The following is a 93,297-nucleotide window of genomic DNA, read 5'->3' on the forward strand; positions in this document are numbered from 1 at the left end:
GCCGCCCGGCGCATCCGGTGGCCGGTGAACGGCGACCGGTCGAGCCGGGCGGGCTCCGGACCGGGTGGTGTCAGGACTCGCCGCCGCCGGCCGGGTCATCCTCGGCACGGGACCGGCGGGCGTTGGCCACCGGGCCGTCGGTCACCGAGTATTCGCGAATCTCGGTGGTGTGCGCCGCGACCCAACCGGCATCGAGCCGGGTGCGTCGGGCGTTGGCCACCGCACCGGTGTACGTGTCGTTACCCGCCACTCGTTCTACCCCCTCGTGGAACCCGGGCCACTCTGCCCGCGCGCGATCACAAGTCTCCCCCGCGATCGCCCGCCACACTGTAACGTCGATCACCGGAAGTCGCGGGAGGCCGGGGCGACCGGCGGTTCGATCGGGTCGAGCCGGTCGGCGGTGAGACTGATCACCCCCTCGTGCCGCTGCAACCGGCCGCGCACCACCAGGGCGGCGCTGGTCCGCGCCACCCGCCGGTGGCGCTGCCACAGCCCCGGCGAGCAGGTGACGTTGAGCATGCCGGTCTCGTCCTCCAGGTTGAGGAAGGTGACCCCGCCGGCGGTGGCCGGCCGCTGCCGGTGGGTGACGATCCCGCCGACCCGGATCCGCCGACCCGGCTCCACCCGGCCGAGCCGGGCGATCGGCACCGCGCCGAGGGCGTCGAGGCGGTCCCGGATGAACCGGGCCGGGTGGCTCTCCGGCGACAGCCCGGTCGCCCAGACGTCGGCGACGAGGCGGTCCACCGCCTCCATCCCCGGCAGGGTCGGGGCGGTCGTGCCGGTCACCGTGCCCGGCAGCCGACCCGGCCGGTCCTGGGCCGCCGCCCCGGCGGCCCAGAGCGCCTGCCGCCGGGTCAGCCCGAAGCAGGCGAAGGCGTCCGCGGTGGCCAGCGCCTCCAACTGCGCGGCGGTGAGACCCACCCGCCGGGCCAGGTCCGGCATGTCCCGGTACGGCCCGTGCGCCGCCCGCTCGTCCTCGATCCGCTCGGCCATGCCGTCGCCGAGGGTACGCACGCCGCCCAGCCCGAGCCGGACGGCCGGCCCACCGAGGCCCCACTCGTGCGGGGGCTCCCCGGGGGCGCTGCCCCACCGGGTGACCGGGGTGGATTCGAGGACGGCCTTCGCGCCGCTGGCGTTGACGTCCGGCCGGCGAACCTCCACCCCGTGCCGGCGGGCGTCGTCGACCAGGGTCTGCGGCGAGTAGAAGCCCATCGGCTGGGCGTTGAGCAGGGCGGCCAGGAACGGGCCCGGGTGGTAGCGCTTGAGCCAGGAGCTGGCGTACACCAGGTAGGCGAAGCTCATCGCGTGGCTCTCCGGGAAGCCGTAGCTGGCGAACGCGGTGAGCTTGCGGTAGACGTCGTCGGCCAGCTCCCCGGCGATGCCCCGCTCGGCCATCCCGGCGTAGAGCCGGTCGGCGATCTGCGCCATCCGCTCCACCGAACGCTTGGCCCCCATCGCCCGGCGGAGCTGGTCGGCCCCGGCCGCGTCGAAGCCGGCCAGGTCGATGGCGAGCTGCATGAGCTGCTCCTGGAACAGCGGCACGCCGAGGGTCTTCTCCAGCGCGTTGCGCATCAGCGGATGCGCGAACGTCACCGGCTCCTGGCCGTTCTTGCGCCGGATGTACGGGTGCACCGAGCCGCCCTGGATCGGGCCGGGACGGATCAGCGCCACCTCCACCACCAGGTCGTAGAACTCGCGGGGCCTGAGCCGGGGCAGGGTGGCCATCTGGGCACGGCTCTCCACCTGGAACACCCCGACCGAGTCGGCCCGGCAGAGCATGTCGTACACCTCGGGGTCGTCCAGGGTCATGTCGCCCAGGTCGAGGGTCTCACCGATCATGTCGTAGCCGTAGTGCAGGGCGGAGAGCATGCCGAGGCCGAGCAGGTCGAACTTGACCAGGCCGACGGCGGCGCAGTCGTCCTTGTCCCACTGGAGCACGCTGCGCCCGGGCATCCGGCCCCACTCCACCGGGCAGACCTCGATCACCGGCCGGTCGCAGATGACCATCCCACCCGAGTGGATGCCCAGGTGCCGGGGGAACGTCTGCAACTCGTCGGCGTACGCGACGACCTGCTCGGGGATGCCCTCGACGTCGACGGAGGCGACGGAGCCCCAGCGGTCGATCTGCCTGCTCCAGGCGTCCTGCTGGCCGGGCGAGAAGCCGAACGCCTTCGCCACGTCCCGCACCGCCGACCGGGGCCGGTACGAGATGACGTTGGCGACCTGGGCGGTGTGCTCCCGGCCGTACCGGGCGTAGACGTGCTGGATCACCTCCTCCCGGCGGTCGGACTCGATGTCCACGTCGATGTCGGGCGGGCCGTCGCGCTCCGGGGCGAGGAAGCGCTCGAAGAGCAGCCGGTGCCGGACGGCGTCCACGTTGGTGATCCGCAGCGCGTAGCAGACCGCCGAGTTCGCCGCGGACCCCCGGCCCTGGCAGTAGATGTCCTGCTGGCGGCAGAACGCGACGATGTCGTACACCACCAGGAAGTAGCCGGGGAAGCCCAGCTCGTCGATCATCCGCAGCTCGTGGTCGAGCTGCCGGTACGCCGCCGGGTGCGCCCCGGGTGGCCCGTACCGCTCCCGGGCGCCGTCCATGGTGAGCCGGCGCAGCCAGGTCATCTCGGTGTGCCCCGGCGGCACCGGGTACGCCGGCAGCCGTGGCGCCACGAGCTGGAGGTCGAACGCCAGCTCCGCGCCGAACTCGGCGGCCCGGGCCACCGCACCCGGGTACGCGGCGAACCGGGCCGCCATCTCCTCCCCGCTGCGCAGGTGCGCGGTGGACGCGGCGGGCAGCCAGCCGTCGATCTCGTCCAGGCTGCGCCGGGCCCGCACCGCGGCCAGGGTGGTGGCCAGCCGGCGCCGGCCCGGCGTGGCGTAGTGCACGTTGTTCGTGGCCACCGTGGGCAGCCCCGCCGCGGCGGCCAGCTCGGCGAGGGCGTCGTTGCGGTCGGCGTCGACCGGATGGCCGTGGTCGGTCAGCTCCACCGCCACCGTGTCCGCGCCGAACAGCGCGGTCAGCCGGTCCAGCTCCCGGGCCGCCGCGTCGACGCCCTCGGTGAGCAGCGCCGCCGGCACGTGCCCCTTGCGGCAGCCGGTGAGCACCAGCACGTGGTCGCGCAGCTCGGCGGCGACCTCCTCCAACTCGCCGTAGTCCGGGCGGCCCTTCTCCCCGCCGCGTAGCTGGGCGCGGGCGATGGTACGGGCCAGCCGTGCGTACCCCTCGGGGCCATGGGCGAGGGCGAGCAGGTGGGTGCCGCGCGGGTCGGGCTCGCCGTTCTGCGGGCCGGGCAGGCCCAGCGACAGCTCCGCGCCGATCACCGTGGGCAGTCCCAGCACACGGGCCGACTCGGCGAAGCGGACCACACCGTAGAAGCCGTCGTGGTCGGTGACGGCGAGCGCGGTGAGCCCGAGCCGGGCCGCCTCCTCGGCCAGTTCCTCGGGGTGGCTGGCCCCGTCCAGGAAGCTGAAGTTGCTGTGCGCGTGCAATTCGGCGTAGGGCACCGCGCCGCCGGGGCGGAACGGCTCCGGCGGCCGGTACGACTCCGGCGGCCGGTACGACTCCCGCCGGCGGCTCCAGGCCGGCGCGTCGCCCCCGTCGGCGTCGACGGCGAGTGGATCCACCACGTGCAGGTGCCGCCCACCCGCCACCGCGCCGCCGGACCGACCGGAGAGCACCCGCTCCAACTCCGCCCACTGCATCCACGGATTGTGGAAACTCACCACGCCCCCGGTTCCGTGGAGATCTTGGAAGATTCCGGCCCCTGGAGGGGCCGGAATCTTCCAAGATCCGCGGGTGGGGCGGCCCATCGGTCAGTCATAGCTGGCCTCCACCAGCCACTGGCCGGCCTCGACCGCGAGGAGGAGGGCGGCCCCGTCGGCCAGGCAGACCTGGAACCGGGCCCGGCGGCGGGCCTCGGCCGGCGCCCACCAGCGCTCGTCCACCGGCCACGGGCCGGCCCAGCCGACGATGTCCACCGGACGGGCCGTGCCGACCACCAGTCGGGCGGGGGCGGCGCTCACCTGGAGCCGGGCGCTGACCCCGACCGGCTCGCCGACGGCGTCGTACACCGTCGCGGCCAGCGGCGCGGGGAGCACCACGGCCGGTGCCGGCGGCGGAAGGCGCCCCGGCCACGGGGGAACACCGGAACCGACGGCCCGGCCGGAGCTGACGGCCCCCCCGGACCCGATTGCCCCACCGGAGCCGACGGCCCCACCAGACCCGATTGCCCCACCGGAGCCGACGGCCCTGCCGGACCCCGCCGGTTCCACCGGCGCCAGCAGGGCATCCTGGCCCGGCCAGGTGGGCTCGCCCGGGCGGGCGGGCAGTCGCTCGTCGCCCCAGGGCACCAGCCGCACCTGGTCGGCCGGGGACCGCCCGCCGCCGAGCACCGCGGTGACCACCGCCTCGGGGCCGAGGATGCCCTGCACCCGGCTCAGCGCCCGGTGCGCCCGCTCCCGCTCCTCGCCCACCTCCCCCCACAGCCCGGGTTGCAGACCGGCCTGGGCGAGCACCCCGTCGGGCACCAGCCGCAACCGGATGATTCCGGCCGTCGGCCGGGCCGGGCGGGCGCCGGGCCGCCCGGTGCTGCCGGAGAGCCAACCGTCGAGCTGCCAGCGCACCCGGTCGGCGATGGCCGTGGCGGTGAGCAGGCCGTCGTGCCGCCAGACCCGGTGCAGCTCCTGACCGTGCGCGGTGACCGCCTCGATGCCGAGCCGGGTGCAGGCCAGGCCGTGCGCGGCCAGCCGGTCGTGCAACCGCTCGGCCAGCGCACGGGCGGCGAAGGCCGCCGCGTCCACCCGGTCGATCGGCTCGTCGTGGTCGGCGGTGACCGCCAGGTCGGCCGGGGGCTGACGGACGGCCAACGGCCGGTGGTCCCGGCCGGCGGCGAGCCGGTGGGCCAGCGCACCGTCGAACCCGAACCGGGCCAGCACGTCCCCCGCCGGCAGCGCGGCGAAGTCCCCGAGGGTACGGACACCGAGCCGACGCAGCAGGTCGGCCAGGGCCGGCCGGCCGAGTGCCTCCACCCGCAGGCCCGCCAGGAACCCGGGCGTGCCGCCGGCGGGCACCACCTGTCCGACGCGGGCGGCGAGGCCGGCGGCGAACACCCCGTCGGCGATCCCCACCTGGCTCTCCACCGCGCAGGTCTGCGCGACGTGCTCGACGAGCCGCTCGGCGGCTGGTTCCTCGCCGCCGAGATAGCGGCTCGGACCCCTCGCGGCCAGCGCGCAGGCGCCCGGACGGACCACCTCGACCCCGGCGGCGACCTCCTCCACCGCGGCGACCACCGGCTCAAACGCCCGGGCGTCCCGGCCCGGGTCGTGGTCGACGACGGTCAACTGCGGGCAACGCCCCTGTGCCTCCCGCTTACGCAGCCCCCGACGGACGCCCTCGGCGCGGGCCCGCTCGGAGCAGGCGACCACCCGATTGGCGTGCAGCACGGCGACCGGCCCGATGGCCGGCACCCCGTCGACGATCTCGGCGGCCAGCACCGGCCAGTCCGGGCACCAGAGCAGCAGCGTGCGCGTCGGCACCCCGGTCACGCGGGACCGACCACGGCAAGCCCGCCACGGTCGGGCGGGACGTCAGAGGCGGATGCGCCACGATGGTCCGCGACGCCACGATGGTCCGCGACGCCGCGACGGGGCGGGACATCGCGGACGAGCCCGCCACGGTCGGGCGGGACATCGAAGGCGGGCGGGACGTCGAAGGCGGGCGGGAACACCGGGGGCACCGGGCGGAGCCGGCCGGCGGCCGACCGGCCGGTGACGGAGGCGGCCGGGACGGCTGCCGGGCGGGGGATGACCCGGGTGAGCCCGTCGCCGGGGAGCCAGACCTTGATCTCCTTGGGCCGGGCGGCCGCGCCCCGCCCCCGGGCGGAGACGGTGACCTCGCGCCGACGCAGCCGGCCCCGGCCCTGTCCCAGCCCCTCCCAGACGCCCCGGACCACCTGCAACGTGATGTCCGCGCCGTCCCAGCGGCCGTACGGGACGAGCACGCTGCCCCGCTGCCGGGCCCGGGCGGCCAGCCGGTTGGCGACCGAGGCCGAGACGGTGGCCGGCACGGCGGCCACCACCACGTCGACCCCGTCGATCAGCGCGGCGACGACGGTGGGCCACTCCGGCCCCGGCTGCGGGACCAGGGCGAGCCGGTCCAGGGCGAGCCCGGCCTCGGCCGCCGCGCCCGCGCCGAAGGTCGGCACCCCCACCACGGCGCACCACGAGCCGGCTCGGGACGCCTCGGCGAGCAGCGCCAGCAGCAGCGACGTGCCGCCGCTGCGCCGGGGCTGGCCGGTGGCGACCGCGATCGTGCTGCCCCGGCGCAGCCCTCGGTTGGGCAGCAGGCCGGTCAGCTCGGGGGGCACCGGGAGCACCCGCTGCCCGCCGGTCGGGTCCGGCGCGCTCGCCGGGCGTACCAGGCCCGCGAGCGCGGCGGAACCGATCACCATTCGGCCCGCCATCGGACCTACCCCCCGTCGTGCTCGTCGTGCCGGAATCGGAGCCCTGCGCGGGCTGGGCGGAGGCCGCCCCTCCGGGGGCAGCGCCCGCCGGGCGGCTCGTTCAGGCGGCCAGGCCGTCGAGCGCCGGCTGATGGGCCAGCCCGAGGGTGGTCTCCACCACCGTCACGAACTGCTCGGCCGCCCGGAGCAGGTCGTCTGCCTGCCGGGCGGTGACCACCCGGGGGATGCCGGCCTCGGCCGCGGCGCGCTTGCTGGCACCGGCGGCGAAGAACGCCGCCCACTCGTCGAGCTCGGGGGCGACGGTGGAGAGCAGGACCCAGACGCTGGTGATCCGGTTGCGCCGGGCCGGGGCGGGACGGGCCCGGGCTGCGAGCAGGGCGGCGGCGGCGCGGAGCGCGGCCAGGTGGGCCGCCGCGTAGCGCAGCCCGTCGGGGCCGGTCCGGGCGGCTTCGGTCAGCCCGTGCCGGGCCACCGCGAGAAGCTGGGCCGGGGTGCGGTGCGGCAGCACGTGTGCCGGCACCGTCGGTGGCTGGGCCGGGTTGGTCGGCATGGGCTGTCTCCTCCACGTGGCCGGGGCGGGGCGCGGGCGACCGGGGCCGCCGACGCACGGGCCGTCGAGTGGTGCGGAGGAAGACGCACCGTTGCGGGGCCGGCCGGGTGTGGACGCTTCCCCACACCACACCCGGCCGGCGTACCGGCGGGTTCGTCGCCCGCCGCCCGGGGGTCGTGGGCGGCGGGCGACGCTCCTGCCTGACGGGCCCGGACTCGCGACTGCCCGGAACCCAGGTGCGGCCCGCGGAGCCGCACCGCCCGGGGCCGGCGCCGCGAAACACCGCCCGGGCTGTTGGAACGAATGTTCGAGACAATCGAACACTCGTTCTAACTGCTGCTGACAGTACACCCCGCGCCCGACGAAAAAGCAACGTGCGGCGGACGGCGCGGCGCAGCGACAACGGCCGGTCGGCCCCGCACGCCGGACCGGTTCCCCGCACCCGACGAGGCCCGACCGCCCGGTGCCCGCGCGGGCGCGGACGGGTGTAACGAGCGCCCACCCCTACGCCCCTGACGACTGCGACGCTAGCCTCTGCTCGTGACGACCCCCCGCCCCGCCCTCGGCGTCGCCATGGTGCTCGGCTCGGGGGCCCTGTTCGCCGTCAACGGCACGGTCTCCAAGCTGGTGCTCCGGGCCGGCCTGAACGCCCAGCAGCTCACCCTGCTGCGGGCGCTCGGCGCCGTCGCGGGCCTGCTCCTGCTGAGCCTGGTGCTGCGCCCGGGCGTGCGCCGGCTCCGCACCTCTCCCCGGCAGATCCCGCTGCTGGTCGCGTACGGCCTGACCGGCTTCTTCCTGGTGCCGATGCTCTACTTCGTCGCCATCTCCCGGCTGCCGGTCGGCCTCGGCCTGTTGTTCGAGTACTCCGCCCCGCTGCTGGTCGCCCTCTGGGCCCGGTTCGGCCAGCGGCACCGGGTCCGCCCCCGGCTCTGGGCCGGCCTGGCGCTGAGCCTCGCCGGGCTGGGCTGCGTGGCCGAGGTGTGGGGCGGGCTGAAGCTGGACGGGCTCGGCATCCTCGCCGGCCTCGGTGCGGCGGTCTTCCTGGCGGTCTACTACGTGCTCGGCGCGCGTGGCGTGCAGGGGCGGGACACCCTGTCGCTGTGCACCTGGGCGTTCGGCGCGTCCGCCGTGGCCGGGCTGCTCACCCGGGCGGTCACCGCCGGCACCGGCGGCTGGAAGCCGCTGACCGGCAGCGCGGCGGGCGTCCCGGTCGCCCTGCTCTGCGGGTACGTGGTGGTGCTCGGCTCGATCGTGCCGTACCTGCTGGTGGCGGGCGCGATGCGGCACCTGCCCGCGACCAGCGTCGGGATCGTCGGCATGGTGGAGCCGGTGCTCGCCGCGGCGGTCGCCTGGGTGGTCATCGGCGACGGCGAGACGCTCAACACCGCACAACTCGGCGGCGGGGCGCTGGTGCTGCTCGGGGTGGCGCTGGCCGAGACGGCCCGGGTGGCCACGCCCCGGGCGACCGCGCCGCCCGCGCCCGACACCGTCACGCTCGACGCGGTCCCGCCCACCCGGCCGCGCAGGGGGGTCGGGGTATGAGCGGGCCGGACGGGGCTCGGGCCGCCCCTGGGAGCCGGGCGGGAGCGGACCGGGAAGAATGGGCGTCATGCAGTCACACCCGAACGTACGGGCGGTGCAGGAGGCCCTCGACGCCGAGGGCGCGCTCGACGGCGCCGGCCGACCCAGCGCGGTTCGCCTGCTGCCCGAGGCGGTGCACACCGCCGCCGCGGCGGCCGAGGCGCTCGGCGTGGGCGTCGGCGCCATCGCCAACTCGCTGGTCTTCGCCGCCGACGACGCCCCGCTGCTGGTGCTCACCTCCGGCGCGCACCGGGTGGACACGGCCGGCCTGGCCGCGTCCCTCGGGGTCACCCACCTGCGCCGGGCCACCCCCGAGTTCGTCCGGCAGCACACCGGCCAGGTGATCGGCGGGGTCGCCCCGCTCGGCCACCCCGCGCCGCTGCGCACCCTGGTCGACACCGCCCTGGAGGGGTACGACGAGGTCTGGGCGGCCGGCGGGGTGCCCCGGGCGGTCTTCCCCACCACGTACGCGGAGCTGCTCCGGATCACCGCCGGCACCCCGGCCGAGGTGGCGTGAGCGGCGTACCCGAGCTGGTCACCCTGCACGTCTGGCGGATTCCCCGGGCGGCGCTGCCCGGGGCGCTGGCCCGGATGGCGACGCACCCGACGCGGCTGCGTCGCACCGGCGGGGTGCGGTTCGGCAAGTTGCTCGGCACCGGGACCGGCACCGGCTTCGGCCCCGGCGACGCCGACCTGACCCGCTGGGCGGCGCTGGCCGTCTGGGACTCCCCGGCGGCCGCGGCCGGCTTCGCCGACTCGCCCGTTGGCCGCTCCTGGGCCCGCGTCGCCCGCTCCTCGGCCCGGGTGGACCTGCGCCCGCTGACCAGCCGGGGTGAGTGGTCCGGCCGACGCCCGTTCGGCGAGCCGTCCGGCGGCCGGGTCGCCGGCCCGGTGCTGGCGCTGACCCGGGCCCGGCTGCGGGCCCGCCGGGCGGCCACCTTCTGGCGGGCGGTGCCGCCGGTGGCCGCCGCCCTGCACGCCGCGCCCGGCCTGCTGGCCCGGTTCGGCGTCGGCGAGGCCCCGCTGGGTTGGCAGGGCACGGTCAGCGTGTGGCGCGACACGGCGGACCTCGTCGCGTTCGCGTACCGTCACCCCGAGCACCGCGCCGCGATCACGCGCACCCCCACCGCGGGGTGGTACGCGGAGGAACTCTTCGCGCGGTTCGAGGTGCGCGACGTGGTCGGCGACCGGTCGGTGCTGGGTTGGGTCGCCGACGGCGATCCGGAGACGGCGAAGGATGGACGGGCATGAGGTTGGTGCGCTGGACGCCGGACGACCTGGTCCGGCGGCTGGACGACGTGGTGGCCGTCTACGGCGAGGCGATGAACTACCGGACGGACCTGCTGGCGGCCCGGCGCGGCTACATCGCCACCCACGTACGCCGCCCCGGCTTCCGCGCCGTCGCCAGCCTCACCTCCGAGGGCCACCTGGCCGGCTTCGGATACGGGTACCTCGGCGCGGCGGGCCAGTGGTGGCACGACCAGGTGCACCGGGCGCTCGACGGTGACGCCCGGCGGCGCTGGCTCGCCGACTGCTTCGAGGTGGTCGAGCTGCACGTCCGGCCGCCCGCGCAGGGGCACGGCCTGGGCGCCCGGCAGCTCACCGCCCTGCTCACCATGGCACCGGGCAGCACCACCCTGCTGTCCACCCCGGAGGCCGACGAGCAGCACTCCCGCGCCTGGCGGCTGTACCGCCGGTTCGGTTTCGTCGACGTGCTGCGCCACTTCAACTTCCCCGGCGACGAACGCCCGTTCGGCATCCTCGGCCGGGACCTCCCGCTCACCCCGCAGGCCCCCGCGGACCGGGCGGCCTCCGCCCCGGGCCCTGGCGTGCCGTGACCCGACCCCGGCCACCCCGGACCGGGCCGGCCGGCCGGCTGCCCCGACCCCGGTGGGACGGCCGGCTGTCCTGGGCCGGGCTGGACCGCCGGCTGCCCTGGGCCGGGCTGGACCGCCGGCTGCCCTGGGCCGGGCTGGACCGCCGGCTGCCCTGGGCCGGGCTGGGCGTGCTGGTCCTGGCCCAGATCTGCTACCCGCTCACCACCGGCGCCACCCGGGCCGGGCTGACCGTGGCCACCGTCGTGCTCGGGTGCCTACTCTCGGTCGGTCACGCGCTGCTGAGCCGGGGGCCCCGCGCGGCGGCGGCGCTGGTCGCCGTGGCCACCGGCGGCGGCTTCGCGATCGAGGCCCTGGGGGTGGCCACCGGCTTCCCGTTCGGTAGCTATGACTACTCCGGCGAGCTGGGCCCGAAACTGGCCGGGGTGCCGCTGATCATCCCGCTCGCCTGGACGTGGATGGCCTGGCCGGCCTGGCTGACCGCGGCCCGGCTCGCCCCGCCCGGGGTCGGCCGGGTGGCGCTGGCAGCCGTCGGGCTGGCCGCCTGGGACCTCTTCCTCGACCCGCAGATGGTCGCCGAGGGCTACTGGGTGTGGCGGGGCGCCACCCCGGCGCTGCCCGGCCTGCCCGGCGTGCCGGTCAGCAACTACCTGGGCTGGCTGCTGTTCGCGGTGCTGCTGATGGCGGCGCTGCGCCCGCTGGCCGGGCCGGTGATCGACCACGCGGACTCCCGGGACGCCCCGATGTTCGCGCTCTACCTGTGGACGTACCTGTCCAGCATCCTGGCCCACGCGGTCTTCCTCGGCCTGCCCGCCTCGGCGGCGTGGGGCGCTGCCGGGATGGCGGTGGCCGCCGTGCCGCTGGCCCTGACACTGCGCCGGGAACGCCGGGAACGCCGCCCGCGCCGGCCGGTCGACGCCACCGCATGACCGGGGTCCTGCTGCTGGTCGCGGGCGTCGCCGCGCTCACCGCGCACACCTGGGTCAACGCCACCCGGTGGCTGCGCCGCCCCGCCGACGGGCCGGTCGAGGTCGCCGAGGCCGTCGCGCTGCTGCTGCCGCTGCGCGACGAGGCTGCCCGGGTCACCCCGTGCCTGCGGGCGCTGCTCGCCCAGCGTGGCGTGCCCGGCCTGCGGATCGTGGTGCTCGACGACGGCTCGGCCGACGGCACCGCCGACGTGGTCCGCGCGGTGGCCGGCGCCGACCCCCGGGTCACCCTGCTCACCGGGGTCGCCCCGCCGCCGGGCTGGCTGGGCAAACCGCACGCCTGCCACCAGCTCGCCACCCGGGCCGATCCGGCCGCCACCGTGCTGGCGTTCGTCGACGCCGACGTGGTGCTCACCCCGTACGCGGTGGCGGCGGCGGTGGCCGAGCTGCGCGCCGCGCGGGTGACGCTGCTGTCGCCGTACCCCCGGATCGTGGTGGCGACGGCGGCCGACCGGCTGGTGCAGCCGCTGTTGCAGTGGCTGTGGCTGACCTTCCTGCCGCTGCGGGCGATGGAGCGCTCGCCACGGCCGGCGCTGGCCGCGGCCGGCGGGCAGTTCCTGGTGGCGGACCGGGCCGGGTACACCGCGGCCGGTGGGCACGCCGCCGTGCGCGCGAGGGTCCTGGAGGACATCGAGCTGGCCCGGGCGGTCAAGCGGTCCGGCGGCCGGATCGCCCTCGCCGACGGCTCCCGGCTGGCCGCCTGCCGGATGTACGACGACTGGCCGCAGCTGCGCGACGGCTACACCAAGTCGCTGTGGGCCACGTTCGGTCACCCGGGCGCGGCGGCGGCCGTGCTGGCCCTGCTGCTCCTGCTCTACACCGCTCCCCCGCTGCTGGCGCTGGGGGCCCTCGCGGCGGGCGCTCCGGCGGTCGCGGCGGCGGCGTTCCTCGGCTACCTGCTCGGGGCTGCCGGGCGGGCGGTCAGCGCCCGGGCGACCGGTGGCCGGTGGTGGCCCGACGCGCTCGGCCACCCCGTGTCGGTCGTGGTCCTCGGTTGGCTGACCCTGCGGTCGTACCATCTGCGGAAGCGGCGCCGCCTGTCCTGGCGAGGCCGCCCGGTCAGCTAGGAGGGCACGGCATGGCGCGGATCGTGGTCGTCGGCGCAGGGGTGGGCGGGCTGGCCACCGCCGCCCGGTTGGCCGCCACCGGGCACGAGGTGACCGTCTTCGAGCAGGCCGACACCGTCGGCGGCAAGCTCGGCCGGTACGTCCACGACACCCCCGGCGGGTCGTTCCACTTCGACACCGGGCCGAGTCTGCTCACCCTGCCGGAGGTCTTCCACGACCTGTTCGAGGCGACCGGGGCGAAGCTCGACGAGTACCTCGACCTGGTCCCGGTGGACCCGATCGTCCGGCACGTCTTCCCCGACGGGGCCACGCTCGACTCGTGCGCCGACCCGGCGGAGTTCGCCGCCCGCGTCGGGGCGGCGTTCGGCGACCGGGCCGCCGCCGAATGGCAGCGGCTGTGGCGACGCGCCGCCCGGGTCTGGAACGCCTCGCACTCCGACGTCCTGCGCCGGGCCGTCGACTCCCCGCTGGACCTCGCCGGGCTGGCCTGGCGGCTGGGCGACCTCGCCGCGATCGGGCCCGGCCGCACCCTGCGCGGGCTGGGCCGCCGGCACCTGTCCGACCCCCGGCTGCGGATGCTGCTGGACCGGTACGCCACCTACACCGGGGCCGACCCCCGCCGGGCCCCGGCCGCGCTGGTCGCCGTGCCGTACGCCGAGCTGACGTTCGGCGGCTGGTACCTGCGCGGCGGCCTGGGCACCCTCGCCGACGCGCTGCTGACCCGGTGCCTGGACCTGGGCGTGGTCGTGCGGACCGGCACCGCGGTCACCCGGATCGACGCCGCGGGCGGCCGGGTGCACGGGGTACGCCTGGCCGGCGTCGCCGCGCCCGTCCCCGCCGACGTGGTGGTGGCCAACGTGGACGCGCTGACCGTCTACCGGGACCTGCTGCCCAGCCCACGCCGACTGGCTGGGCTCACCGACCGCAGCCTCGCCGGCTTCGTGCTGCTGCTCGGGGTGACCGGTGACACCGGGCTGGCCCACCACAACGTGTTCTTCCCGCGCGACTACGACGCCGAGTTCGACGCGGTCTTCGGCCACCCGGGGCGCGGGATCCGGGCCCGTCCCGCGCCCGACCCGACGGTCTTCGTCACCGTCGCCGACGACCCGGCCGTCCGCCCCGAGGGGCAGGAGGCGTGGTTCGTGCTGGTCAACGCCGCCCGGCACGGCACCGCCACCGGGGCGGTGGACTGGCGCCGGCCGGGGCTCGCCGACGCGTACGCCGACCGGGTCCTCGACGTGCTCGCCGAGCGGGGCGTGGACGTGCGGGACCGGCTGGCGTTCCGGGAGGTCCGCACCCCGGCCGACCTGGACGCCACCACCGGCGCGCCCGGCGGGTCGATCTACGGCACGGCCGGTGGCCTGCTCCGCCCGGCCAACCGGGGCCCGGCGGCCGGCCTCTGGCTCGTCGGCGGCTCCACCCACCCGGGCGGCGGCCTCCCGATGGTCGCCCTCTCCGCGCAGATCGTCGCCGACGAGATCGGCCCCGCCTGGGCCTAGGAGAGGCCGACTCCCCCGCTACCGTCCCGCCCCCATCCCCAAGATCTCGCGGTTTCCCGGAAAGAGTGGCCTCCAGGCTCGTGGAGGCCACTCTTTCCGGGAAACCGCGAACCCGGGTGGGGTGGGTGTTGTCAGTCGGCGTCGAGGAGGGCGCGGCGGACGGTGGAGAGAAGCTGGCCCAGGCCGAAGCCGGCGAGCAGCACCCAGACGGCGGTGGCCATGGTGATGGTGCCGGCGGTCAGGTCCGGGTCGATCAGTCCGGCCAGCCCGGCCAGCAGCAGCCCGACCAGGGCCACGCAGACCCGGGTGGGACGCTCCCCCACGGTGACCACGCTGATCTCCCGCATCCCGGCCGAGACCGCCCGGGCCCGGACGTACTCGTGCAGCCAGGACAGCCCGCCCGCGGCCACGACCAGCGCACCCGGCGCGCCCAACAGCCAGAACGCGGCCAGCCAGGCGACCTCGCCGAGCCGGTCGGCCACGGAGTCGTAGACGTACCCGAGCCGGGTGGTGCGGTTGGTGGCGACCGCCACCGCGCCGTCGACGCTGTCGGCCACCGAGGCGGCCAGCACGAACAGCGCCCCGATGATCGGCCCGTTCACGGGCCGGACGGCGAACAGCGGTACGCAGAGGCAGAGCAGCACGCCCGCCACGGTGACCGCGGTCGGGGTGACCCGCAGCCGGCCCAGCACGTACCCGACGTGGTAGGCGGACCGCAGCCAGGCGCGGACCACCGGGGCCGCCACCCGGGGATCGAAGCCCCCGTGCAGCCGCGCCCACGCCGTCGCGTATTCGTCCCAGTTCAGCTGACTGCCCACCACGGAACAACCGTCGCATCGGCGCTCAGGTGTCGCGCCACGGGGGTCACACCCGGGTGTCGACCTGCAACTGCTGCCAGACCTCGCGGGTCGCGGTGGACCGGTTGAGGGTGATGAAGTGAATCCCGGGGATGCCCTCGTCCAGCAGCCGTCGGCACATCTCGGCCGCCTGCTCGATGCCGAGCCGGCGGACCGCCTCCGGGTCGTCGGCGACCTCGGCGAACCGCGCGGCCAGGGCCGGTGGGAACGGCGCCCCGGAAAGCTGCGTCGAACGCTCGATGGTGCTCAGCTGGGTGACCGGCATCACCCCGGCCAGAATGGGGGTGGCGCAGCCGGCCGCCGCCACCCGGTCGCGCAGCCGCAGGTAGTCGTCGGCGTCGAAGAACATCTGAGTGATCGCGAACTCCGCACCGGCCTGGCACTTGCGGACGAAGTTCGCGGTGTCGCCGGCCACGTCGGCCGAGCGCGGGTGCTTGTACGGAAAGGCGGCCACCCCGACGCTGAAGTCGCCGGCGTCGCGGACCAGCCGGACCAGGTCCTCGGCGTAGAGCACGCCCTCGGGGTGGCGGACCCACTCACCGCCCGGGTCGCCCGGCGGGTCGCCCCGCACCGCCAGAATGTTGCGCACCCCGACGCCGGCCAGCCGGCCGATGACGTTGCGCAGCTCGGCGACGGAGTGGTTGACCGCGGTCAGGTGCGCCATCGGCAGCAGGGTGGTCTCGGTGGCGATCCGCTCGGTCACCGCGACCGTGGTGTCCCGGGTCGACCCGCCGGCCCCGTAGGTGATCGAGACGAACGACGGGCGCAGCGACTCCAGCTCGCGGATCGCCTGCCAGAGCAGCCGCTCGCCCTGCGGGGTCTTGGGCGGGAAGAACTCGAACGAGAAGGTGGGCTGACGGTCACGGATCAGCTCCCCGATCGCCGGCTGCGGATTGGGGAGGACCGAGGGAAGACCGAGCGCCACGCCTGAACTCTAGCGGCCGGCACCTGCCGGGCCCAGATCTTTCCCACCTGGCGCGACCGCACCAGGATCCGCGAGACGGAACCGCTCCAGTTCCCGGTGCCCGGAGGGCGGGCCGTGCCCGTGCCGGCCCTGAGGTTCCTCCCGCACCGCGCCACGACGGCCACCGTCGTACCCCCGGAGTAGAAAGGTGGCAGCGCGGACGGGGCCGGCTCCCGGGGGCCCGCGCGGGGGTCAGCACCGACCGGCGGCACACCGGTCCCGCTCGTCCGGGCAGGTCGACGCCGCCACCGCGCCGACCCCTCCCGGAGGACCGATGACGCCGCCCACACCACCCGGCCCCGAGCCGCTCGGGCCGTTGCTCGCCCGGCTCCGGTTGGCCCGGGGCCACAGTCAGCAGCTCCTCGCCGCCGAGCTGTGCGCCGCCTCGGGCGTGCCCACGCTGAGTCGGCACGAGGTGTCGCGCTGGGAGCGGCAGCTCCGCGTGCCGGGGGACTTCTGGCTGGGATGGCTGGCCGTGACCCTCGCCGTGCCGGTCGAGCTACTGGCCGAGGCCGCCGAGCACAGCCGGCCAGCTCGCCGGGGCACGCCGCCGGCTGGCCCGGCGCGCCCGCGAGCCGGCGGTACGGCGACACGCCGCCCTCGCCTGCGCGGCGGCCCGTCACCTGCCCCGGCCGGCACCGCCACCCGGCCGGCACCGCCACCCGGCCGGCACCGCCACCCGGCCGGCCCGTCCACCGGGCGGGCCGGCGATCACCGCCCGCGACCAGGCGCTGACTCCGGCGCGACGGCGCTCGGCGGCCGGGGTGGCCCACGGCGCGCCACGGGCCACGGATGCGGCGCGGTCCCGGGCGACCCGCTAGCGTCGGGGGCGTGACCCACGCTGCTCCTGTGTCCCCCGTCGACCGCGCTGGCCTGCGTCAGCGGGTCGACAAGGCCCTGACCGAGTTCCTGGCCGGCCAGCACGCCTGGATGAAGGGCGTCGACGAAGACCTGGTGCCGGTGGCCGAGGCGATCGAGGCGTTCGTGCTGGGCGGCGGCAAGCGGCTGCGCCCGGCCTTCGCGTACTGGGGGTTCCGGGGCGCCGGCGGGGGCGACTCGGACCAGGTGGTGACCGCGCTGGCCGCACTGGAGTTCGTGCAGGCCAGCGCGCTGATCCACGACGACCTGATGGACCGCTCGGACACCCGGCGCGGCGAGCCGGCGGTGCACCGGCGGTTCGCCGCCCGGCATCGCAGCGCCGGCTGGGGCGGCAACGCCGACGGGTTCGGCGACGCTGCGGCGATCCTGCTCGGCGACCTGTGTCTGGTCTGGTCCGACGAGCTGCTGCACTCCGCCGGGCTGGACCCGCGGATCGTGGCCCGGGCCCGCCCGGTCTTCGACGAGATGCGTACCGAGGTCACCGTCGGGCAGTACCTCGACGTGCTCACCCAGGCCACCGGCGACACCTCGGTGGAGCGCGCGGGCAAGGTCGCCCGGTACAAGTCGGCGAAGTACACGGTCGAGCGTCCGCTGCTGCTGGGCGCCGCGCTGGCCGGCGCGACGGCGGATGTCCGGGCGGCCTACTCGGCGTACGGGCTGCCGCTGGGCGAGGCGTTCCAGTTGCGCGACGACGTGCTGGGGGTGTTCGGCGACCCGTCGCAGACCGGCAAGCCGGCCGGCGACGATCTGCGCGAAGGCAAGCGGACGTACCTGGTCGCGGTGGCCGTGGAGGCCACCGACGCGGCCGGCCGGGAGCTACTGCTCGGCCGGCTCGGCGACCCGGGCCTGGACGAGGACGGGGTGGCCCGGCTGCGCGAGCTGATCACTTCGACCGGAGCGCTGGCCCGCGCCGAGGAACGGATCGCCACGCTGACCGACACGGCGCTGACCGCGCTGGCCACCGTCGACCTGGAGACGGAGGCCCGCCAGGCCCTGGTCGACCTCGCCGTCGCCGCCACCCGCCGCGCCGACTGACCCCGCCCGGCCAAGCCCGCCCGGCACGGCGCAGCCGCCCGACCCGCCGGCACGGCGCAGCCGCCCGACCCGCCGGCACGGCGTAGCCCGCCCGACCCGCCCGGTGCGCCGGGAAACAGGGGTCGGGCGGGGTGGGTCAGGGGGTCAGAAGCCGAGGGCCTGGGCCCGGCGCTTGACCTCGCGGGCGTGGTCGCCGCCGAGCGTGGCGGCCGGGGTGCCGCCGGACAGGGTGTCGTCGGGCTCGTAGAGCCAACGCAGCGCGGCCTCGTCGTCGTAGCCGGCGTCGGTCATCAGGGTGAGCACCCCGGGCAGGTGCTTGAGCACGGTTTGGTTGGCCACCAGGTCGACGGGAATCCGGCGGATGCCGTCGCGGCGCACCGCGAGCAACTCCCGGTCCCGGATCATCTGGTGGATCTTGCTGATCGACAGGTCGAGGCGCTCGGCGACGTCCGGCAGGGTCAGCCAGCGGGCCGGATCGGTCGGGCCGGCGGGGCCGGCGCCGGAGGCAGCCTGGTCGGAGGGTACGGAGTCGGTCACCCGATCACCCTGCCACGTTGCCGGCAGCAGCGGCGAGGGCACCCCCTCGACCGGTCCGAAAGGACGCCGGGAGGCGACGTGAGCCCGGCGGGACGGACCCTCTCGCCGACCATCTGTAGCATCCTGTTCAACCTCTGCCCTCTGGACACATAGACTGCCTGCCGATGGACACACAGGTCGCCGACACGTTGCTGGGCTCGCTGATCGACGGGCGCTACCGCATTCGCGGTCGCGTGGCCCGTGGCGGCATGGCGACCGTGTACACCGCCACCGACGAGCGCCTGGAGCGCACCGTCGCGGTCAAGATCATTCACCCGACCCAGGCCGCCGAGACGCGGGCCCGGATGGCCGGGTTCCTGGAGCGGTTCACCGACGAGGCGAAGACCATCGCCCGGCTGACCCACCCGAACGTGGTGGCGGTCTACGACCAGGGCACCCACGCCGGCCTGCCCTACCTGGTGATGGAGTACGTGCGCGGCCGGACGCTGCGCGACGTGCTCGCCGAGCGGCGCCGGCTGCACCCGGACGAGGCGCTGGCGATCATGGAGCAGATGCTCGCCGCGATCGCCGCCGCGCACCGGGCCGGCCTGGTGCACCGCGACGTCAAGCCGGAGAACGTGCTGGTCGCCGAGGCGCCCACCGGCGGGGTCGCCAACCTGGTCGACAGCGTGGTCAAGGTCGCCGACTTCGGGCTGGCCCGGGCGGTGGAGGCCAGCGCCGAGGACGAGCCGGGCAACCAGCTCATGGCCACGGTGGCGTACGTCGCGCCGGAACTGGTCACCGACGGGCACTCCGACACCCGCACCGACGTCTACTCGGCCGGCATCGTGCTGTTCGAGATGCTCACCGGCCGGGTCCCGTACGACGGCGACCGGCCGGTGGACGTCGCCTGGCAACACGTCGACAACGACGTGCCGACCCCGTCGACGCTGGTGCCGGGGCTGCCGAAGGCGCTCGACGACCTCGTCGCCCGGGCCACCCGACGCGACCCGGAGGCGCGGCCGGCCGACGCCGGCGTCCTGCTGACCGAGGTCCAGGTCGCACGCGACGAGCTGGGCAACCCGAACGCGCACACCGCCGTGCTGCGCGCGGTGACCGACGGCGCGACCCCGCTGACTCAGCCCACCATGGTGGTAGCGGCGGTCCGGCCCGCCGAGCGCCCGGCCTGGGCCCGGCTGCCCGAGCACAAGGAGCAGCGCCCGCACCGGCGGCGGGCCGAGCCGGAGAGCTCCGGTCCGGGCGGCCGGATCGCCGCCCTGCGGGCCCGGGTGCTTGGCGACCGACGGGGGCGCATGGGCCTGCTGGCGGCGGCCGTGGTGCTCGTCCTGATCGCCGCGCTCACCGGCTGGTGGTTCGGGGTGGGTCGGTACACGGTGGCCCCGGAGCTGGTCAGCCTCAGCAAGGCCGAGGCGCAGGCGCAGGCGACCCGGGGCGGTTTCACCCTCGAGTACGCCAAGCCCCGCTACGACGAGAAGGTCCCGCGCGACGGCGTGGTGGCACAGAGCCCGGCCTCGGCCGCCCGGATCCTCAAGGGCGGTGCCATCACCCTCACCCTCTCGCTGGGGCCGGACCGGTTCCCCGTGCCGGACGTGGTCGGCAAGGAGTTCGAGCTGGCCCAGGCCGACCTGGTCAACGCCAAGCTGGTGGTCGCCAAGGGCACCCCCCGGTACGACGACAACCTGCCCGAGGGCGTGGTGGTGGACACCAACCCGAAGGTCGGTGCCGAGGTCAAGCCGGGCGCGAAGGTCACCGTCATCCTGAGCAAGGGCAAGGCCCCGATCTCGGTGCCGAACCTCGTCGGCAAGAACGTCAACGAGGCCCGCACCGCCCTGGCCCAGCTCGGCCTGGTGCCGGTCGAGACGTACAAGGACTCGGACAAGCCGAAGGACGAGATCCTCGGGCAGAGCCCGGCGGACGGCGCGGGCGTGGAGAAGGGTGCCCAGGTCAAGCTGGAGGTCAGCAAGGGCCCCGCCCCGGTGGTCGTGCCCCGGGTGCTCGACCTGCCCTGCCAGCAGGCCAAGCAGCAGTTGGAGAGCCAGGGCTTCCCGGTGAACGTGCAGTTCAACCCGAACGGCATCGTCCGGTTCCAGAACCCGGGCGAGAACACCCAGGTGGCGCCGGGCACCCAGATCACGATCGGGTGTCTGTAGAGATGTCGGCGTCCGCCCTCCGCCGGCCGGTCGGCTCACACACCCCCACGTCGGGTGGGCTGGCGAAGGCGGCCCTGCCGTACGTCGACGCGGCCGGCTCCGAGGCCGTCCAGGTCTACGTCTCCAACTCCCGGGGCTGGGCGCTCCCGGCGGGCGACCCGGCCCAGGATGTGCTGTTCCGGGACGGCTGCGCCGAGCGGGGCCTGCCGGTGTTCGTCCACGCGTCGCTGCTGGTGAACCTCGGCTCCCCCACCCCGGCCACGGTCGAGCGGTCGGCGCAGACCCTGGCCCACGCGTTGCGCCGGGGGCGGGCGATCGGCGCCCTCGGGGTGGTCTTCCACGCCGGCAGCGCGGTCGACGCGGGTCACGCCGACGCGGCCATGCGTCAGGTACGCGAGGCGCTGCTGCCCCTGCTCGACGAGACGCTGGCGACGGGTGGCCCGCTGCTGCTGGTCGAGCCGAGCGCGGGTGGCGGCCGGTCGCTGGCCTCCCGGGTGGAGCATCTCGGCCCGTACCTGGACTCGGTGGACCGGCACCCCGGCCTGGGCGTCTGCTTCGACACCTGCCACGCCTGGGCCGCCGGGCACGACCTGGCCGTCGAGGGCGGCATGACGGCCTGCCTGGACACGCTGGTCGCCACGGTCGGGCCGGACCGGCTGCGACTGGTGCACGCCAACGACTCGAAGGACCTGTGCGGCTCGACCCGGGACCGGCACGAGAACATCGGCAAGGGCGGCATCGGCGAGCCGGCGTTCGCCGAACTGATGGCCCACCCCGCCACGGCGGGCATCCCGGTGGTGGTGGAGACCCCCACGGAGAAACACGAGGGCCACGCCGCCGACATAGCCACCCTCACCCGCCTCCACCCCTGACCCGCCACCCACCGGCCGGACGGCCCGGGCGGGCCATGTTGATCAAGAGTTTTACGTCGTCCGAGCGCCGGATCCCGACGCGAACCTCTTGATCACCGGGACGACCGGGGGTGGGGTTAGCGGTGCAGGAGGGTTGTCAGGGTCTGGGTGGCGTGGGCGATGGCGGTGTCGTCGACGTCCAGGTGGGTGACCAGGCGGGCGGTGCGCGGGCCGAGGACCGAGATCAGCAGGCCCTCGGCGCGGGCGGAGGCGGCCAGGCCCCGCGCGTCCAGCGGAAACTTGGTCAGGTCCAGCGGGACGATGTTCGTCCGCACCGGCGAGGCGAGCACCCCGAACGGGGCGACCGCCTCGGCCAGCCGGGCGGCCTTCGCGTGGTCGTCGGCGAGCCGCTGGACGTGGTGCGCGAGGGCGTACCGGCCGGCGGCGGCGAGCACGCCGGCCTGGCGCATCCCGCCGCCCATCCGCTTGCGGACGAACCGGGCCCGCTCGATCTTCTCCGCGCTGCCGACGACGAGCGAGCCGACCGGCGCGCCGAGGCCCTTGGACAGGCAGACCGACATGGTGTCGAACAACGCTCCGTAGGTGGCCAGCGGCACGCCGTCCGCGACGTGGGCGTGCCAGATCCGGGCGCCGTCGCAGTGCAGGGCCAGCCCGTTGGCGTCGGCGACCCGGCGCAGCTCGCGCAGGGTGTCCAGCGGGATCACCCCGCCGCCGCCCCGGTTGTGGGTCTGCTCCACGGCGATGGCCCGGGTCGGCACCGCGAAGTAGCCGTCCGGCCGGACCATGCCGGCGACCAGCTCGGGGTTGATGTCCGCGCCGTCCGCCGGCCAGGTCCGAGACGAGATTCCGCCGTACGCCGCCGCCGCGCCGATCTCGTACGTGACGATGTGCGCGTCGGCGTCGCAGAGCAGTTCGTCGCCGGGCGGCACCACCAGTTGCAGGGCGATCTGGTTGGCCATCGACCCGGTCGGGGCGAACAGCGCCGCCTCGTGCCCGAACAGGGCGGCGACCTCGGTCTCCAGGGCGTTGACTGTCGGGTCCTCGCCGTAGACGTCGTCGCCGACTTCGGCGTTGGCCATCGCCTCCCGCATCCCGGCGGTGGGCCGGGTCACGGTGTCCGATCGCAGGTCGATGAGAAGATCAGCCACGGTCATTCCTTCGGCCGCCGACTGCGGGGCTCGCAAGCTCACTCCTCGCGTCAGCCACGGAGCATCTCCGCCACCAGGAAAGCCAGCTCCAGCGACTGCTGGGTGTTCAGCCGTGGGTCGCAGGCGGTCTCGTACCGGTCCGGCAGGTCGAGGTCCTCGATGCCCTGGGCACCGCCGAGGCACTCGGTGACGTTCTCACCGGTCAGCTCGACGTGCAGGCCGCCCGGGTGGGTCCCCAGGCCCCGGTGCACCTCGAAGTAGCCGAGCACCTCGTCGACGATCCGGTCGAAGTGCCGGGTCTTGTAGCCGTTGGAGGACTCGTGGGTGTTGCCGTGCATCGGGTCGCACTGCCAGACGACCTTCGCGCCGGCGGCGGTGACCTTCGCCACGATCGGCGGCAGGGCGTCGCGAACCTTGTGGTTGCCCATCCGGCTGATCAGGGTCAGCCGGCCGGGGATGTTGTCGGGGTTGAGCTTCTCGCAGAGCTCGATCGCCTCGTCCGGGGTGGTGGTCGGGCCGAGCTTCACGCCGATCGGGTTGGCGATGCGGGAGATGTAGTCGATGTGTGCGCCGTCGATCTGCCGGGTCCGCTCGCCGATCCAGAGGAAGTGCCCGGACAGGCCGTACCCCCGGTTGCCGGAGACCCGGGTGAGCGCCCGGTCGTACTCCAGCGCGAGGGCCTCGTGGGAGCAGTAGAGGGTGACGGTGCGCAGCGCGTCGTCCTCGGTCATCCCGCAGGCGTTGATGAAGGCCAGCGCCCGGTCGATCTCCCGGGCGATCGCCTCGTAGCGCTCGCCGGCCGGGGAGCTCTTGACGAAGCCCTTGTTCCAGTCGTGCACCGCGTGCAGGTCGGCCAGCCCCCCCGCCAGGTACGCCCGGAGCATGTTCATCGCGGCGGCCGAGTTCGCGTACGCCCGGATCATGCGCTGCGGGTCGGCGACGCGCGCCTCCGGCGTGGCCTCCAGCGAGTTGATCAGGTCGCCGCGGTAGGCGGGCAGCCCTCGGGCGTCGGTCGGCAGCGACCGGGGCTTGGTGTACTGCCCGGCGACCCGGGCGACCTTGATCACCGGCAGCGACGCGCCGTAGGTCAGCACGATCGCCATCTGGAGCAGGGTGCGGGCGTTGGCGAGCAGGTGATGCTCGGTGTTGTCGACGAAGGTCTCCGCGCAGTCACCGCCCTGGAGCAGGAACGCCTTGCCCTCGCAGACCAGCGCGAGGCGGTTGCGGAGTTGGTCCACCTCGTAGGGCGCGACGACCGACGGCACGGTGTCGAGCACCTTGCAGACCTCGGCGACCGCGGCCGGATCCGGCCACGGCGGGATCTGTGCCCGGGGCAGGTCCCGCCAGCGGTCCAGGCCGAGGGCTGCGTCCTCGGCGGAGTCGACGGTCGGACGGCTGGTCTGCAGGCCGGGGCTGCCCACCGCGGGATGGCTCAGCTGATGCCACTCATGGCGCATGGGGAAAGCGTACGGCGGTCCCCGGAGGGACCGGGCGTCGAGGGGGACGGTTCCGGAGGTTGGGAGCTCCGGGACGCCGCAGCCCGGCGTGGCGGGAGGATGTCAGGGGGTAACCGTCGGCGCCGGGGTGTGCCCGCCCGGCGCTTCCCCCGCGACGCACCAGTCGGCGCCGCTGCGGGTGACGGTGAACAGCAGCGGCCGGGCGGCCTCGCGGGCGCCGACGGTGACGGTGACCGACGTGCTGACCTCCTGCCCGGCCGCACCGGGGCGGACGTCGGTGATGGCCGCCTCCGTCACGGTGAAGTGGTCGGCGAAGTCGCCGTTCGGGCCGGTGGCGGCGGAGTCGAAGCCACCCTGGGCGGGGGCGCAGAGCTGGCTGCGCCCGGCTGCGGCGTCCTTGGCGATCATCGCGTCGAGGTACGCCTGCACCCGCTCGCGGGCCTTGGTGGCCGCCTCCTCGGCGGGTGCCCGCCCGGGCTGCTCCGCCGCCGGCTTCTCGTCGTCGCCGCCGAGCCCGCAGCCGAACAGGGCGAACGGCAGGAGCGCGAGTGCCGCGACGAGCGCCGACCTGGAGTGAGTCACAGCCATCCGTCCCTCCCCTGGACCCGGCACGGGCAGGTGCCGATGCGCGAGTCTGACACATCGCCCCGGCCCCGCCGAGCATCCGGTGCGCCACGCGGGCACCACCACGGGGCAGGCGGGGCGGGTGTGGCGAGGTGTCGACGGGACGGGCGTCGGCGGCACGCGCGGGCGGGGAGGGACCGATGCCGGTCCCTCCCCGCCGTGTGGGTGTTGCGTCGGCCCTCGGCTCAGCCGAGGCCGCCCTTGATGGCGCCGATCAGCTCACCGTTGCTCGTGTCGCCGGAGAGCTCCCAGAAGAACGCGCCACCGAGGCCCTGGTTCTTCGCGTACGTCATCTTGCCGCCGATGGTCGACGGGGTGTCGTAGCTCCACCAGTTGCTGCCGCACTTGGCGTACGCGGTGCCGGCGACGGTGCCGGTGGTCGGGCAGGTGTTCTTGAGGACCTTGTAGTCCTCGATGCCGGCCTCGTACGTGCCGGGGGCCGCGCCGGTGGCGGTGCCGCCCGGGGTGGCCTGGGTGACCCCGGTCCAGCCCCGGCCGTAGAAGCCGATGCCGAGCAGCAGCTTGTCGGACGGGATGCCCTTGCTCTTGAGCTTCTGGATCGCCGCGTCGCTCCAGAAGCCCTGCTGCGGGATGCCCTCGTACGAGGTGAGCGGCGAGTGCGGGGCCGTGGGGCCCTGCGCCGCCCAGGCGCCGAAGAAGTCGTACGTCATCGGCATGATCCAGTTGAGGTTCGCCGCCGCGCCGGCGTAGTCGGTGGCGTCGATCTTGCCGCCGGTGCTGGCGTCGGCGGTGATGGCGGCGGTGACCAGCGCCGAGGAGCCGAACTTGGTCCGCAACGCGCCGACCACGTTCTTGAAGGCGTTGGGGCCGCTGGTGTCACAGGTGAGGCCGCAGGCGTTCGGGTACTCCCAGTCGACGTCGATGCCGTCGAAGACGTCCGCCCAGCGCGGGTCCTCGACCATGTTGTAGCAGCTCTCGGCGAACGCGGCCGGGTTCTGCGCGGCCTGGGTGAAGCCGCCCGACCAGGTCCAGCCGCCGACGGAGTAGATGACCTTCAGGTGCGGATACATCTTCTTCAGCTTGCGGAGCTGGTTGAAGCTGCCACGCAGCGGCTGGTCCCAGGTGTCGGCCACGCCGTCGACGCTGTCCGCGGCGGTGTACGCCTTGTCGTAGTCGGCATAGCTGTCGCCGATGCTGCAGCGACCGCCGGCGGTGTTGCCGAAGGCGTACAGGATGTGGGTCAGCTTCGCGGCGGACCCGCTGGTGTGGATGTTCTTGACGTGGTAGTTGCGGCCGTAGACGCCCCACTCGGCGAAGTAACCGACGACCTTCTTGCCACCCGGCGGGGGCGTGGTCGGCGGCGGGGTGGTGGGGGGCGGGGTCGTGGGGGGCGGGGTGGTCGGCGGGGGCGTCGTCGGCGGCGGGGCGCTGGTGGTCGGGGTGACGCCGCCGGCGCACGGCGCGCCGTTGATGGTGCAGTTCAGCGGCGCCTTGTACGCCCCGACGCCGTTGTAGCCCCAGCTGAAGCTCGCCCCGGGGGCGATCGGGCCGCCCCAGCTCTTCTTCACCGCGACGTAGTGGTTGCCGCTGCTGGTGACGTCGGCGTCCCAGGAGCTGCTGATGGTGGTGCCGGCAGGCAGGTCGAACTCGATGCGCCAGGTACTGATGCTGGCGGCGGAGTCGTTGGCGACGGTCACCCGGGCTTCGTGACCGGTCCCCCAGTCCTGCGCCTTGACGAACGTGGCGGTCACACTTCCGGCACCGAACGCCGAGGTCATCGGGACCGCTGCGGCGGTCACCGCGACCAGGGCGCCGGCCCAGAGGGCCCGGCGGAACGATCTCTTCATGTGGCGTCTCCCCAAACAGTTAGGAAACTTTCCTAAAGGATGGTGAGACGCTACTCACGACGTCATCACTTCGTCAAGATGTACATGCGTCGATCTACAGGAAACCGGGGTCCGTCCGGCCGTCGCGGCCGGTCGGTAGCCTCGGCGGATGACCGTTTTCGACACTCAGATCGACGCGCTGACCGGTGGCCCGGCGGAACTCGACCGCCACCGGGGCCGGGCCCTGCTGGTGGTGAACGTGGCGTCCCGCTGCGGCCTCACCCCGCAGTACGCCGGGCTCCAGGCCCTGCACGAGACCTATGCCGACCGGGGACTGGTGGTGCTCGGCGTGCCGTGCAACCAGTTCGCCGGCCAGGAGCCGGGCACCGCCGCCGAGATCGGCGAGTTCTGCCAGGTCAACTACGGGGTGACCTTTCCGCTCACGGAGAAGGTGGACGTCAACGGCCCGGCCCGGCACCCGCTGTACGCGGAGCTGGTGACCACGCCGGACGCCGACGGGCACACCGGCGACGTGCGGTGGAACTTCGAGAAGTTCCTGGTGGCGCCGGACGGCACGGTGGCCGCCCGGTTCGCCCCGACCGTCGCGCCGGACTCCCCCGAGCTGCGCACGGCGATCGAGAAGGTCCTGCCGGCGTAGCCCGCCGGGCCCACCTCCCCGAATTGATCGAGGCCGCGGGGCCCCCCCCCCGGGGGGGGGGGGGGGCCCGGGCGCGCCCCCCCCCCGCGGGGGGGGGGGGCCCCCCGGCGGGCCGGGCGGCCCCCCCCCCCCCCCCCCCGCGGCCCCCCCCCCCCCCCCCCCCCCCCCGGGCCCGCGCCCCCCCCCCCCCCCGGGGGGGGGCCCCCCCCCGGCCTCGGAGGTCACCGGCCGGGGCCGGTCCGGTCAGCCCGCGGCGGAGCGGAAGACCGGGTAGTAGCCGCCGGACTGGCCGGCCGCCGTCGGGTGGTACGAGACGCCGATGTTGAGGAAGTTCAGCGCGTGCATCCACTTCTCGCCGTAGCTGCACAGCTGGTGGCCGACGAAGGCCGACCGCACGTCGGCGAACTTGAACCCGGCCGACGTGGCGGCGGTGCGGATGATGTCGTCCACCAGGTTGATGCCCGCGTTGAGCTTCGTCCGGGAGGTCACGGTGAGGCCGACGCAGGGCGTGCCGAGCTGGTAGAAGACCGGGTAGCCGACGACCACGACCCGGGCCGAGGGCGCCTTGGCCTTGATCCCGTTGTAGACGTTCGCCAGCTTGCCGGGCAGCTCGGTGCGAGCCTTGGTCTCGGCGGTGGTCACGGCGGCCACGCAGGCGCTCTCGCCCTGGAGCACGCAGGTCTGCATGATGGTGGAGAAGCCGACGTCGTTGCCGCCGATGGTGACGCTGACCAGCGTGGTGCTCGACGACAGGGCCGAGATCTGCTTGTTGATCACGTCCGTGGTGATCGCCCCGGAACAGGCCACCGACTTGTACGAGGCGGGCTTGATATTGGTGTTGTACAGCGCCGAGTACGCGTTTGTGCTGCGCTTGCAGGCGCCACTCTCGGCGGTGTAGGCGTCGGCGCCGACGCCGGAGGCGTACGAGTCGCCGAGGGCGACGTAGTGGTCGCTGGCGGACGCCTGGGCGGGAACGGCCAGCGTGAGCGTGGCGCCGAGGGACGCCGCAACACTCACGGCGAGGGTAATGAAGCGGGATCTCCGCACGTAGCACTCCTGGGGGTGGGAAGTCGTGGTAAGAGATAGGTATCACTGAATACAGGTTCGATGGAAGATCACCGATTGCCTACAGGGGTGGATAGGGGTGGTTCGGTCCGCAACCGTCCAGAGTGGCGGACCAACCGGATCGGTCGGGAATGCGCCCCCGCCGGGCCGGACGACGAGTCCACCACCACCAACGAGCTGCTCCAGCGGCATCTGCCGAAGTCAGGGGTGGTCAAGGGCTTCAACAACGTCTATTCCGAGCACCTGCTCGCCCTGACCCGCCCGAGCGGCGCCGCCGACCCGACCATCCGAACGGAGCGGCACTCGGGCCGATCGGCGGCGATCCGGGGCCCCCGCCCGCCCGGCACGTACTCGAAGATCATCTCCAGATTTCACAGGCAACCCCCACAGGAGATCTCCGAGATGATCAACAAGTACGCCGGACGCTGTGGCACGTGCGGCGCGCAGGTGGAGGCCGGCGTCGGTCAGGCCGTCAACGTCGACGGTCGTTGGAACTCGTACCACCACGCGTGCGTCCCGATCCGTGTCGCGCCGCCGGTCGGCCGGCACGCCGGGTGGCACGACCTGCCGGTGGTGGGCTTCGACCTCGAAGGCACGCTGCCCGAGCCGACGGAGACCCGGATCATCTCCGCTGCCCTGGTCCACTCGGACGGGACGACGCAGGAGTGGCTCACCGACCCGGGTGTGTCGATCCCCGCCGACGCGACGGCCCGGCACGGCATCACCGACGAAATGGTCCGCAGCGGCGGCCAGCCCGCCCGGGAGGCGCTGGCGGACCTGGGCACGGCGGTCGCCAAGCTGATCGCCGACGGAATCCCGCTGGTGGCCTTCTGCGCCCCGTACGACGTCACGGCCCTGCACACGGAACTGGCCCGGCACGGCCTGCCCGCCATCGACTGGGACCGCGCCGTCATCATCGACCCGTCGGTGCTGCACAAAGAGGTCGAGCCCCGCTGGTACGGCAGCAAGCAGTTGGGCGATCTGTGCCGGTACTACGAGGTCACGCTGGAGACCGCCCACGAGGCGGCCAGCGACGCGCGGGCGGCGGCCGACCTGGCCCGGTCGATCGCGGCCCGGCACGGGCGCATCGCCCGGATGCGGCCGGACCTGCTGCACCAGGCACAGATCGGCTGGTACGCCGAGCAGTCCCGAGACCTCCAGAGCTACTTCGACAGGCAGGGCCGGGACGAGACGGTCAGCACGCAGTGGCCCCTGGAGACGAAGCCGCGCGACTGACGGCGGACCGGCTGCGGGCAGCCGTCAACGGGTGAAGGTCTCGGGCAGGCGGCTGCGCTCGGCGGGAACCCCCGCCGCGCGCAGCCGGGTCGTCGCCACCGTCAACCAGCCGGGCGAGGCTCCCGAACAGCAGTGGCCCGTCCCGCCCCTGCGGGCCACCGCCCGTCGGTGGCGGGCCGCCACGTCGGCGTACCAGAATGGTCACCGCCCACGACGCGGCCTGGCCTGCGGCCGGGGGCACGGCCTCGTCGGCGAACGCCCGGCCCGCTGCCTCGACCACCGCCGCCGGCAGGTGACGCACCCGCCACATCGAGGCACCGGCTGCCGATCGCGGAGACGATCCGAGTTGCATGCCGATGTCCGTGGAGCTGGCCGGGGGCGCTGGATGCACTTGCCGCTGCCGAAGTTCTGGATCGTGTAGAAGGTGGCCGCGCTGGCCGGTTGGGGCCTGATGCGACGCTGGCACGGGCTACGGCGCGGTCAACGAACCGGCGTCCAGGTGGTTCGGCGAAGCCGGGCCGAGCGGTCGCGGAAACCGGCGGAGCTTCACGCGGACCCGGTCCGCGTCGGAGTGACCGAGCGCGTCGAGGATGTCCAGGGCACTTTGCCAGGACCGACGGGCGGCGTCCAGGTCGCCTTCCGCCTGGCGGCTGTCCCCGGCATGGCTGAGCGTGTCGGCCTCGTAGTAGCGGTCACCGACGTCGCGGAACAACTCGACCGCCCGCCGGTAACAGGCGGTGGCCTCCCGGTACTCGCCCAGGTGGTGGTGGGTGTAGCCGAGGCTGTCCCAGGTGTTGGCCTCGCCGAAGCGGTCGCCGACCTCGCGGAGCAGGCGCAACGCCCGCTGGCAGTAGCGCAGGGCCGGTCCGTGGTCGCGCAGTTGGGCGTACTGCCAGCCGACCGTGTTGAGGGCCCTGGCCTGCATCGGACGGTCGCCGACCGATTCGAACAGTTCAAGCGCGCGCAGCGCGTGGACGAGTCCCCTCCGGTGCTGTCCCTGCCGGGAGTACAACCAGGCGATGCTGCGGTCGGCGTGCGCCTGACCGGCCGGGTCGTCGAGCTGGCCCGACAGTCTGGCCGCCCACCGGAAGTGGGCATGGGCGTCGGCGAACCGGCCCAACTGGGCCCGGGCGCGGCCGAGGCCGCAGTGGACCCTCGCGGCGGCTCGGAGGTCCGCCAACCGTTGGGCGGCAGCCAGCGCGGTCTCGTGGGTCACCACCCAGTCGTGCCAGTGTCCCTTGCGGTCCAGGAAGTCGGACAGGGTCCAGGCCAGCCGCCAGGCGTGCCCGTGCATGTCGTCCTCGGCCGCCCGGGCCACGGCGTTGAGCAGCACCGGATGCTCGGCGTCGAACCAGGCCATCGCCTGCTCGGCGTCCGCCGGCGACACCGTCGTGACGCCGGGCAGGGCGGGTTCCAGGTCGATCAGCTCACGGAACGGCTGCAACAGCCGGGCACCGGCGTACGCGACGTGCAGGTAGTGGTCGAGCAGCCGGCGCACCGCCGCGCGCCGGTCGGCCTCGCTGTCGAGGTCGTGGGTCAGCTCGGTGGCATAGGTCCGCAACAGGTCGTGGAAGAGGTACCGCCCCGGCGCGTGCTCGATGAGCAGGTGGGTCCGGGCCAGCGCGGCCAGCAGGATCCGCGCCTGGCGCGGCGCGATGCCGGCGAGGCTGGCGGCGGCGGGCCCGGCGATGTCCGGGCCGGGATGCAGACCTAGCAGCCGGAACAACCGGCCGGCGTCCTGGCCCAGTGCGCGGTAGGACCAGGAGAAGACCACTCGTACGTTGGTGGTCGGGTCCCCGCCGTCGAAGGCGTCGAGGGCGTCCGCCGCGTCCCGCAGTTCCTCGGCGAGCACGGCCAGCGGAAAGCCGGGGCGCGTCGCGGCCCGGGAGGTGGTGATGGCCAGCGCGAGGGGCAGCCGGGCGCAACTCGTGATGATCCGGCGCACCGCGTCCGGTTCCTCGGCCACCCGGTCGGCGCCCAGCCGGCGGGCCAGCAGGTCCTGGGCCTCCTCGGTCGGCAACACGTCCAGAGCGATCGGGTGGGCGCCCTCGATGGCGACCAGCGGGGTGAGCTGGTTGCGGCTGGTCACCACGGCGAGACAGCCGGCCGAGCCGGGCAGCAGCGGGCGGACCTGCTCCGCGTCGCGGGCATTGTCCAGCAGCACGAGGACCCGCTTGCCGGTCAGCAGGCTGCGGTAGAGGGCAGCCTGCGCCGGCAGGTCCGCCGGGATGCGCTCCGCCGGAACTCCGAGCGCGGCCAGGAACCCCCGCGCCGCCTCGGTGGGGTCCAGCACCGAGCCGCCGGCGTCGAATCCGCGTAGGTTCGCGTACAGCTGACCGTCCGGGAAACGGTCCGCGACCTGGTGGGCCCAGTGCAGGGCCAGCGCCGTCTTGCCCACCCCCGCGGTTCCCGACACGGCCGAGATGACCACCGCCGTCGGACCGTTCTCGCCCGTCCCGGCGAGCAGTTCGTCGAGCCGGCGGAGTTCCGCGGTACGGCCGGCGAAGGCACGCACCGCGGGCGGTAGGTGTGCGGGGATCGACGGGCGCCTCACACCGGCGGCCACCTCGATCGGCTGCGGGGCCGGGTCGAGGGCGGGGTCCTGGCTCAGGATGGCGCCTTCCAACTCACGCAGGGCGGGGCTCGGCTCGATCCCCAGCTCCTCGTGGAGCGTGCGACGCAGCCGCCGGTACGTCGCCAGCGCGTCGGACTGCCGGCCGGTGCGGTAGAGCGCCAGCATGAGCTGTCGGTAGATGTGCTCGTCGAGCGGGTGTTCCTGGCTGAGCTGGTCCAGCTCCGGAACGAGCTGCGCGTGCTCGCCGAGGGCCAACCGGGCATCCGCGAGGGCCCGCACCGCCACCAGCCGGACGTGTTCCAGGCGCTCGGCCTGCTCGTCCAGCCAGGCGGGGCCGGCGACGTCCACCAGCGCCCGACCGCGCCACAGACCGAGCGCGGTCCGCAGGCACGAGCGGCCGTACGCCTGATCGGTGGTGCGCGTACCGTCGCGGATGAGGCGCTCGGCGGTCTCGACATCGGTGGCCTCACCCGGCACGTCCAGCTCGTAGCCGGGCGGTCTCGACACGATCACGTTCCGTACGCCGATCGTCCGGCGCAGGTAGGACACGTGGCTCTGCAAGGTGTTCTGCGCGGTCGTGGGCGCCTGGTCGCCCCAGATCACATCGACGAGACGGCCGGTGCTGACGATCTCGCCCGAGTGCAGGGCAAGCACGGCGAGCACGGCCTTACGCCGCAGGCCGGAAACCGTTCGCGGCGTGTCGTCCACCATCACGTCGACCGGTCCGAGAAGCCTGACCTGCATTGACCCGCCCCCGCTTCGAGCAAAGACCTGCCCAGGCTAACGGCGGGGCAGCCGGCTCCGGGCGGCTCAGTCGGACACCGGACCGTGGCGGGGCGGACGGTCGTCGCCGGCGCGGTGCCCTGCGCTCACACCGGGCGGCGGCCGGCGAAGCCGCACTCGACGCGGTGGTACCAGCGCACGTCGGAGTCGCCCTCCAGCCAGCACCACAGCACCGGGCGGCCGGCCCGCTCGCCGGGGAAGTCCAGCAGCACCGGGGCGATGCCCTTGACCTGGATGTCGTGCTCGTGCAGCTCGTCCACGATCCCGTGCAGCCGGGCCTCCAGGCCCTTGACCTCGGCCAGACCGCCGAGCGGGCTCAGCCCACCGCCGGCGAGGTCGGCCCGCAGCTCGGCCAGGTCGGCCCGGAGCCGGATCAGCTCGTCGACGCGTGGGTGCAGGGTGGCCGCCAGGTACCGCGCCTGGGCGAGTGTGAACACCGCGACAGTATGGGCCATTCCTGTGGACGACGTGTCCCGCCGGCCCGTCCGGGAGGCGGCGCCCGGCGCTGCGGCGGGACGGTGACCGGCGCCGGGCCGGGCCGCTACTCGGACTGGGCGGCCAGTTCCCGGGCGCGGTCCCGGGCGGCCTCCAGCGCGGCGAGCATCGCCGCGCGGACGCCGTGGTTCTCCAGCTCCCGGATGGCGGAGATCGTGGTGCCGGCGGGCGAGGTGACCGCCTCGCGCAGCTTCACCGGGTGCTCGCCGGAGTCGCGCAGCATCACCGCCGAGCCGATCGCGGTCTGCACGATCAGCTCGTGGGCGACCTGTCGGGGCAGGCCGAGCAGGATGCCGGCGTCGATCATCGCCTCGACCAGCAGGTAAAAGTACGCCGGCCCGGAACCGGACAGGGCGGTCACGGCGTCCTGCTGGGACTCGGGAACCCGGACGGTCGCGCCCAGCGGCTTGAACATCTCCTCGGCCAGGGCCAGGTGCTCGCCGGTGGCGTGCGCGCCGGCCGAGATCGCGCTCATCGCCTCGTCGACCAGGGCGGGAGTGTTGGTCATGACCCGGACGACCGGGGTGCCCTCGGGCAGCCGCCGGCTGAAGAAGGTGGTGGGCAGGCCGGCGCAGAGCGAGATGACCAGCTTGTCGGCCGGCACCTTCGGCCCGATCTCGTCGAGCAGGGCGGAGGCGTCCTGCGGCTTCACGGAGACGGCCAGCACCGCCGCCTCGTCCACCGCCGTCAGGTTGTCGACCACCCGGACGCCGTAGCGGGCGGCCAGCTCCTCGGCCCGGCTCGGCCGCCGGGCGGTGGCGAGCAGCCGTTCCACCGGCCACCCGGACCGCAGCAGACCGGAGAGCATCAGCTCGCCGATCTTGCCGGCCCCGATCACCGCCACGGTGTGTTTCCCCGCTGCCATGGCCGTACCCCCTCAGTCGCCCGCCTCGCGTCGCTCCAGGGTGTCGCCGCCCGACGCGGAGGCCGCGGCCCGCGCGTCGGCCGCCGCGGACGCCCTGGACCGGCCGCGGCGGAAGCCCGGCGGCGCGTGCGGCGATCCCGCCAGGGGATGCCGCACGCGCCGCGTGGGCGTCAGCTGCCGAAGAAGACCTCGGCCTCTTCGTACCGCTCCAGCGGCACGGTCTTCAGCTCGCGGGTGGCGTCGGCCAGCGGCACCCGGACGATGTCCGTGCTCTGCATCGCGACCATCTTGCCCCAGTCGCCCTCGTGCACCGCGTCGATGGCCTGGAGGCCGAGGCGGGTGGCGAGCACCCGGTCGAACGCGGTCGGGGTGCCACCGCGCTGGATGTGGCCCAGCACGACGGTCCGCGCCTCCTTGCCGGTCTTGGCCTCCAGCTGCTCGGCGAGCCACTGGCCGATGCCGCCGAGGCGGACGTGGCCGAACGAGTCCAGCTCCTGGTTGTGCAGCACCATCTGGCCGTCCAGCGGCTGGGCGCCCTCGGCGACCACGACGATCGGGGCGTACTGGTGCTGGAAGCGCTTCTCGACGTACCCGGCGACCTGCTCGACGTCGAACTGCCGCTCGGGCAGCAGGATGACGTTGGCGCCGCCGGCCAGGCCGGCGTGCAGGGCGATCCAGCCGGCGTGCCGGCCCATCACCTCGACGACCAGGGTGCGGTGGTGGCTCTCGGCCGTGGTGTGCAGCCGGTCGATCGCCTCCATGGCGATGTTGACGGCGGTGTCGAAGCCGAAGGTGTAGTCGGTGGCGCCGAGGTCGTTGTCGATCGTCTTCGGCACGCCGACCACGTTGACGCCCAGCTCGTACAGCTTGGTGGCGACACCGAGGGTGTCCTCGCCGCCGATCGCGATCAGCGCGTCCACGCCCTGCGCGGCAAGGTTGTCCTTGATCCGCTCGACCCCGTTCTCGATCTTGAACGGGTTGGTGCGGGACGAGCCGAGGATGGTGCCGCCGCGCGGCAGGATGCCCCGCACCTCGGCGATGCCCAGGGGCTTGGACAGGCCCTCAAGCGGACCCTTCCAGCCGTCCTGGAAGCCCACGAACTCGTGACCGTAGTTGGCGACGCCCTTGCGGACCACCGCCCGGATTACCGCGTTGAGACCCGGGCAGTCGCCGCCGCCAGTGAGCACGCCAATACGCATGATCTGCTCATCCTCCTGGATCATCAGGTAAAGCCCGATTTGCCCCAGGATATGTGTCAGATCAGACCATCGGCGCCATTGCCGGCCCGGGGCGGGCCGTCAGTGCGAACTGTAGCCGTCGTAGCTGCGCGTCGACCGCGCGCCCCGGGCAGGCCCGCCCACCGCTCAGAAGATCACCTGCCGGTTCTCCCCCGCCCTCGGCTGCTTCCCGGCGGCCGCCGACCTGGCGAAGCCGAGCAGGTTGACCATGGTGCCGCTCGGCGAGCCCCAGTACTCCGCGGAGCTGGCGTGCACCTTGATCAGCGTCAGCCCGGGGGTGTCCAGGCCGTCCGGGAACCAGGTCTCCAGCAACGGGTTCCACAACTGCTCGGCGCGGGCCCGGTCGTACCCCTCCTGCGCGGTGCCGGACAGCGACACCCAGGCGTTGTTCCGCTGGTCGGAGAAGCCCACGTTGACCTCCGGGTTCACCCGGAGCTGGCGGACCTTCGCCGAGTCGGCGTGGGCGAAGAACCACAGGTCGCCGTCGAACTTCGCCGCCTGGAGCCCCATCGGCCGGCTGACCAGCCGCCCGTCCAGGCCGATGGTGGTCAGCATGCAGATCCGCGCCTCGCGGACCAGCTCGGTGATCCGGTGCCGGGCGTCGGCGGTACTTGTCGGCTCACTGCTCATGGCGGTACCCCCTCGATCGACCGGATGTCGACGCGGTGCCCAGGACGGACCCGACCAAACCTGAAGGAGCCGACGAGGTCAGCGGGCGGTCATCGCGCGCCAGCGGGCCAGGTTGTGCCGGGCGTCGACCAGCGCGTCGTGCCGGGCGGCGTCGGCGTTCGGCAGCGGCGGGCGCCCCCGGTCGTCCCAGAGTTGCCGCAGGTCCTTGGTGAACCGGGGGATCTCCCGGGGCAGCGCCGGCATCGCACCCCAGAGCTGGGCCAGCACCACGTGGTCGTACGCGGCGTACCAGGCCCACAGCTCCAGTTGCTCGCCCGGCCGGTCCCGGACCGGCTCGACCAGGAACTCGTAGAGGTCGTCGCGGATCCGCTCCCGTGACCGCCAGGCCCGGTCGGCCGGCGAGGGGAGCTTGTCCAGCACGTTGCGGCGCACCCAGGGCACGGCCCGAGAGTCATCGAACTCGGTGGAGACGGCGTAGAACTCGCGCCCGTTCTCGTCGACGACGCCGATCGACACCAGGTCGACGGTGCGCCCGTCCTCGATGAACTCGCAGTCGTAGAAGTAGCGGTAGACCATCGTGCCCATCCTGGCCCACCCGCGTCACCCGCCGTCGGCCGGGGCCCGCCCCGCCGCCCTCCGTCGCAGCTCGGGAGTGTCACGGAAGTGTTTCCAGGGGTGTACAGCAAGCGACTGGACCGTCATGATCTGATGTGTACCGCTACCGGACGCCGAACCGGTTCAGAACCTCGTACCGGGGGCTGTCAGGTTCACCCGGCTGCGAGTTGTGGTCCTTGACCGGGGAGGGGTTGGGCCGTGGAGATGCGCCTGCCGGAGCCGGGTGACGCCCTCACCGGCGTCGACATGTTCGCCGGCCTCGAGCCGGAGGTGCGCCAGCGGGTGATCGCGGCGGCGGTGCCGCGGACGTATCGCAAGGGCCAACTGCTCTTCGTCGAGAACGACCCGGGCGAGTCGCTGATCGTGCTGCGCCGGGGCGCGGTGGCAGTGTTCCGCACCGCGCCGACCGGCGAACGGGCCGTGCTGTCGGTGATCCGGCCCCCGGACGTGCTCGGCGAGGTCTCCCTGCTCGACGCGTCCACCCGCTCGGCGTCGGCCGAGGCGATCGAGGACTCCTCGGCGCTCGCGCTGTCCCGCCCCGCCTTCATGGAGCTGGTGCACTCCAACCCGCGCATCCTCGACGTGGTGATGCGCTCGCTCGGCGGACTCATCCGTCGACTGACCGAGCAGAACGCCGACCACGTCTTCCTGGACCTGCCCGGTCGGGTCGCCAAGACGCTGGTCCGGCTGGCCGGCGAGAGCCAGGCCCCGATGATCACGATCGAGCTCAACCAGAGTCAGCTCGCGGAGATGGCCGGCGGCTCCCGGCAGAGCGTCAACCAGGCGATCGGCTCGTTCGCCAGCCGCGGCTGGCTGCGTACCGAGGGCCGGCGGATCGTGGTCACCGACGTGGGGGCGCTGCGCCGCCGGGCCGGCATGAACGACCGCTGAGCCACCCCGGCCCGGCGGTCCTCTGACAGCGAGAAGGGCCGGCGGGCCTAGGCCCGCCGGCCCTTTCACCGGTTATTCAGGTATCCCGCTATTCAGTTGCCCGGCTCGTCCTCAGGCGGTGCACCCGGGCCGGGACCGATCTTTGTCGGATCGGTCGGCTTGGGCGTCGGCGGGGGCGTCGACGTGGTGTTCGTGGTGTTCTCAGGACCAGTACCCTGGCCGTCCGGTGCTTCTACCATGCCTTGCTCCTCCAGTGACGCGAGAGTGACGGCGTCGACCTCGACCGTGTCGCCCGGGGCCCACACGGTCCCGCGCGAATCCATCCACGGGGCGGACAGTCGTACGTGCACGGCACTCTCCTGACGGGGTATCTCCTGAGTGGAAGGTTAGTCTGGCCCGATCAGCCGCACAGTCCGTCCACATATCGGGTAGCCGACTCAGTGGCGGGGGCGTGATACTGGGGTCACCTCGCGCTACGGAGCCCACCATCGACCTCAAGTGTGGACACTGCTCACGCGGAGCCGGTCCCGACGACCGCTTCTGCGGCGGGTGCGGGCAGGCATTGAGCCGGAGCTGCGCCCGCTGTGGGCACGCCAACAGCGCCGAGGCCAACTTCTGCACGAGCTGCGGCCAGCCGCTGCACGACCGGCCGGTGGCAGTGCAGGAGGACCGCCGCCAGGTCAGCGTCCTGTTCATCGACATCGTCGACTTCACGACGTACGCCGAGCGGGCCGACCCGGAACAGGCCCGCAGCCTCCAGCAGCGCTACTTCGCCACCGTGCGCCAGCTGGTGCACCAGTACGGCGGGGTGGTCGAGAAGTACATCGGCGACGCGGTGATGGCGCTGTTCGGGGCGCCGGTGGCCACCGACAACGACGCACTGCGCTGCGTACGCGCGGGGCTGGAGCTGCAACGGAACCTGGCCCGCCAGCCCGCCGGCCCGCACCCGCCGCTCGGGTTCCGGGTCGGCATCGCCACCGGCGAGGCGCTGGTCGACCTTTCCGCGGCCCGCGACGGCGGGCAGGGCTTCGTCACCGGGGACGTGGTGAACACGGCCTCCCGGTTGCAGTCCCTCGCCCCCTCCGGCGGAGTGGTGGTGGACGAGAGCACCTGGACGGCCACCCGGCACGACATGGAGTACGCCGTCCAGCCCTCGGTGACGCTGCGTGGCCGCTCGGCGATCAGCCGGATCTGGCTGGCCGTCCGCGCGCTGCCCCAGCGGGACCTGAGCACCGCCGAGCTGACCCCGATGGTCAACCGGGAACACGAGCGCGGCCTGCTGGTCAACGCCCTGCACCGGACGATCAACGAGCGCACCTCGCAGCTGGTCACCGTCTTCGGCCCGGCAGGGGTGGGCAAGAGCCGGCTGCTGCGCGAGCTGGCCCGGCACGCCGCCAGCCTGCCCGGGCCACCGGTCACCTGGCTGGTCGGGCAGTGCCCGCCGTTCGGCGAGAACGTCACGTACGCCGCCCTCGCCGACATCGTCAAGGGGTGGGTCGGCGTGTCGGACGTCGACGAACCGACGGCCCTCGACGACCTGCTGCGGCGCCGCCTGGGCGGGCTGGCCGACCGGCACGGCGTCCGGCTGGCCGGTCAGCTCGGCCCGCTGATCGGCCTGCCCGGCGAGCGGCTCACCCCGGGCGAGACCGAGGCGTCCTGGCGGCGGTTCCTGCTCACCCTGGCCGCCGCCGGCCCGACGGTGCTGGTCTTCGAGGACATGCACTGGGCCGACCAGGCCATGCTCGCCTTCGTCGAGCAGCTCGGCGCGGCGGCACGCGGCGTGCCGCTGCTGGTGTTGGCCACCGCCCGGCCGGAGCTGCGGGAGCGCCACCCGGCCTGGACCGGGACGATCAGCGGGGCGATGTCGATCTCGGTGCCGCCGATGCACGACGCGGACATCGACACCCTCTACTCGCTGCTGCTCGGGCAGGCCGCGCTGCCGCCCGAGTCCCGGGGGCCACTGATCGAGTTCGCCGACGGCAACCCGCTCTACGCCCAGGAGTACGCCCGGATGCTGCTCGACGGCGGGCTGCTCGACGCGACCCGGCCGGACGTCCGGCTCGACCCGGCCGGCTCCCCGGGGATGCCGCGCACCGTGCAGGCGGTCATCGCCAACCGGCTCGACCTGCTCGACCCGTCCGACCGGGCCGTGCTCCAGACCGCCGCGGTGGTCGGCGTGCAGTTCTGGCCGGGGCCGGTGGCCACCGCACTGAGCCGGCCGGTGGAGTGGGTCGAGCGGGCGCTGGACCGACTGCAACGCCGCGACCTGGTGTACGAACAGCCCACCTCGGCGATGCCCGGCCAACCCGAGTACCGCTTCCGGCACATCCTGGTCCGGGACGTCTGCTACCAGCGGCTTCCCCGCGCCGAGCGGGTGCTGCGCCACCAGCGCACCGCCGACTGGCTGGAGCAGGTCACCGACGGCCGGCAGCACGACCTCGTCGAGGTGCTGGCCAACCACCGCTGGACGGCGCACGAGATCGCCCGCACCGTCGGGCTGGACACCGCCCCGTACGCCCCGGCGGCGCGGGCCGCCCTGCACCGCGCGGCCCGGCGGGCGAACGAGCTGCACGCGCTGGACACCGCCGCGACCCTGGTGGGGCGGGCGCTGGCCCTGGCCGGCGAGCCCGACCCGACACTGGAGCTGTTCGACGCCGAGCTGGCGTTCTACCGCGACGGCGACGCGTTCCTGGTGGCCGGGGGGGCGGGCAAACTGACCGGGCTGGCCGACCGGCTGGCCGAGGCCGACGAGTGGACGGGGGCTGCCCGGGCCTGGACGCTGCTCGCCACGGCGGCGTGGAGCCGCGCCGACCGGTCGGAGACGCTGCGCTGCCTGGACCGGGCGCTGGGCATCTACGTCGACCTGCCGGACACCGAGGAGAAGGCGGGCGCCCTGCTGGAACTGGCCCGGGTGCACATGCTCAACGCGGAGACCGACCCGGCCTGCGCGGCGGCCCGGACCGCCGCCGGGCTCGCCGAGCGCCTGCAACTGCGGGAGGTGAGCGCGAACGCCCGGATCACCCTCGCCGTGGCCCGCTACCTGTCCGGCGTCGGCGAGGCGTACGCCGAGCTGGCCGAGATCACCGAACACTGCCGGGTGGAGCGGCTGACCAGCCGCCGCCGGGCGGTGCACAACCTGGCCTGGGTGTTGCAGGAGGAGGGCGACCTGGCCGGGTCGGCCCGGCTGGTGGACGAGCAACGCTCGCTGGACCTCGGCGGTGAGCACAGCCTGGCGACGAGCTTCGAGGACCAGTGGGCCCGGTCGTACTACGCCGGGGACTGGGGTTCGGCGGCGGCGCTGGTGGCCGAGTCGACCCGGCGGCCCACCGCCGAGTGGGACCTGCACATCGTCGCGGTCTCCGGCTGGCTCCGGGCGTTACGCGACCAACCGGAGCAGGCCGCCGCCGGGGCCGGCGGGGGCGAGGAGAGCGGCGAGGGTGGCGAGGGCGACCAGGTGGAGCGGGCGGTGCTGGCCGCCCGACGCTCGGGCTTCCACCGGGTGCTCCGCTCGACCCTGGCCCACGCCGCGCTCTGCCGGGCGGTGCAGGGACGCGACGCCGAGGCGCTGCGGCTGCTCACCGAGCTGGACGACGACTGGCGGCGGACCCGGATGATCCCGTTCGCCGAGTGGGTTCCCGCGATCGGGCACGTCGCGGTGGTGCTCGGCGGGGACGCCGCCCGACGGGTCCGGGAACTGCTGGCCCGCTCGCCGCGGACGACCCCGTGGGCCCGGGCCGCCGGCCAGGAGGCAGAGGCCGCGCTCGCCCGGGCGGCCGGGGACGCCCCCGCCGCCGCCGGGCTGTTCCGGTCGGCGGCCGAACAGTACCGCCGGATGGGCGACGTCACCGACCACGCGCTCGCCCTCGCGCTCGCGCTGCCCACCCTCGGCGAGGTGGACCCGGCGGGCGCGGCCGAGGTGCTGGCCCAGGTGCGGGAGTTCGCCGCCCGCAACCACGCGCCGGGCCTCCTCCGCCTCGCCGGTGCTGGTACTGGTGCGTCGTCAGCCGGCCCTTGAGCCCCTTACCGGTGAAGTACTCCGCTTTGGCGACGAATGTGACTTTTCACTAGACGACCAGCGGCCTGAAGATCGAATCAAGAAGGACAGGTGGTTGGCTCGCGAGGATGACCCGCCCGCCGTCGGGCACGTGGCGCAGGCCCTCGACCCGAGGACGGATGATCAGCCTCAGCACGGGGCCCTCGGGAAGGACACCGGTGCTGTACTGGCTGATGAAGTACCCCATCCTGAGTTGGCCGCGACGCCACCGCGGCCGGCGGGCCGGGCCCCGGGACGCGCCCGGGTGGGTCCACGGGGGTGCCCTCGGCGGGCGGGACTGTCGGCCCTGAGCCGACGAAGCAGGAGCGGCGCGCCACAACGCACTCCCGGAACGGGGCCCCGACGTGTCACGATTCAGGGCACGGCGTGCGGGGCGCCGGGGCGACCGCACCGCGAGGTGCGCCGAGGGAGGATGTCCGGTGTCAGCGGGTGGGGCCCGCCGAGGGCGGCGGGACAACGGGCTCGACGCGAGCGAGTACGCCGTCGCGGGCGACGTGGATCCGCGCGTCGGCGAGCACCTGCTCGACGTGCTGGCCGCCGGCGGCATCGCGGCGTACCTTCAGCCGTCGGCCGACCTGAATCCCGTCACCCGCACCACCACCGTTCCGTCCCGGCCGGTCGACCGGCTCTACGTCGACCGGTCGCACCTGACCACGGCGCGTGACTACCTCACCCAGCTCGCCGACGAGACCCCCGCCGAGCCGGCCCGGAACGAGCCGGACGTGGACGCCGAGTGGGCCCGCATCGTGGCCGGCTTCCACACCGCCCCGGCCGCCGGGGCGCACCCCTGGCCCGCGGCGGAGGACGTCGACGACGAGCCGGGTGAGCCGGCGGCGGGCGGAGCCGGCCGCGTCGGGGCGGACGAGGGCCGGGTCGGGGCGGACGAGGGCGGGACCGCCACCGACGTGCGCCGGCTGCCCTGGGCCGCCGACATCTCGGGCGTCTCCGTGGGCCAGGGCCGGCAGGACGAGCCGTCGCTGCTGGACGGGCTGGACACCTTCGGCGCCGACCTGCCCGACGGCGCGGAGGAGCGCTACACCCCGCCGCCGCCCCCACCCCTGCCCCGGATCTCCAAGTACGCGGTGGCCGGCGTGCTCGCCATCATCGTCGGCTTCGTGCTCTTCCTGGAGCCGTCGCTGCTGCCGGTGGATTCGTCGGTGGTCACCCTGTTCGGGTTCACCGGGATACTGGCCGGCTTCGTGACCCTGGTCTGGCGGCTGCGCCCCGGTGACTCCGACGACGACCCGGACAACGGCGCCCGGGTCTGACGCGGCAGGGGCACGCTCCATCGCGTACCGTTCCCGGACACGGACGCCAGGTGCCCGGATTGCGGGACGCCAGCCGCCCACCGCGAGAGACGTAACAGTGGTGTAACTTACTGTCAGTAGGAATACCGCTGAACGTCACTTCCCCCACTGACTGCCCGGTTGTTCCTCGCTCGCGGTGGTCGGTCTCTGCTGATCGGAATGCCCGAGATGCGACAGAGTTCACTCGTGGTGGTGGCAAACCGCCTCCCCATCGACGACAGTGTGGCGCCCGACGGCGCCTGCGAGTGGCGAAGCAGCCCCGGCGGGCTGGTGAGCGCCCTACATCCCCTCCTCCGGCACACCCCGGCCACCTGGGTCGGTTGGGCGGGCGGCACCGGGCCGGCGCCGGCCCTGCCCGACGTCGACCGCGTCCGGATGCACACCGTGCCGCTGAGCTCCGAGGATCTTCGCGACCACTACGAGGGCTTCGCCAACTCCACCCTGTGGCCGCTCTACCACGACGCGGTCGAGCAGCCCGAGTACCACCGCCGCTGGTGGGAGGCGTATCAGCGGGTCAACCAGCGGTTCGCCGAGGCGACGGCCGAGGTGGCCGAGCGGGGCGCGGTGGTCTGGGTGCAGGACTACCACCTGCAACTGGTCCCCGGCCTGCTCCGCGAGCTGCGCCCCGACTTGCGGATCGGCTTCTTCCTGCACGTGCCGTTCCCGCCGCCGGAGCTGTTCATGCAGCTCCCCCGCCGGGCCGAACTGCTGCGCGGCATGCTCGGCGCCGACCTGATCGGCTTCCAACGCGCCCAGGCCGCGCACAACTTCGCCCAACTGGTGGCCAAGGTGCTGGAACTGCCCGCCACCGACCGGCGGATCGGCCTCGGCGACCGGGTGGTCCGGATCGGGGCGTTCCCCGTCTCGATCGACACCGCCGAGATGGCCGCCCTGGCGGGCCGCCCGGACGTGGCCGCCCGGGCCCGGCGGCTGCGCCAGGACCTCGGCGACCCCGACCACGTCATCCTCAGCGTCGATCGGATGGACTACACCAAGGGCATCGAGCAGCGCCTCAAGGCGTACAGCGAGCTGCTGGCCAGCGGGCACGTCAAGGTGCGCGACACGGTGCTGGTGCAGGTGGCGGTGCCCAGCCGGGAGCGGGTGACGCAGTACCAGATCCTCCGCGACCGGGTCGAGCGCGAGGTGGGACGGATCAACGGCGAGTTCGGCCGGGTCGGCGAGCCCGCCATCCACTACCTCACCCAGCCGTTCGACCGGGCCGAGCTGGCCGCGCTCTACCGGATCGCCGACGTGATGGCGGTGACCCCGCTGCGGGACGGGATGAACCTCGTCGCGAAGGAGTACGTGGCGGCGCGGGTGGACGACACCGGTGCGCTGCTGCTCAGCGAGTTCGCCGGCGCGGCGGCCGAGCTGCCGCAGGCGTACCTGGTCAACCCGCACGACCTGGAGGGGCTCAAGCAGGAGCTGCTGACCGCGCTCCAGGCCGACCCGGCCGACGTGACCGCCCGGATGCGCGCGATGCGCGAGCACCTGCACCGCAACGACATCCACGCCTGGGCGCGCTCCTACCTCAGCGCCCTCGACGACGAGGGTTCGCTGCTGAACCACTTCAGCACGACCGGCTGACCGGCCGGCCGCGTCGGCGCAGTCCGCCACCCGGGCCGCGCCGGCGCGGGTCAGGCCGGGGCGTGCTCCTTCTCCAGCCAGTCCAGGATCGCGTCGATCGGCTCCCGCCAGCGGGCGTCCAGCATCACGTCGTGCCCCATCCCGGGGAAGAGCAGCGGCGCACCGCCGTGCCGCCGGGCGGCCCGGGTCAGCGCGGCCGGCGGGACCACCCGGTCGTCGGGGCTGCCCAGCACCAGCACCGGCGGGTGACCCACGGCCGGCTCCGGGTCGCGATGGGTCAGCAGCTGCCACTGCGCGCGCCGGCCGGCCCGACCGAGCCGGGAGACGTACCGGCGGGCCTCGGCGTCGGGCAACTCGCGGCTGAACAGCTGCCGACGGCTCAGCCGCAGCCCGCCGCCGACCAGGGCGGGCAGGGTGCCGCCGGGGTTGCGGCGCAGCGCGGCGCCCAGCGTCCCCCACTCGCCGAGCACCGGGGCGACGAGCACCGCCGCCCGGGCCGGGTAGCGGGCCAGGGCGTGCCGGACCACCAGTGCCCCAGCGCCGTGCCCCACCAGCACCGCCTGGCGCGGCAGGCCCGCCGCCACCTGCGTCACGTCGTGGGTGTACGCCCGCAGCGTCGCCTCCGGCGCCGGCTCGCTGCCGCCGTGCCCGCGCAGGCTCAGCGCGTACGCCGGGAAGCCGCGCCCGGCGGCGTGCTCCAGCCAGTGCTCGGCGAACGCCCACGCGCCGTGCCCGAAGCCGGGCACGAACAGCAGCGGAGGGCGGCCCTGCTCCAGCTCGGGAAGCGCGCTGAGCACCTCGCGGCGGGCCGGGCGGACCGGGCGGGCCCACTCCCGGCCGCGCATGATCCGCACCCGCTCCCCGCCGCCGCTCACTTCTCCTCCAGGTCGTACATCGCGCGCTGCACGGCGCGCAGGTAGTCGGCGTGGCCGACCTCGAACCAGTGCCGGCTACTGTCCTTGACCTTGCCGGAGTAGCGCTCGCCGACCCCGGCCGCAGCCCGCTTCGCGAACACGGCGGCCCGGTCGGGCCGGGTGAGGCGCAGCGTGAGCAGCCGGGCGAAGAGCACGGTCTGCCAGTGCGACAGGGTGAAGATCCCCGAGTCGGACTGGACCAGGCCGGCGACGGCGAGGGTCGGATGGCCGGGGGCGAAGGCGTTGAGCCACAGCCGGGGCCGGCCCGACCCGTCGGCGTCGCCGAGGATCCTCGGGTCGAGGAACTCGAAGCGGGGAAGATAGCCGGTGGCGAAGACGACCAGCTCCGGCTCGATCCGGCGGCCGTCGGTCAGCTCCACCGCCTTGGCGTGGAACCGGGCCACGTCCGGCACCGGGGCGATCTCGCCGTGCCCGACGTAGTAGACGAGCTGGCTGTTGGCGATCGGGTGGGTCTCGTAGACCCGGTGGTCGGGCTTCGGCAGGCCGAACCGGGTCAGGTCGCCGACGGTGAGCCGCAGCGTCCAGTGGTAGAGCCACTGCCGGATCCGCAGCGGCACCCGCAGCGCCAGCAGACGGTCGTTGACCTGGTCGGCGGGGCGACCGAGAACGTACTTCGGGGCGTACCAGTAGCCGCGGCGGGTGGAGTGCCAGCAGTGGGACGCCTGCTGGGCCGCCTCGACCGCGATGTCGCATCCGGTGTTGCCGGCCCCGACGACCAGCACCCGCTTGCCGCGCAACTGGGCCGGGTCCTTGTAGGACGAGGCGTGCATGATCTCGCCCCGGAACTCCTCCAGCCCCTCGTAGCGGGGCAGCTTCGGCGACCAGTTGTGGCCGTTGGCGACGACCACGGCGGCGTACCGGGAGGTGCGCTCCGGGCCGTACCCGCCGGTGCTGCGGGTGGTGACGTCCCATCGGTCGCCGTCGACGGGCTCGACCCGGACCACCTCGGTGCCGAACCAGACGTGCTGGCGCAGGTCGAAGTGGTCGGCGTAGCGCTCGAAGTAGGACAGCAACTGGCTGTGGTGCGGGTAGTCCGGCCAGTCGTCCGGCATCGGGAAGTCGGGGAACTGGGTGAACGGCGGCGACGAGATCAGGTGGGTGCTGGCGTACACGGGGCTGCGGTCGTGCCGCCAGTTCCACGCGCCGCCGACGCCGGTCTCCCGTTCGTAGCAGTCGACGCCGAAGCCGTGTTCGCGCAGGTTCTTCACCGCGGTCAGGCCGCTGGCCCCGGCCCCGATGACGCAGACCGTGTCGCCCCGGTCGGAAACCGGGCGGCCCTCCCGGCTCGGGGCGGGCGGCGCCGCTTCCGGCTCGGGACGGCCGGGGTCGGTGGAGGGGGACACCGGATTCTCCTTTGGTGCGGCACGAGTGCCGGTCGCTGCGAAATCCTTCCGGTAACCCAACCGGTTTGTCCAGCCCCTGTGGAGGGTCGGACGCCCCGGGACGGTCAGCCGGTGGCCGGCAGCAGCAAGTCGACCAGGACGGGGAAGTGGTCGCTGGCGCGGCGGGTCTGCGGGGTGTCCACCACGTCGTAGTCGACCACGGTGATCCGGGGGTCGACGAAGACCGCGTCGATCCGCCGGCGCGGGTCGGCGCACGAGTAGGTGTGCCGGTCGGCCCGGTCGGCCGCGACCGCCGCGTCGGTCAGCCCCTCCCCCACCGTCGCCCAGGCCGGGCCGTCGGGGCCCTCGTTGAGGTCGGCGCCGGCCACCACGGGCAGGTCGGCGGCTGCCAACTCCCGCTTGAACGCCGCCGCCTGGGCGGGCCGCTCGGCCGGGTCGGTGGACAGGTGCGAGCCGGCCAGCAGGAACCGCGCCCCGCCCACCCGGCACTCGGCGTACGCGGCGCCGCGCAGGTGCCGGCCCGGGGTCAACGGGTAGCGCTGGCAGCGGGTGTCGAGCACCCGCACCCGCAGGCTGGTCAACAGCAGGTTGCCCAGCGACGGCAGCCCGCCGGCGGCGACCACCAGCCCGAACGACCCGGCCAGCGTGGCCGACTTCTGCCGCCACCGGAACCGCCGGGGGGCCTCCTGCACGATCACCACGTCCGGCGCGGCCTCGCGGACCACCGCGGCCAGCGCGGCGGTGTCGTCGCGCTGGCTGTGGATGTTGTACGACACGACGCGCAGCGGCACGCCCGCGTTCTCGCTCATCCCGGCCCGCCTCAGACCCGACGGGCCAGGTCGGCGGCGCCGATCACGCCGGCGGTGTTGCCCAGCTCGGCGGGGCGCACCTCGGCGACCGGGAGCCGGCTGCGCTGGGCCAGCGCGTCGGTGAAGGACCGCCGGGTCGGGCCGAGCAACAGGTCGCCGGCCTCGACGACGCCACCGCCGACGACCAGCACCTGCGGGTCGAGGATCTGCGCCATGTCGGCGAGGCTGGTGCCGAGCCAGCGTCCGACCTGGGCGAACGCCTCGGCGGACACGGGGTCGCCGCCCTGGGCGGCGGCGGTCACCATCGGGCCGGTGACGGCCTCGGCCTCGCCGCCGGCCAGTTCCAGCAGTGCGGTGGCCCGGTGCGGCTCCTGGCGGGCGGCGGCGCGGGCGAACCGGACCAGGGCGCTGCCGCTGGCGTACTGCTCGATGCAGCCGAGCCGGCCGCAGCCGCACTGGTGGCCGTCGGGGACGGTGAGCATGTGGCCCAACTCGGCGGCGATGCCGTTGGCCCCGCGCACCAGTTCACCGCCGAGCACGATGCCGCCGCCGACGCCGGTGCCGATGGTGAACATGACCATCGAGTCGTCGGCGTGCCGGGCCGCGCCGTAGCGGAACTCGGCCCAGGCCGCGACGTTGCCGTCGTTCTCCACGATCACCGGCAGGCCGGTCGCGACGCTGACGTACTCACGCAGCGGCTCGTCGCGCCAGGCCAGGTTCGGGGCGAAGAGGACATTTGATCGGCTGACGTCGATCCACCCGGCCGCGCCGATGCCGACGGCGTAGATCTGCCGGCCGGCGGCGAGTTCGGTGACCACATCGATGATGACGTCGCGGGTCTTGGCCACGTTGTCGGCGGGGGTGTCCCGTCGGGCCTGCACGAGAACCTTGCCGGTGTCGTCCACGACACCGCCGGCCACCTTCGTGCCACCGACGTCGACTCCGATGGTCAGCGTCACCGCTGCCACTCCCCTCTGCTGTGCTGTCCGGCACCGTCACGGCGAACCGCCGTGGGGTGGGTCGGGATGTGCGGTGGTCAGGCCTCGTCGCCTGGTGCGTCCTCGCCCGCGCCGCCGGGCGTCCGCGAGACGGGCACCCCGGGTCGGCCGGCCATCGGCCGGGGGTCCCCCGGCTCGTCCGACCCGGCGTCGTCGGCGGGTGGCACGTCGGCAGCCGGAACGCCCCGACCCTCCCCCCGGGTCGCGGCGGACCACACGTCCTGCTCCGGCGCCGGCTGAGAATCATGCCCGGTACGGGTGGCCTCGCGCCACACATGATCGCCCGACTCCTGGCGCGCCCCGGCCCGGGGCGGGGGCGGCGCTGCGTCGCCCGGCTCCTGCGGGCCGGGCGCGGGGGCGTTGGCCGAGGCGAACGCGCGCAGCAGGCTGGCCACGCCGGCGGCCAGATCACCCGCTCCGGTGGCGAGCCGCTCGGCGAATTCCGGACTCGGGTCGCGTAACGCCGCGATACCGCGGCATACCGGGCAGATGCAGCACTCTGCCGCACCAGTGGCGAACCCGCCCGGGCCGGCCTCGGCAGGCCCGCCGGCCGGCCGGCCGCCGGCACTGTGACCGAGGACACTCGACAGGATCCCACCGACCGGACCCCACTGGCCCGCCCCGGAACCGGCGCCCGCGCGAGCCCCGGCCAGCCGGGCCGCCGCGAGCGCCGTGGCGATCAGTCGCTCCGCCTCTTCCCGGGCCGAACCCGGCTCGGTACCCCCCATGGTCGGCTCCTCTACCGTGCCGGGCGTGCCGCAGCAGGTCGCGTCACCGCACCGCACCGGATTCTTCTACCCGGAGCTTGAGCTGCTTCAACGCCGTATCCATGATCATTTTTTCGGCCTTGCGCCGAAACATGCCCAGCATGCCCACGGAGAGCTCCACCTCCAGGGTGTAGGTCACCGTGGTCGTCCCGTCCGGGTTGCCGACCAGGTCGTACGACCCGCGCTGGGAGCGCTGCATCTTCGAGGGCGCCACCAGGTGCCACTCGATGCGGGTCAGGTCCTCGGAGTACTCGTAGGCGAGCACGTACTCGTCGGCCATCACCCCGGCGTCGATGGTGAACCGGACCTGGCTGGCGTAGCCGTCCTCGTACTCCTCGACGACCTCGGCCCGGCGCATCGCCTCGGTCCACTCGGGGTAGCGCGTGAAGTCGCAGATCACCGCCGCGACCCGATCCGGTGACGCGCCGATGACGATCGACTGGGTGGAGGAGTCCGCCATGTGGGGGAGGCTACCCGGCGGCGGGCGGGAACGCCCCGGTCCACCCCCGCCACGCGGCGGTCCCCGCCGACGGACCCGGCCGGCGAGCGCCACGCTCGGGTGCCGATCTGCGGGCAACCTCCTACCCCGGTCACCTGGGCGGGCGGGTAGGTTTCGACAGAGCCGACCCGTCCGGGCCCCCGCCCGCCCGGCCAGTGCGAGCACGAGGGAGTGCAGGTGCGCGAGTTCTCCGTTCCGCCGATCGTCACCGTCGGCGACTCGGCCAACCTGACCCAGCCGGTCTGGGACAACGCCGAGGCGGCCCCGGAGGCGGTGCAGTTCGTCCGCCCCGCCCCGTCGGCCGGCGAGGCGGGAGCGGGCCGGGAGGACGTGACGTGCCGGCAGTTCCGCGACGAGGTGGTCGCGGTGGCCCGCGGGCTGGTCGCGGCCGGCGTGTCCCCCGGCGACCGGGTCGCCCTGATGAGCCGCACCCGGTACGAGTGGACCCTGTTCGACTACGCGATCTGGGCGACCGGCGCGGTCACCGTGCCGATCTACGAGACCTCCAGCGCCGAGCAGGCCGCCTGGATCCTGGAGGACTCCGGCGCGGTCGCGGTCGTGGTCGAGAGCACCGCGAACGCCACCCTGGTCGCCGGCGTCCGGGACCGGCTCCCCGAGCTGGCGCAGGTCTGGCAGATCGAGCTGGGCGCGGTCGGCGAACTGGTCGCCGCCGGCGCCCCGGTCGACCCGTCGGAGATCGACCGGCGGCGCACGGCGGTCCGGGCCGACGACGTGGCGACCATCATCTACACCAGCGGCACCACCGGCCGCCCCAAGGGCTGCGTGCTGACCCACCGCAACATGTACGCCGACATCGCCAACGCGGTGCCCGTACTGCCGAACCTGTTCCTGCGGCCGGGCGCGTCGACCCTGCTGTTCCTCCCGCTCGCGCACGCCTTCGCCCGGCTCATCCAGATCGGCATGGTGCAGGCGCGGGCCACCATGGCGCACTGCCCCGACACGACGGACCTCATCGGGGCGCTCCAGGAGTTCAAGCCGACCTTCGTGCTCTCTGTCCCCCGGGTCTTCGAGAAGGTCTACAACGGGGCCCGGCAGAAGGCCGAGGCCGACGGCAAGGGGAAGATCTTCGACCGGGCCGAGCAGGTCGCGGTCGCGTACAGCGAGGCCCTGGACAAGCCGGGCGGGCCGGGCCTGGCGCTGCGTGCGCAGCACGCGGTCTTCGACAAGCTGGTCTACCGCAAGTTGCGCGCCGCCCTGGGCGGCCGGTGCCGGGACGCGATCTCCGGCGGCGCACCGCTCGGCGCCCGGCTCGGTCACTTCTTCCGGGGCATCGGAGTGACCATCTGCGAGGGGTACGGGCTCACCGAGACCTCCCCGGCCGCCGCCGCGAACCTGCCCGACGCCACCCGGATCGGCACCGTCGGGCGCCCGCTGCCCGGCGTGACCGTCCGGATCGAGGACGACGGCGAGATCCTCATCTCCGGCGACCTGATCTTCCGGGGGTACTGGCGCAACGAGGCGGCCACCGCCGAGGCGCTCAGCGCGGACGGCTGGTTCCGCACCGGCGACCTGGGGGCGCTCGACGACGACGGCTTCCTCAGCATCACCGGCCGGAAAAAGGAGATCATCGTGACCGCCGGCGGCAAGAACGTCGCCCCGGCGGTGCTGGAGGACCAGGTCCGGGCGCACCCGCTGATCAGCCAGTGTGTCGTGGTCGGTGACCGCCAGCCGTTCATCTCCGCGCTGGTCACCATCGACGAGGAGGCGCTGCCGAAGTGGCTGGCCGCCCACGGCCGCCCGGAAACCACCCCGGTCGCCGACCTGCGCGAGGACGAGGCGCTGCGCGCCGAGGTCCAGGGCGCGGTCGACCAGACCAACCAGTCGGTCTCCAAGGCCGAGGCGATCAAGGTGTTCCGCATCCTGCCGCACGACTTCACCGAGGCCACCGGCGAACTCACCCCGTCGCTGAAGGTCAAACGGCAGACCGTGCACAAGACGTACGCGGCGGAAATCGCCGACATCTACCGGCGCTGACTACGATCCGTCACGTGCCAGCCTCCTCGACACCCGTCCGGCCGCCCACGCAGCCACTCGCCACCGCCGCGCGCCTGGTCATGCTCGCGCTGGTGGCCGTCCTCACCTTCTTCGCGACCCGCGACGTCGGGCAGCTCTGGTGGATCGCCCTGCTGGGCGCCGCCGGCCTGCCCGCCGTCCTGGCCACCCAGCACCGGCTGCTCGGCCCGCTCAGCCGCTTCGCCGAGGTCGTGGTGCTGGGGCTGGCCGCCAGCCAGGTCGCCGCCGTCACCACGCTCGACGGCGCCACCGGCGGGCTGGGCGCCTCGGCCGTGCTGGCGTACCTCGCCGTTCCGGTGACCGTGACCGCGCTGCGCCGCCGGTTCCGCGAGGGCGCGGCGCTGCTCGCCGTCTGCGCCGCCACCCTGCTGGTCAGCGCCGCGCTCACCGAGGTCGACGGCGGTCGCCAGCTCGGCCAGCCGGGATACCTCGCGGTCTGCGCCCAGTGGCTGATCCTGGCCGGGCTCGGGCTCTACACGGCCGGCACCCTGCACCGGGTGATGCGGGTCCGCAGCGAGGGCAAGCCCCAGCCGTACGCCGAGGCCACCCGGCTGCTGACCCAGCTCCGCACGGTCGCCCGGCAGCTTCCCGGTGCCACCCTCGACCCGGGCGGCATCTCCGAGCACCTGCTGGAGGAGTTGCGCACCGTGGCCCGGGCCGAACGGGCGGCGGTCCTCTCGGCCAGCGGCGGCGGGCGCCTGGTGGTGCTCGCCCAGGTGGGCGTGGACCGGGTCGACTGGGAGACCACGCTCGACGCGGACTCGGCGATCGCCGACGCCTGGGCCAGCCAGCAGCCGCAGACCGCGAGCCGCTCGCAGGCCCGCTCGCACGCCGGCGGCGACGTGTCGGCGCTGATCGTGCCCCTGGTCGCCGGCGTCCGCACGATCGGCATGCTGGTGATGGAGGCGGACGCCGCGCAGGCGTACCCGCCGCCGGTGGTGTCCCGGGTGACGGCGCTGACCCGCCCGGCCGCGCTGCGGCTGGAGGCCGCCCTGCTCTTCGACGAGGTGCGCTCGCTGGCCACCAACGAGGAGCGGCAGCGGCTGGCGCGGGAGATCCACGACGGGGTGGCCCAGGAACTGGTCATGGTCGGGTACGGCATCGACAACGCCCTGGCCACCGTCTTCGAGGACGCCGACGAGACCGCCGAGTCGCTGCGCCAGCTGCGCCATGAGGTGACCCGGGTGATCACCGAGCTGCGGCTGAGCCTGTTCGAGCTGCGCAGCGAGGTGGACCGGCAGGGTGGCCTGGCCGCCGCGATCGCCGAGTACGCTCGCACCGTCGGCGCGTCCGGTGGGCTGCGGGTACACCTGTCGCTGGACGAGTCGACCGCCCGGCTGCCCGCCGCGACCGAGGCGGAGCTCCTGCGCATCGCCCAGGAGGCGGTCACCAACGCCCGCAAGCACGCCGGGGCGTCGAACCTGTGGGTCACCTGCGAGGTGGACCCGCCGTACGCGCAGATCGAAGTGTCGGATGACGGTCACGGCATCGGTGAACAACGCCCGGACGGGCACTACGGCCTTGCGATCATGGCCGAGAGGGCGGAACGTATCCGGGGCCGGTTGGAGATCAGGCCGCGGCAACCCAGCGGCACGACGGTGGCGGTGGTTCTCGGCTCCTCGCCCCGGCGCGATAGGGTGCGCGGCAACGCCGCAGCAGCAGAAGGGGAGTAACCCGAGGATGACCACAAGCCCGACACCGGCGACCCGCACCAAGGTCCTCCTTGTCGACGATCACGACCTGATCCGCAAGGGACTGCGGCACGCCTTCGAGCGGGACCGGCAGTTCGAGGTCGTCGGCGAGGCCGCCACGGCGGCGGAGGGGGTCCGGCAGGCCGGTGCCCTCCAGCCCGATGTGGTGATCATGGACCTGCGACTGCCTGACGGCAGTGGCCTGGAGGCCACCCGCGCGCTGCGCAAGTCCAGCGCTTCGATGGGCATCGTCGTGCTCACCATGTACGCCGGCGACGACCAGCTCTTCGGCGCCCTGGAGGCCGGGGCGAGCGCGTTCGTGCCCAAGACGGCCCCGGCGGACGAGGTGGTGGCCGCCGCCCGGCATGCCGCCTCCTCGCCGAGCGCGTTCACCGCGGCCGACCTGGCCGAGGCGATGAAGCGGCGGCTCGCGCCGTCCGGTCCGCAGCTCTCCCCCCGGGAGGGCCAGGTGCTGCGGTTGCTCGCCGACGGCATGAGCGTGGCGGGCATCGCCAAGCAGCTCTTCGTCAGCGAGTCGACGGCCAAGACCCACATCTCGAAGCTCTACGAGAAGCTGGGCGCGGCCAACCGGGCGCAGGCGCTGATGACGGCGCTGCGGCTCGGCCTGCTCGAGGCGCCGGACGCCCCGAAGTTCTGACCGCTTCCCCGTCCGACCGGCAGTCGCCGGTCGGTGGTTTCCGCGACGGCCGGTGGGTCCGGTCAACGGGACCGCCCGACCGGCCGGTCGGGCGGGGAGCGGCCCTCTCTGGTCACCCGAGTGGCGGGCGGGGCAGAATACCCGGATGACCTGCGCGGGACGACGTGTTCCGCGTCGTTGACAAAGGGGTAGGGCATGCAGCGGCCGGACTGGGCACCCGACACCATCGACATCGAGCGTCCCAGCGTGGCCCGCATGTACGACTACTACCTCGGCGGCTCGCACAACTTCGCCGCCGACCGCGCCGCCGCGCGGGCGATGGTGGACGCGGTGCCCGAGGCGCCGCTGATGGCCCAGGCGAACCGGGCGTTCCTGCGCCGGGCGGTGCACTTCCTCGCCGAGGCCGGGATCCGCCAGTTCCTCGACATCGGCTCCGGGATCCCGACGGTCGGCAACGTGCACGAGATCGCCCAGCGGATCGACCCCGCCTCCCGGGTGGTCTACGTCGACGTCGACCCGGTGGCGGTGGCGCACAGCCGGGAGATCCTCAGCGGCAACAACCGGGCCGCCGTGGTCCAGGAGGACCTGCGCCACCCCGAACGGATCCTGACCCACCCCGACGTCGCCGGGATGCTGGACCTGTCGCAGCCGGTAGCGGTGATGATCGTGGCGGTGCTGCACTTCGTCCCGGACTCCGACCGGCCGGCGGAGATCCTGCGAACGCTGCGCGAGGCGCTGGCGCCGGGCAGCTACCTGGTGCTCTCCCAGGCCAGCGACGAGGACCGGCACCACACCGGGGAGCGCGCGGAGGCCGAGGCGGTCTACCGCCGCACCGACAACCCGCTGTTCATCCGCAGCCGCGCGGAGCTGACCTCCCTTTTCGACGGCTTCGAGCTGGTCGACCCGGGAGTGGGCTGGGTGCCGCAGTGGCGCCCCGAGACACCGGTGAGCGTGGAGGACGCCAAGCAGGCGGTCTTCATGGGCGGCGTCGGGCGGCTCGGTGGGTAACCGGTCCGACGGCCCGGTGGGCCCGGCGGGCCCGAGGTCATTCGCCTCGTATCCGGGGCCGCTCGCTCCGCACCCGGGGCACCTCACCCCGCACCCCGGGGCCTTTGCCCGGGCCTGGGCGAAGGCGGTCTCCGGCACCAGCTACCTGCCGATGACCCAGGCCCAGTTGGAGGCGCTGCTGCAACGGTTCACCGATCGGCTGGCCGAGGCGCTGGTGGCCGAACCGTTCGACCTGCGGGTCGGCCACCAGGTCGGGGCGGAGCTGGTCGAGTCGCACATCGCCTCCGCTGAGGGGCTGGGCCGCACGGTCGAGGTCGTGCAGCTCCGGCTGCTGCGCGACCTGGGGCTGGTCGGCGCGGACGTCGAGGACCGGCTGGCCCGGCTGCTGGCCACCGTGGCCACCGGCTACGCCCGGGCGCTGCGGGGCCGCACGCTGGACGAGCAGGAGTCCATCCGCCGGGCCGCGATGGTGGCCCGGGCGCAGGCCGAGCGGGCGCTGCGCGACAGCGAGGCCCGGTTCCGGCACCAGGCCACCCACGACCCGCTGACCGACCTGCCCAACCGCACCCTGTTCACCGAGCGGCTTGCCGCCGCGATCGACGTCCCGGGCCGGGGCGCCGACCGGGTCGGGGTGTGTTTCCTCGACCTGGACCGCTTCAAGGTGGTCAACGACTCCCTCGGCCACCAGGTCGGGGACCGGCTGCTGGTCTCGGTCGCCGACCGGCTGCGCCGGGCGCTCGACGAGCATCTGGTCGCCCGCCTCGGCGGTGACGAGTTCGTCATCCTGGTCGAGCGGACCGCCGGCACCGACGACGTGGTGAAGGTGGCCGAGGCGGCGCTCGCCGCGGTCAGCGAGCCGGCCCTGGTCGACGGGCACGAGCTGACGGTGTCGGCGAGCATCGGCATCGTCGAACGCCCGGTGGCCGGGACCACCCCCGTCGACCTGATGCGCGCCGCCGACGCCACGCTGCACTGGGCCAAGGCCGCCGGGGGCGCCCGCTGGTCGCTGTACGACGCCGACCGCAACCGCCGGGAGCTGGCCCGGTACGCGCTCTCCGCGGCGATCCCTGCGGCGCTGGAGCGCGGTGAGTTCTACCTGGACTACCAGCCGCTGACCTCGCTGTGCGACGGCACCGTGCTCGGCGCCGAGGCCCTGGTCCGCTGGCGGCACCCCGCGCTCGGCGAGCTGCGCCCGGACAGCTTCATCGGGTTGGCCGAGGAGACCGGGCTGATCGTTCCGCTCGGCGGGTGGGTGCTCGCCGAGGCGTGCCGGGAGGCGGCGACCTGGTCCGGGCCGGGGGGTGCCGCGCCGTTCGTCAGCGTCAATCTGGCGGTACGCCAGGTGCACCGGCCCGACCTGGTGCACCTGGTACGCGCCGTGCTCGACCGCACCGGCCTGCCGCCCGAGCGGCTCCAGCTGGAGGTCACCGAGAGCACCATGATGAGCGCCGTCGAGGAGCCGGTGCGCGCCCTGCGGGTGCTGGCCGACCTCGGCGTGCGGATCGCCATCGACGACTTCGGCACCGGCTACTGCAACCTGGCGTACCTGCGGGACCTTCCGGTGACCGAGCTGAAGGTGGCCGGGGATTTCGTGGCCGGGCTGCGGGCCCCCGCGGACGACCCGACCAGCCGCACCGACGAGCGGATCCTCGCCTCGCTGGTCTCGCTGGCGCACGCGCTGGACCTGACCGTCACCGCCGAGGGGGTGGAGACCGCCGGGCAGGCCGACCGACTGCGTGCCATCGGCTGCGACGCCGCCCAGGGCTGGCACTTCGGCCGACCCGCACCGCCGCCGCCTTCCTGGAGCACCTGACCCCGACCGGACGCCGGCCCGACCGAGACGCCGACATGGTCGGAGACCGGCCTCGTTGGGGTGTCACCACATGGTCACGACCGTCGCTGGTCGCGGGCCGTCGCTGGTCACCGGCCTGACGCTGGTCGCGCTGAGCACCTCTATCGGGACGCGGCTCCCGCAGGGACACTCTCGGCACGCCCTTTGGAGCTGCCCGCGCAAACGGGGCACACGGGCCGATGACAGCCAGGGCAGGGACCGTCACAGCCCTGGGCGCAGGTAAGGACGGGAGACAGCCCGGGCGTAACTAAGGATGGGAGACAGCCCCGGCGGCCGACGCGGGCGTGGGCACCAGCACCAGCACCAGCAGAGAGCAGCCGATATGCCGGCGCGGCCTGGGCATGAGCCTCAGCCGGCACAGAGCAGCCGACATGACGGGGCCATGGGGCAGGCACCACGTGCGGCGGCCGACACGGCGCGGGTGCACAGACGGGGCAGCTCCACAGGGCCGCGACCGGCGTCCCCCTGCGGCGACTCACTCCCGATCTTGCGCCAACCTTGGGGACGACGACTGACCAAGAGCGACGACCAACCAAGAGCGACGACCAACCAGGAACGACGACCAACCAAGAACAGCAGCCGGCGGAGAGCGAGCAGCCAAGCGGCAGCCGGCCAGAGGCAGCCGGCCGACGGGCAGCGGTCAGCCGGCGAGGAGGGTGGCCATCCGGGCGGCCTGGGTCTCCCAGCGCCACTCCCGCTCCACCCAGGCCCGGCCGGCCGCGCCGAGCTGCCGGGCCAGGTCCCGGTCGGCGAGCAGGGTGGCCACCCGGTCGGCGAGCTGGGCGACGTCGTGGCCGGAGACGACGTACCCGGTCTCGCCCTCGCGGACGGCGTCGGGCGCACCCCCCGAGTCGCCCGCCACCACCGGCAGGCCGGTCGCGGACGCCTCCAGGTAAACGATGCCGAGCCCTTCGACGTCCAGGCCACGGTTGCGGGTGCGGCAGGGCATGGCGTAGACGTCACCGGCGGCGTAGTGGGCGGGCAGGTCCGCCGAGGGCACCGAGCCGGTGAAGACCACGTCGCGCTCGACGCCCGTCTGCCGGGCCAGCTTCTCCAGGGTGTCCCGGTACGGCCCTCCGCCGACGACCAGCAGCGCCGCGTCCGGCACCCGGCGGCGGATCGCCGGCAGGGCGCGGATCAGCATGTCCTGGCCCTTGCGCGGCACCAGCCGGGAGACGCAGACCACCACCGGCCGGTCGGCCAGCCCGAGCCGGGCCCGGACCGGCTCGCCGTCGACCGACGGGTGATACGTCTCGACGTCCACGCCGGGAGCCAGCCGGTGCAGCTCGGTCACCCCGTGCAGCGCCCGCTCCAGCCGGACCCGGGTGTACTCACCGAGGTACGTCACCACGTCCGCGCCCCGGCCGATCCGGCGCAGCGCGGCCCGGGCCACGGGCAGAGCCGCCCAGCCCACCTCGTGCCCGTGGGTCAGGGCCACCACGCGGCGGACGCCGGCGCGGCGGCGCAGCCCGGCGGCGAGCAGCCCGAGCGGGGCCGCCGCGCCGAACCAGACGGTGTCGCAGTCGTGCTCGCGGGCCAGCCGGGCGGCCCGGCGGGCGACCAGCGGGGTGGGTAGCAGCACCCGGGTGCGCTCCCGGACGACCTCGAACGGTTGGTCGGCGTCGAACTTCTCCGCCCCGCGCCAGCTCGACGCGTAGACCACCACGGATCCGGTGGGCTGGCGGACGGCGAGGTTGTGCACGAAGGACTGGATGCCACCCGCGCGGGGCGGAAAGTCGTTGGTGATCAGCAGCGTGCGGCTCATCGGCCGGTCTCCCTGGCGTAGGCGCGGGCGGCGGCCATCCGCTCGACCGTGGACGGGTGCGACGCCGAGTAGAGGTACTCCCAGCGGGGCGGATCGGGATCGGCCAGGTTCACCCCGGCCAGGCGGCGCTGCATCGCCTCGAAGGTCGCCGGGTCGCCGGTGAGGGCGAGGGCGTGCGCGTCGGCCCGGACCTCGACCCGGCGGGACACCAGCGCCTGGACCGGGGCGGTCACCAGCCCGGCCACCGTGACCAGCGCGATCAGCAGCGGGAACGCGCGCGGCTCGGCGATCGAGTCGACGCCGGCCAGGCGCAGCAGCGGGCCGGCCGAGCCGAGCAGGTAGAGCACGACCACGGCCAGCGCAGCGCCCAGCGCCCCGGTCAGCGTGCCCGTCCACACGTCCCGGTCCTTGGCGTGCCCCAGCTCGTGCGCGACGACGCTGGTCACCTCGGCCGGGGTGGCCTCGCGCAGCAGGGTGTCGTAGACGACGACCCGACGGGTCGGCCCGAGCCCGGAGACGTACGCGTTGACCGCGCGGGTACGCCGGGACGCGTCGGCGACCAGCACGTCGCGCACCGGCACCCCGTCGCGGGCCGCCATGCCCATCAGCTCGGTGCGCAGCGGGCCCTGCTCCATCGGGGTGAACCGGTTGAACACCGGCTCCACCAGCACCGGCAGCACGAACGACAGCAGCACCACCAGCCCGGCCGCGCCGGCCGCGCCGAACGCCCACCACCAGCGCGGGGCGAGCCGGGTCACGGTGTAGAAGCCGAGCAGCGCGAACGCGCCGATCACCGCGCTGACCGCGTACGACTTGAGCAGGTCGGTGGTCCAGCCGGCCCAGCCCTGGGTGCTCAGTCCGTACCGGGTGAGGATCGTCTGCCGCCAGGCGGCGAGGGGCAGGGTGAGCAGGTCGGCGACGAGTACCACGGCCAGCCCGCCGAGCACCGCCTGCGCGATCCAGTTCCCGCCGAACGGACGCCCTGCCAGCTCCACGAGGCGACTGCCCAGCGGAGTGAGCCCGAGCGCCACGGCCACCAGCAGCCCGAGGGCGAGACCGGCCCAGCCGGCGGGGCGCAGCGCGGCCCGGAACTCCCGGCTGTGGGCGACCTGGTCGGCGGACAGGTCCCGCAGCGCGGCGAGCTGGTCGGCGCGCGGGGCCGGCGGCCGATGCCACGGCACCAGCAGGGCACCGGCGACGAGCAGCGCCACCGCCAGCCCGGCGAGGGTGAGCACCGCCCAGCCGCGTGGCGTCATCCCGCCACCCCCGCCACCCCGGCCACCACCAAGCCCCGGGCCAGCGGAGCACGGGCCAGCGGGACGCGGGGCAGCGGAGCACGGGCCAGCGGGACGCGGGGCAGCGGAGCACGGGCCAGCGGGACGCGGGGCAGCGGAGCACGGGCCAGCGGAGCAGGGGCCAGCACGCGGCCGGCCGCGGCGGGCACCGCCGGTGGGCAGGTCGGCGGCGCGTCACGCGCACCGCCTTCGCGTCGTACCCCCGTCATGCCACTCCTCCCGCCGTGAGCGCCCATCCTATGGCCCGGCGGCGGCGGGGCCTCCCTGGGCAGCGGCCGGCGGCGGTCGCCCGAGCGGGCCGCGACAGCCCTCACCCAGACGGGCGGCGGGCGGGCGGTTACGCCACCCGGCGGCGGGCCGGGCGGGGGCGGGGCGCCCGGGTGGGCGTGGCGGGCGGGAGCACCTCGACGTCGAAGCCGGCCCGGGCGAACACCTCGATCGCCCGCTGCTCGGCGGCGCCGAGCTCGCCCCCGGGCCCGTCGGCGTCGAACAACGCGGTGACCAGGCAGCCGGAGCAGCCCGCGCCCCGGATCGCGCACCTGTCGCAGTCGATCAGCATCGTTCCTCCTGAAGCGATGCGTCGGCGGCGGGCGGGAACCGACCTGGCCGACCACGTCGTCGCCCAGGTCGCCGTCGTCGCCGCCGGCCACCGTCGGTTATCCCGACGCTACGGGAGGGGTACGACAGAATCGGACAACCAGCTCGCTACGCCCCAGACCCGAGCAAGCGCCCCGGATCAGGAACGGGCCAGCCGGCGCAGCAGCGAGTCGGCGCCCAGCGGGTACGCGCCGTGCCGGCGCACCCCGTCGGCGACCTCCCGGTCGGAGGAGACCACCACCACCGGCCGGCCGGCCGGCTCGGCCCGGACCAGCCGCCGGATCAGCTCATCGGCGGTCTCGCCCTTGCGGGAAAAGAGCACCCGCACGCCGCGCGGGGTGGGCGGCAGGCCGTGCATCCGCTCCGCGCCGTCGAAGACGACGGTGACCTCGTCACCGGTCTGGGCCGCGATCCCGCCCAGCCCGGTGATCAGCCGCTTGCGCTGCTGTTCCAGGGACATCTCGCCGAAGCCGCGTTTGGTCACGTTGTAGCCGTCGACCACCAGGTGCGCCTTGGGCAGCGCGAGGAGCTGGTCGAGGCGGGCCGGGTCGTCGGTGTCGCGGGCCCGGGTGGCGGCGCCGGCCGGGGTGGGCGCCGACCGGTCGGCGAAGGCCTCCGCGACGAAGTCGGCGGGGAGTTGGTCGACCGGGTCCAGCGCCAGCTCGCGGCGCAACCCGACGGCGGCCTGCCCGATCGTCTCCAGCAGCAACCACAGCCGCGCGTCATCGACCGAGCGGGCCTCCTTCGCGCTGACCCGGGCCACGCCGGCCGCCGCCTCGGCATCGGCCAGCCGGGCCCGGGCGCGGCGCAGCTCGGCGTCCGCGTCGGCCGCGGCCCGGGTGGCCCGCCCCCGCTCGGTGGCCAGCAACTCGCCGGCCTTGCGCTCTCGGGCCTGGGTCTCCCGCAGGGTACGGGCGAGCTGGCGGCTCTCCTCGCGGAGCTGGCCGAGCTCCTCGCGGACCCGGGCCAGCTCGTCGCGGAGCTTGTCGGCCTCCACCCGGGCCACCGCCCGGTCGTGCTCGGCCCGGCCGGCCCGCTGCTCGGCCTCGCGGATCAGCTCGTCGATGACGGCCTTGTCCGCCTCGGCCCGCACCGCCGCGCCGCTGGCCTCGATCAGATCGCGCCAGCCCCGGGGCCGGGCCAGGTACGCCAGGGCGGCCACCTCGACCGGGTCGGCGGCGGCCGGGGCGGTGCCCTCGACCACGGCGGCGCCGAGGTCGCCCGCGTCGGCGAGCACCCGGGTGGTGATCCGCTGCCGGAACAGCGGGTCGGCGGCGAGCTGGGCGGCGATCACCGACGCGCCGAGCCGGGCCCGGCGGTTGGGGGCGAACTTGGCCACCCGGCGCAGCGGCACCGGCACCTCGTCGCCGGGCAGGACCGGCAGCACGGCGGCGGTGAGCGCGACGATCCGCTGGCGTACCGGCTCCGGCAGTGTCGGCTCCGGCTCCCCGGCGGGCGGCTCCGTCAGGTCGGGACGCGACGGGTCGGGCTCGCGCCGCAGGTCCGGCTCGCGGGCGGTGTCCGGGGAGTCCTCACCGGGGTGGCGCATGGCACCGGCCGACACCTCCCCCGGGAGGTTGTCGTCGTAGGGCTCGGTGAGGGGCATGTGGCAAGTCTCCCACCGCGACCGGGCCCACCGCCCGGTGGTGAGCCGATCTCTCATCCTAAACCGGTGATGACGTCTGGGGCGGCTGATGCGGGAGTGTCGCACCCACGGACTAGCGTGCCGCGGGTGGCACCAGAGGAGTACGTCCAGCAGGCGCTGGCCGGTCTGGACCGGGCCGCCGGCGACGGGGTGGACCCGGCCCTGCCGCTGTACGCGACGACCTTCGTGGTGGTCGACCTGGAGACCACCGGCGGCGCGCCGGACGGCGGCGGGATCACCGAGATCGGCGCGGTCAAGGTGCGCGGCGGCGAGGAGCTGGGGGTGCTGGCCAGCCTGGTCGACCCGGGCGTGCCGATCCCGCCGTTCATCACCGTGCTGACCGGGATCACCCAGGCCATGTTGATTCCCGCCCCGCCGATCGAGCAGGTGCTGCCGAGCTTCCTGGAGTTCATCGCCGACGCGGTGCTGGTCGCCCACAACGCCCCCTACGACGTCGGCTTCCTCAAGGCGGCCTGCGCGCGGCACGGCTACCGCTGGCCCAACCCCCGGGTGCTGGACACCGCGGCGCTGGCCCGCCGGGTGCTCACCCGCGACGAGGTGCCCAACCGCAAGCTGGGCACCCTGGCGGCGTACTTCCGCACCGCCACCCAGCCCACCCACCGGGCCCTCGACGACGCCAAGGCCACCGTCGACGTGCTGCACGGGCTGATCGCCCGGCTGGGCGGGCACCGGGTCGACACGGTCGGCGAGGCGATCGAGTTCGCCCGGGCGGTCACCCCGACCCAGCGGCGCAAGCGGCATCTCGCCGACGGGCTGCCGAAGGTCCCCGGGGTCTACATCTTCCGGGCCGCCGACGACCGGCCGCTCTACATCGGCACCTCCGGCGACATCGCCACCCGGGTGCGCAGCTACTTCACCGCCGCCGAGAAGCGGGCCCGGATCTCCGAGATGCTCGCCGCCGCCGAGCGGGTGGAGGCCGTCGAGTGCGCCCACTCACTGGAGGCGGAGGTGCGCGAGCTGCGGCTGATCGGCGCGCACGCGCCGCCGTACAACCGGCGGTCGAAGTATCCCGAGCGGATGGTCTGGCTCAGGCTCACCGACGGGCCGTACCCCCGGTTGTCGGTGGTCCGGTCGCTGGCCCCCGGTGACGAGGCCTACCTGGGGCCGTTCAGCTCCCGACGGGCGGCCGACCTGGCCGCCGCCGGCTTCCACGACGCCGTGCCGCTGCGCCAGTGCACGCACCGGCTGTCGCTGCGCACGGTCACCCCGGCCTGCGCGCTGGCCGAGCTGGGTCGCTGTCCGGCGCCCTGCGAGCACCGGATCACCCCGCAGGAGTACGACGACCGCGCCGTCGCGCCGTTCCGCACCGCCACGGCCGGCGACCCCGGGTCCGTGGTGGACGCCCTGTTGGCCAGGGTAGAGGCGCTGGCGGCCGACCAGCGCTACGAGGAGGCGGCCGTGGTGCGCTCGCGGCTCGCCGCGGTGCTGCGCGCGACGGTACGGATGCAGCGGCTGGCCGCGCTGGCCGGCATCGCCGAGCTGGCCGCCGCCCGCCCGGCCGCCCGGGGCGGCTGGGAGCTGGCCCTGGTCCGGCACGGCCGGCTGGCCGGCGCCGGGGTCTCCCCGCCCGGCGTCCACCCGCGGCCGACGCTGAACGCGATCCGGGCGACGGCCGAGACGGTCCCGCCCGGGCACGGCCCGGTGCCCCGGGCCTCCGCCGAGGAGTCGGAGCGGATCCTGTCCTGGCTGGAGCGACCCGATACCCGGTTGGTGGAGATGTCCTCCGGCTGGTCGTCCCCGGCTGCCGGGGCGGGCCGCTTCCGTGACCTGCTCAGCAAGGCCGAGGCCGCCTCGTCCCACCAACTCTCGACCGAACGCCCATGACCAAGTGACCGATCGGACGACCCCGCCTCGCTTAGGCTGTTAAGGAAGTGCAGTACTGCCCGTTTCGTGGGCCTGCTCCCGGTTGCCGGTGCCCGGCTGTCGTGGGGCCGGGGTTAGGAGGTGTCCCTCGTGGACGTCGACGCCGGACACGGCGCCGCCCTGGGGGGCGCGCTCCCGACCCAGCCGGGTGAACTGCCCCTGGCTCGTCGGCTGCGGTCGTTGCTGAGCTGGCCGAGCGCCGAGACAGACCCGGTCACCCATCTCGTCCGCACCCACCGGGCGATCCACACCGGCACCGACCCGTCGGTGCTGCGCCGGGCGTACACGATCGCGGAGAACATGCACCGCGGCCAGTTCCGCAAGAGCGGCGAGCCGTACATCACCCACCCGCTGGCGGTCGCCCAGATCTGCGCGGAGCTGGGCATGGACCCCACCACCCTGGTCGCCGCGCTGCTGCACGACACGGTGGAGGACACCCGCTACACCCTCCAGGCCCTGGCCGAGGACTTCGGCGGCGAGGTGGCCCACCTGGTCGACGGGGTGACCAAGTTCGACAAGGCGTTCTACGGCAAGGCCGCCGAGGCGGAGACCACCCGGAAAATGATCATCGCGGCCGGCAAGGACGTCCGGGTGCTGATCATCAAGCTGGCCGACCGGCTGCACAACATGCGCACCCTCGGGGTCCGTTCGGCCGCATCGCGGGAGCGCATCGCCCGCAAGACGCTGGAGGTGCTGGTCCCGCTCTGCGACCGGCTCGGCATCCAGACCCTCAAACGCGAGCTGGACGACGTGGTGCTGCTGCACCTGGAGCCCGACGAGCACGCCCGGATCGCCCGGTTCGTGCACGACCGGCCCGGCTGGGACGCGTACCTCGGCGACGTGGTCGCCAAGGCGAAGGTGGCGCTGCGCCGCAGCCGGGTCGACGCTCAGGTGGCCCCCCGCCCCCGGCACCTCTACTCGATCTGGAAGGACACCGTCGCCGGCGGCCACGGCACCCCGTACGACCTGCCCCGGATCGTGATCGTGGTGGACGGCCCGGCGACCGACTGCTACGCGGCCCTCGGCGCGGTGCACGGCCTCTGGCGGCCCGCACCCGGCCGGTTCAAGGACTTCATCGCCTCCCCCAAGAACAACCTCTACCGCTCGCTGCACACCAGCGTGTGCGGCCCGAAGAACCGCACGGTCGAGGTGCTGATCCGCACCGAGGAGATGCACCGCGCCGCCGAGTACGGCATCGCCGCCGACTTCCGGTCCCCCCGCACCGCCGGGGCCGCCGCCCACGCCCAACAGCTCGACTGGCTGCGCCGGGTGCTCGACTGGGAGCAGGAGGCCGCGGACCCGGCGCAGTTCCTCCAGTCGCTGCGCTGCGACCTCGCCGAGGCGCAGGTCCAGGTGGTCACCGAGGGCCGGCAGGTGGTCCTCCCCGCCGGGGCGACCCCGGTGGACGTGGCGTACGAGCTGGGCTCCGACCGGGGCGACCGCTGTCTGGCGGCCCGGATCAACGGCCGGCTCGCCCCGCTCTCCTCCGAACTGGACGAGGGCGACGTGGTGGAGATCTTCACCGAGACCGACGCCGAGACCGGCTTCGAGGCGGACGTCGCCCCGCGCGGCCCCCGCAAGGAGTGGCTCGGCTTCGTGAAGTCCCCGCACGCCCAGATGCAGATCAACCGGTGGTTCGCCGAGCACACCGAGCCGGGCATCTCGATCGCCGACAAGGTCCGCCTCGGCCGGGCCACCATCGGGCTGGCGCTGCGCAAGCACAACCGGGGGCTGGCCAACGACTTGCCGCTGCTACGGCTGTCGGAGGAACTGGGCTACCCGGACCTGGAGACCATGCTGGTGGCGGTCTTCGACCGGGCCATCGAGCCCGACGCGGTGGTGCTCCAGCTCATCGACCTGGTCGACCATCGGCACTGACCGTTCTCCCCCCGGTGGCCGGCCCGGCACCCGCCGGCCACTAACCTGGACCCATGATCCCCCGCTCCCGCGCCACCGGACGGGCCTTCGCCTATCAGGTCTTCTACCGGCTGCCCGTGTCGGTGCGGCGTCGGCTCGTCCGGCTCGCCACGCCGAAGTACATCGTCGGGGCGGTCACCCTGGTCCGTGACGCCGAGGCCGCCGGCCCCGGCCGCCTGCTGCTGCTGCGCCAGCCGCCGGGACACAGTTGGACGCTCCCGGCCGGGCTGCTGCAGCGCGGCGAGGACCCGGTCGTCGGCGCGGCGCGCGAGCTGTTCGAGGAGTCCGGGGTCCGGCTCGCCCCGGACCGGCTCCGCCCGGCGGTGCCGAACGCGCTGGTGCACGCCAAGGGCTGGGTGGACGTGGTCTTCGAGACCGAGGTCCCGGCGTCGACCACGGAACTGAAGGTCGACGGCGCTGAGGTCTACGAGGCCGCCTGGCACCCGCTGGACGACCTGCCCCGGCTGAGCCGGGCGACGGCGAACCTACTCGGGTACTACGGCATCGGGCCGCGGGCCGGCGAGGTGTCGCCGCCCCGCCCGACGGCGTGACCGCCCCGGCGTCCGGCGGGGGCGGGCCGGAGATCTGCGCGGTGGTGCTCGCCGCGGGCGAGGGAACCCGGCTGCGCCCGCTGACCGAGCGGCTGCCCAAGGCGCTCTGCCCGGTCGGCAACACCCCGCTGCTGGACCGGGCGCTGGCCCGGCTGGCCGGGCTCGGCCTCAGCGGCCCGGCCCTGGTCGCCGTGAACGCCTGCTACCTCGGCGACCAGGTGGTCGCGCACGTCGGCGGCCGGGCCCACCTGTCGGTCGAGCCCGGCGACCCGCTCGGCACGGCCGGCGGCGTGGCGAACCTGCGGGACTGGATCGCCGGCCGGGGCGTGCTGGTCGGCAACGCCGACGCGTACCTGGCGGATCCGGCCGCCGCGCCGGGCCCGGACGTCGCCGCGCTGCTGGCCGGCTGGGACGGCGAGACCGTACGCCTGCTCGGCCGGCCCGCCGACGATCCGGCCGCCCCCGGCACCTTCGACGGCCACCGATTTGTCGGCTTCTCGCTGCTGCCCTGGCGGCTGGTGCGGGGCCTGCCCGTCGAGCCGGGCGACCTGGTCCGGGCGGTGTGGCGGCCGGCCGAGGCGGCCGGGGCGCTGACCGTGGTGCCGTACCGGGGCACCTTCTACGACACCGGCACCCCGGCGGACTACCTGGCGGCGAACCTGCACGCCGCGGGCGGCGGCAACCTGGTCGACCCGAGCGCCACGGTCACCGGTCGGTGCCGGGAGTCGGTGGTGGGCGCGGGGGCGACGGTGCGCGGCGAGGTGACCCGGTCGGTCCTCTGGCCGGGCGCCGAGGTGGCCGCCGGGGAGCGCCTGACCGGGGTGGTCCGCGCGCCGGGTGGCCTGACCGTCCCGGCCACGCGCCGCTGAGGGCGGCCCTCCGGCAGCGTCCCGTTGCGGCCCGCCGGTCCCGGTCCGGGCGGACCGGGCGGCCTCTAGCATGGTGATCGACGCCGACCGGCGGGAGTGGACGCACGACGAAGGAGCGGACCCGTGATCACCGCGATCGTACTGATCGACTGCGCCACCGACTCGATCCCCGAGGTGGCCGAGAACCTGGCCAACCTGCCCGGGGTCAGCGAGGTCTACTCCGTGGCCGGGCACGTCGACCTGATCGCCATCGTGCGGGTCCGGGAGTTCGACGAGATCGCCCAGGTGATCGCCGGCAGCATCTCCAAGGTTCCCGGCGTGTTGGACACGGAGTCGCACATCGCCTTCCGGGCGTACTCCCGGCACGACCTGGAGGAGGCGTTCGCCATCGGCCTGGCCAGCGCGGACTGACCCGCCCCCACGCACGCCGGTGGCCAGCCCACCGGTCGGTGGGCTGGCTACCGGCGGTGCTACGACGTCAGCTCACGCTCGGAACCGGCGTCTCGGTGTTCTCCGGGGCCGGCGACTCGGTGTTCTCCTGGGCCGGCGACTCGGTGGTGCCGCCCGGGGCCGGCGGCGTGGCGCTGCCACCCGGGCTGGGCGTGCCGCTGGCGCTGCCACCCGGGCTGGGCGTGCCGCTGGCGCTGGTCTGCGGGACCGGGACGCCCAGGGTCTGGGCCAGGGCCACCAGCGCGTCGTAGTGCGCCTGGAGCACCGGCAGGGCGTTCTGGGCCAGCTGGACCACCGACTGCTCGGAGCCCTGCGAGATCTCGGTCTGGGTGGCCTGGATGGCCTGGACGTGGCCGGCCAGCTCGGCGGTCACCCACGCCTTGTCGAACTCGGCGCCGCTGAGGTTCTTCAGCCTGTCGATGACCTCCTGCTGGTCGGCGGTCGGTGCGTCCGGCAACTGGACGTTGAGCTGCTGCGCGGTGCTCTGCACCGTCTGGTCCAGCTGGGTGTGGTCCGTGACGAACTGCGCCCCAAGGTCCTTGACCTGCTGGTTCTGGCCCTTATCCTGCGCCAGCTTCCCGGTTTCCATCTCCGCCAGGTTCACCTGGTGCAGCGCCTGCAGGTACTGGGTGTCCTGCGTCGACGGCTGCGCCGCGGCCTGTGCCGCCGCCGCGGGTACCAGCCCGGCCACCACCAGGGCGGCGAGCAGTCCGAGGCGTTTGAGACCCAACATGTTTCCCCCCCTTTTTCGTTGGACCGCACGGATACCCGGCTGACCCGGATTAACCCTGCCGGTTCCGCAGCCACCGCGCGTGCGGCACCCGGGGGCGCCTCCGCTGGCCGGCGGCCACCCGGAGGGCGGAAAACGGACGTGGCGCCCGCCGGAGGGATCCGGCGGGCGCCACGCTTGCGTTGTCTCGGGCGGGTCAGCGGCGGCTCTCGCCGCTGCCGATCTCCTCCCGCTCCGGCCGGGGCTCGACCGGCGGGTGCCCCGGCGAGACCGGCGCCTCGGCCAGCTTCTCGATCGGGTAGAAGAATCCCCGGATGGCCGGGCCGAGGGCACCGAGCCGGTTCATCTTCTTGGGCACCACCCAGCCGACGTAGTCCAGTTCGCCGTGGCCGTCGTGGCCCGCCGCGGTGAGCGGCTGGTGGACCTCCTCGAACCGGCCGTCCGGCAGCCGCCGGATGATGCCGGTCTCCACGCCGTGGGCCAGCACCTCCCGGTCGTGCTGCTGCAGGCCCAGGCAGATCCGGTACGCCACGTAGTACGCCAGCGGCGGGAGGACCAGCAGGCCGATCCGGCCCGCCCAGGTCATCGCGTTCAGGCTGATCTGGAACTTGTCCGCGATCACGTCGTTGGTGCCGGAGAGGGTGAGCACGACGAAGAACGCCACCGCCATCGCGCCGATCGCGGTCCGCTCCGGGACGTCCCGGGGGCGCTGGAGCAGGTTGTGGGTGCGGGTGTCCTTGAGCCGGCGGGCCTCCACGAACGGGTAGAGCGTGGAGAGGCCGACCAGGATGCCCGGCAGCACGACCGTGGGCCAGAACAGCGGCGGGATGACGTATCCGTCGCCGATCGGGATGTTGATCTCCCAGTTCGGCATGAGGCGGGTGGAACCGTCGAGGAACATGACGTACCAGTCGGGCTGGCTGGCGGCCGAGACCACCCACGCCTCGTACGGGCCGAAGTACCAGATCGGGTTGATCTGGAACAGACCACCCATCAGGGCGATCACGCCGAAGACGACCATGAAGAAGCCGCCCTGCTTCAGCGCGTACCGCGGGAACATCCGCTCGCCGACCACGTTGTCGTTGGTCCGACCGGGGCCGGGCCACTGGGTGTGCTTCTGCTTGAAGACCAGGCCGAGGTGGGCGCTGATCAGCGCCACCAGCAGGCCCGGGACGAGCAGCACGTGGGCGATGAAGAACCGGCTCATGATGATGTCGCCCGGGAACTCCCCGCCGAAGACCGACGAGGTGACCCAGGAGCCGATCACCGGGATCGACAGCATGATCGCGGAGGCGATCCGCAGGCCGGTGCCGGACAGGCCGTCGTCCGGCAGCGAGTAGCCGGTGAAGCCGGCCAGGAAGCCGACCCAGAACAGCAGCGAGCCGATGATCCAGTTGGTCTCCCGCGGCTTGCGGAACGCGCCGGTGAAGAAGACCCGCAGCATGTGCACGACGATCGCGGCCATGAACAGCAGCGCCGACCAGTGGTGCATCTGCCGCATGATCAGGCCACCGCGGACGTCGAACGAGATGTCCAGGCTGGAGGCGTACGCGGCCGACATCGGCGTGCCCCGCAGCGGGGCGTAGCTGCCGTTGTAGACCACCTCGGTCATCGCCGGCTCGTAGAAGAAGGTGAGGAAGACACCGGTCAGCAGCAGCACGACGAACGAGAACAACGCGATCTCGCCGAGCAGGAACGACCAGTGGTCCGGGAAGACCTTGTTCAGCAGCTTGCGCAGCGGAGTGGAGACCTGGAGCCGCTCGTCGGCCCCCACCGCGGCCTTGCCCGGCATGGACGCCATGTCCAACTTACGACGCTTCACGGCCGCTCCCAGAAGTCAGGCCCGACGGTCTCGGTGTAGTCCGACCGCGCCACGAAGAAGCCCTCTTCGTCGACCTCGATCGGCAGCTGCGGCAGCCGCCGGCTGGCCGGGCCGAAGACGGGCCGCGCGTTGTCGGTGATCAGGAACTGGGACTGGTGGCACGGGCAGAGCAGGCGGTTGGTCTGCTGCTCGTACAGGCTCGCCGGGCAGCCCGCGTGCGTGCAGATCTTGGAGAACGCCGCGAAGTTGCCCCACATGTAGTCGCCGTGGTCGACCGTCGGCCGCGCGTTGGCCGCCCGGGACTGCTGGGCGTCGTCCTCGCGCAGGTGGATCAGCAGCGTCGGCGAGTCGGCGTGCTTGTTGCTCACCCCGTGCTCGATGCCGGGGAAGACCGTGAGCTGGCCGCCGACGCTGACGTCGGCCGGGCGGATCGGCCGGCCGTCCTCGCGGACCAGCCGGATCTTCTTGCCCCCGGCCGGCGCGAAGCCGGTGGTGAACATCTGGTTGTTCTTGTGCGGGTTGGAGATCAGGCCACCGACCAGCGGCGCCGCGACGACCGCGCCGACCGGAGCCAGGCCGGCCAGCAGCGAGATGCCCAGCAGGGGACGGCGCTTCACGCCCATCTCGTCGGCGAGGAAGAGCATCGTCTCGCCGGTGATCTTCCGGCTCTCCGGCGCGTCGGGGTCTTCCACGTGCCGGTCCTGGATCGACACCTCCTTGGGCAGCAACTTCTTGCCCCAGGTCAGAATGCCGAAGCCGACGCTCAGCAGAGCCAGGCCGAGGGTGACGCCGAGCAGCGGGGTGTAGTACTTGTCCCCGCCCGAGCCCGGCTCGTACTTCCAGGGCCACCAGATGTAGATGATCAGGAAGGCGGTCGCGGCCAGGCCGGTCAGCAGGAACATCGAGGCGACCGTGCGGGTCAGCCGTCGCTCCGCCCGGCTGCCGGGGACGACCTGCTCCTCGTAGTGGACGATCTCGATGTCGTCCCGACGCGCGCCCTCCCGGACGATGTCGAACCGGCTCAGCCGCGGATCGTGGACGTCGAGCGGCTCCGGGCCCTGGTGGGCCTGGTGCTCGGTCTTGGTGCTCATGCCGTCACCTCGCTACGGGCGGTGCCGGGCTGCGGCACCACAGCGCTGAATCGAATGATCCGCTCGGTCACGACTTGCCCGCGATCCACAGGCTGGCGAAGACGAGCGCGACGATGCCGACCAGGAAGATCGCCAGGCCCTCGGTGGACGGCCCGTACCGACCGAGGTTGAAGCCACCCTGATCCTGGTCGGCCTTCAGGGTGCCCTGGATGTAGGCGATGATGTCCGCCTTCTGCTCCGGGGTGATCTGGTTGTCCCCGAAGACCGGCATGTTCTGCGGGCCGCTCAGCATTGCGGCGTAGATCTGCCGGTCGGTGGCCGGGCGCAGGCTCGGCGCGTACTTGCCGGAGGACAGCGCGCCACCGCCACCGCCGAAGGCGTGGCACTGCGAGCAGTTGATCCGGAACAACTCACCGCCGGTCGCCAGGTTGGCGCCCTCGCGCAGGTCGCCCTCGGGCACCTGCGGGCCGCCGCCGAGCTCCTGGACGTACTGGCCGAGCTGGCGGGCCTCCTCGTCGGTGAACACCGGCGGCTTGCGCATGGCCTGCGCCTCCTGGCGGACCATCGGCATGCGGCCGGAGCTGACCTGGAACTCGACCGAGGCCGCACCGACCCCGATCAGGCTCGGGCCGCGACCCTCGACGCCCTGCGCGTTGAGGCCGTGGCAGGACACACAGCTCACGTCGAACAGCGCCTTGCCCTCGGCGGCGGCGCCGGTGATCGGCGGGTTTTCCTGCGCCTGCACGCCGGGGGCGAAGACGGTGTAGGCGCCGCCGGCCAGCGTCAGCGCGGCGATCAGCCGGACCGCGGCGCCCAGCCGGCGGCGGCCCCTGCTGCGCCCCGCGGACCGCTCGCCGCGCAGCCGCGCGAGCAGACCGCGTCGGCGGTCGTTGTCAGAAGTCATGACCTGTGTCCTTAACCGGTGGGACCTTGTCTCAGGGGACGGGGCAGCGGCGCGGTTCGTGACGCGCCAAGATCACTGAAGCCAGTAGATCATGGCGTAGAGGCCGATCCACACGACGTCGACGAAGTGCCAGTAGTACGACACGACGATCGCCGACGTGGCCTGGGCCGGGGTGAACCGGCCCATGGTCGTACGGATCATGAAGATGATGAAGGCGATCAGACCGCCGGTCACGTGCAGGCCGTGGAAGCCGGTGGTCAGATAGAACATCGACCCGTACCCGTCCGCGTTGATCTTCACGCCCTCGTGGACCAGGGTCCGGTACTCGTTCACCTGACCGAGCACGAAGATCAGACCCATCACGAAGGTGATGGTGAACCAACGCCGGAGGGCGTGGACGTCACCCTTCTCGGCGGCGAACACACCGAGCTGGCAGGTCACCGAGGACAACACCAGGATCACCGTGAAGGTGGTCGCGTACGGGATGTTGAGGTGCTCGGTGTGCTTCGCCCACTGCTCCGGCGCTGCCGCACGGATGGAGAAGTACATCGCGAACAGCGCCGCGAAGAACATGAGTTCGCTGGAGAGCCACACGATCGTCCCGACGCTGACCATGTTGGGCCGTGTCAGAGAGTGGATCCGGCTCTTGTCAATGGCTGGGGCCGCAGTCACGCGGTCATTATTGCCCCTGACCACGGCCGGCGATCAGCGGGGGGGCAAATCGGTGGCACAGGTGGCCCGATCGTGGGGGTCCGGTTCGCCTGGCCTAGCCTGAAAAGCGTGCTGCACGTCGATTCGATCTTCGCCGCCGCCTCGGCGGTCGCCGCGCCGCCGGCCGTCGCGGCCGGCGGCGACCCGATTCCGCCGCCGTTCACCGTCGCCCGGGTGTTCACCGAGACCCGGCTGGACAGCTGGCTGGCCCTCGGGCTGGTGCTCGCCGCCGGGCTGTACCTCTACGGAGTGCACCGGCTCCGGCTGCGCGGGGACAGCTGGCCGATCGCCCGCACGGTGTTCTTCCTCGGCCCGGGCCTCGGCGGGATCGCCGCGGTCACGGTCAGCGGCCTGCACGCGTACGACACCGCGCTGCTGTCGGTGCACATGGTCCAGCACATGGTGCTGTCGATGGTCTCGCCCATCTTCCTGGCCCTCGGCGCCCCGATCACCCTGGCCCTGCGCACCCTGCCGGTCCGGCCGCGCAAGCGGCTGCTGGCGATCGTGCACAGCCGGATCGCCCGGATCTACAGCTTCCCGCTGGTGGCGTTCGCCATCTTCGTGGTGAACCCCTTCGCGCTCTACTTCACCGACCTGTACCGCTACACCCTCGAACACGCCTGGGCGCACGAGGTGGTGCACGCGCACTTCATCATGACCGGCTGCGTGTTCTTCTGGCCGCTGCTCGGGCTGGACCCGCTGCCCGGTCGGTGGCCGTACCCGGGCCGGGCGCTGCTCATGGTGCTGTCGGTGCCGTTCCACACCGTGCTCGGGCTCACGATCATGCAGAGCACCACGCTCTTCGGCGGCGACTGGTACCCGTCGCTCGGCCTGACCTGGTCGAACCCCTGGGACGACCAGGTGGTCGCGGGTGGGATCCTGTGGGCCGGCGGCGAGTTCGTCAGTGTGACGATGCTCGCGGTGCTGGTGGCGCAGTGGATCCGCCAGTCCGAGCGGGAGGCCCGCCGGCTCGACCGCGAACTGGACCGCCAGGAGGCCCGCCAGCGCGCCACGGAAGCGGCGGAAACAACACCCTGACCTGCCCTTTCCGGTACGCCGACCGCGTCGCGTGGGCGCGAGGTCGACGGGCCGGCGGCAGCGGGTACGATCAGCGCGCAGCTACGAAGTGGGAGCCAGCCAGCGATGAGCGATCGTCTTTGCACCGTCCTGCTCTACAGCGACGACCCGCAGGTCCGTGACCGGATGCGGCTGGCCGTCGGCACCCGGCCCGCCCCCGGGCTGCAGATCGAGTTTGTCGACGCGTCCGACTACGCCGGGTGCATCCGGCTGGTCGACGAGTACGAGATCGACCTGATGCTGCTCGACGGCGAGGCGAGCCCCGGCGGCGGCCTCGGCATCGCCCGGCAGGTCAAGGACGACCGGGACGACGCCCCCCCGACCTGCCTGGTGATCGCCCGCGCCGCCGACCGCTGGCTGGCCGCGTACGCCCAGGTCGACGCCACCCTGGTGCACCCGCTCGACCCGGTGACCACCGGCACCACCGTGGCCGAGCTGCTGCGCAGCCACGCCCCGGCCTGAGCCACCGCGGCCGGACGTCACCGGCGACGCCCGGCCCGACTTGCGGCCCACACCGGTCGCACCCCGTTTCCGCACCCCACGCCCGATCGGGAGGCCCGCTCATGGGCGAACGGACCTGGCCGCACCTGATCTCCGCGCTGCTCCGCGGCGAGGAACTCTCCACCGCGGACACCGCCTGGGCGATGGGCGAGATCATGGCCGGCTCGGCGGGTTCGGCGCAGATCGCCGGCTTCGCCGTCGCGCTGCGGGCCAAGGGCGAGACCCCGGCCGAGCTGGCCGGGCTGGTCGAGGCGATGCTCGGCGAGGCGGTGCCCGTCGAGCTGCCGGAGGAACTGCGGACGTCCGCGCTCGACGTGGTCGGCACCGGCGGTGACCTCGCCCACACCGTGAACATCTCCACCATGGCCGCCCTCGTGGTGGCCGGCACCGGCGTCCGGGTGGTCAAGCACGGCAATCGGGCCGCCTCGTCCCTGTGCGGCACGGCCGACCTGCTGGAGTTCCTGGGCCTGCCGCTGGACCTGTCCCCCGAGGGGGTGGCCCGGTGCGTGGCCGAGGCCGGCATCGGCTTCTGCTTCGCCGGCCGGTTCCACCCGGGCATGCGGCACACCGGCCCGACCCGGCGCGAGCTGGGCGTGCCCACCTTCTTCAACTTCCTCGGCCCGCTGACCAACCCGGCCCGGCCCCGGGCCGGCGCGGTCGGCTGCTTCGACCTGCGGATGGCACCGGTGATGGCCGCCGTCTTCGCCGGTCGGGGCGACTCGGTGCTGGTGCTGCGGGGCGAGGACGGCCTCGACGAGTTCACCACCGCCGCGCCCACCCGGGTCTGGGCAGCCCAGGCGGGCACCGTCAGGGAGGCCGTGGTGGACGCCACCGACCTCGGGGTTCCCCGGTCCACTCTCGCCGAGCTGCGGGGCGGGGACGCGGCGTACAACGCCGGCGTGGCCCGGCGGCTGCTGGCCGGCGAGACCGGCCCGGTGCGGGACGCGGTGCTCGTCAACGCCGCCGCCGCGCTGGCCACCCAGGGCCCGCTCGACGGCGACCTGGTCGAGGCGCTGCGCGCCGGGATGGCCCGGGCCGCCGAGTCGATCGACTCCGGCGCCGCCGCCGCCTCGCTGGACCGCTGGATCGAGATCGCCCGCTCCGCCTGACCACCGGCGGCCCGACCGGCCGAGGCACCGGCGGACGTGTCGGACCCCCGTGGGAAACTACATCCGAGTGATTTTCCGCGCCCGTTCCGGCCCCGACCGCCGGCCCGGCCAGCGGCCCGACCGCCGGCCACCCCGCCGGCCGACGTCCCCGGTGGGTCCCCGGTCAGCCGCCCGACGGCACCGCGCGACCATGACGGCGTCCAGCGACGAGAGGAGACGCCCGTGTCGGACCGCGAGCTCTACTGCGACACCTGCGAGGGCGTGCAGCCGTTCGAGGCGCCACCGTGCGCCGACGGCCACGGGGCCGACTGCCCGGATCTGGCCTGCACCCGCTGCGGCGCGGCCGTGGTGATCGGCACGTTCACCATCCCGGCCAACCAGCCCGCCGGCCGCCGCCACCACGCGCCACGGCACCGCGCGGCCTGACCGGCACGACCCGGCACGGCGCGACCTGACCGGCACGAGGCCCCGGCACCGCGCACCCGCCATCGCGCCGGTGTGCCACCTGGACCTGCGCGCACCTCGCCCGCGACCCCCTTCGGACGCACGGAAGCCCGCGACCCCCTCGGGGTCGCGGGCTTCCGGAAGCGCCGGGCCGCCGGTCAGTGCTCGGCGGTGCGCCGGGTGCCGGTGTAGTACTCGAAGAGCAGGCCGCAGGCGGCGAAGATGACGGACACCAGGCCCAGGCCGATCAGCCAGAACTGCCAGAACGCCAGGCCGAGACCGGCGATCGCGGCGGACAGCGCCAGCCCCAACGGCCAGTAGCTGCCCGGGCTGAAGAAGCCGATCTCGCCCGCACCGTCGGCGATCTCGCCGTCCGGCCGGTCCTCCGGCCGCAGGTCGATGCGGCGGGAGACGAACCAGAAGAAGCCCCCACACATCGCGCACAGCAGGAACGACAGCAGCAGCGCGACGGTGCCGATCCACTCGACTTGTCCGCCGGAGTCGCCGTACGTCCAGGCACCGTAGAGGACCGTCACGCCGAAGAGGAACCCGGCGATGATCAGGAAGATACGCCACTCGGTCTTCATGCCCGCTCCCTCAGCTTCCCGCGCCGGCGGCAACGTCGTCCGGGTTGAAGTTGGCCGTGCCGCGCCGCGTGTCGAACGGCCGCGTGGTGGAGGCGTACGGGTCCTCACCGATCGCGGTGAGCGCCTCCTGCGTCGACTTGCCGTCCCGCTTCGCGGCCAGGAACTGGTCGTACTTCTCGGGAGAGACCACCCGCAGCTCGAAGTTCATGAACGCGTGGTAGGTGCCGCACAGCTCGGCGCAGCGACCGACGTACGCGCCCTCGGCGTCGAGGCTGGAGACCTCGAAGACGTTGCGGATGTTGCCCGGCATGACGTCCCGCTTGAACAGCATCTCCGGCACCCAGAAGGAGTGGACGACGTCCTTGCTGGTCTCCTCGAACCGGATGGACCGGTCGGTCGGCAGGACCAGGATCGGGATGACCTCGCTGGTGCCGAGCACCGACGCCACGGTGTTCGCGTCCCTGCCCTGGCCGTCGCGGTAGTTGAACTGCCAGTTCCACTTGAAGGCGACGATCTCGACCGTGATGTCCGGGTTCTTCGTCGTCTTCACCACGTCGGTCTGCACGACCGCCGTGTAGTAGAAGAGCACCGACACGATCAGGATCGGGGCGATCGTGTAGAGGAACTCCATCGGCATGTTGTAGCGGGTCTGCACCGGCAGCTCGTTGCCCCGCTTCCGGTAGCGCACCACGCACCAGAAGATCAGGCCCCAGACGAACACGCCGACCGCGAGCGCCGCGATGCAGGACGCGATCCACAGGTCGTACATCCGGTGCGACTCGGGCGTGATGCCGCCCTGAGGCCAGCCGAAGCCGCCGAACGTCTTGCCGACGTCGCAGCCCGTGAGCAGGACCAGCAGGGCCGCGCCGCCGAGGCCGAGCCCGGCGAGCCGGCCAGCACCACGCCGCCGGCCTCCACCCGCTCCCGGAGAAGCGCTGTGCCGTACGGCGGACGGCCGTACCTCCGAACTCCTTGCGACCACCTGGTCCTGCCTCCCTAGCGCGCCGCGGTGGTTGTTGTCCCCGTACCTGCGGCAAAGGCGTCACCGACGGTCGCAGATTACTCGACCATGACGGGCCTGACCGTGTTGGGGTCACTGTCCGCCCCCATCGGGGGGATCTTGGGCATACCGGCGCGATAGCGTCGGAGCCGTGAGCGAACCCCCCGTCTACCTGGACGCGGCCACCGCCGCGCCGCTGCATCCGGTCGCCCGACAGGCCCTGCTGGCCGCCCTCGACGACGGCTGGGCCGACCCGGCCAGGCTCTACACGCAGGCTCGCCGCGCCCGGCAGTTGCTCGACGCCGCCCGCGAGGCCGCCGCGGCCACCCTCGGTGTCCGCGCCGACGAGCTGTCCTTCACCCCCAGCGGTACGACCGCGGCGCACTCGGCCGTACTCGGCGGCCTGGCCGGGCGACGCCGGTCGGGCGGGACGCTGGTGCACTCGGCGATCGAGCACTCGGCCGTGCTGCACGCCGCCGAGCGGCACGTCGCCGCGGGCGGCACGGCGACCTCCGTGCCGGTGGACCGGCTCGGCCGGATCGACCCGGCCACCTGGTCGGCTGCGGTCGCCGCCCCGGGGGTGGCCCTCGCCGCCCTGATCGGGGCCAGTCACGAGGTGGGCACCGTGCAGCCGGTGGCCGAGGCCGCCGCCGCGTGCGCCGCCGCCGGGGTGCCGCTGTACGTCGACGCGGCCCAGCTCGTCGGGCGGGCCCCGGTGCCGGGCGGCTGGTCGGTGCTGACCGCCAGCGCGCACAAGTGGGGCGGCCCGCCCGGCGTCGGGCTGCTGGTGGTGCGCAAGGGCACCCGGTGGGAGTCGCCGTGGCCGGCCGACGAGCGGGAGTCGGGGCGTACCCCCGGGGTGGTGAACCTGCCCGCGGTGGTGGCGGCGGCGGCGAGCCTGCGCGCGGCGGCGGCCGACGCGGCGGCCGAGGCGGCCCGACTGGCCCCGCTGGTGGACCGGATCCGGGCCCGGGTGGCGGCCGAGGTGCCGGACGTGGAGGTGGTCGGCGACGCGGTCGACCGGCTCCCCCACCTGGTCACCTTCTCCTGCCTGTACGTCGACGGCGAGGCGCTGCTGCACGCGCTGGACCGCCGGGGGTTCGCGGTCTCCTCGGGCTCGTCCTGCACGTCGTCGACGCTGCGCCCGTCGCACGTGCTGGAGGCGATGGGGGTGCTCTCGCACGGCAACGTGCGGGTGTCGCTGCACCGGGAGACGACCGGGGCGGACGTGGAGCGGTTCCTCGCCGAGCTGCCGGGGATCGTCGCGGAGTTGCGCGCCGAGGCGGGGGTGGTGGGGCTGTGACCAGGCCCGCCTCGGACGAGGGGGTCGGGCAGGACGGCGGGACGCCGGACGGGCCGGACGGGGTGCTGGACTGTCGGGGGCAGCGCTGCCCGCTGCCGGTGATCGGGCTGGCCCGACGGCTGCCGGAGCTGCCGGTCGGTGCGGTGTTGCGGGTCCTCGCCGACGACCCGGCGGCGGCCGTCGACATCCCGGCCTGGTGCCGGATGCGCGGCCAGGAGTTCGTCGCCGCGCACCCCGAGGGCCCCGCTTACGACGTCCGCCGCACCCACTGACTCATTCGTCGATCCAGATCAGGCGCAGCCGCCGCGCCAACAACGGCGACTGCGTGGAGTGCGCCGTCCTGCCCGGGCTGATGGCGGTACGCGACAGCAAGGACCGTCCGGCCCCGCCCTCGCCTTCCCGTCCGACCAGTGGTCCCCATTCATCGCCGCGACCACCTCGGGCACCACCACCCCGGCTCAGCCCCGGAATTGGTAGATCTTGGAAGCAAACGGCCCTTCCAGGGGCCGAAATCTTCCAAGATCTACCCGATTGCGGGCGGAGCTACGGGAGCAGGTGCGGGCGGACGTCGGCGGCGGCGACGTCGCCGTACGACTCGGCGAGCCGCTTGACGAACAGGTCGTGGCGCACCTCGTACTCCTGGGTGCCGACGGTCTCCAGCACCAGGGTGGCCAGCAGGGAACCGACCTGGGCGGACCGCTCCAGACCCAGGCCCCAGGAGAGCCCGGCGAAGAACCCGGCCCGGAAGCCGTCCCCGACGCCGGTGGGGTCGACCGCCCTGGTCTCCCGGGCGATCGGCACGTGGATGGTGTCGAAGTCCCGGCCGGCGATCTCCGCGCCGTTGCTACCCAGCGTGGTCACCCGGATCTTCACCCGGTCCAGCAGCTGCGCGTCGGTGAGGCCGGCCTTGCTCTGCAGCAGCGCCTTCTCGTACTCGTTGGTCATCAGGTACTCGGCGCCGTCGATCAGGCCCAACACGTCGTCGCCGCCCATCCGGGCGAGCTGCTGGGACGGGTCGGCGACGAAGGCGTACCCGCGCTCGCGGCACTCGGCGGAGTGCCGCAGCATCGCCGCCGGATCGTTGGCGCCGACCAGCACGAGGTCGAGCCCGTCGAGCCGCTTCGCGACCGGGGCCAGCTCGATGTTGCGCGCCTCGCTCATCGCACCCGCGTAGAAGGAGGCGATCTGGCACATGTCTGTGTCGGTGGTGCAGACGAACCGGGCGGTGTGTGCCACCTCGCTGACGTGCACCGAGTCGCAGTCGACGCCGTGCCGCTCCAGCCAGGAACGGTAGTCGGCGAAGTCGGCGCCGACCGCGCCGAGCAGGATCGGGCTCAGGCCGAGCTGCGCCATGCCGAAGGCGATGTTGGCGGCCACCCCGCCCCGGCGCAGCACCAGGTCGTCCACGAGGAAGGACAGCGAGACCTTGTCGAGCTGGTCGGCGATGAGCTGGTCGGCGAACCGGCCGGGGAAGCTCATCAGGTGGTCGGTCGCGATCGAGCCGGTCACGGCGATCTTCATGTCAACCCTCGTGGTCGGGAACACGGCGCGGGTCAGCCTACCGGGCCGTCCGGCGTCGTGGTCTCGGGTCGAGAGAGATCGTTCACGTTCCGGTTGACCCCGCGTCGCCGGCCGACCGGCCGGCGTCCGCCGGGGAGCGGATCCGCACTGGTCCGCCCACGGTGACGTGCCCGTGGGCGGCTACGGACGGTGAAGCCGTGCCGCAAAAAAAGGCACGGGGCCACCCCCGGATCGGGGGTGGCCCCGTGCCGCATCGGCCGAGGGCGTCGACTCAGCTGAACGAGTCGCCGCAGGCGCAGGAGCTACCCGCGTTCGGGTTGTCGATGGTGAAGCCCTGGGCGTCGATCCGGTCGGCGAAGTCGATCGTGGCGCCGGACAGGTAGGGGGCGCTCATCCGGTCGACGACGACCTCGACACCGTCGTAGTCGGTGACGACGTCACCGTCGAGCGAGCGCTCGTCGAAGAAGAGCTGGTATCGCAGGCCGGAGCAACCGCCCGGCTGCACCGCCACCCGGAGCCGCAGGTCGTCACGGCCCTCCTGCTCGATCAGGGCCTTGACCTTCTGCGCCGCGACGTCCGTGAGGACGATGGAAGTAGGGGCCTCGGTCGACTCGGTCGACTCGGTCTGCGCTGGCGTGGTCACGTGAAATCTCCCTGCGCGGTCTGGGTCTGGACGCACTGGCCAACGTCTCGCGTCGTCCAGTGATTCCCGATGTGGTCGCAGACCCGATGGTACGCCGCCCCGGCCGGGGCCACCCGGTCGACGTGACCCCGGCCCGGCACAACCGGCCGTCCTAGGAGGATAGGCGGTAGGCGGGGCGGCCCGGTTCGTCAGCCGCCCGTCGTCCGGCCGGCGCTCAGCGGCTCCACTGGCGGGCCAGGCGGGCACCGAGTTGGCGCAACCCCTCCGCCGGGCGGCTGAGCGCCGCGTCCAGCCCGCCGCGCTCCTCCCCGCCGAAGTGCTCCACCAGGCTGTACGCGTCGGTGACCCCCGCCGAGGCGGCCTCGCGCCGCCCGGTGCTCACCTGTCCCGCCAGCACCACGCAGGGCACCCCCCGGTCCCGGGCGGCCCCCGCCACCCCGGCGACGACCTTGCCGCGCAGCGACTGGTGGTCGAAGGAGCCCTCGCCGGTGACCACCAGGTCGACCGCGTCGAGCGCGGCGGACAGCCCGATGGCCTCGGTGACCAGGCCGATGCCGGACTCGCACCGGCCACCGAGCGCCAGGATCGCCGCGCCGAGGCCACCGGCCGCGCCGCCACCGGGCAGCGCGCCGAGGCCCGCCGGGCAGCCGGGCAGGTCCCGCTCCAGCACGCCGGCGAAGCGCTCCAGCGCGGCGTCGAGCAGCAGCACGTCGGAGCGGGTCGCGCCCTTCTGCGGGCCGTAGACGCTGCTGGCGCCGTGCAGCCCGAGCAGCGGGTTGTCCACGTCGGTGGCGGCGACCAGGGTGGCGCCGCGCAGCCGGGGCGCGCCGTCCAGCCCGGCGATCCCGGCCAGCGCAGCCCCGCCGTACGGCAGGGCCCGGCCGGCCTCGTCGAGCGTGGTGACGCCGAGCGCGGTGAGCAGGCCGGCCCCGCCGTCGTTGGTGCCCGAACCGCCGAGCCCGATCACCACCGTCCGGGCGCCGTGCTCCACGGCGGCGGTGACCAGCGCGCCGAGCCCGTACGAGGTGGTGGCCTTCGGGTCGCGCTCGGCGGCGGCGAGCAGGTGCAGGCCGCAGGCCTGGGCGCTCTCCAGGTACGCCGTGCCGTCGTCGGTGAGCAGGATCTCACCGCCGGCCGGCCGGCCGAGCGGGTCGACGGTCGGCACCGGCACCCGACGCCCGCCGAGCGCCTCGGCGAGGACGGCGACGAAGCCGGGCCCGCCGTCGGCGAGCGGGCGGATGAGCAGGTCATCGCCGTCGGCCACCTCCCGCCAGCCCTCGGCCACCGCCGCGGCGACCTCCTGAGCCGGCAGCGTGCCGGCGAACTTGTCGGGACAGAGCAGCACGCGCATGCCGAGCAGTGTGGCAGGGCACTTCGGGGCGAGACAGTGTGGCAGCCCACACCGCCACGAGCCCCCTTCCCGGCTGTGGAACCATGAGGGCGTGAATTCGACGTGGGCGGAACCCTCCAACACCGCGACAGCCCTGCTGCTGCTCGGCCGTGGGGGCGACCCCGCCACCGAGCGTGGCGTGGAGTGTCCGGGCGACCTGCCGGCACCCAGCGATCCCGACCTGGTGGCCCGGGCGGCGGCGGCGAAGGCCGCGCTGGGCGACAGCGTCTTCGTGCTGGGCCACCACTACCAGCGCGACGAGGTGATCCAGTTCGCCGACGTGACCGGCGACTCGTTCAAGCTGGCCCGCGAGGCGGCGGCCCGGCCGGACGCGGAGTACATCGTCTTCTGCGGCGTGCACTTCATGGCCGAGAGCGCCGACATCCTCACCACCGGCAGCCAGAAGGTGATCCTGCCCGACCTGGCCGCCGGCTGCTCGATGGCGGACATGGCGGTGCTGTCGCAGGTCGAGACCGCCTGGGACGTGCTGACCGAGCTGGGCGTGGCGCAGGACACCGTCCCGGTGACGTACATGAACTCCTCGGCCGACATCAAGGGCTTCGTCGGCCGCAACGGCGGCGTGGTCTGCACCTCGTCCAACGCCAAGCGGGCGCTGGACTGGGCGTACGGGCGGGGGTCGAAGGTGCTGTTCCTGCCCGACCAGCACCTGGGCCGCAACACCGCCGTGCTGGAGATGGGCTTCTCGCTCGACGACTGCGTGCTCTACGACCCGCACAAGCCGAACGGCGGGCTCACCGCCGAGCAGTTCCGCGACGCGAAGATGATCCTGTGGCGCGGGCACTGCTCGGTGCACGGCCGGTTCACCCTGGACAGCGTCCACGACGTCCGCGAGCGGGTGCCGGGGGTGAACGTGCTGGTGCACCCGGAGTGCCGGCACGAGGTGGTCAACGCCGCCGACTTCGTGGGCTCGACGGAGTACATCATCAGGGCCGTCGAGGCCGCCCCGGCCGGATCGGCGTGGGCGATCGGCACCGAGCTGAACCTGGTGCGCCGGCTGGCGCTGGCCCACCCGGACAAGCAGATCACGTTCCTGGACAAGGCGGTCTGCTACTGCTCGACGATGAACCGGATCGACCTGCCGCACCTGGTGTGGGCGCTGGAGGAGCTGGTGGCCGGCCGGGTGGTGAACCAGATCACGGTGGACCCGGACACCGCACACCACGCCCGGGTGGCGCTGGACCAGATGTTGGCCCTCCCCGCCGCCGACCCGGAAGCACGGACAACCTGATCACCCTGAGTGACACTCGGGGTGCGTTTGCGCACGTGACAACCCGTTTCGTGCCCTCCGGGGCGATGTGACCCCATCCAAGCCGGTCACCGAGGGCTATGCTGCCGGAGCGACGACACGCGCGGGCCCGTTTACCGCCGGCCGCACTGCGGGTACCACCAACAACTCCCGCAACATCACAAACACGGCAGCACCGACGCGCTGGAGGTTGCGTTGACCGATGACGTCCTGGTCGTACACGGAGGTACTCCGCTCGAAGGGCGGATCCGCGTGCGCGGCGCGAAGAACCTGGTTTCCAAGGCGATGGTCGCCGCCCTGCTGGGCGACAGCCCCAGCCGCCTGTTCGACGTGCCGCGCATCCGCGACGTCGAGGTGGTCCGGGGACTGCTCGGCCTGCACGGGGTCAAGGTCACCGACGGCGCGGAGATCGGTGAGCTGGTCTTCGACCCGGCCAACGTCGAGAGCGCCAGCACCGACCAGATCAACGTGCACGCCGGCTCCAGCCGCATCCCGATCCTGTTCTGCGGGCCGCTGCTGCACCGGCTCGGCCACGCCTTCATCCCCGACCTGGGCGGCTGCCACATCGGGCCGCGCCCGATCGACTTCCACCTCCAGGCGCTGCGCGAGTTCGGCGCCACGGTCGAGAAGACCCCGGAGGGGCTGCACCTGTCCGCCCCGAACGGGCTGCACGGCACGAAGTTCGCCCTGCCGTACCCGAGCGTCGGCGCGACCGAGCAGGTGCTGCTCACCGCTGTGATGGCCGAGGGCGTCACGGAGCTGCGCAACGCCGCGGTCGAGCCGGAGATCATCGACCTGATCTGCATCCTGCAGAAGATGGGCGCGATCATCAAGGTGCACACCGACCGGGTGATCGAGATCCAGGGCGTGCCGAGGCTGCACGGCTACACCCACCGGCCGATCCCGGACCGGATCGAGGCGGCGAGCTGGGCGGCGGCGGCGCTGGCCACCCGCGGCCACGTCGAGGTGCTCGGCGCGCAGCAGGCCGACATGATGACCTTCCTGAACGTCTTCCGGTCGGTCGGCGGCGAGTACGAGGTGACCGACTCCCGGCCGCCGAAGCTGGGCGACCCGGGCCAGGAGGGCGGCATCCGGTTCTGGCACCCGGGCGGCGAGCTGAACGCCGTGGCGCTGGAGACCGACGTGCACCCCGGCTTCATGACCGACTGGCAGCAGCCCCTCGTCGTGGCGCTGACCCAGGCCCGGGGCCTGTCGATCGTCCACGAGACGGTGTACGAACAGCGGCTCGGCTACACCGAGGCGCTGAACACGATGGGCGCCAACATCCAGGTCTACCGCGACTGCCTCGGCGGAACCCCGTGCCGGTTCGGCCGGCGCAACTTCAAGCACTCCGCGGTGATCGCCGGCCCGAGCAAGCTGCACGCGGCCGACCTGGTCATCCCGGACCTGCGCGCCGGGTTCAGCCACCTGATCGCCGCGCTCGCCGCCGAGGGCACCTCCCGGGTGTACGGCGTCGACCTGATCAACCGGGGCTACGAGGACTTCGAGGCCAAGCTGGCCGACCTGGGCGCCCACGTCGAGCGGCCGTAACGCCGCTCACGGCGGGGCCGCCAGTAACCTCGCTCACTTGCCTGACCGCGCCCGGTGCACCGCGATGTGCACCGGGCGCGGGCGTGTGGCTACCCTTTCCTCGTGCCGTCGCTGTTTCGCCGCAAGTCCTCCGACCTCGTTGACGAGTCCGTCACCTCGGTGACGCCCGACGAGGCGTCCGCGCCCGCCCGCCGCAGCTACACCCCGAGCAAGAAGGAGCTGGGGCGGGAGACGCCGAAGCGGCCCGTCGCCGGCCGCAGGCCGGCCGGCCCGACCAAGCCGCTGAGCAAGGAGGAGGCCCGGGAGCGGCGGCGGCGGTTGCGCGCCGAGTCCTCGGCCGAGTTCCGCCGCGAGGGCGGCCCCCGCGACCGGGGCCCGGTGAAGCTGCTGGCCCGCAACGTGGTCGACTCCCGCCGCACGGTGGGCACCTGGTTCTTCGGCGGGGCGCTGATCGTCCTGCTCGGCTCGAACCAGGCGATGCCGCCGATCGTCCGGCTGATCTCGAACATCCTCTGGGGCGTGCTCGCCCTCGGCGTGGTGATCGACTCCATCCTGATCAGCCGCAGGATCAAGAAGCTGGTCCAGGCACGCTTCCCGACCAGCGGCGAGCGGATGGGCTCGCTCTACCTGTACGCGATCATGCGGTCGATCACCTTCCGCCGGATGCGCGCACCGGAGCCCCGGGTCAAGGTCGGCGACCCGGTCTGACCCGCGCCTGCCCCGGCGTCCGTCACGATGCCGACCCGGAGGCGTCGACGAGGGGCCCTTCCCCCCGGCCGTAGAGCCGGGCGACGACCTCCTCGATGTCCGGCTCGACGATCGAGATGTCGCGCAGGGCGGCCAGCCCGGCCAGGGCGGCCACCACCTCGGCGGCACCCGCCGACTCCAGCGCGAAGACCAGCCGGTGCCCGTCCGCCTCGACCCGGCGCAGCGGGGCGCCGGGCAGCTCCGGCGGCTCCGGCAGGGCGGCGTCCAGATCGGCGACGACGAGGCGGCGCGAACCGTACCGGTCGTGCAGGGCGGCGATCGTGCCGTCGTGCACCACCCGGCCGTGGTCGATCACCACGAGCCGCCGGCACAGCCGCTCGATGTCGGCCAGGTCGTGGGTGGTGAGCACCAGGGTGGTGTCGCCGGCCCGGCCCAGCTCGCCCAGGAAACCCCGGACGGCCTGCTTGCTCACCACGTCCAGCCCGATGGTCGGCTCGTCGAGGAAGAGCACCTCCGGGCCGTGCAGCAGGGCGGCGGTCAGCTCGCCGCGCATCCGCTGGCCGAGGGAGAGCTGCCGGACCGGGGTGTCCAGGAAGCCGTCCAGGTCGAGCAGGTCGCGGCAGCGGCGCAGCCGGGCGGCGTGCGCGTCGGCCGGCACCCGGTAGACGTGCCGCAACAGGTCGAACGAGTCACCCAGCGGCAGGTCCCACCAGAGCTGGGAGCGCTGCCCGAAGACCACGCCGATGCGCAACGCCAGCCGGGTGCGCTCGGGCACCGGGCGCAGGCCGCAGACGCGCACCTCGCCGGAGGTGGGGGTGAGCACGCCGGTGAGCATCTTCAGGGTGGTGGACTTGCCGGCGCCGTTCGGGCCGATGTAGCCCAGCATCTCGCCCCGCTCGACGAGCAGGTCGACCCCGTCGACCGCGCCGACGGTGCGCTTCTCGCGGCGCAGCCGCCCCGCCTTCACCCGGACCGTGAACTCCTTGCGCAGGTTGCGTGCCTCGATGACGCTCATGACCCCGTACTCCGGTAGTGGCGGACCCCGACGCGCCAGGCGGCGGCGGCGAGCGCGGCGGCGACCAGCGCGACCGCCGGGGCGGCCCAGCCGGCCCAGGCCGGCAGGCCGAGCGGGTCGGCGCGGCCGAGCAGCGCCAGCGCCGGCTGGTAGCTGACGAAGGCGAACCCCATCCCGTACGCGAAGGCCGCCCGGAACCAGCCGTCGTAGACGGTGGCCGGGTACGAGGTGAAGTCCTTGCCGCCGTAGGTGATCGAGTTGGCCAGCTCCCCCGACTCGGTCCAGTAGAACGAGACGGTCGCGGTGGCCACGAAGACCGACCCGAAGAAGACCACCCCGGCGAGCGGGGCGATGATCATCAGCGCCACCCGGCCCGGGGTCCAGTCGATTCCCGCCGAGCCGACCGCCACCGCCAGCACGCCCACGCCGAAGACCACCCGGGACACCTTGCGCAGCGGCAGGTCCATCAGCAGGAGCTGGGGCAGCGCGCCGAGCGGACGCAGCAGCACGGCGTCGAACAGGCCCGTACGCACGTACCGGGGCAGCCGCTCGACGTTGCCGACGAGCAGGTCGGCGATGGCGAACGCGGCGGTGGAGAGCCCGACCATGACCAGCGCCTCGCGGAGGGTGAACCCGCCCAGTTCCCGGGTGACCCCGAAGATCACCAGCACGGTGACCACGTCGAAGACCGTGGCTCCGACGTTGCCGACCAGGTCCACCACGAACGACGTCCGGTAGGCGGCCTGGGACCGCGCCTGCGCCCCGAGCAGCGCCCGGTACGCGGCCAGCCGGCCGGACGGCCGCCGAGGGCTCCCCGGTGGCCGCTGCCGGGGCAGGACGACCGGGTCAGCCACCCTGCACCACCAGCCGGCCCTCGGCACGACGCTGCACCAGCCGACACAACGCCAGGACCGCGACCGCCCAGCCGACCTGCACCGCGACCAACCCGACCTGGGTGGCCGTCTGGTCCCGCTCGACCAGCACGTCGAGCGGGATCTGCAACAGGCTCGGGAACGGGGTGCCGAACTGCAACGCCAGGTAGAACGCGTCGGGCAGGAAGGGCAGCGGGAAGTAGAGCCCGGCGAGCACGCCCGAGGCGAGGGCCCACAGGATCTGCGGGCCACGGACGTCCTCAAGCCAGTAGGCGGTGGCGTTGACCAGGAAGCGGCAGCCGAAGGAGAGCACCACCGCGAGCAGCACGGAGAGCGCGAACAGCGGCACGGTCTGCCAGCGGGCGGGCAGATGGACGTCGAAGAAGAGCGGACCCACCGCCAGCGGCGGCAGCAGCCGGGACACGCAGGCCCAGCCCGCCCGGCCCAGGTCGGTGGCGAGGTAGCTGGTCACCGGGTGGACCGGCCGCAGCAGGTCGCTGGCCACCTCACCGGTGCGGATCCGGTCGGCCAGATCGGTCCAGCTCCAGAGCAGGACCACCGCCAGCAGGCCCTGCCCGGCCCAGACGAAGGTGGCGAGCTGCTCCCGGTCGTAGCCGGCGGCGCTGCCGGCCGCCCCGGCCACGGCGAGGAGGACGTAGCAGCGCAGGAACCCGAAGACGATGTTGGTGACGGCACCGGCCACCGCCGCCTGGCGGTACGTGGCGTATCGTCGGAATCCCGATCCCGCTATGGCACTGAATGTCCGAAACCATAGGATAATGTTTGACTCGGTGGGCGGTGCCGCAGTGGCGGTGACAGAGCCCACGCCGTTACCCTCCTTCCGCAGCCACGCCATGCCGGACCGGGCGACTTTACCGGCGGGCGGGGCGCCCAGCGCGACAATTTCCAACGAGGTGACATCGCCGTGAGCGAGCGACGCGAGCCGGGCGCCGGGGCTCGCCACGCGAGCGGCAAAGAGGCCTTGCGATGAGCGGCGACTTCTACGACCGCTGGCGCGACCCGGTCGGACCGTCCTGGGTCTTCGAGCCGACCTCGGAATGGCAGCCGCAGTTCCCGGGGCAGCGCTACCCCGGCGACATCGGGCTGCGGCACCTGCCGCCCCAGCACCGTGGCCGGGCCACCGTCGTCGGCCGGGCCGCGGCGCAGCCGGTCAGCCCCGACGCCGGGCCGGTGAGCCCGGCGCCGGGCGGGCGCGACGGGACGTACCCCTGGGAGGCCCCCGCCCCGGACGGCCACGCCCGGCGCAGTTGGGACGACCGCCGCGCGGGCCCGGCCGAACCGCGCCGGCCCGACGCGCGCCCGGCCTGGGCCGGCCCGGCCCGGGACCGCGCCACCCCCGTCGACGACCGCCGGGGCCGCGACGAGCGGGATCCCGACCGGCCCGGCCGCGACGAGCGCGAACAGGCGTGGCGCCCGCGTGGCCCCGGGGCCGCGGAACACGGCGAGCGCGGGTACGGCCTGCGGGGCGAGGACCGCCGGCCCGAGGCCACGGACCACGACCGGCCCGGCAGCCGGAGCCGCGACGACAGCGGGTGGCGCCGCGACCAGCACCCGGCGGACCGGGGGCCGGTCGACGCGTACCCGCTGCGGCCCGATCCGGACCTGCCCGCGCGCCACGAGCCGCGCCGGCCCGAGTGGACGGTGGATCGCGGCCCGGCGGCCGGCTGGCACGGTGACCGGTACGACCAGCGGCACCCCGCCGACCCCGGCCGGCGGACTCCCCCGTCCGAGCCGGCGGCGCCGGTGTCCCCCGCGCACCGGCAGGAGCCAGGGTGGCTGCCTGAGCCGGAGGAGCGCCGTCACCACTCCTACGACCGGGCGACCGGCGACCGAAGCCGTTCCGAGCGGCCCGGCTACGACCGGCCCGGACCTGACCGGCCCAGAACCGACCGACCCGGCCACGACCAGCCCAGAACCGACCAGCCCGGCTACGACCGGCCCGGACCTGACCGGCCCCGCTGGCCGGAACGTCACCGGCCCACCCTGGACCGCGACGGCCGGCCGAGCCCTGACCGCCACGGCCGGCCGAGCCCGGAGCGTGAAAGCCGGACCAGTCCTGACCGCGCCGGCCCGCCGAGCCAGGAGCGCGACGGCCGCCCGAGCCCGGAGCGTGGCGGCTGGACGCCGTCGCCCGGAACCGGCCCCGCGCGCCCCGTCGACGGGACGGTGCCCGAGCACGGGCAGCGGGATGCCGGCCGGCCCGGCGTCGGCCAGCCGGACGCCGGCCGACCCGCTGCCGGGACGCCGCACCGCCCCGTCGATCGGGACGGGCAACCGCACCGGGACGCCAGCCGGGAGGCCGCCTCGTGGGCGGAGCCGTACCGCCACTCGACCGATCGGCCGGCGCCGGCCCGCGAGGGCGGTCTGCCCTGGCCGGAACCCGGTCCCCTACGGCCGGACCTGGGCCGGATGCCGGGCCCGGATCGGCGACCCGCGCGCCCCGGCGACAGTCCCCGTCCCGGCGCGAGCCCGACCGACCCGGCCCGCCCCGAGGCGCGGCCGATCGACGGCACGCGGCCGATCGACCGCGCGGAACGGGTCGACGGCACGCGACAGGACCCCTGGTTCGCGGACGCCGCCCGGGCCGACCTGCGCGGCCAGGACGGACCGGGCGAAGGGCGGCCCGACGCACGGTCCGCCACCGACCGGTACGGACGCCCCGCGCCGGTCGACCGGGACACCCCATCGGCCCGCGAGAACCGGCCCGTTCCGCCCGCCCGCGACGAACGGCTCGCTCCGCCACCTCGCGACGAACGGCGCACGCCGCCGCTCCGCGACGACCAGCGGTTCACCGGGCACCCGCCCGAGGCCCCGGTCCGGCCCGTACCCGACGCCGACCAGCCGGCCGCACGCCGTCCCGGGCCGGATCCGGTCCACCCGGACCGGCCGGCCGAGCGCCCTGGCGCCGAGCAGCCGCCCAGCGACGCGCCCCGGTTCGGCCCACCGCCGCACCGACCGGCTGCACCGCACCGGCTACCGGTCGAGCCGGCCGCCGGTGCATCACACGACGAGCGCCGCACCCCGCCCACGACCGACGCGCCCGTCTCGGCCGCCCCGGTCTCGGCCATCCCAGTCTCGGGCCCCCCGGTCTCGGCCACCCCGGTCTCGGCCACCCCGGTCTCGGCCACCCCGGTCTCGGCCACCCCGGTCTCGGCCATCCCGGTCTCGGCCGCCCCGGTCTCGGCCGCCCCGGTCTCGGCCGCCCCGGTCTCGGCCGCCCCGGTCTCGGCCATCCCAGTCTCGAGCCCCCCGGTCTCGAGCCCCCCGGTCTCGGCCGCCCCGGGTCGGCCGGTCTCGGACCCGCCGGGGCCGGACCGGGCGGTGGTAGGTCCACCCGTGGCCGGACGGCCTGTTCCGGGGCGGCCCGTCTCGGGTCCTCCGAGCTCTGGGCCGCCGCTGGCCGGGCCGTCGGCTCCCGGCGCGTCCGGTCCCGAATGGCCGGCACGCGGCATGCCGGTTGCGGGTGCCCCCGTGTCCGGCCCGCCGGTCTCCGGGCCACCCGCGCCGCCCGTCCCCGCACAGCCGGTAGCGCCGGTCGCCCTGCCGCCCGCCACCCGGGCGGCCACGGGCCTGACGTCCGACGCGCCGATGTCCGGGCCGCCTGCACCAGCGGTGTCCGGGCCACCCAGCCGGCCCACGCCACCGGCCCGGCCCGTCTCGGGGCCGCCCGGGGACACGGCGTCCCCTGCTCCGGTCGAGCCGGTCTCCGGGCCGCCAGTGCCCCGGCTTCGACTGGAGTTCCTGCCGGCCCCCGAGCCGGCCGGGCACGTATCCGCGCCCGCACAGCGGGAAGAACCGCTGGTGGGGTCAGCCCCGCGCGCCGGCACAACGACAGCGGCGGGCCCGGTGGACGCGGTGGCCGACGAGTCCGTACCGGTGGATGTTGCCGGGCCGGTTCCGCCCACCCCGACAGATCGCCTGCCAGCCGACGCCGGGGCACCCGCCGACCCCAGCCCGGCGCGCGAGGCCGCAGAGCCGGACGCCGGTGTCGGGACGCCGGACGCGGGCGAGTTGTCGTCGCCCCTGCGAACCGAGGACGACCGCCCCGCCGAACGCGCGGAAGCACGGGCGGTTCCGCGCCAGCCGGAGCCCGCCGAGGCGTCGACCGACCCGTTGCCTGCGGTCCCGGAGCCGCTGCCTGCGGTCCAGGCCGCCCCTGAGCCGCCGGTCGAGCCGGATTCGGACCCAGTCGATCCACGACCCGCAGAGCCGGACGCCAGCCCGACGGACGTCAACGGGGCAGACGACGACCGGCTGGATGCCATCGTCGGCTGCCCGGAGCCGCCGGCCGGTCCGCTGCCCGACGCCGGCGACACCGGCCTCGCCGTGGAGTTCGACGATGCCGCCGTCGGCGTGGACGCCGACAACCCCGGGGCGGACGCCGACGGCACGGACACCGACAGCAGGGACGTCGACGGTCTCGTCGACGCCGACGGGCCGCATGTCGGAGCCGTTGACCCGCAGATCCGGGCGGACGAACCGCGCGTCGTCGCCGACGAGACGAGTGCCGTCACCGACGAACACGAAAGTCTCGCCGTCCAGGCCGTTGAGGAGACGTCGGGAAGCGAGCCGACCCCGCAGCCACGGCAGGAGGCGCGGACACCGGGCCGACAGCCGGTCGACGAGCCGCCGTCGGCCGCGACCGCCCCCGCGCCGCAGGACACCGTGACCACGGCCGCGCCGGCCGACTCCCCCACGGTGCGGCCCGCACCGCCGACGAACAGCCCCGACGCTCCGGTGTCGAACGAGCCGTCACGCGCCCCTGCGCCCGCCCCGGACCACTCGGACGCCTGGTTCCGACCGAGCAGGCCCGCACCGCCGGCCTCCGAGCAGTCGGCCCCGGACGCGGCCCGCCCGCCGGCCGCGACGGCAACCTCGGCAACCTCGCCCGTCGCGGTGCCGGCGGAGGAGGGACCGGCATCCCCGCCGAGGGGTGGGGCTGCGGCGGCACCGGTGTCGGCACCCCCGACGCCGAAGCAGCCGACACGTCCCGTCTCCGCGCCGCCGGCACGGCCCGCCTCGGGACCACCCGCGCAGCCCGTGTCGGGGGTGCCGGCGTACCCCGTGTCGGGGGTGCCGGCGTACCCCGTGTCGGGGGTACCGGCGCACCCCGTGTCGGGGGTACCGGCGCACCCCGTGTCGGGGGTACCGGCGCACCCCGTGTCGGGGGTACCGGCG

The 93,297-nt window shown here is 74.2% G+C and carries 79 protein-coding genes and 2 pseudogenes; 37 read left to right on the top strand and 44 right to left on the bottom strand.

Annotated features, from left to right (window positions below; all coding sequences use genetic code 11):
- Positions 1-70 precede the first annotated feature (70 nt).
- From ACFYZF_RS21840 to ACFYZF_RS21860, 5 genes and pseudogenes are all read right to left on the bottom strand, one after another.
- Positions 71-250, bottom strand: coding sequence for a hypothetical protein (locus tag ACFYZF_RS21840; RefSeq protein WP_387023514.1), 180 nt, complete (start codon positions 248-250; stop codon positions 71-73).
- Between the two features lie 89 nt (positions 251-339).
- Positions 340-3,720, bottom strand: a complete 3,381-nt coding sequence (locus ACFYZF_RS21845) for an error-prone DNA polymerase (RefSeq protein WP_387023515.1) — start codon at positions 3,718-3,720, stop codon at positions 340-342.
- A 90-nt stretch (positions 3,721-3,810) separates the two neighbouring features.
- Positions 3,811-5,541: a DNA polymerase Y family protein gene (locus ACFYZF_RS21850; protein WP_387023517.1), complete on the bottom strand. Its 1,731-nt coding sequence runs from the start codon at positions 5,539-5,541 to the stop codon at positions 3,811-3,813.
- 182 nt (positions 5,542-5,723) lie between these two features.
- Positions 5,724-6,458, bottom strand: a pseudogene (locus ACFYZF_RS21855) (hypothetical protein); the annotation flags it as partial.
- Positions 6,459-6,558: 100 nt separating this feature from the next.
- Positions 6,559-7,008 (bottom strand): SAV_6107 family HEPN domain-containing protein, encoded by a 450-nt coding sequence (locus tag ACFYZF_RS21860; protein WP_387023519.1) that lies wholly within the window; start codon positions 7,006-7,008, stop codon positions 6,559-6,561.
- Between the two features lie 540 nt (positions 7,009-7,548).
- On the opposite strand from ACFYZF_RS21860, the gene ACFYZF_RS21865 reads away from it, so the two are divergent.
- The 7 genes from ACFYZF_RS21865 to ACFYZF_RS21895 all read left to right on the top strand — a co-directional run bounded on the left by ACFYZF_RS21865 (position 7,549) and on the right by ACFYZF_RS21895 (position 13,976).
- Positions 7,549-8,550, top strand: a complete 1,002-nt coding sequence (locus ACFYZF_RS21865; RefSeq protein WP_387023521.1) for a DMT family transporter — start codon at positions 7,549-7,551, stop codon at positions 8,548-8,550.
- Positions 8,551-8,617: 67 nt separating this feature from the next.
- Positions 8,618-9,106: a YbaK/EbsC family protein gene (locus ACFYZF_RS21870; protein WP_387023522.1), complete on the top strand. Its 489-nt coding sequence runs from the start codon at positions 8,618-8,620 to the stop codon at positions 9,104-9,106.
- Entirely contained in the window at positions 9,103-9,840 is a 738-nt protein-coding gene (locus tag ACFYZF_RS21875; protein ID WP_387023524.1) for a monooxygenase, read from the top strand. Before ACFYZF_RS21870 ends, ACFYZF_RS21875 begins: the two co-directional genes overlap by 4 nt.
- Positions 9,837-10,427: a GNAT family N-acetyltransferase gene (locus ACFYZF_RS21880; protein ID WP_387023525.1), complete on the top strand. Its 591-nt coding sequence runs from the start codon at positions 9,837-9,839 to the stop codon at positions 10,425-10,427. The genes ACFYZF_RS21875 and ACFYZF_RS21880 overlap by 4 nt, the downstream gene beginning before the upstream one ends.
- A gap of 107 nt (positions 10,428-10,534) precedes the next feature.
- Positions 10,535-11,353, top strand: a complete 819-nt coding sequence (locus tag ACFYZF_RS21885) for a carotenoid biosynthesis protein (protein WP_387023702.1) — start codon at positions 10,535-10,537, stop codon at positions 11,351-11,353.
- Positions 11,350-12,477: a glycosyltransferase gene (locus ACFYZF_RS21890; protein WP_387023527.1), complete on the top strand. Its 1,128-nt coding sequence runs from the start codon at positions 11,350-11,352 to the stop codon at positions 12,475-12,477. The genes ACFYZF_RS21885 and ACFYZF_RS21890 overlap by 4 nt, the downstream gene beginning before the upstream one ends.
- Positions 12,478-12,488: 11 nt before the next feature.
- Positions 12,489-13,976, top strand: coding sequence for a phytoene desaturase family protein (locus ACFYZF_RS21895; RefSeq protein WP_387023529.1), 1,488 nt, complete (start codon positions 12,489-12,491; stop codon positions 13,974-13,976).
- A 131-nt stretch (positions 13,977-14,107) separates the two neighbouring features.
- On the opposite strand, the gene ACFYZF_RS21900 is transcribed toward ACFYZF_RS21895, so the two are convergent.
- Together ACFYZF_RS21900 and metF are read right to left on the bottom strand one after the other, a co-directional pair.
- On the bottom strand, positions 14,108-14,797 hold the full coding sequence (locus ACFYZF_RS21900; protein ID WP_387023531.1) for a CDP-alcohol phosphatidyltransferase family protein: 690 nt from the start codon (positions 14,795-14,797) through the stop codon (positions 14,108-14,110).
- A gap of 43 nt (positions 14,798-14,840) precedes the next feature.
- Positions 14,841-15,758, bottom strand: a complete 918-nt coding sequence (gene metF / locus ACFYZF_RS21905; protein WP_387023533.1) for a methylenetetrahydrofolate reductase [NAD(P)H] — start codon at positions 15,756-15,758, stop codon at positions 14,841-14,843.
- A 313-nt stretch (positions 15,759-16,071) separates the two neighbouring features.
- On the opposite strand from metF, the gene ACFYZF_RS21910 reads away from it, so the two are divergent.
- Both ACFYZF_RS21910 and ACFYZF_RS21915 read left to right on the top strand, forming a co-directional pair.
- Positions 16,072-16,632, top strand: a complete 561-nt coding sequence (locus tag ACFYZF_RS21910; protein ID WP_387023535.1) for a helix-turn-helix domain-containing protein — start codon at positions 16,072-16,074, stop codon at positions 16,630-16,632.
- Positions 16,629-17,711 (top strand): polyprenyl synthetase family protein, encoded by a 1,083-nt coding sequence (locus ACFYZF_RS21915; protein ID WP_387023537.1) that lies wholly within the window; start codon positions 16,629-16,631, stop codon positions 17,709-17,711. The genes ACFYZF_RS21910 and ACFYZF_RS21915 overlap by 4 nt, the downstream gene beginning before the upstream one ends.
- A gap of 144 nt (positions 17,712-17,855) precedes the next feature.
- Here the strand turns inward: ACFYZF_RS21915 and ACFYZF_RS21920 are convergent, their stop codons facing one another.
- On the bottom strand, positions 17,856-18,248 hold the full coding sequence (locus ACFYZF_RS21920) for an Rv2175c family DNA-binding protein (protein WP_387023539.1): 393 nt from the start codon (positions 18,246-18,248) through the stop codon (positions 17,856-17,858).
- Between the two features lie 164 nt (positions 18,249-18,412).
- On the opposite strand from ACFYZF_RS21920, the gene pknB reads away from it, so the two are divergent.
- The gene (pknB, locus tag ACFYZF_RS21925) at positions 18,413-20,398 is read left to right on the top strand and encodes a Stk1 family PASTA domain-containing Ser/Thr kinase (RefSeq protein WP_387023541.1); all 1,986 of its coding nucleotides are present in this window, start codon (positions 18,413-18,415) and stop codon (positions 20,396-20,398) included.
- A 2-nt stretch (positions 20,399-20,400) separates the two neighbouring features.
- The gene (locus ACFYZF_RS21930; protein WP_387023704.1) at positions 20,401-21,270 is read left to right on the top strand and encodes a deoxyribonuclease IV; all 870 of its coding nucleotides are present in this window, start codon (positions 20,401-20,403) and stop codon (positions 21,268-21,270) included.
- Between the two features lie 116 nt (positions 21,271-21,386).
- Here the strand turns inward: ACFYZF_RS21930 and ACFYZF_RS21935 are convergent, their stop codons facing one another.
- From ACFYZF_RS21935 to ACFYZF_RS21950, 4 genes are all read right to left on the bottom strand, one after another.
- A complete protein-coding gene (locus ACFYZF_RS21935) occupies positions 21,387-22,418 on the bottom strand; it encodes a threonine aldolase family protein (RefSeq protein ID WP_387023543.1) in 1,032 nt (343 codons plus the stop codon).
- A 50-nt stretch (positions 22,419-22,468) separates the two neighbouring features.
- Positions 22,469-23,875 carry a class II 3-deoxy-7-phosphoheptulonate synthase gene (locus ACFYZF_RS21940; RefSeq protein ID WP_387023544.1) on the bottom strand — a complete coding sequence of 469 codons (1,407 nt, stop codon included), beginning with the start codon at positions 23,873-23,875 and terminating at the stop codon, positions 22,469-22,471.
- Between the two features lie 102 nt (positions 23,876-23,977).
- Positions 23,978-24,463: a hypothetical protein gene (locus ACFYZF_RS21945; protein WP_387023546.1), complete on the bottom strand. Its 486-nt coding sequence runs from the start codon at positions 24,461-24,463 to the stop codon at positions 23,978-23,980.
- 221 nt (positions 24,464-24,684) lie between these two features.
- Positions 24,685-26,307, bottom strand: coding sequence for a glycosyl hydrolase family 18 protein (locus tag ACFYZF_RS21950; RefSeq protein WP_387023548.1), 1,623 nt, complete (start codon positions 26,305-26,307; stop codon positions 24,685-24,687).
- A 148-nt stretch (positions 26,308-26,455) separates the two neighbouring features.
- Here ACFYZF_RS21950 and ACFYZF_RS21955 point away from each other — a divergent pair, with 148 nt between their 5' ends.
- Positions 26,456-26,944 (top strand): glutathione peroxidase, encoded by a 489-nt coding sequence (locus ACFYZF_RS21955; protein WP_387023550.1) that lies wholly within the window; start codon positions 26,456-26,458, stop codon positions 26,942-26,944.
- 243 nt (positions 26,945-27,187) lie between these two features.
- On the opposite strand, the gene ACFYZF_RS21960 is transcribed toward ACFYZF_RS21955, so the two are convergent.
- Positions 27,188-27,961, bottom strand: a complete 774-nt coding sequence (locus tag ACFYZF_RS21960; protein ID WP_387023552.1) for an SGNH/GDSL hydrolase family protein — start codon at positions 27,959-27,961, stop codon at positions 27,188-27,190.
- 117 nt (positions 27,962-28,078) lie between these two features.
- On the opposite strand from ACFYZF_RS21960, the gene ACFYZF_RS21965 reads away from it, so the two are divergent.
- Positions 28,079-29,245, top strand: coding sequence for an exonuclease domain-containing protein (locus ACFYZF_RS21965; RefSeq protein ID WP_387023554.1), 1,167 nt, complete (start codon positions 28,079-28,081; stop codon positions 29,243-29,245).
- A 469-nt stretch (positions 29,246-29,714) separates the two neighbouring features.
- Here the strand turns inward: ACFYZF_RS21965 and ACFYZF_RS21970 are convergent, their stop codons facing one another.
- The 6 genes from ACFYZF_RS21970 to ACFYZF_RS21995 all read right to left on the bottom strand — a co-directional run bounded on the left by ACFYZF_RS21970 (position 29,715) and on the right by ACFYZF_RS21995 (position 36,407).
- Positions 29,715-32,564: a BTAD domain-containing putative transcriptional regulator gene (locus ACFYZF_RS21970; protein ID WP_387023556.1), complete on the bottom strand. Its 2,850-nt coding sequence runs from the start codon at positions 32,562-32,564 to the stop codon at positions 29,715-29,717.
- A 125-nt stretch (positions 32,565-32,689) separates the two neighbouring features.
- Complete coding sequence (locus ACFYZF_RS21975) at positions 32,690-33,040, bottom strand: DUF2203 domain-containing protein (protein WP_387023558.1); 351 nt, start codon at positions 33,038-33,040, stop codon at positions 32,690-32,692.
- A 104-nt stretch (positions 33,041-33,144) separates the two neighbouring features.
- Positions 33,145-33,963, bottom strand: coding sequence for a pyrroline-5-carboxylate reductase (proC, locus tag ACFYZF_RS21980; RefSeq protein WP_387023559.1), 819 nt, complete (start codon positions 33,961-33,963; stop codon positions 33,145-33,147).
- 170 nt (positions 33,964-34,133) lie between these two features.
- Entirely contained in the window at positions 34,134-35,162 is a 1,029-nt protein-coding gene (locus ACFYZF_RS21985) for a 6-phosphofructokinase (protein ID WP_387023706.1), read from the bottom strand.
- A gap of 165 nt (positions 35,163-35,327) precedes the next feature.
- The gene (locus ACFYZF_RS21990) at positions 35,328-35,831 is read right to left on the bottom strand and encodes a pyridoxamine 5'-phosphate oxidase family protein (protein WP_387023561.1); all 504 of its coding nucleotides are present in this window, start codon (positions 35,829-35,831) and stop codon (positions 35,328-35,330) included.
- A gap of 78 nt (positions 35,832-35,909) precedes the next feature.
- Entirely contained in the window at positions 35,910-36,407 is a 498-nt protein-coding gene (locus tag ACFYZF_RS21995; protein ID WP_387023708.1) for a polyadenylate-specific 3'-exoribonuclease AS, read from the bottom strand.
- A 237-nt stretch (positions 36,408-36,644) separates the two neighbouring features.
- Here ACFYZF_RS21995 and ACFYZF_RS22000 point away from each other — a divergent pair, with 237 nt between their 5' ends.
- The 4 genes from ACFYZF_RS22000 to ACFYZF_RS22015 all read left to right on the top strand — a co-directional run bounded on the left by ACFYZF_RS22000 (position 36,645) and on the right by ACFYZF_RS22015 (position 44,285).
- Positions 36,645-37,337, top strand: coding sequence for a Crp/Fnr family transcriptional regulator (locus tag ACFYZF_RS22000; protein WP_387023563.1), 693 nt, complete (start codon positions 36,645-36,647; stop codon positions 37,335-37,337).
- Between the two features lie 451 nt (positions 37,338-37,788).
- On the top strand, positions 37,789-41,352 hold the full coding sequence (locus tag ACFYZF_RS22005; protein WP_387023565.1) for an ATP-binding protein: 3,564 nt from the start codon (positions 37,789-37,791) through the stop codon (positions 41,350-41,352).
- A 458-nt stretch (positions 41,353-41,810) separates the two neighbouring features.
- Positions 41,811-42,659: a DUF308 domain-containing protein gene (locus ACFYZF_RS22010; protein ID WP_387023567.1), complete on the top strand. Its 849-nt coding sequence runs from the start codon at positions 41,811-41,813 to the stop codon at positions 42,657-42,659.
- 207 nt (positions 42,660-42,866) lie between these two features.
- Positions 42,867-44,285, top strand: a complete 1,419-nt coding sequence (locus ACFYZF_RS22015; protein ID WP_387023569.1) for a trehalose-6-phosphate synthase — start codon at positions 42,867-42,869, stop codon at positions 44,283-44,285.
- Positions 44,286-44,335: 50 nt separating this feature from the next.
- Here ACFYZF_RS22015 and ACFYZF_RS22020 read toward each other — a convergent pair whose 3' ends face one another.
- The 6 genes from ACFYZF_RS22020 to ACFYZF_RS22045 all read right to left on the bottom strand — a co-directional run bounded on the left by ACFYZF_RS22020 (position 44,336) and on the right by ACFYZF_RS22045 (position 49,597).
- Positions 44,336-45,130 (bottom strand): alpha/beta hydrolase, encoded by a 795-nt coding sequence (locus tag ACFYZF_RS22020; RefSeq protein WP_387023710.1) that lies wholly within the window; start codon positions 45,128-45,130, stop codon positions 44,336-44,338.
- Between the two features lie 26 nt (positions 45,131-45,156).
- Positions 45,157-46,563, bottom strand: coding sequence for a flavin-containing monooxygenase (locus tag ACFYZF_RS22025; protein WP_387023571.1), 1,407 nt, complete (start codon positions 46,561-46,563; stop codon positions 45,157-45,159).
- A 104-nt stretch (positions 46,564-46,667) separates the two neighbouring features.
- A complete protein-coding gene (locus ACFYZF_RS22030; RefSeq protein WP_387023573.1) occupies positions 46,668-47,372 on the bottom strand; it encodes an endonuclease/exonuclease/phosphatase family protein in 705 nt (234 codons plus the stop codon).
- Between the two features lie 11 nt (positions 47,373-47,383).
- On the bottom strand, positions 47,384-48,331 hold the full coding sequence (locus ACFYZF_RS22035; RefSeq protein WP_387023575.1) for an ROK family glucokinase: 948 nt from the start codon (positions 48,329-48,331) through the stop codon (positions 47,384-47,386).
- Positions 48,332-48,408: 77 nt separating this feature from the next.
- Positions 48,409-49,098, bottom strand: a complete 690-nt coding sequence (locus ACFYZF_RS22040; protein ID WP_387023577.1) for a hypothetical protein — start codon at positions 49,096-49,098, stop codon at positions 48,409-48,411.
- Between the two features lie 43 nt (positions 49,099-49,141).
- Positions 49,142-49,597: an SRPBCC family protein gene (locus ACFYZF_RS22045; RefSeq protein ID WP_387023579.1), complete on the bottom strand. Its 456-nt coding sequence runs from the start codon at positions 49,595-49,597 to the stop codon at positions 49,142-49,144.
- 216 nt (positions 49,598-49,813) lie between these two features.
- Here ACFYZF_RS22045 and ACFYZF_RS22050 point away from each other — a divergent pair, with 216 nt between their 5' ends.
- The 5 genes from ACFYZF_RS22050 (at position 49,814) to ACFYZF_RS22070 (ending at position 56,840) form a co-directional block, all read left to right on the top strand.
- Positions 49,814-51,631, top strand: a complete 1,818-nt coding sequence (locus tag ACFYZF_RS22050) for an AMP-dependent synthetase/ligase (RefSeq protein WP_387023581.1) — start codon at positions 49,814-49,816, stop codon at positions 51,629-51,631.
- A gap of 74 nt (positions 51,632-51,705) precedes the next feature.
- Entirely contained in the window at positions 51,706-53,343 is a 1,638-nt protein-coding gene (locus ACFYZF_RS22055) for a GAF domain-containing sensor histidine kinase (protein ID WP_387023712.1), read from the top strand.
- Positions 53,344-53,350: 7 nt separating this feature from the next.
- Entirely contained in the window at positions 53,351-54,019 is a 669-nt protein-coding gene (locus ACFYZF_RS22060; protein WP_007072219.1) for a response regulator transcription factor, read from the top strand.
- 195 nt (positions 54,020-54,214) lie between these two features.
- On the top strand, positions 54,215-55,027 hold the full coding sequence (locus ACFYZF_RS22065; protein WP_387023583.1) for an SAM-dependent methyltransferase: 813 nt from the start codon (positions 54,215-54,217) through the stop codon (positions 55,025-55,027).
- A gap of 151 nt (positions 55,028-55,178) precedes the next feature.
- Entirely contained in the window at positions 55,179-56,840 is a 1,662-nt protein-coding gene (locus ACFYZF_RS22070; RefSeq protein ID WP_387023714.1) for a putative bifunctional diguanylate cyclase/phosphodiesterase, read from the top strand.
- Between the two features lie 679 nt (positions 56,841-57,519).
- On the opposite strand, the gene ACFYZF_RS22075 is transcribed toward ACFYZF_RS22070, so the two are convergent.
- The 5 genes from ACFYZF_RS22075 to ACFYZF_RS22095 all read right to left on the bottom strand — a co-directional run bounded on the left by ACFYZF_RS22075 (position 57,520) and on the right by ACFYZF_RS22095 (position 62,142).
- Positions 57,520-58,644, bottom strand: a complete 1,125-nt coding sequence (locus ACFYZF_RS22075) for a glycosyltransferase family 4 protein (protein ID WP_387023585.1) — start codon at positions 58,642-58,644, stop codon at positions 57,520-57,522.
- Positions 58,641-59,900, bottom strand: a complete 1,260-nt coding sequence (locus ACFYZF_RS22080) for a M48 family metallopeptidase (RefSeq protein ID WP_387023587.1) — start codon at positions 59,898-59,900, stop codon at positions 58,641-58,643. The genes ACFYZF_RS22075 and ACFYZF_RS22080 overlap by 4 nt, the downstream gene beginning before the upstream one ends.
- Entirely contained in the window at positions 59,897-60,148 is a 252-nt protein-coding gene (locus ACFYZF_RS22085) for a hypothetical protein (protein ID WP_387023589.1), read from the bottom strand. Before ACFYZF_RS22085 ends, ACFYZF_RS22080 begins: the two co-directional genes overlap by 4 nt.
- Before the next feature lie 128 nt (positions 60,149-60,276).
- The gene (locus ACFYZF_RS22090; RefSeq protein WP_387023591.1) at positions 60,277-60,498 is read right to left on the bottom strand and encodes a hypothetical protein; all 222 of its coding nucleotides are present in this window, start codon (positions 60,496-60,498) and stop codon (positions 60,277-60,279) included.
- Positions 60,499-60,675: 177 nt separating this feature from the next.
- Positions 60,676-62,142 carry an NYN domain-containing protein gene (locus ACFYZF_RS22095; RefSeq protein ID WP_387023593.1) on the bottom strand — a complete coding sequence of 489 codons (1,467 nt, stop codon included), beginning with the start codon at positions 62,140-62,142 and terminating at the stop codon, positions 60,676-60,678.
- A gap of 126 nt (positions 62,143-62,268) precedes the next feature.
- Between ACFYZF_RS22095 and ACFYZF_RS22100 the strand changes: the two genes are divergently transcribed.
- The 5 genes from ACFYZF_RS22100 to ACFYZF_RS22120 all read left to right on the top strand — a co-directional run bounded on the left by ACFYZF_RS22100 (position 62,269) and on the right by ACFYZF_RS22120 (position 67,813).
- On the top strand, positions 62,269-64,026 hold the full coding sequence (locus ACFYZF_RS22100; protein WP_387023595.1) for a DEDD exonuclease domain-containing protein: 1,758 nt from the start codon (positions 62,269-62,271) through the stop codon (positions 64,024-64,026).
- Positions 64,027-64,155: 129 nt separating this feature from the next.
- Positions 64,156-65,943, top strand: coding sequence for a RelA/SpoT family protein (locus ACFYZF_RS22105; RefSeq protein ID WP_387023597.1), 1,788 nt, complete (start codon positions 64,156-64,158; stop codon positions 65,941-65,943).
- 53 nt (positions 65,944-65,996) lie between these two features.
- Entirely contained in the window at positions 65,997-66,533 is a 537-nt protein-coding gene (locus ACFYZF_RS22110) for an NUDIX hydrolase (RefSeq protein WP_387023598.1), read from the top strand.
- Entirely contained in the window at positions 66,530-67,402 is an 873-nt protein-coding gene (locus tag ACFYZF_RS22115; RefSeq protein WP_387023600.1) for a sugar phosphate nucleotidyltransferase, read from the top strand. Before ACFYZF_RS22110 ends, ACFYZF_RS22115 begins: the two co-directional genes overlap by 4 nt.
- Positions 67,403-67,525: 123 nt before the next feature.
- The gene (locus ACFYZF_RS22120) at positions 67,526-67,813 is read left to right on the top strand and encodes an Lrp/AsnC family transcriptional regulator (protein ID WP_387023602.1); all 288 of its coding nucleotides are present in this window, start codon (positions 67,526-67,528) and stop codon (positions 67,811-67,813) included.
- Positions 67,814-67,880: 67 nt separating this feature from the next.
- Here ACFYZF_RS22120 and ACFYZF_RS22125 read toward each other — a convergent pair whose 3' ends face one another.
- The 5 genes from ACFYZF_RS22125 to ACFYZF_RS22145 form a co-directional block, all read right to left on the bottom strand.
- Positions 67,881-68,585 carry a DUF4142 domain-containing protein gene (locus ACFYZF_RS22125; protein ID WP_387023604.1) on the bottom strand — a complete coding sequence of 235 codons (705 nt, stop codon included), beginning with the start codon at positions 68,583-68,585 and terminating at the stop codon, positions 67,881-67,883.
- 193 nt (positions 68,586-68,778) lie between these two features.
- The gene (locus tag ACFYZF_RS22130) at positions 68,779-70,404 is read right to left on the bottom strand and encodes a cytochrome bc complex cytochrome b subunit (protein ID WP_387023606.1); all 1,626 of its coding nucleotides are present in this window, start codon (positions 70,402-70,404) and stop codon (positions 68,779-68,781) included.
- Complete coding sequence (locus ACFYZF_RS22135) at positions 70,401-71,495, bottom strand: ubiquinol-cytochrome c reductase iron-sulfur subunit (protein WP_387023608.1); 1,095 nt, start codon at positions 71,493-71,495, stop codon at positions 70,401-70,403. Before ACFYZF_RS22135 ends, ACFYZF_RS22130 begins: the two co-directional genes overlap by 4 nt.
- Positions 71,496-71,562: 67 nt before the next feature.
- The gene (locus ACFYZF_RS22140) at positions 71,563-72,399 is read right to left on the bottom strand and encodes a cytochrome c (RefSeq protein WP_387023611.1); all 837 of its coding nucleotides are present in this window, start codon (positions 72,397-72,399) and stop codon (positions 71,563-71,565) included.
- Between the two features lie 72 nt (positions 72,400-72,471).
- On the bottom strand, positions 72,472-73,071 hold the full coding sequence (locus tag ACFYZF_RS22145; RefSeq protein WP_387023613.1) for a heme-copper oxidase subunit III: 600 nt from the start codon (positions 73,069-73,071) through the stop codon (positions 72,472-72,474).
- A 126-nt stretch (positions 73,072-73,197) separates the two neighbouring features.
- Here ACFYZF_RS22145 and ACFYZF_RS22150 point away from each other — a divergent pair, with 126 nt between their 5' ends.
- From ACFYZF_RS22150 to ACFYZF_RS22165, 4 genes are all read left to right on the top strand, one after another.
- Complete coding sequence (locus ACFYZF_RS22150) at positions 73,198-74,148, top strand: cytochrome c oxidase assembly protein (RefSeq protein WP_387023716.1); 951 nt, start codon at positions 73,198-73,200, stop codon at positions 74,146-74,148.
- A 105-nt stretch (positions 74,149-74,253) separates the two neighbouring features.
- Positions 74,254-74,649 carry a hypothetical protein gene (locus ACFYZF_RS22155; RefSeq protein WP_387023614.1) on the top strand — a complete coding sequence of 132 codons (396 nt, stop codon included), beginning with the start codon at positions 74,254-74,256 and terminating at the stop codon, positions 74,647-74,649.
- 101 nt (positions 74,650-74,750) lie between these two features.
- The gene (gene trpD, locus ACFYZF_RS22160; protein ID WP_387023615.1) at positions 74,751-75,797 is read left to right on the top strand and encodes an anthranilate phosphoribosyltransferase; all 1,047 of its coding nucleotides are present in this window, start codon (positions 74,751-74,753) and stop codon (positions 75,795-75,797) included.
- Between the two features lie 222 nt (positions 75,798-76,019).
- Positions 76,020-76,223: a hypothetical protein gene (locus ACFYZF_RS22165; RefSeq protein WP_387023617.1), complete on the top strand. Its 204-nt coding sequence runs from the start codon at positions 76,020-76,022 to the stop codon at positions 76,221-76,223.
- 176 nt (positions 76,224-76,399) lie between these two features.
- On the opposite strand, the gene ACFYZF_RS22170 is transcribed toward ACFYZF_RS22165, so the two are convergent.
- Together ACFYZF_RS22170 and coxB are read right to left on the bottom strand one after the other, a co-directional pair.
- Positions 76,400-76,828: a cytochrome c oxidase subunit 4 gene (locus tag ACFYZF_RS22170; protein ID WP_387023619.1), complete on the bottom strand. Its 429-nt coding sequence runs from the start codon at positions 76,826-76,828 to the stop codon at positions 76,400-76,402.
- A 10-nt stretch (positions 76,829-76,838) separates the two neighbouring features.
- A complete protein-coding gene (gene coxB / locus ACFYZF_RS22175; RefSeq protein WP_387023621.1) occupies positions 76,839-77,810 on the bottom strand; it encodes a cytochrome c oxidase subunit II in 972 nt (323 codons plus the stop codon).
- Positions 77,811-77,979: 169 nt separating this feature from the next.
- On the opposite strand from coxB, the gene ACFYZF_RS22180 reads away from it, so the two are divergent.
- The 3 genes and pseudogenes from ACFYZF_RS22180 to ACFYZF_RS22190 form a co-directional block, all read left to right on the top strand.
- Positions 77,980-79,131 carry a cysteine desulfurase family protein gene (locus tag ACFYZF_RS22180; RefSeq protein ID WP_387023623.1) on the top strand — a complete coding sequence of 384 codons (1,152 nt, stop codon included), beginning with the start codon at positions 77,980-77,982 and terminating at the stop codon, positions 79,129-79,131.
- A 62-nt stretch (positions 79,132-79,193) separates the two neighbouring features.
- Positions 79,194-79,403, top strand: a complete 210-nt coding sequence (locus ACFYZF_RS22185; RefSeq protein ID WP_387023718.1) for a sulfurtransferase TusA family protein — start codon at positions 79,194-79,196, stop codon at positions 79,401-79,403.
- A pseudogene (locus ACFYZF_RS22190) lies at positions 79,328-79,507 on the top strand (DUF397 domain-containing protein); the annotation flags it as partial. The gene ACFYZF_RS22185 and the pseudogene ACFYZF_RS22190, both read left to right, overlap by 76 nt.
- A 167-nt stretch (positions 79,508-79,674) precedes the next feature.
- Here ACFYZF_RS22190 and ACFYZF_RS22195 read toward each other — a convergent pair.
- From ACFYZF_RS22195 to ACFYZF_RS22205, 3 genes are all read right to left on the bottom strand, one after another.
- On the bottom strand, positions 79,675-80,652 hold the full coding sequence (locus tag ACFYZF_RS22195) for a carbohydrate kinase family protein (RefSeq protein ID WP_387023625.1): 978 nt from the start codon (positions 80,650-80,652) through the stop codon (positions 79,675-79,677).
- Between the two features lie 271 nt (positions 80,653-80,923).
- Positions 80,924-81,295 carry an iron-sulfur cluster insertion protein ErpA gene (gene erpA / locus ACFYZF_RS22200; protein WP_161690397.1) on the bottom strand — a complete coding sequence of 124 codons (372 nt, stop codon included), beginning with the start codon at positions 81,293-81,295 and terminating at the stop codon, positions 80,924-80,926.
- Positions 81,296-81,509: 214 nt separating this feature from the next.
- A complete protein-coding gene (locus ACFYZF_RS22205; RefSeq protein ID WP_387023627.1) occupies positions 81,510-82,646 on the bottom strand; it encodes a glycerate kinase in 1,137 nt (378 codons plus the stop codon).
- A 91-nt stretch (positions 82,647-82,737) separates the two neighbouring features.
- Between ACFYZF_RS22205 and nadA the strand changes: the two genes are divergently transcribed.
- From nadA to ACFYZF_RS22220, 3 genes are all read left to right on the top strand, one after another.
- A complete protein-coding gene (gene nadA, locus ACFYZF_RS22210; protein WP_387023629.1) occupies positions 82,738-83,934 on the top strand; it encodes a quinolinate synthase NadA in 1,197 nt (398 codons plus the stop codon).
- 213 nt (positions 83,935-84,147) lie between these two features.
- On the top strand, positions 84,148-85,503 hold the full coding sequence (gene murA, locus ACFYZF_RS22215) for a UDP-N-acetylglucosamine 1-carboxyvinyltransferase (protein WP_387023631.1): 1,356 nt from the start codon (positions 84,148-84,150) through the stop codon (positions 85,501-85,503).
- Positions 85,504-85,605: 102 nt separating this feature from the next.
- Positions 85,606-86,211 (top strand): DUF3043 domain-containing protein, encoded by a 606-nt coding sequence (locus tag ACFYZF_RS22220; protein ID WP_387023633.1) that lies wholly within the window; start codon positions 85,606-85,608, stop codon positions 86,209-86,211.
- 22 nt (positions 86,212-86,233) lie between these two features.
- Here ACFYZF_RS22220 and ACFYZF_RS22225 read toward each other — a convergent pair whose 3' ends face one another.
- The 4 genes from ACFYZF_RS22225 to ACFYZF_RS22240 form a co-directional block, all read right to left on the bottom strand.
- Complete coding sequence (locus tag ACFYZF_RS22225) at positions 86,234-87,226, bottom strand: ATP-binding cassette domain-containing protein (protein WP_387023635.1); 993 nt, start codon at positions 87,224-87,226, stop codon at positions 86,234-86,236.
- On the bottom strand, positions 87,223-88,080 hold the full coding sequence (locus ACFYZF_RS22230; RefSeq protein WP_387023637.1) for an ABC transporter permease: 858 nt from the start codon (positions 88,078-88,080) through the stop codon (positions 87,223-87,225). The genes ACFYZF_RS22225 and ACFYZF_RS22230 overlap by 4 nt, the downstream gene beginning before the upstream one ends.
- The gene (locus ACFYZF_RS22235; protein WP_387023639.1) at positions 88,073-88,924 is read right to left on the bottom strand and encodes an ABC transporter permease; all 852 of its coding nucleotides are present in this window, start codon (positions 88,922-88,924) and stop codon (positions 88,073-88,075) included. The genes ACFYZF_RS22230 and ACFYZF_RS22235 overlap by 8 nt, the downstream gene beginning before the upstream one ends.
- 3,002 nt (positions 88,925-91,926) lie before the next feature.
- A complete protein-coding gene (locus ACFYZF_RS22240) occupies positions 91,927-92,643 on the bottom strand; it encodes a hypothetical protein (RefSeq protein ID WP_387023641.1) in 717 nt (238 codons plus the stop codon).
- Between the last annotated feature and the right edge of the window lie 654 nt (positions 92,644-93,297).

The organism is Micromonospora sp. NPDC001898, assembly GCF_042891255.1.
Taxonomy (GTDB): domain Bacteria; phylum Actinomycetota; class Actinomycetes; order Mycobacteriales; family Micromonosporaceae; genus Micromonospora.

Excerpts from the sequence above, each read along its gene's own strand:
- ACFYZF_RS22085 (WP_387023589.1), bottom strand. The coding sequence starts at position 60,148 with ATGACGGGGGTACGACGCGAAGGCGGTGCGCGTGACGCGCCGCCGACC.
- pknB (WP_387023541.1), top strand. The coding sequence starts at position 18,413 with ATGGACACACAGGTCGCCGACACGTTGCTGGGCTCGCTGATCGACGGG.
- ACFYZF_RS22080 (WP_387023587.1), bottom strand. The coding sequence starts at position 59,900 with ATGACGCCACGCGGCTGGGCGGTGCTCACCCTCGCCGGGCTGGCGGTG.
- ACFYZF_RS21990 (WP_387023561.1), bottom strand. The coding sequence starts at position 35,831 with ATGAGCAGTGAGCCGACAAGTACCGCCGACGCCCGGCACCGGATCACC.
- ACFYZF_RS21985 (WP_387023706.1), bottom strand. The coding sequence starts at position 35,162 with ATGCGTATTGGCGTGCTCACTGGCGGCGGCGACTGCCCGGGTCTCAAC.
- ACFYZF_RS21995 (WP_387023708.1), bottom strand. The coding sequence starts at position 36,407 with ATGGTCTACCGCTACTTCTACGACTGCGAGTTCATCGAGGACGGGCGC.
- ACFYZF_RS21860 (WP_387023519.1), bottom strand. The coding sequence starts at position 7,008 with ATGCCGACCAACCCGGCCCAGCCACCGACGGTGCCGGCACACGTGCTG.
- ACFYZF_RS22170 (WP_387023619.1), bottom strand. The coding sequence starts at position 76,828 with ATGAAGACCGAGTGGCGTATCTTCCTGATCATCGCCGGGTTCCTCTTC.
- proC (WP_387023559.1), bottom strand. The coding sequence starts at position 33,963 with ATGGCAGCGGGGAAACACACCGTGGCGGTGATCGGGGCCGGCAAGATC.
- ACFYZF_RS22095 (WP_387023593.1), bottom strand. The coding sequence starts at position 62,142 with ATGCCCCTCACCGAGCCCTACGACGACAACCTCCCGGGGGAGGTGTCG.
- ACFYZF_RS22065 (WP_387023583.1), top strand. The coding sequence starts at position 54,215 with ATGCAGCGGCCGGACTGGGCACCCGACACCATCGACATCGAGCGTCCC.
- ACFYZF_RS21950 (WP_387023548.1), bottom strand. The coding sequence starts at position 26,307 with ATGAAGAGATCGTTCCGCCGGGCCCTCTGGGCCGGCGCCCTGGTCGCG.
- ACFYZF_RS22075 (WP_387023585.1), bottom strand. The coding sequence starts at position 58,644 with ATGAGCCGCACGCTGCTGATCACCAACGACTTTCCGCCCCGCGCGGGT.
- ACFYZF_RS22015 (WP_387023569.1), top strand. The coding sequence starts at position 42,867 with ATGCGACAGAGTTCACTCGTGGTGGTGGCAAACCGCCTCCCCATCGAC.
- ACFYZF_RS21880 (WP_387023525.1), top strand. The coding sequence starts at position 9,837 with ATGAGGTTGGTGCGCTGGACGCCGGACGACCTGGTCCGGCGGCTGGAC.
- ACFYZF_RS22110 (WP_387023598.1), top strand. The coding sequence starts at position 65,997 with ATGATCCCCCGCTCCCGCGCCACCGGACGGGCCTTCGCCTATCAGGTC.
- ACFYZF_RS21955 (WP_387023550.1), top strand. The coding sequence starts at position 26,456 with ATGACCGTTTTCGACACTCAGATCGACGCGCTGACCGGTGGCCCGGCG.
- ACFYZF_RS22205 (WP_387023627.1), bottom strand. The coding sequence starts at position 82,646 with ATGCGCGTGCTGCTCTGTCCCGACAAGTTCGCCGGCACGCTGCCGGCT.
- ACFYZF_RS22225 (WP_387023635.1), bottom strand. The coding sequence starts at position 87,226 with ATGAGCGTCATCGAGGCACGCAACCTGCGCAAGGAGTTCACGGTCCGG.
- ACFYZF_RS21870 (WP_387023522.1), top strand. The coding sequence starts at position 8,618 with ATGCAGTCACACCCGAACGTACGGGCGGTGCAGGAGGCCCTCGACGCC.
- ACFYZF_RS21930 (WP_387023704.1), top strand. The coding sequence starts at position 20,401 with ATGTCGGCGTCCGCCCTCCGCCGGCCGGTCGGCTCACACACCCCCACG.
- ACFYZF_RS22060 (WP_007072219.1), top strand. The coding sequence starts at position 53,351 with ATGACCACAAGCCCGACACCGGCGACCCGCACCAAGGTCCTCCTTGTC.
- ACFYZF_RS22155 (WP_387023614.1), top strand. The coding sequence starts at position 74,254 with ATGAGCGATCGTCTTTGCACCGTCCTGCTCTACAGCGACGACCCGCAG.
- ACFYZF_RS21890 (WP_387023527.1), top strand. The coding sequence starts at position 11,350 with ATGACCGGGGTCCTGCTGCTGGTCGCGGGCGTCGCCGCGCTCACCGCG.
- ACFYZF_RS22040 (WP_387023577.1), bottom strand. The coding sequence starts at position 49,098 with ATGGGGGGTACCGAGCCGGGTTCGGCCCGGGAAGAGGCGGAGCGACTG.
- ACFYZF_RS21970 (WP_387023556.1), bottom strand. The coding sequence starts at position 32,564 with ATGCAGGTCAGGCTTCTCGGACCGGTCGACGTGATGGTGGACGACACG.
- ACFYZF_RS22125 (WP_387023604.1), bottom strand. The coding sequence starts at position 68,585 with ATGTTGGGTCTCAAACGCCTCGGACTGCTCGCCGCCCTGGTGGTGGCC.
- ACFYZF_RS22135 (WP_387023608.1), bottom strand. The coding sequence starts at position 71,495 with ATGAGCACCAAGACCGAGCACCAGGCCCACCAGGGCCCGGAGCCGCTC.
- ACFYZF_RS22030 (WP_387023573.1), bottom strand. The coding sequence starts at position 47,372 with ATGAGCGAGAACGCGGGCGTGCCGCTGCGCGTCGTGTCGTACAACATC.
- ACFYZF_RS22140 (WP_387023611.1), bottom strand. The coding sequence starts at position 72,399 with ATGACTTCTGACAACGACCGCCGACGCGGTCTGCTCGCGCGGCTGCGC.
- ACFYZF_RS21940 (WP_387023544.1), bottom strand. The coding sequence starts at position 23,875 with ATGCGCCATGAGTGGCATCAGCTGAGCCATCCCGCGGTGGGCAGCCCC.
- ACFYZF_RS22020 (WP_387023710.1), bottom strand. The coding sequence starts at position 45,130 with ATGCGCGGCCGGGAGTGGGCCCGCCCGGTCCGCCCGGCCCGCCGCGAG.
- ACFYZF_RS22090 (WP_387023591.1), bottom strand. The coding sequence starts at position 60,498 with ATGCTGATCGACTGCGACAGGTGCGCGATCCGGGGCGCGGGCTGCTCC.
- ACFYZF_RS21895 (WP_387023529.1), top strand. The coding sequence starts at position 12,489 with ATGGCGCGGATCGTGGTCGTCGGCGCAGGGGTGGGCGGGCTGGCCACC.
- ACFYZF_RS21945 (WP_387023546.1), bottom strand. The coding sequence starts at position 24,463 with ATGGCTGTGACTCACTCCAGGTCGGCGCTCGTCGCGGCACTCGCGCTC.
- ACFYZF_RS22045 (WP_387023579.1), bottom strand. The coding sequence starts at position 49,597 with ATGGCGGACTCCTCCACCCAGTCGATCGTCATCGGCGCGTCACCGGAT.
- ACFYZF_RS22195 (WP_387023625.1), bottom strand. The coding sequence starts at position 80,652 with ATGAAGATCGCCGTGACCGGCTCGATCGCGACCGACCACCTGATGAGC.
- trpD (WP_387023615.1), top strand. The coding sequence starts at position 74,751 with ATGGGCGAACGGACCTGGCCGCACCTGATCTCCGCGCTGCTCCGCGGC.
- ACFYZF_RS22070 (WP_387023714.1), top strand. The coding sequence starts at position 55,179 with ATGACCCAGGCCCAGTTGGAGGCGCTGCTGCAACGGTTCACCGATCGG.
- ACFYZF_RS21910 (WP_387023535.1), top strand. The coding sequence starts at position 16,072 with ATGACGCCGCCCACACCACCCGGCCCCGAGCCGCTCGGGCCGTTGCTC.